This is a genomic window from Micromonospora globbae, from assembly GCF_036184225.1.
GTDB lineage: Bacteria > Actinomycetota > Actinomycetes > Mycobacteriales > Micromonosporaceae > Micromonospora > Micromonospora globbae.
Genome location: NZ_CP108084.1, coordinates 6,397,655 through 6,512,671, shown reverse-complemented (window position 1 = coordinate 6,512,671; position 115,017 = coordinate 6,397,655). Strand labels below are relative to the sequence as shown.

Annotated in this window: 99 protein-coding genes and 1 pseudogene (1 of these 100 running past the window's edge); 43 read left to right on the top strand and 57 right to left on the bottom strand. The window is 73.0% G+C overall.

What is annotated here, in order from left to right; all coding sequences use genetic code 11:
- Positions 1-145, top strand: the 3' portion of a protein-coding gene (locus OG994_RS29850; RefSeq protein WP_120329008.1) for a mycoredoxin. Its footprint begins 101 nt before the window's first position; only the last 145 of its 246 coding nucleotides appear in the window; the start codon falls outside the window, past its left edge; it ends in the stop codon at positions 143-145.
- Between the two features lie 66 nt (positions 146-211).
- On the opposite strand, the gene OG994_RS29845 is transcribed toward OG994_RS29850, so the two are convergent.
- The gene (locus OG994_RS29845; RefSeq protein WP_407942555.1) at positions 212-1,465 is read right to left on the bottom strand and encodes an MFS transporter; all 1,254 of its coding nucleotides are present in this window, start codon (positions 1,463-1,465) and stop codon (positions 212-214) included.
- Positions 1,466-1,682: 217 nt separating this feature from the next.
- On the opposite strand from OG994_RS29845, the gene OG994_RS29840 reads away from it, so the two are divergent.
- The 3 genes from OG994_RS29840 to OG994_RS29830 all read left to right on the top strand — a co-directional run bounded on the left by OG994_RS29840 (position 1,683) and on the right by OG994_RS29830 (position 3,448).
- A complete protein-coding gene (locus OG994_RS29840; RefSeq protein ID WP_120329006.1) occupies positions 1,683-2,663 on the top strand; it encodes a helix-turn-helix domain-containing protein in 981 nt (326 codons plus the stop codon).
- Between the two features lie 73 nt (positions 2,664-2,736).
- Positions 2,737-2,970 (top strand): DUF397 domain-containing protein, encoded by a 234-nt coding sequence (locus OG994_RS29835; RefSeq protein ID WP_120329005.1) that lies wholly within the window; start codon positions 2,737-2,739, stop codon positions 2,968-2,970.
- Positions 2,971-3,184: 214 nt separating this feature from the next.
- The gene (locus OG994_RS29830) at positions 3,185-3,448 is read left to right on the top strand and encodes a hypothetical protein (protein ID WP_328851661.1); all 264 of its coding nucleotides are present in this window, start codon (positions 3,185-3,187) and stop codon (positions 3,446-3,448) included.
- Between the two features lie 235 nt (positions 3,449-3,683).
- Here OG994_RS29830 and nudC read toward each other — a convergent pair whose 3' ends face one another.
- The 9 genes from nudC to OG994_RS29785 all read right to left on the bottom strand — a co-directional run bounded on the left by nudC (position 3,684) and on the right by OG994_RS29785 (position 17,226).
- Positions 3,684-4,643, bottom strand: a complete 960-nt coding sequence (gene nudC / locus OG994_RS29825; RefSeq protein ID WP_328851660.1) for an NAD(+) diphosphatase — start codon at positions 4,641-4,643, stop codon at positions 3,684-3,686.
- A complete protein-coding gene (locus OG994_RS29820; RefSeq protein WP_120329003.1) occupies positions 4,640-5,971 on the bottom strand; it encodes a M16 family metallopeptidase in 1,332 nt (443 codons plus the stop codon). The genes nudC and OG994_RS29820 overlap by 4 nt, the downstream gene beginning before the upstream one ends.
- A 35-nt stretch (positions 5,972-6,006) precedes the next feature.
- Positions 6,007-7,317, bottom strand: a complete 1,311-nt coding sequence (locus OG994_RS29815) for a M16 family metallopeptidase (protein WP_120329002.1) — start codon at positions 7,315-7,317, stop codon at positions 6,007-6,009.
- Positions 7,318-7,524: 207 nt separating this feature from the next.
- On the bottom strand, positions 7,525-7,722 hold the full coding sequence (locus OG994_RS29810) for a hypothetical protein (protein WP_328851659.1): 198 nt from the start codon (positions 7,720-7,722) through the stop codon (positions 7,525-7,527).
- Positions 7,723-7,961: 239 nt separating this feature from the next.
- Entirely contained in the window at positions 7,962-8,165 is a 204-nt protein-coding gene (gene cspE, locus OG994_RS29805) for a transcription antiterminator/RNA stability regulator CspE (protein WP_120329001.1), read from the bottom strand.
- 196 nt (positions 8,166-8,361) lie between these two features.
- Positions 8,362-11,754: an ATP-dependent DNA helicase gene (locus OG994_RS29800; RefSeq protein WP_328851658.1), complete on the bottom strand. Its 3,393-nt coding sequence runs from the start codon at positions 11,752-11,754 to the stop codon at positions 8,362-8,364.
- A gap of 136 nt (positions 11,755-11,890) precedes the next feature.
- Positions 11,891-15,604: an ATP-dependent helicase gene (locus OG994_RS29795; RefSeq protein WP_328851657.1), complete on the bottom strand. Its 3,714-nt coding sequence runs from the start codon at positions 15,602-15,604 to the stop codon at positions 11,891-11,893.
- A gap of 174 nt (positions 15,605-15,778) precedes the next feature.
- The gene (locus tag OG994_RS29790) at positions 15,779-16,324 is read right to left on the bottom strand and encodes an LOG family protein (RefSeq protein ID WP_120328999.1); all 546 of its coding nucleotides are present in this window, start codon (positions 16,322-16,324) and stop codon (positions 15,779-15,781) included.
- 2 nt (positions 16,325-16,326) lie between these two features.
- Positions 16,327-17,226 carry an LOG family protein gene (locus tag OG994_RS29785; protein ID WP_328851656.1) on the bottom strand — a complete coding sequence of 300 codons (900 nt, stop codon included), beginning with the start codon at positions 17,224-17,226 and terminating at the stop codon, positions 16,327-16,329.
- A 155-nt stretch (positions 17,227-17,381) separates the two neighbouring features.
- Here OG994_RS29785 and OG994_RS29780 point away from each other — a divergent pair, with 155 nt between their 5' ends.
- Complete coding sequence (locus OG994_RS29780) at positions 17,382-17,555, top strand: hypothetical protein (protein WP_192902154.1); 174 nt, start codon at positions 17,382-17,384, stop codon at positions 17,553-17,555.
- A gap of 85 nt (positions 17,556-17,640) precedes the next feature.
- On the opposite strand, the gene dapE is transcribed toward OG994_RS29780, so the two are convergent.
- Entirely contained in the window at positions 17,641-18,714 is a 1,074-nt protein-coding gene (gene dapE / locus OG994_RS29775) for a succinyl-diaminopimelate desuccinylase (RefSeq protein ID WP_120328997.1), read from the bottom strand.
- A gap of 79 nt (positions 18,715-18,793) precedes the next feature.
- On the opposite strand from dapE, the gene dapD reads away from it, so the two are divergent.
- A complete protein-coding gene (dapD, locus tag OG994_RS29770) occupies positions 18,794-19,753 on the top strand; it encodes a 2,3,4,5-tetrahydropyridine-2,6-dicarboxylate N-succinyltransferase (protein WP_120328996.1) in 960 nt (319 codons plus the stop codon).
- Between the two features lie 48 nt (positions 19,754-19,801).
- On the opposite strand, the gene OG994_RS29765 is transcribed toward dapD, so the two are convergent.
- The gene (locus OG994_RS29765) at positions 19,802-23,113 is read right to left on the bottom strand and encodes a S8 family serine peptidase (RefSeq protein WP_328851655.1); all 3,312 of its coding nucleotides are present in this window, start codon (positions 23,111-23,113) and stop codon (positions 19,802-19,804) included.
- A 155-nt stretch (positions 23,114-23,268) separates the two neighbouring features.
- Between OG994_RS29765 and OG994_RS29760 the strand changes: the two genes are divergently transcribed.
- The gene (locus tag OG994_RS29760) at positions 23,269-23,826 is read left to right on the top strand and encodes a sugar O-acetyltransferase (protein ID WP_120328994.1); all 558 of its coding nucleotides are present in this window, start codon (positions 23,269-23,271) and stop codon (positions 23,824-23,826) included.
- Between the two features lie 102 nt (positions 23,827-23,928).
- Positions 23,929-26,568, top strand: coding sequence for a hypothetical protein (locus tag OG994_RS29755; protein ID WP_328851654.1), 2,640 nt, complete (start codon positions 23,929-23,931; stop codon positions 26,566-26,568).
- On the opposite strand, the gene OG994_RS29750 is transcribed toward OG994_RS29755, so the two are convergent.
- Genes OG994_RS29750 through fdxA form a run of 5 tightly spaced genes read right to left on the bottom strand, consistent with a single transcriptional unit; the run spans position 26,545 to position 30,388 of the window.
- Positions 26,545-27,192, bottom strand: a complete 648-nt coding sequence (locus OG994_RS29750; RefSeq protein WP_328851653.1) for a nucleoside/nucleotide kinase family protein — start codon at positions 27,190-27,192, stop codon at positions 26,545-26,547. The genes OG994_RS29755 and OG994_RS29750 overlap by 24 nt on opposite strands.
- On the bottom strand, positions 27,192-27,836 hold the full coding sequence (locus OG994_RS29745; RefSeq protein WP_120328991.1) for an SIMPL domain-containing protein: 645 nt from the start codon (positions 27,834-27,836) through the stop codon (positions 27,192-27,194). Before OG994_RS29745 ends, OG994_RS29750 begins: the two co-directional genes overlap by 1 nt.
- A gap of 56 nt (positions 27,837-27,892) precedes the next feature.
- Positions 27,893-28,912 carry a prephenate dehydrogenase gene (locus tag OG994_RS29740; RefSeq protein WP_328851652.1) on the bottom strand — a complete coding sequence of 340 codons (1,020 nt, stop codon included), beginning with the start codon at positions 28,910-28,912 and terminating at the stop codon, positions 27,893-27,895.
- Positions 28,913-28,955: 43 nt separating this feature from the next.
- Positions 28,956-30,065, bottom strand: coding sequence for a succinyldiaminopimelate transaminase (gene dapC, locus OG994_RS29735; RefSeq protein ID WP_120328989.1), 1,110 nt, complete (start codon positions 30,063-30,065; stop codon positions 28,956-28,958).
- Positions 30,062-30,388: a ferredoxin gene (gene fdxA, locus OG994_RS29730; protein ID WP_120328988.1), complete on the bottom strand. Its 327-nt coding sequence runs from the start codon at positions 30,386-30,388 to the stop codon at positions 30,062-30,064. The genes dapC and fdxA overlap by 4 nt, the downstream gene beginning before the upstream one ends.
- A gap of 79 nt (positions 30,389-30,467) precedes the next feature.
- On the opposite strand from fdxA, the gene OG994_RS29725 reads away from it, so the two are divergent.
- Positions 30,468-31,433, top strand: a complete 966-nt coding sequence (locus OG994_RS29725) for a GNAT family N-acetyltransferase (protein ID WP_120328987.1) — start codon at positions 30,468-30,470, stop codon at positions 31,431-31,433.
- An 18-nt stretch (positions 31,434-31,451) separates the two neighbouring features.
- On the opposite strand, the gene OG994_RS29720 is transcribed toward OG994_RS29725, so the two are convergent.
- The 3 genes from OG994_RS29720 to mshB form a co-directional block, all read right to left on the bottom strand.
- Positions 31,452-31,916: a hypothetical protein gene (locus tag OG994_RS29720; protein ID WP_328851651.1), complete on the bottom strand. Its 465-nt coding sequence runs from the start codon at positions 31,914-31,916 to the stop codon at positions 31,452-31,454.
- 80 nt (positions 31,917-31,996) lie between these two features.
- Positions 31,997-32,431, bottom strand: a complete 435-nt coding sequence (locus OG994_RS29715) for a hypothetical protein (RefSeq protein ID WP_328851650.1) — start codon at positions 32,429-32,431, stop codon at positions 31,997-31,999.
- Positions 32,432-32,448: 17 nt separating this feature from the next.
- Entirely contained in the window at positions 32,449-33,372 is a 924-nt protein-coding gene (gene mshB, locus OG994_RS29710; protein ID WP_120328985.1) for an N-acetyl-1-D-myo-inositol-2-amino-2-deoxy-alpha-D-glucopyranoside deacetylase, read from the bottom strand.
- An 85-nt stretch (positions 33,373-33,457) separates the two neighbouring features.
- Here mshB and OG994_RS29705 point away from each other — a divergent pair, with 85 nt between their 5' ends.
- Positions 33,458-35,605: a S9 family peptidase gene (locus OG994_RS29705; RefSeq protein ID WP_328851649.1), complete on the top strand. Its 2,148-nt coding sequence runs from the start codon at positions 33,458-33,460 to the stop codon at positions 35,603-35,605.
- Between the two features lie 75 nt (positions 35,606-35,680).
- On the opposite strand, the gene OG994_RS29700 is transcribed toward OG994_RS29705, so the two are convergent.
- The 5 genes from OG994_RS29700 to OG994_RS29680 all read right to left on the bottom strand — a co-directional run bounded on the left by OG994_RS29700 (position 35,681) and on the right by OG994_RS29680 (position 41,818).
- Positions 35,681-37,423 (bottom strand): ABC transporter substrate-binding protein, encoded by a 1,743-nt coding sequence (locus OG994_RS29700; RefSeq protein ID WP_120328983.1) that lies wholly within the window; start codon positions 37,421-37,423, stop codon positions 35,681-35,683.
- Positions 37,424-37,581: 158 nt separating this feature from the next.
- Complete coding sequence (locus OG994_RS29695; protein ID WP_120328982.1) at positions 37,582-38,568, bottom strand: ABC transporter permease; 987 nt, start codon at positions 38,566-38,568, stop codon at positions 37,582-37,584.
- 9 nt (positions 38,569-38,577) lie between these two features.
- Entirely contained in the window at positions 38,578-39,585 is a 1,008-nt protein-coding gene (locus OG994_RS29690; RefSeq protein WP_120328981.1) for an ABC transporter permease, read from the bottom strand.
- The gene (locus OG994_RS29685; protein ID WP_328851648.1) at positions 39,582-40,718 is read right to left on the bottom strand and encodes an ABC transporter ATP-binding protein; all 1,137 of its coding nucleotides are present in this window, start codon (positions 40,716-40,718) and stop codon (positions 39,582-39,584) included. The genes OG994_RS29690 and OG994_RS29685 overlap by 4 nt, the downstream gene beginning before the upstream one ends.
- Complete coding sequence (locus tag OG994_RS29680) at positions 40,715-41,818, bottom strand: ABC transporter ATP-binding protein (protein ID WP_120328980.1); 1,104 nt, start codon at positions 41,816-41,818, stop codon at positions 40,715-40,717. The genes OG994_RS29685 and OG994_RS29680 overlap by 4 nt, the downstream gene beginning before the upstream one ends.
- 238 nt (positions 41,819-42,056) lie before the next feature.
- On the opposite strand from OG994_RS29680, the gene OG994_RS29675 reads away from it, so the two are divergent.
- The 6 genes from OG994_RS29675 (at position 42,057) to OG994_RS29650 (ending at position 49,754) form a co-directional block, all read left to right on the top strand.
- Positions 42,057-42,605 carry a Uma2 family endonuclease gene (locus OG994_RS29675; protein ID WP_328851647.1) on the top strand — a complete coding sequence of 183 codons (549 nt, stop codon included), beginning with the start codon at positions 42,057-42,059 and terminating at the stop codon, positions 42,603-42,605.
- 33 nt (positions 42,606-42,638) lie between these two features.
- Complete coding sequence (locus OG994_RS29670; RefSeq protein ID WP_328851646.1) at positions 42,639-44,075, top strand: TldD/PmbA family protein; 1,437 nt, start codon at positions 42,639-42,641, stop codon at positions 44,073-44,075.
- Between the two features lie 49 nt (positions 44,076-44,124).
- Positions 44,125-45,516 carry a TldD/PmbA family protein gene (locus tag OG994_RS29665; protein ID WP_328851645.1) on the top strand — a complete coding sequence of 464 codons (1,392 nt, stop codon included), beginning with the start codon at positions 44,125-44,127 and terminating at the stop codon, positions 45,514-45,516.
- Between the two features lie 403 nt (positions 45,517-45,919).
- Positions 45,920-46,726, top strand: a complete 807-nt coding sequence (locus OG994_RS29660; RefSeq protein ID WP_120328978.1) for a hypothetical protein — start codon at positions 45,920-45,922, stop codon at positions 46,724-46,726.
- Positions 46,727-46,737: 11 nt separating this feature from the next.
- The gene (locus OG994_RS29655; protein WP_120328977.1) at positions 46,738-48,651 is read left to right on the top strand and encodes a fumarate reductase/succinate dehydrogenase flavoprotein subunit; all 1,914 of its coding nucleotides are present in this window, start codon (positions 46,738-46,740) and stop codon (positions 48,649-48,651) included.
- Positions 48,652-48,656: 5 nt separating this feature from the next.
- Positions 48,657-49,754, top strand: a complete 1,098-nt coding sequence (locus OG994_RS29650; protein ID WP_120328976.1) for a succinate dehydrogenase/fumarate reductase iron-sulfur subunit — start codon at positions 48,657-48,659, stop codon at positions 49,752-49,754.
- 122 nt (positions 49,755-49,876) lie between these two features.
- Here the strand turns inward: OG994_RS29650 and OG994_RS29645 are convergent, their stop codons facing one another.
- The gene (locus tag OG994_RS29645) at positions 49,877-50,338 is read right to left on the bottom strand and encodes a (deoxy)nucleoside triphosphate pyrophosphohydrolase (protein WP_328851644.1); all 462 of its coding nucleotides are present in this window, start codon (positions 50,336-50,338) and stop codon (positions 49,877-49,879) included.
- Between the two features lie 184 nt (positions 50,339-50,522).
- Between OG994_RS29645 and OG994_RS29640 the strand changes: the two genes are divergently transcribed.
- The 3 genes from OG994_RS29640 (at position 50,523) to OG994_RS29630 (ending at position 53,312) form a co-directional block, all read left to right on the top strand.
- Positions 50,523-50,828 (top strand): 4a-hydroxytetrahydrobiopterin dehydratase, encoded by a 306-nt coding sequence (locus tag OG994_RS29640; protein ID WP_120328974.1) that lies wholly within the window; start codon positions 50,523-50,525, stop codon positions 50,826-50,828.
- 499 nt (positions 50,829-51,327) lie between these two features.
- Entirely contained in the window at positions 51,328-52,269 is a 942-nt protein-coding gene (locus OG994_RS29635; protein WP_120328973.1) for a sulfite exporter TauE/SafE family protein, read from the top strand.
- Positions 52,270-52,442: 173 nt separating this feature from the next.
- Complete coding sequence (locus OG994_RS29630; RefSeq protein ID WP_328851643.1) at positions 52,443-53,312, top strand: AraC family transcriptional regulator; 870 nt, start codon at positions 52,443-52,445, stop codon at positions 53,310-53,312.
- A 102-nt stretch (positions 53,313-53,414) separates the two neighbouring features.
- Here OG994_RS29630 and OG994_RS29625 read toward each other — a convergent pair whose 3' ends face one another.
- Positions 53,415-53,942, bottom strand: a complete 528-nt coding sequence (locus tag OG994_RS29625; RefSeq protein WP_328851642.1) for a GNAT family N-acetyltransferase — start codon at positions 53,940-53,942, stop codon at positions 53,415-53,417.
- 249 nt (positions 53,943-54,191) lie between these two features.
- On the opposite strand from OG994_RS29625, the gene OG994_RS29620 reads away from it, so the two are divergent.
- A complete protein-coding gene (locus tag OG994_RS29620) occupies positions 54,192-54,527 on the top strand; it encodes a hypothetical protein (protein WP_328851641.1) in 336 nt (111 codons plus the stop codon).
- Positions 54,528-54,680: 153 nt separating this feature from the next.
- On the opposite strand, the gene OG994_RS29615 is transcribed toward OG994_RS29620, so the two are convergent.
- Positions 54,681-55,232 (bottom strand): hypothetical protein, encoded by a 552-nt coding sequence (locus OG994_RS29615; RefSeq protein WP_120328970.1) that lies wholly within the window; start codon positions 55,230-55,232, stop codon positions 54,681-54,683.
- A 708-nt stretch (positions 55,233-55,940) separates the two neighbouring features.
- Between OG994_RS29615 and OG994_RS29610 the strand changes: the two genes are divergently transcribed.
- Positions 55,941-57,749 carry an IS481 family transposase gene (locus OG994_RS29610; RefSeq protein ID WP_328851517.1) on the top strand — a complete coding sequence of 603 codons (1,809 nt, stop codon included), beginning with the start codon at positions 55,941-55,943 and terminating at the stop codon, positions 57,747-57,749.
- A gap of 19 nt (positions 57,750-57,768) precedes the next feature.
- On the opposite strand, the gene OG994_RS29605 is transcribed toward OG994_RS29610, so the two are convergent.
- Entirely contained in the window at positions 57,769-58,254 is a 486-nt protein-coding gene (locus OG994_RS29605) for a hypothetical protein (RefSeq protein ID WP_328851518.1), read from the bottom strand.
- Positions 58,255-58,578: 324 nt separating this feature from the next.
- On the opposite strand from OG994_RS29605, the gene OG994_RS29600 reads away from it, so the two are divergent.
- Complete coding sequence (locus OG994_RS29600) at positions 58,579-59,205, top strand: class I SAM-dependent methyltransferase (protein WP_328851640.1); 627 nt, start codon at positions 58,579-58,581, stop codon at positions 59,203-59,205.
- 246 nt (positions 59,206-59,451) lie between these two features.
- On the opposite strand, the gene ychF is transcribed toward OG994_RS29600, so the two are convergent.
- The 4 genes from ychF to OG994_RS29580 form a co-directional block, all read right to left on the bottom strand.
- The gene (ychF, locus tag OG994_RS29595) at positions 59,452-60,537 is read right to left on the bottom strand and encodes a redox-regulated ATPase YchF (RefSeq protein WP_328851639.1); all 1,086 of its coding nucleotides are present in this window, start codon (positions 60,535-60,537) and stop codon (positions 59,452-59,454) included.
- A 97-nt stretch (positions 60,538-60,634) separates the two neighbouring features.
- Complete coding sequence (locus tag OG994_RS29590; RefSeq protein ID WP_328851638.1) at positions 60,635-61,372, bottom strand: Type 1 glutamine amidotransferase-like domain-containing protein; 738 nt, start codon at positions 61,370-61,372, stop codon at positions 60,635-60,637.
- Positions 61,373-61,424: 52 nt separating this feature from the next.
- Entirely contained in the window at positions 61,425-61,967 is a 543-nt protein-coding gene (locus tag OG994_RS29585; protein WP_328851637.1) for a hypothetical protein, read from the bottom strand.
- Positions 61,968-62,046: 79 nt separating this feature from the next.
- Positions 62,047-62,436, bottom strand: coding sequence for a winged helix-turn-helix transcriptional regulator (locus OG994_RS29580; protein ID WP_204985188.1), 390 nt, complete (start codon positions 62,434-62,436; stop codon positions 62,047-62,049).
- Between the two features lie 64 nt (positions 62,437-62,500).
- On the opposite strand from OG994_RS29580, the gene OG994_RS29575 reads away from it, so the two are divergent.
- The 4 genes from OG994_RS29575 to OG994_RS29560 are packed head-to-tail and all read left to right on the top strand — an operon-like array spanning position 62,501 to position 66,856.
- Positions 62,501-63,400 (top strand): LLM class flavin-dependent oxidoreductase, encoded by a 900-nt coding sequence (locus tag OG994_RS29575; RefSeq protein WP_328851636.1) that lies wholly within the window; start codon positions 62,501-62,503, stop codon positions 63,398-63,400.
- Positions 63,397-64,821 (top strand): FAD-binding oxidoreductase, encoded by a 1,425-nt coding sequence (locus OG994_RS29570; protein WP_328851635.1) that lies wholly within the window; start codon positions 63,397-63,399, stop codon positions 64,819-64,821. The genes OG994_RS29575 and OG994_RS29570 overlap by 4 nt, the downstream gene beginning before the upstream one ends.
- A gap of 8 nt (positions 64,822-64,829) precedes the next feature.
- Positions 64,830-66,347: a DNA-3-methyladenine glycosylase 2 family protein gene (locus OG994_RS29565; protein ID WP_328853827.1), complete on the top strand. Its 1,518-nt coding sequence runs from the start codon at positions 64,830-64,832 to the stop codon at positions 66,345-66,347.
- On the top strand, positions 66,344-66,856 hold the full coding sequence (locus OG994_RS29560; RefSeq protein ID WP_328851634.1) for a methylated-DNA--[protein]-cysteine S-methyltransferase: 513 nt from the start codon (positions 66,344-66,346) through the stop codon (positions 66,854-66,856). The genes OG994_RS29565 and OG994_RS29560 overlap by 4 nt, the downstream gene beginning before the upstream one ends.
- Before the next feature lie 109 nt (positions 66,857-66,965).
- Here the strand turns inward: OG994_RS29560 and OG994_RS29555 are convergent, their stop codons facing one another.
- Positions 66,966-67,619, bottom strand: a complete 654-nt coding sequence (locus OG994_RS29555; RefSeq protein WP_240032954.1) for a nitroreductase family protein — start codon at positions 67,617-67,619, stop codon at positions 66,966-66,968.
- Positions 67,620-67,684: 65 nt separating this feature from the next.
- On the opposite strand from OG994_RS29555, the gene valS reads away from it, so the two are divergent.
- Entirely contained in the window at positions 67,685-70,249 is a 2,565-nt protein-coding gene (gene valS / locus OG994_RS29550; protein WP_328851633.1) for a valine--tRNA ligase, read from the top strand.
- 67 nt (positions 70,250-70,316) lie between these two features.
- On the opposite strand, the gene OG994_RS29545 is transcribed toward valS, so the two are convergent.
- The 5 genes from OG994_RS29545 to OG994_RS29525 form a co-directional block, all read right to left on the bottom strand.
- Positions 70,317-70,964 carry a hypothetical protein gene (locus tag OG994_RS29545; RefSeq protein ID WP_328851632.1) on the bottom strand — a complete coding sequence of 216 codons (648 nt, stop codon included), beginning with the start codon at positions 70,962-70,964 and terminating at the stop codon, positions 70,317-70,319.
- A gap of 130 nt (positions 70,965-71,094) precedes the next feature.
- The gene (locus OG994_RS29540; protein WP_328851631.1) at positions 71,095-71,805 is read right to left on the bottom strand and encodes an ABC transporter permease subunit; all 711 of its coding nucleotides are present in this window, start codon (positions 71,803-71,805) and stop codon (positions 71,095-71,097) included.
- Between the two features lie 7 nt (positions 71,806-71,812).
- Positions 71,813-72,766 (bottom strand): ABC transporter ATP-binding protein, encoded by a 954-nt coding sequence (locus tag OG994_RS29535; RefSeq protein ID WP_328851630.1) that lies wholly within the window; start codon positions 72,764-72,766, stop codon positions 71,813-71,815.
- Positions 72,763-73,644: an ABC transporter permease gene (locus tag OG994_RS29530; protein WP_328851629.1), complete on the bottom strand. Its 882-nt coding sequence runs from the start codon at positions 73,642-73,644 to the stop codon at positions 72,763-72,765. The genes OG994_RS29535 and OG994_RS29530 overlap by 4 nt, the downstream gene beginning before the upstream one ends.
- Positions 73,637-74,551, bottom strand: a complete 915-nt coding sequence (locus OG994_RS29525; protein ID WP_120329120.1) for an ABC transporter ATP-binding protein — start codon at positions 74,549-74,551, stop codon at positions 73,637-73,639. The genes OG994_RS29530 and OG994_RS29525 overlap by 8 nt, the downstream gene beginning before the upstream one ends.
- 224 nt (positions 74,552-74,775) lie before the next feature.
- Here OG994_RS29525 and cysC point away from each other — a divergent pair, with 224 nt between their 5' ends.
- The 3 genes from cysC (at position 74,776) to galT (ending at position 78,339) form a co-directional block, all read left to right on the top strand.
- The gene (cysC, locus tag OG994_RS29520; RefSeq protein ID WP_328851628.1) at positions 74,776-76,305 is read left to right on the top strand and encodes an adenylyl-sulfate kinase; all 1,530 of its coding nucleotides are present in this window, start codon (positions 74,776-74,778) and stop codon (positions 76,303-76,305) included.
- A gap of 154 nt (positions 76,306-76,459) precedes the next feature.
- Entirely contained in the window at positions 76,460-77,266 is an 807-nt protein-coding gene (locus OG994_RS29515) for a DeoR/GlpR family DNA-binding transcription regulator (RefSeq protein ID WP_120328955.1), read from the top strand.
- Positions 77,263-78,339 carry a galactose-1-phosphate uridylyltransferase gene (gene galT / locus OG994_RS29510; RefSeq protein ID WP_328851627.1) on the top strand — a complete coding sequence of 359 codons (1,077 nt, stop codon included), beginning with the start codon at positions 77,263-77,265 and terminating at the stop codon, positions 78,337-78,339. The genes OG994_RS29515 and galT overlap by 4 nt, the downstream gene beginning before the upstream one ends.
- Positions 78,340-78,670: 331 nt before the next feature.
- Here the strand turns inward: galT and OG994_RS29505 are convergent, their stop codons facing one another.
- The 3 genes from OG994_RS29505 to OG994_RS29495 form a co-directional block, all read right to left on the bottom strand.
- Positions 78,671-79,888: an NADP-dependent isocitrate dehydrogenase gene (locus OG994_RS29505; protein ID WP_120328953.1), complete on the bottom strand. Its 1,218-nt coding sequence runs from the start codon at positions 79,886-79,888 to the stop codon at positions 78,671-78,673.
- 352 nt (positions 79,889-80,240) lie between these two features.
- Complete coding sequence (gene mdh / locus OG994_RS29500) at positions 80,241-81,191, bottom strand: malate dehydrogenase (protein WP_120328952.1); 951 nt, start codon at positions 81,189-81,191, stop codon at positions 80,241-80,243.
- Positions 81,192-81,333: 142 nt separating this feature from the next.
- On the bottom strand, positions 81,334-82,194 hold the full coding sequence (locus OG994_RS29495) for a bifunctional methylenetetrahydrofolate dehydrogenase/methenyltetrahydrofolate cyclohydrolase (protein WP_120328951.1): 861 nt from the start codon (positions 82,192-82,194) through the stop codon (positions 81,334-81,336).
- 454 nt (positions 82,195-82,648) lie between these two features.
- Here OG994_RS29495 and OG994_RS29490 point away from each other — a divergent pair, with 454 nt between their 5' ends.
- The 5 genes from OG994_RS29490 (at position 82,649) to OG994_RS29470 (ending at position 88,544) form a co-directional block, all read left to right on the top strand.
- Positions 82,649-84,250, top strand: coding sequence for a peptide ABC transporter substrate-binding protein (locus OG994_RS29490; protein ID WP_120328950.1), 1,602 nt, complete (start codon positions 82,649-82,651; stop codon positions 84,248-84,250).
- Positions 84,251-84,444: 194 nt separating this feature from the next.
- Positions 84,445-85,383, top strand: coding sequence for an ABC transporter permease (locus OG994_RS29485; protein WP_120328949.1), 939 nt, complete (start codon positions 84,445-84,447; stop codon positions 85,381-85,383).
- A gap of 147 nt (positions 85,384-85,530) precedes the next feature.
- Entirely contained in the window at positions 85,531-86,484 is a 954-nt protein-coding gene (locus OG994_RS29480) for an ABC transporter permease (RefSeq protein ID WP_120328948.1), read from the top strand.
- A 7-nt stretch (positions 86,485-86,491) separates the two neighbouring features.
- Positions 86,492-87,529, top strand: coding sequence for an ABC transporter ATP-binding protein (locus OG994_RS29475; protein ID WP_328851626.1), 1,038 nt, complete (start codon positions 86,492-86,494; stop codon positions 87,527-87,529).
- Positions 87,513-88,544, top strand: a complete 1,032-nt coding sequence (locus OG994_RS29470) for an ABC transporter ATP-binding protein (RefSeq protein ID WP_328851625.1) — start codon at positions 87,513-87,515, stop codon at positions 88,542-88,544. Before OG994_RS29475 ends, OG994_RS29470 begins: the two co-directional genes overlap by 17 nt.
- A gap of 45 nt (positions 88,545-88,589) precedes the next feature.
- On the opposite strand, the gene purH is transcribed toward OG994_RS29470, so the two are convergent.
- Complete coding sequence (purH, locus tag OG994_RS29465; RefSeq protein WP_328851624.1) at positions 88,590-90,158, bottom strand: bifunctional phosphoribosylaminoimidazolecarboxamide formyltransferase/IMP cyclohydrolase; 1,569 nt, start codon at positions 90,156-90,158, stop codon at positions 88,590-88,592.
- Positions 90,155-90,775 carry a phosphoribosylglycinamide formyltransferase gene (gene purN / locus OG994_RS29460; protein ID WP_328851623.1) on the bottom strand — a complete coding sequence of 207 codons (621 nt, stop codon included), beginning with the start codon at positions 90,773-90,775 and terminating at the stop codon, positions 90,155-90,157. Before purN ends, purH begins: the two co-directional genes overlap by 4 nt.
- Before the next feature lie 287 nt (positions 90,776-91,062).
- On the opposite strand from purN, the gene OG994_RS29455 reads away from it, so the two are divergent.
- On the top strand, positions 91,063-91,638 hold the full coding sequence (locus tag OG994_RS29455) for a DUF4190 domain-containing protein (RefSeq protein ID WP_120328943.1): 576 nt from the start codon (positions 91,063-91,065) through the stop codon (positions 91,636-91,638).
- Between the two features lie 63 nt (positions 91,639-91,701).
- On the opposite strand, the gene OG994_RS29450 is transcribed toward OG994_RS29455, so the two are convergent.
- From OG994_RS29450 to OG994_RS29435, 4 genes are all read right to left on the bottom strand, one after another.
- On the bottom strand, positions 91,702-92,994 hold the full coding sequence (locus OG994_RS29450) for a cell division protein PerM (protein WP_328851622.1): 1,293 nt from the start codon (positions 92,992-92,994) through the stop codon (positions 91,702-91,704).
- A gap of 212 nt (positions 92,995-93,206) precedes the next feature.
- Complete coding sequence (sucD, locus tag OG994_RS29445; protein ID WP_328851621.1) at positions 93,207-94,094, bottom strand: succinate--CoA ligase subunit alpha; 888 nt, start codon at positions 94,092-94,094, stop codon at positions 93,207-93,209.
- 2 nt (positions 94,095-94,096) lie between these two features.
- Positions 94,097-95,275, bottom strand: a complete 1,179-nt coding sequence (gene sucC, locus OG994_RS29440; protein ID WP_120328940.1) for an ADP-forming succinate--CoA ligase subunit beta — start codon at positions 95,273-95,275, stop codon at positions 94,097-94,099.
- 489 nt (positions 95,276-95,764) lie between these two features.
- Complete coding sequence (locus OG994_RS29435) at positions 95,765-96,169, bottom strand: cobalamin B12-binding domain-containing protein (protein WP_120328939.1); 405 nt, start codon at positions 96,167-96,169, stop codon at positions 95,765-95,767.
- Between the two features lie 562 nt (positions 96,170-96,731).
- Here OG994_RS29435 and OG994_RS29430 point away from each other — a divergent pair.
- Together OG994_RS29430 and OG994_RS29425 are read left to right on the top strand one after the other, a co-directional pair.
- A complete protein-coding gene (locus OG994_RS29430) occupies positions 96,732-97,442 on the top strand; it encodes a M23 family metallopeptidase (protein WP_328851620.1) in 711 nt (236 codons plus the stop codon).
- Between the two features lie 280 nt (positions 97,443-97,722).
- The gene (locus OG994_RS29425; RefSeq protein ID WP_406109292.1) at positions 97,723-98,478 is read left to right on the top strand and encodes a peptidoglycan DD-metalloendopeptidase family protein; all 756 of its coding nucleotides are present in this window, start codon (positions 97,723-97,725) and stop codon (positions 98,476-98,478) included.
- 57 nt (positions 98,479-98,535) lie between these two features.
- Here the strand turns inward: OG994_RS29425 and OG994_RS29420 are convergent, their stop codons facing one another.
- On the bottom strand, positions 98,536-98,958 hold the full coding sequence (locus tag OG994_RS29420; protein WP_328851619.1) for a VOC family protein: 423 nt from the start codon (positions 98,956-98,958) through the stop codon (positions 98,536-98,538).
- A 91-nt stretch (positions 98,959-99,049) separates the two neighbouring features.
- On the opposite strand from OG994_RS29420, the gene OG994_RS29415 reads away from it, so the two are divergent.
- Complete coding sequence (locus tag OG994_RS29415; protein ID WP_328851618.1) at positions 99,050-100,030, top strand: helix-turn-helix transcriptional regulator; 981 nt, start codon at positions 99,050-99,052, stop codon at positions 100,028-100,030.
- 51 nt (positions 100,031-100,081) lie between these two features.
- Here OG994_RS29415 and pcrA read toward each other — a convergent pair whose 3' ends face one another.
- Entirely contained in the window at positions 100,082-102,481 is a 2,400-nt protein-coding gene (pcrA, locus tag OG994_RS29410) for a DNA helicase PcrA (RefSeq protein ID WP_328851617.1), read from the bottom strand.
- Positions 102,482-103,056: 575 nt separating this feature from the next.
- Between pcrA and OG994_RS29405 the strand changes: the two genes are divergently transcribed.
- Positions 103,057-103,425 (top strand): chorismate mutase, encoded by a 369-nt coding sequence (locus OG994_RS29405; protein WP_407942622.1) that lies wholly within the window; start codon positions 103,057-103,059, stop codon positions 103,423-103,425.
- 259 nt (positions 103,426-103,684) lie between these two features.
- Here OG994_RS29405 and OG994_RS29400 read toward each other — a convergent pair whose 3' ends face one another.
- The 5 genes from OG994_RS29400 to OG994_RS29380 form a co-directional block, all read right to left on the bottom strand.
- A complete protein-coding gene (locus OG994_RS29400) occupies positions 103,685-104,701 on the bottom strand; it encodes an ABC transporter ATP-binding protein (RefSeq protein ID WP_120328933.1) in 1,017 nt (338 codons plus the stop codon).
- Positions 104,694-105,716: an ABC transporter ATP-binding protein gene (locus OG994_RS29395; protein WP_120328932.1), complete on the bottom strand. Its 1,023-nt coding sequence runs from the start codon at positions 105,714-105,716 to the stop codon at positions 104,694-104,696. Before OG994_RS29395 ends, OG994_RS29400 begins: the two co-directional genes overlap by 8 nt.
- A 26-nt stretch (positions 105,717-105,742) precedes the next feature.
- Entirely contained in the window at positions 105,743-106,720 is a 978-nt protein-coding gene (locus OG994_RS29390; RefSeq protein ID WP_120328931.1) for an ABC transporter permease, read from the bottom strand.
- The gene (locus OG994_RS29385; protein ID WP_120328930.1) at positions 106,713-107,642 is read right to left on the bottom strand and encodes an ABC transporter permease; all 930 of its coding nucleotides are present in this window, start codon (positions 107,640-107,642) and stop codon (positions 106,713-106,715) included. Before OG994_RS29385 ends, OG994_RS29390 begins: the two co-directional genes overlap by 8 nt.
- 140 nt (positions 107,643-107,782) lie before the next feature.
- A complete protein-coding gene (locus tag OG994_RS29380; protein ID WP_120328929.1) occupies positions 107,783-109,420 on the bottom strand; it encodes a peptide ABC transporter substrate-binding protein in 1,638 nt (545 codons plus the stop codon).
- 428 nt (positions 109,421-109,848) lie between these two features.
- On the opposite strand from OG994_RS29380, the gene OG994_RS29375 reads away from it, so the two are divergent.
- Complete coding sequence (locus OG994_RS29375; protein ID WP_204985187.1) at positions 109,849-110,583, top strand: PIG-L deacetylase family protein; 735 nt, start codon at positions 109,849-109,851, stop codon at positions 110,581-110,583.
- Positions 110,584-110,588: 5 nt separating this feature from the next.
- Here the strand turns inward: OG994_RS29375 and OG994_RS29370 are convergent, their stop codons facing one another.
- Positions 110,589-111,275: a response regulator transcription factor gene (locus tag OG994_RS29370; protein WP_328853825.1), complete on the bottom strand. Its 687-nt coding sequence runs from the start codon at positions 111,273-111,275 to the stop codon at positions 110,589-110,591.
- Between the two features lie 2 nt (positions 111,276-111,277).
- Positions 111,278-112,471, bottom strand: coding sequence for a PspC domain-containing protein (locus OG994_RS29365; RefSeq protein WP_407942554.1), 1,194 nt, complete (start codon positions 112,469-112,471; stop codon positions 111,278-111,280).
- Positions 112,472-112,713: 242 nt separating this feature from the next.
- On the opposite strand from OG994_RS29365, the gene OG994_RS29360 reads away from it, so the two are divergent.
- Together OG994_RS29360 and OG994_RS29355 are read left to right on the top strand one after the other, a co-directional pair.
- Entirely contained in the window at positions 112,714-114,567 is a 1,854-nt protein-coding gene (locus tag OG994_RS29360; protein ID WP_328851616.1) for a PspC domain-containing protein, read from the top strand.
- Positions 114,564-114,747: pseudogene (locus OG994_RS29355) on the top strand (hypothetical protein); the annotation flags it as partial. The gene OG994_RS29360 and the pseudogene OG994_RS29355, both read left to right, overlap by 4 nt.
- Positions 114,748-115,017: the final 270 nt, after the last annotated feature.

The following is a 115,017-nucleotide window of genomic DNA, read 5'->3' as shown; positions in this document are numbered from 1 at the left end:
GGACCCGCAGGCCGCGGAGTTCGTCATGAGCGTCAACGGCGGCAACCAGACGGTGCCGACCCTGCGCTTCGACGACGGGAGCGCGCTCACCAACCCGTCGATCACGCAGGTCAAGCAGCACCTGGCCGCCATCGCCGCCGCCTGAGCACGCCACGAGAGGGTGGCCGTCCCGCCGGACGGCCACCCTCTCGGCGTCTGCGGCCGACGGTCGTCATCGTCCGCGCTGCCGGCGTGCCGCCCCGACGACGTCGACGGGCCGGCGCGGCGCGGGGATCCGGGGGCGGCCGGGCGGTGTGAGGTGGCGCGCGCGCCAGAGGTACGCGCCCGCGAGCAGCGTGGCCACGCCGGTCAGCAGGAAGAGCAGGCGGTAGTCGAACGCGCCGACCAGCAGCGCGCCGACGCCGATCGAGAGCGCCTGCGGCCCGCTGACCACCGCCTCGGTGGCGGCCGCGACCCGGCCGAGCATCCGCGGCGGAGTACGCCGCTGGACGAGCGTGTGCAGGCCGACCATGGTCAGCGGGATCGAGACGCCGGCCAGCAGCACCGCCGGCACGCCGAGCCGCAGGTCGGGGTAGGCGAGCGCCAGCGCCGCCGGCCCGAAGAACGCCACCCCGGCGGCGAGCGTGCCCACCTCGCCGAGACGCCGGACCGCGGCGGGCGAGCAGAGCCCGCCGACCAGGCCGCCGACGCCCTGCACGGTCACGAGCACCCCGACGAACGCGGCGTCGCGGCGGAGCCCCTGGTCGACGTACGCGAAGATCAGTGACTCGGTGAAGCCCATCACCAGCGACCCGAGACCGTAGCCGAGCACGGCCCGGCGCATCGCCGGCTCGCCGGCCAGGTGCCGGAGGCCGCTGCCGATGTCGGCCGGCCACCGCGGGCCCGGCCCGGTCGGTCGCGTCGCCCCGGTCCGCAGCGTGCCCACGACGGCGGCCGCGGCCAGGAACCCGAGCACGCCCACGGCGGCCAGCGCCGCGCCGCCGACGGCGGCGTAGAGCCCGGCGCCGGCGAGCGGACCGATCAGCCGCAGCCCCTGGCGTACGGTCTGCAGCACGCCGTTCGCGTCGGCGAGCAGCTCGACGGGCACCAGTTCCCGGATCAGCCCGCTGAGCGCGGCGCCCAGGGCCAGGTGCGAGAGCCCGTAGAGGGCCGCCACCGCGTAGACGATCCACACGTCGGCCCGGTCGCGCACCAGGAAGAGCGGGGCGAGCAGCACGGCGGTCACGAGGTTCGCCAGCACGAAGAACGGCCGGCGGGGGTGCCGGTCGACGAACCAGCCGACCAGCGGCGCGAGCGTCATCGGCGCGATGACGGCGAAGATCGTGGCGCCGGCGAGACCGTCGGAGCCGGTCAGGTCCTTGACCCAGATGGCGAGCGCGAGCAGGAGGATCGACTCCGCCGTCATGCTGGCCAGCAGCCCGCAGAAGAGCAGGCGGAACTCGGGGCGGCGCAGGACGGTGCGCATGGATCCTCCGGCTCGCGGCGGCCCGCCGGGCGGGCACGGTCTCGGGCGTGGTCGCGGTGGCCCGGCCTCGGCCGGCCGGCCGTGCCGATCTCTTTTCTGCAAGACACGCCCCCCACCGGACTGCCGACGCCGACCACGGCGTCCATACTGGCTGTGGGGGGCGAACTTCATACAGTTACCGTCGCGTCAGCGTCGGTCGACGGGAAAGAGGACACCCTTGCCTCCTGCCTCACCCAGCCCGATCCTGCGGCGCCGCAGGCTGGGCACCGAGTTGCGCCGGCTGCGCGAGGCCGCGGGCCTCACCGGGGACCAGGTCATCGAGCGGATCGGTTGGGCCTCCGCCTCGAAGCTGTCCCGCCTGGAGAACGGCCGCAGCCGACCGGATCCGGACGACGTGCGCACCCTGCTCGATCTCTACGGGGCCGATGAGGTGCTGCGCAAGGAGCTTCTCGGCATCACCTCCGAAGCCGGCGACATGCGGGGCTGGCTGAAGAACTTCCCCGTGATGACGCAGCAGCAGCGCAGCTGGGCCGAGCTCGAGGCGGGGTGCGCCGAGATCTCCGAGTACAACCCCGTGCTCGTGCCGGGGCTGCTGCAGACGCCCGGCTACGCCCGGATGCGGATCGTGTCGGCCCGACAGGTCGGCGAGCGCGCCGGCGACGCGGATCCGGCCGAGGAGCCGGAGACCGAGGTGAAGGCCCGGCTGGCCCGGCAGTCGCTGCTCACGCGGGAGCCCGACGCGCCCCGCTACACGGCCGTGCTCGAAGAGGCGGCGCTCGGCCGGCGGGCTGGCCCGCCCGAGGTGCTCCACGAGCAGTTGGTGCAGCTCTGCGAGCTGGCGCTGCTGCCGAACGTCACCCTGCACGTGCTGCCGCGCGACACCCGCGTCGGCGACTGGTACCTCCCGCCGACCGCCTTCTCCCTCTACCGGTTCGCCGATCCGCTCGATCCGGAGACCGTCGCCATCGAAGGTGGCTTCACCGACGTCATGTCGACCGAGGCAAAAACCCTAAATCGCTATAAAGTGGTGTTCGAGTGGCTATGTACGGCGGCACTCTCCGCCTCGGACACCCTCTCCTGGCTGATCGAGGCGACGGGACGGCTGACCGGGGCGGGCGCTCCGTCCACAGTGGCGTACGGGCCGGCAACGGCGCCGGTTCAACGACGTCCACGTCCGGGGCGGCTGACGGAACGGTGATCCACGGGGGACCCTCCGTCGGGGCGTGCGGGCCACTCGTCCCATCGGTGTGGTTCGAATGGAGCACGGAACCATGAACGAGATCCGCAACACAGTCCTCGCCCAGCACCTGGCGGACGCCCCGTGGCGCAAGAGCACCCGCAGTCAGACCTCGAACTGCGTCGAGGTCGCCCCGCTGGGCAGCGGCCCGGCCGCCGTCGCGCTGCGCGACAGCAAGGACCGCGGCGGCCCGGTGCTGCTGTTCGACCGGGCCGGCTGGCTCGGCTTCATCGCCGGCACGAAGCGGGGCCAGTTCGACGTGAACTGACCCCGGACACCGCAGGGGGCCGCCGGCACGCCGCCGGCGGCCCCGTCGTCTGTGGGCACCCCGGCGGCCCTGACCAGCCATCGACTGATCGGGCGACCTTCCGAACCGATAGTCGAGTTTCACTTGCTGGGACATTCACGGGGCGTAACATGACGAGTGAGTGGCGTGGAACTTGCACACCGACTCACCGGTCGCCGTTCACCCGGAGACGCCCATGCGGTTCCTGATCGTTCGCACCGACATCCGCGCCATGGCCGACGCGGAGATCGCCGCCGCCTGGGCCGGCGGCCACCGGCTGCGGGACGAGACGACCGCGCCCGAGCCGCGCCGGCAGGTCGTCCACGCCGAGGACCGCGATGCGGCGCTCCTGCTGGCCCGCGCCCTCGCCTCCGTCGGCGCGGTACGCGCAGGCCGACAACGGGTCAAGGTGCTGCCGCTCCACGACCACCGACCCGCCCGAGGGTCGGCCGCCACCTGAGAGACGTCCGTCGTGGCCGGACCGGCTCCCCCGCCGTGTTCCTCGCCCACCGACCACGACGGTCCGTGTCCCCGGCCCGTGGCCGCCGCGGCAACGACGGTCACGGGCCGGGACAGCACGTCGGCGGCGGACCGGGCGCGGCCGCGCCGCGGCGAACAAGCTCGGCACCGCCGCGTTGCGGGTCCGAGCCCGACCGCGCCGCGGCGGCCACGGGCCGGGACGCGACGAACCCGGCTCAGCGCCTCGCGTCGGCCCAGCCGTCGAGCCAGCGGTGGATGAGGAACAGGGCGATCGACGACGGCGGCGGCAGCACCAGCCGGGCGCCGCCCCCGACGTCCACGGTCCGCCCGGCGAGCGCCGCACCGATCTCCGCCCGGGTGAACCACCGGGCGTACGCGATCTCGGTGGGGTCGACCCGCACCGGGTGCTCCGGGTCGGCGGTGGCGAGGAAGCCGAGCATCAGCGAGCCGGGGAACGGCCAGGCCTGGCTCCCCACGTACGTGATCGTCTCGACCCCGACGTCGACCTCCTCGCGGACCTCGCGCAGCACGGCGGCCTCGGCCGACTCGCCCGGCTCGATGTATCCGGCCAGGCAGGAGAACCGCCGCTCCCCCGGCGTGCTCGGCCAGGCGGCGTTGTTGCCCAGCAGGCACCGCCCCTCCAGGCCCGCCACGCCGTCGTGCACGAGCACGATCATGGCCGGGTCGGTACGCGGCCAGACCCGCTCGCCGTTGCGGTCGATCCGGGACCAGCCCGCCTCGTCCATCTCGGTCGGCGCGCCCGTGGTCGAGGAGTAGATGTGCCGCAGATGCCAGTTGAGCAGCGCCAGAGCCGTCGTGAACAGCCCGGCGTCCCGGTCGGCGAGCAGGTGGCCGACGTCGCGGAGGCCGACCGCCCGGGTGCCGGGCAGCGCCGGGAGCGGGACGTCCACGGCGAAGACGGGGACCCCGTCGGGCTCGACCCCGAGGAACATGGCGCCGGCCTCGGAGCCCGGTGGCAGGTCGCCCGCGCCGAGCAGGACCAGCACCGGCGGGTTCGTGTCGGTACGCACCAGCGTGCGACCCCCCGCCGTCGAGTCCAGCACCAGCACCCGGGCCCGCAGCCACGCCTCGGCCAGCCACGCCGGGTCGGTGCGGCGGTGGGCGGCCCGGTCCAGCGTGGAGCGGGCCAGCGGTGGCGCCTGCTCTCCGCTCATACCGTTTCGACCGGGGTCAGTGCCGCGAGCGAGGGGGCGATCCGCTCGGCGTCACCGAGCACCACGGCGACCGCCTTCGCGGGCGCCAGGTAGCGCTCGGCCGCCTCGGCCACGTCCGTGACGGTGGCCTTCGCCAGCCGGGCCGCGTGCTCGGCCAGGAAGTCGAGGCGCAGCCCGTTGCCCGCGTACGCACTGACCAGCGCGGCCAGGCCGGCCTGGGTGGACATGCCGAGCTGGAGCGTGCCGAGCGCGTACTGGCGGGCCTGCTCCAGCTCCTCCTCCTTCGGCGCGAGCGACGCCAGCCGGCCCAGCTCGTACGTCGTCTCCAGCAGCGCCGGCGCGGTCACCTCGGTGGCCACCTCGGCGGCGGCGACCAGCACCGACCCGGCCACCGAGTGCTCGATGAGCGAGTGCGGCCCGTACGTGTAGCCCTTGTCCTCGCGGATGTTCTCCACCCAGCGGGAGGAGAAGTAGCCGCCGAAGATCAGGTTGGCCAGTTGCAGCGCCGCGTGGTCGGGATGGGTCCGGGGCACCGCCGGCAGCGCGATCCGCAGCGACGACTGGACCGACCCCGGCCGGTCCACGAGCAGCAGCGGGCCCGGCTCCAGCGGCGGGGCGGGCGGCAGGTCGACGGGCTGCCCGTCGCCCTTCCAGCCGGACAGCGCCTGCTCGGCGGCGTCCAGCACCCGCTCGGGGTGGACGTCGCCGACCAGCACGAGCACCGCCCCGGCCGGGTGCACCCGCTCGGCGTGCAGCCGGCGCAGCACCGGCGGCCGCACGGCACGCACGTGGTCGGGCTCCGGGGTCTGCACCGCGTACGGGTGCCGACCGTAGATCCGCTTGAGCAGCGCGGTGCGCGCCAGGTGGGCGGGCTGGCTCTGGGCGACCTGGATCCGGTCGATGAGCCGGTCCCGTTCGGTCGCCACCCAGTCGGCGGGATAGACGGCGCCGGTCAGCACGTCGGCGAGCAGCTCCAACATCCGGCCCAGGCCACTCACGAGGCTCGCCCCCGTGAGCATGAGCCGGTCCGGGTCGATGCCGGCGGCGAGCCCCCCGCCGACCTTCTGCAGCTCGGCGGCGATCTGCGTGGCGGTGTGGGTCTCGGTGCCGGACAGGATGGTCTGCGCCAGCATGGCCCCGCGGGCCAGGTGGGCACGCCCGAAGGGCACCCAGAGCCGCAGCTCGACCAGCGGCACGGCCGGCCGCCGTACCGCGATGACCGTGAGGCCGTTGCCCAGCGTCCGCTCCGCCTGCTTCGGCAGCTTGAGCTTGCGGGTCGGGCCGAGCGGCGGCAGGCTCCGCGGCCCGGGCTCCACGGTTGCCGTCACCGTTCCTCCTTCGTTCGCGGCGCTCGCCGACCCGCTCACCGGGCCCCTCCCGCGATGACCTCGATGGACGCCCGGCGCTCGGGCCGCAACATGGCCGCCGCTTCGCGTACCTGTTCCTCGGTGACCTCGCCGACCAGCCGCGGCAGGTCGTTGAGCAGGCCCGGCTCGCCGCGCTGCTGTTCGAGCACCGCCATCCGCAGGGCCCGGCCGAGCACCGCGTCGGTGTCCCGCAGCAGGTGGGTCGCCATCCTGGCCTGGGTGCGGGCCAGCTCGCCGTCGGTGAGCCCGTCGGTGGCCAACCGGTCCAGTTCCTCGTCGACGGTGCGCAGCACCTTGTCCACGTCACCGCCGGGCGGCAGGTGGGCCTGGAGGAGCAGTGCCGTCGGGTCGCGGACGTCGAACGGGTCGCCCATGAAACCGAGGTAGCCGCCCAGGCTCGTGACGGTCCGGTCCCGCTGCACCAGCCGCTCGACCAGTCGCGAGGCGTCGCCATCGGTGAGGACCTCGGCCAGGACCACGTACGGCAGGTAGCCGGCGAAGTCGGTGATCGGGTCCGGGACGCGCCAGGCGCTGGCCACGGCCGGCAACGGCGCGAGCTTGTCGGCGTACGAGGTGCGCCGCTCGGCGGTGAGGTCGGGCTCGGCGAAGTCGGGGCGCCGCGGCGCGGGCCGGGCCGGCACGTCACCGAAGTGCCGCTCGATCAGGGCGGTCGCCTCGGTCACGTCGATGTCGCCGCTGACCGCGAGCACCGCGTTGCCGCTGGCGTAGTAGCGCTGGAAGAAGTCGGCCGCGTCGGCGACGGTCGCGGACTCCAGGTCGTCGAAGGAGCCGTAGCCGTCGTGCGCGTTCGGGAACGTGTCGAACATGACCGGTGGCAGGGTCAGCCACGGGAACCCGCCGTACGGCCGGTTGAGGACGTTGACCCGGATCTCCTCCTTGACCACGTCCACCTGGTTGCGCAGGTTCTCCTCGGTGAGGCGAGGGCCGCGCATCCGGTCGGCCTCGAGGAAGAGCGCGCGCTCCAGGGCGTTGCTCGGGAGCGTCTCGAAGTAGTCGGTGTAGTCCAGGTGGGTCGAGCCGTTGAAGGTGCCCCCGGCCCCCTGCACGTGCCGGAAGTGGGCCAGCTTCTCCAGGTTCTCCGAGCCCTGGAACATCAGGTGCTCGAAGAGGTGGGCGAAGCCCGTCCGCCCCTCCGGCTCGGAACGGATGCCGACGTCGTAGACGACCGCGACCCCGATGACCGGGGCGCTGCGGTCCGGGGTGAGGACCACCCGCAGGCCGTTGTCGAGGGTGAACCGCTCGACCGGATACTTCGTCGCTGGAATTCTCGATCTCCGCGCCGCCACGGGAACGACCCTAGCGCGTCGGCACCTCCGCCACCCGCGACCTCCGCAGGCGCGGCCACCGGGCCGCCGGATCCGCGCGCCGGGTCGGCTGTCGAGGGGCGTGGTCGGGCCGATGCCCCGTCGGCCCGACCACGCCCACGCGCCGCCCCGGCCACGCCCACCCCTCACGGGCGTTGCGCCGTCTCGACGGCACGGCCACCGGTCGGCTCAGTGCGAGCCGCCCGGAGCGGAACCCGGATCGTCCGGGACGTGCATCTCCACCAGGCCGGCGGGAGCGGATCCCACCACGGCGGCGTGCCACGGCGTGAAGGCCGCGACCACGGCGAGCAGCAGGCCGACGACCGCCACCGCGAGCACGAGGAACAGCTCGCGCCCCGCGGTGCCGGGCCCGGTGTCGCCCGCCATGGTCACTCCCTCCGCGCCGGACCCCCCTGCCCGGCGTCGTCCCCCCGGGGCAGCATCGACCAGTCCGGTGCGCCGCGCAGTCGCCCACCCGACGGATCGGGTGCTGATTGACGACTCAACGCCGGGGACGCCAACGGTCCGCCCGGGCCCGGTCCCCGTCGCGGGGACCGGGCCGTCGACGGACCGGTCGTCACCGCGCCCGAGGGGCGCGGCGGCGGGTCATGCGGATCAGCCGAGGGTCAGAGCGGACGGATGTTCGCCGCCTGCGGGCCCTTCTGGCCCTGCGTCACCTCGAACTCGACCCGCTGGTTCTCGTCCAGCGACCGGTAGCCGGAGGTCTGGATCGCCGAGAAGTGGGCGAAGACGTCGGCGCCGCCGTCGTCCGGGGTGATGAACCCGAAGCCCTTGTCAGCGTTGAACCACTTGACCGTGCCAATTGCCATTTCGTCTCCCTGACGGAACGTCGGACCCGCACCTGCTGCGGGCCCGGGGTGGCCGCCCACGTCGCGCGTGGACCGCCTGTCGCTGCTGGTCGCCCCGTCCGGAGAACTCCGGACACAACAAAGAGCGCCTGGGGCCACAATCCCGCCAGGCGCACACAGAGTCTCTGGAAACCAAAACTGCAACGCGCCCAACGTATCACGGCCGGGCCGGGGCCGCAGGCCGATCCGCACCCTCGGGCACGGCGAGGATCAGCGCGGTGAGCCCGGCCTCGTCGAGCAGGTCCGCCGGCCGCACGGTCACACCGTCCCGCACGTAGTGGAACGCCGCCCCGACCCGGTCGACCGGCACGCCGGCCAGCTCCGCCCAGGCCAGCCGGTAGACGGCCAACTGCACGGCCGCCGCCTCCGCCGCCGGGCCGCTGGGCTGCGCGCCGGTCTTCCAGTCCACCACGTCGAACCGCCCGCCGGGGCGGGCGAACACGGCGTCCATCCGGCCCCGGACCACCACCCCGGCGACGACCGTGGCGAACGGGACCTCCACCTCCACCGGTACCCGCTCGGCCCACTCGCTGGCCAGGAACCGCTCCTGGAGCTCGGCGAGGGCCTCGTCCGGCGCGGCGTCCGCGTCGGCGGCGCCGGGCAGCTCGTCCACGTCGAGCAGGCGGTCGGCGCCGAAACGCTGCTCCAGCCAGGCGTGGAACGCCGTGCCGCGCCGGGCGTACGGGTTGGGCTCGCTGGGCAGCGGCCGGCGCAGCGTACGGGCCAGTGCGGCCGGGTCACGGCGCAACGCCACCAGCTGGGTGACGGTCAGCTGGCCGGGCAGCGCCACCTCGACCGCACCGGAGGCGCGGGTCAGCTCGGCCCGCTCGGCCAGCAGCAGGTCAGCCTCCCAGCGCCAGCGCGCCACCTCCGGATCGTCGGCCACCGGGTCCGTACCCGGATCCTCCGCGGCGTCCCCACCGCCGTCGGCCAGGAACCGGCGGACCATCGCGGCGGCCTCCGCCAGCGCCGGCCGGCGCGCGCCGAGCGGATCAGCCGGCCACTCCGCGCGCAGCACCACGTCGGTGGTCGGGTTGACCGCGTCCGGCGCGGGCTCGGGAACCCACACGTCGACCAGGTGCCCCGGCCCGCCGTCCAGGCAGGCGTCGTACACCTCCTGGAGGAAGACCGACGGACCGCGCGCACGCTTGGTCCCCTCCCCCCACCAGTAGCCGGAGCAGAGCAGCAACCGGCGCGGACGGGTCACCGCGACGTACGCCAGCCGCCGTTCCTCCCGCTCGTCGTGCGCCCGCCAGTCGTCGACGAAGTCCGTCAACGCCCGGGCGACCCCGCGCTGGTCGGTCACCTCGGTCAGGTCGAACCGGGGCAGCCCGTCGGCGTCGCCACGCAGCGGGAACGGCAGCACACCCAACCCACCCAGCCAGTGGTCGGAGTTGCGCACCGGGCCCGGCCAGACGCCCCGGCTGAGGCCGGCGACCGCCACCACGTCCCACTCCAGACCCTTCGCGGCGTGCGCGGTGAGCACCTGCACGGCGCCCTCGACCACCTCGACCTCGCCCGGGGCGAGACCGCGCTCCTCGTCCTCGGCGGCGGCGAGGTACGCGAGGAACGCCGAGAGCGTGGCCCCCGGCGTCTCCCCGCTGAACCGGGCGGCCACGTCGCCGAGCGCGTCCAGGTGACCCCGGGCCAGGCCCGCGTCACCGGCGCCGTCGCGGCCGGCCCGGACCGCTACCTCCACGTCCAGGCCGATGGTCCGCTCGACGTCCGCGATCAGGTCCGGCAGGGACTGGTCCAGCCGGTAGCGGAGCAGCGCCAGCTCCTGGCCGTACGCGCGCAGCCGCGCGTACCCCTCGGCCGAGTACTGCTGCGCCGGGCCCAGGTCGGCCAGCGCCTCGACCAGCGTCGCCTCGTCCAGCCGGTCCGGGGTGATCTCCGGTGTGCCGTCGCCGGCCAGCTGCCGCCGCCCCGCGGCGATGGCCCGGGCGCGGCGGTGCAGGGCCACGAGGTCCCGCGGCCCGATCCGCCAGCGCGCCCCGGTGAGCAGCCGCAGCAGCGCCGCACCGTCGGTCGGGTCGGCCAGCACCCGCAGCGTGCAGACGACGTCCCGCACCTCCGGGGTGTCGAGCAGGCCGCCCAGGCCCACCACCTCGACGGGCAGACCGCGCTCGCGCAGCGCCGCCTCGATGGCCGGGATCTGGCTGCGCACCCGGACCAGCACGGCGGTGGTCGGCCGCTGGGCGACGGGGATGTGCTCGGGCAGCGCGTCGGGCATGCGGGCGGCACCGCGCCACGCCGCCAGCACGCTGTCGGCGATCCACGCCGCCTCGTCGGCGTACGTCTCCAGCAGCGCGCAGTGCACGGTGCCGCCGGCGGCCCCGCGCGGGCTGCGGTGCGGGATCGGGTCGCGCACGCTGAGCGCGGCGTGCAGCTCCGGCACCCGCGCGCCGGCGGCGCGCAGCGGAGTGGCGAGGGCGTTCGCCACGGCGAGGATCTCCGGACGGTTGCGCCAGCTCGTGGTGAGGCTGAGCGCGGGAGCGGGCGTGCCGTCGCGGCGGGCGAACACGGTGGGGAACCGGTCGAGCGTCCCCGCCGACGCGCCGCGCCAGCCGTAGATCGACTGGCACGGGTCACCGACGGCGGTCACCGGGTGTCCATCGCCGAAGAGGGCGGTGAGCAGCACCACCTGGGCGTGGCTGGTGTCCTGGTACTCGTCGAGCAGCACCACCCGGTACCGGTCCCGCTCGATCTCGCCGACCCCCGGGTGGTCCCGGGCCACGCGGGCGGCCCGGGCCAGCTGGTCGGCGAAGTCCATCGCCTCGAAGTCCTCCTTGCGCCGGGCGTACGCCCGCACCAGCGGCAGCAGCTTCAGGCGGGTCTGCTGGAGCTGGAGCGACCTCTTGACGTCCGCGTAGACGCGACCGGGGTGTGCCTGCACCTCCGCGAAGAACCGGCCGGTCCAGGCGGCCAGCTCGTCCGGGTCGACCAGGTGCTCGTCCAGCTCGCCGGCCAGCGCGAGAACGGCGTCCGTGATGGTGCTCGGCATCCGGTCCACCTCGGACATGTCGCCGTCGTAGTTGCGCACCAGCAGGTCGACGAGCTGCCAGCGGGACGCCTCGGTGAGCAGCCGGGTGGACGGCTCGTAGCCGGCGCGCAGCCCGTGCTCGGCGACGATCCGGCCCGCGTACGAGTGGTAGGTGGCGATCGTCGGGTCACCGGCGAGCGGGTCGTCCAGCGGATCCCGCTCCCGCCGGCCCAACCGGCGGATCAGCTGGTCGAGCCGCGTACGCACGCGGTGCGCCAGCTCACCGGCGGCCTTGCGGGTGAAGGTGAGCCCCAGCACCTGCTCGGGGCGGACGTACGAGTTCGCCACCAGCCAGACCACCCGGGCGGCCATCGTCTCCGTCTTGCCGGAACCGGCGCCCGCGACCACCAGCAACGGCTCCACCGGGGCGGCGATGATCGCCGCCTGCTCGCGGGTGGGCGCCGGCAGCCGGAGCAGCCGGGCCAGCTCGAACGGCGTGTACCGGGGTCCGGCGTCGGCCACCCGGGGCGCCGGGGCCGCGGCCCCGAACAGGGCGGGTTGGGTCACGGTCCCGTCCTAGTCCGCGACCTCGGGACGCGCAAGCTCGCGCCGGCCCGGCACGGCTCGGCGCGGCCCGCTCCCGCACCGCCGGGTCCGGGTCGGGCTCCGACGCGCGCCGCGGCCGTCCGGCCGTGTGCGGCGCTCACTCCCCGCGCTCCGGGCGCACGGCCGGCGGCTCGACGACCTGCCGGCCCTGCCCCGACACCGGGCAGCTGGTCCGCACCGGGCACACCCGGCACTTCGAGTTCGCGACGGCCGCGAAGGTGGCGGCGGCCATCGTGTCGGCGGTGCGGCGCACCAGGGCGGACGCCCACCCGGGCTCCGGCCCCTGCCCGGCCGGCGGCTGGCTCTGCTCCTTCGCGTCCTTCGCCGTGGTGCCGAGCTGCACCAGCGCGGCGCCGCCCGGCTCCTCGCCGAACTCGGCGAACGCGCCCGCCTCGACCGCCGCCTGGTACGCGCCGAGCTGCGGATGCTCGGCCAGGTCGCTGCCGGTCACCGCCGTGGACTTGCCCGTCTTCAGGTCGACCACCACCAGCCGCCCCTCCGCGTCGACCTCCAACCGGTCCACACGGCCGGTCAGCTCCACGGGCCGGTGCGGGTCGTCGAGACGTACGGCGAACTCGTGCTCGATCGCGAGCAGCCGGCGCGGGTTGCTGGCCAGCCAGCGCAGCAGCTTGTCGACCATCGCCTCGGCGCGCGCCCGCTCCGGGCCGGCCATCCACCGCGCCGCCAGCTCGATCGCGTCGAACCTGGCGGCCACGTAGTCCAGCAGCGCGCCCCGGTCGGCGCTGGCGTCCTCCGCGAGCATCGCGGCGGCGTGGACCAGGTTGCCGACCCCCTGCGCGGTGCTGGCCGGCGCGCTGCCGCCGTGCCGCTCCAGCAGCCAGCGCAGGCTGCACCGCAGGGCGCTCTCCATCGCCGAGGGGGTCACCCGGACCGGCTCCCCCTCGTCCACCAGTGGACGGTCGTCGGAGAGCGGCCGCAGCCCCCACCAGTCGTCCGGGTGCGCGCCGGGCACCCCGGCGGCGGCGAGCCGCGCCAGCTCCGCGGCCGCGGCCCGACGCCGGGCGTACGGCGCGGCCGGGTCGACCACGGCGGTCCGCAGCTCGGCGACGAGCGCCGGCAGCGTGAGCGCGCGCGGTGGCCGGGTGACCGGCAACGCACCGCGGGGCGGTGGCGCGTCCGCGTCGTCGTCGGCGGCCGGCGGATCGGTGCCGTCGGCGCCCGGACGCGGACCGGGCGGGGTGGGGGCGTCGGGGCCCGGACCGGACGGGGTCGGGTCGTCGGCGCCGGGGCGCGGGCCCGCCGGCGTGGAGTCGTCCGGGCCGGGCGGGGTGGTGCCGTCACCGGGCGGCGTGGCCGGGCCGGCGGGCCCGAGTTCGTAGAGGAAGCGGCTCGGCTGCTCCTCGTGGTCGTCGCCGCCCACCGAGGCCGACGCGACCGCGCTGACCAGCAGCCGCCGCCGGGCCCGGCTCACGGCGACGTGGAACAGCCGCCGCTCCTCGTCGAGCAGCGCCGACGTCTGCCCGACCACGGTGGCCCGCCCGTTCGCCCCGACGGCACGGCCGGCGAGCACGTCGACCAGCCGCTCCGAGCCGAGCAGGCTGCCGCGCAACCGCAGATCGGGCCAGACGCCCTCCTGCACGCCGGCCACCGCGACGAGGTCCCACTCCAGGCCCTTGGCGGCGTGGGCGGTGAGCAGCCGCACGGCGTCACCCCGCTCGGCGGTCGGGGCGAGGGTGTCGGCCGGGAGTTCCTGCCCGAGCACGTGGTCGAGGAACACCTCGGTACGCGCGCCGGGCAGCCGGTCGGTGAACCGGGCCGCCGCGTCGAAGAGCACCATGACGGCGTCCAGGTCGCGGTCGGCCGCCTCCACCCGGCGCCGCCGCGCGAGATCGCCCTCGCCGGCCACCGGGCGGCCCCGCGTGATCGCTCCCGCCCACCGCTCGGCCAGGCCGCTGGCCTGCCACACCGCCCAGAGGACGTCCTCGGCGGTGGCGCCGGGCCGCGCGGCGGCCTCCCGGGCGGTGGCGAGCAGGCGGGCCACGGTCTGCGCCGGCTCGGCCCAGCGCCGGTCGATGCCGGCCAGCTCGGCCGGGTCGCGCAGCGCCTCCACGAGCAGCTCGCCGGAGGGTCGCCGGTCACCGGAGGCCAGCGCGAGGGCCCGCAGGCCCTGCCGCAGCCGCCGCTCGGCCAGCGGGTCGGCGCCGCCCAGCGGGGAGTGCAGCAGCGCGACGGCCGCCTCCTCGTCGAGCCGCGCCGGCTCCAGCGCGCACCGCAGCAGCAGGAGCAGCGGCGCCACGGCCGGTTGCAGGTGCAGGGGCAGGTCCTCACCGTGCACCACCGTCGGCACTCCGGCCGCGTGCAGCGCCCGCTGGAGGGTGGGCAGCTGGAGCGCGGTCGACCGGAGCAGCACGGCCATCTCCGACCAGGGCACGCCGTCCAGCAGGTGGGCCGCGCGCAGCGTGTGCGCCAACCAGGCCGCCTCGCTGGTCGCCGAGCGGAAGGTGTGCACCTCCACCGACCCGGGCGGCGCGTCGGGCAGCGGCCGCAGCCGCCGGTGCGCCGCCGGGCCGCGCAGCCGGCGCGCCACCCGTCCCGTCGCGGCCAGCAGACGGGGGCCCGCCCGGTAGGCGGTGGTGAGCAGCACCTGCGCCGCCGGCGCGCCCGAGGCCGTCCGGAAGCGGTGCGGGAAGGTCGTCACGCCGGCCGGGTCGGCGCCGCGGAAGGCGTACGTGGACGAGTCCGGATCGGCGAACGCCACCAGCGGCTTGCCCCCGCCCGCCACCACCGCGAGCAGGTCGAGCTGCGCCGGGTCGGTGTCGGCCAGCTCGTCGACGTACACGTACGCCAGCCGGCGCCGCTCCGCCGCGAGCAGCTCCTCGTCGTCGCGGAGCATCCCGGTGGCGGCCCGGACCAGCTCGGCCGGGTCGTACGCGATCGAGCCGCGGTTGCTCACGTCCCGCAGCGCCAGCACGGCCACGTACTCCCGCAGGAAGCGCGCGGCGGCCGGCCAGTCGGCACGGCCGAGCTTCTCGCCCAGCCGGGCCAGCTCGACGGGGCCCACCCCGCGTTCCGCGGCGCGCATCAGCAGGTCCCGCAGCTGGGCGGCGAAGGCCCGGGTACGCAGCGCGGGCCGCAGGTCCTCCGGCCAGCCGACCGGGTCGTCCCCCGGCTCCTCGCCCACCACGTCCAGCAGCTCGCGGATGATCAGATCCTGCTCGGGGCCGGTGAGCAGCCGGGGCGACGGCTCGCCCCGCTCGGCGGCCGCGCGACGCAGCAGCCCGAAGGCGTACGCCGGGAACGTGCGCACCAGCGGCTCGCGGAGCACCCGGTGACCGTCGCGCGCCACCCGGGCCTCGATCCGGTGGCGGAGCGCCTGGGCGCCCCGACGGCCGAACGTGAGCACCAGGATGCGCTCCGGGTCGACCCCCTCGGCCACCCGCGCGGCCACCGCCTCGACCAGCGTGCTGGTCTTGCCGGTGCCCGGCCCGCCGACCACCAGCATCGGCCCGTCGGTGTGCGCGATCACCTCGGCCTGCACGGGATCGGCCCGCCAGGTCGCGCCGGCGACCGGCCCGGGCGACGTGCCTCCCGGGCGCTCACCGGCTCCGGCGCCACTCCGCGCCGCGTCGCCCCGCGCAACCGCAGCGGCCGGCCCGGCCCCGTCGGTCAGCCCACCCGACGACCCGTCACCCGACCCCGAAGGCCGGCCGGACCCGTCGCCCGGCCCCGAAGGCCGGCCGGACCCGTCACCCGACCCCGAAGGCCGGCCGGACCCGTCGCTCGGCCCAGCGGGCCGGCTGACCTCCTCGGTCGGCCCCGCGGGCCGACGCACCAACCGGTACGCCTGCATCAGCCCATCCCACCACGCCCCTCCGACACCCCCCGCGCACCACCCCGCCCCCGGCCCCCGTCACCCCGTCGATCATGACGTTGTTGCCGCGACACGCCGGGCCTGAGGGCAACAACTTCATGATCAACCGACGGGGACCGACCGACGGGACCGGCCCGGGCGGGTGGGTGGGCGTCAGGTCAGGCGGGACTCGATCGCGTCGAGGGCGGCGGGCACGGAGTCGACCACGGTGAGCAGGTCGAGGCCGGCCGGCTTGAGGAAGTGCTGGTCGGCGAGGACGGTCAGCCAGTCCATCAGCGGCCGGTAGAACCCGTCGGCGTCCACGAGGACCATCGGCTTGGCGTGCAGGGCGAGGGTCGCGGTGGTCCAGACCTCGAAGAGTTCGTCCAACGTGCCCAGCCCGCCGGGCAGGGTCAGGAACGCGTCCGACTTCTCGATCATGAGGGTCTTGCGGCTGGCCATCGAGTCGGTGACGAGCAGCTCGTCCGACTTCAGGTCGGCGACCTCCAGGTCGACCAGCGCCTGCGGGATGACGCCGAGCGTGGGCCCACCGGCGGCCCGCGCGCCGTCGGCGAGCGCGCCCATCATGCCGACGCAGCCGCCGCCGCTCACCACCGTGTGACCGCGCCGGGCGATCTCCGCGCCCGTGGCGGTCGCCAGGTCCAGGAAGCGGCGGTCGAGCGTACGGGAGGACGCGCAGAAGACGCAGATGGCGGCCACGCTCAGCCCTCCCCCGCCTCGTCCGGGTCGGTCCGTCCGGCCTTCCGCTGGTCCGCCACCGCGTGCTGGGCCGCGGCGCTGCGCTGGTCGGCCGCCGTCCGGGCCACCGCCTCGTCGCGCACGGCCTCCTGCTCCGCGGAGAGCGCGGCCTCGGCCTCGACGATGTGGCGTACGGCGGCGTTGACGTCGTCGGTGAGGCAGATCAGGTCCAGGTCCACCGGCCCGATCTTGCCGCCCGCGGCCATCGTGTCGCGGAGCCAGTCCATGAGCCCGCGCCAGTACTCGGTGCCCATGAGCACGACGGGGAACCGGGTGACCTTGCCGGTCTGCACCAGCGTCAGCGCCTCGAACAGCTCGTCCATGGTGCCGAACCCGCCGGGCAGCACGACGAACGCCTGGGCGTACTTGACGAACATGGTCTTGCGCGCGAAGAAGTAGCGGAAGTCGATGGCGAGGTCGACCCAGTCGTTGATGCCCTGCTCGAAGGGGAGTTCGATGCCGAGCCCGACGGAGAGCCCGCCGGCCTCGCTGGCGCCCCGGTTGGCGGCCTCCATGACGCCCGGACCCCCGCCGGTGATCACGGCGTAGCCGGCCCGGGCCAGGGCGGCGCCCAGCTCCTGGGCCATCCGGCACTCGACGCTGTCCGGTCCGCTGCGGGCGGAGCCGAAGACGCTGACCGCCGGGGGGAGGTCGGCGAGGGTGTCGAAGCCCTCCACGAACTCGGAGAGGATCCGCAGCGCCCGCCAGGCGTCCCTGGTCTTCCAGTCGTCGCGCCCACGGGAGTCGAGCAGACGCTGGTCGGCCGTGCTGGTGGGGATCGCCTGGCGGCGCAGGGTGACCGCGCCCCGGTGCCGCTCCCGCCCGGGCGCCCGGCCCGCCTCACGTCCGTTGCTCTGACTCATGCAAGCAACCGTAGTGGAGCCGCATCGGCCGGGTGCGCGGGGCGCGAACGCGACGAGAAAGTTCGCGATCTTGGGCAACGAAATCTGTCGCCCGTACGTCTTACTATTCACATACCGGGTATGCCCCGGCGCGCGCCTTCGGGGGAGGAGCCAGCGTGATCAGCAACAGCGAGATGATCCGGATCCGGCGTCAGATGCAGCGGCGCATCCGCGACGTGGTGGCCGAGCGCCGCCGCGCCCGCCAGATGGAGCCGGCCGGCGGCGAGATGTCCGGCGACGGCGCCGACGTCCGGCCGCCCGTCGACCCGTCCCTCACCGCCCAGCTCTGACCGTCCCGGCCGCACCCGGCCGTCGTCGATCATGAGGTTCGCGTACCGGGGGCCGACGCGAACCTCATGATCGTGCGTACGGGTCTCAGTGGGCGGCCAGCCACCGGTGCAGGGTGGCGGCGCCGTCCCGGATCTTGCTGATCTCGACGTGCTCGTCCGGGTGGTGCGCGAGGTTGGGATCCCCCGGGCCGAAGTTCAGCGCCGGGATCCCCAGCGCCGCGAACCGGGCCACGTCCGTCCAGCCGAGCTTCCCGATCGGCGCCGCGCCGACCGCCGCCAGGAACTCCTTCGCCGGGGCGGCCTCGAGCCCGGGCAGCGCGCCCGCCGCCACGTCGGTCACGGCAAGGTCGAATCCCTCGAACACCTCACGCAGGTGCGCCTCCGCCTCGGCCGGCGTACGGTCCGGGGCGAACCGGTAGTTGACCTCGATGTCGCACCGGTCGGGCACCACGTTGCCGGCCACCCCGCCGTGGATCCGGACGGCGTTCATGCCCTCGCGGTACTCGCAGCCGTCGATCGTCACCCGCCGCGCCTCGTACGCCTGGAGCCGGCGGAGCACCTCGCCGGCGGCGTGGATGGCGTTCACCCCGTGCCAGGAGCGCGCCGAGTGCGCGCGTACCCCGGTGGTGGTGACCATCGCCCGCATGGTCCCCTGGCAGCCGGCCTCGACGATGCCGTACGTCGGCTCCAGCAGCAGCGCGAAGTCCGCCCGGAGCCACTCCGGGTGCGCCTCCCCGACGAGGCGCAGCCCGTTGTACGTCGACTCGATCTCCTCCGCCTCGTAGAAGAAGTACGTGACGTCGTAGCGCGGGTCGGGCAGCGTCACCGCCAGGTGCAGGGCGTACGCCACACCCGACTTCATGTCCGAGGTGCCGCAGCCGTAGATGAGGTCGCCGCGCATCGTGGACGGGAAGTTGTTGTTGAGCGGCACGGTGTCCAGGTGCCCGGCCAGCACCACCCGCTGCGCCCGGCCCAGGTCGGTACGCGCCATCACGGTGTTGCCGTGCCGGTAGGTGGTCAGGTGCGGCACACCCCGCAGGACCTCCTCGACGCAGTCGGCGATCGCCTTCTCGTTGCGGGAGACGGACTCGATGTCGACGAGGGCACGGGTCAGTGCCACCGGATCGGCGAGGACCTCGGGGGTCAGCGGGTTCTCCATGGTTCGCACGGTACCGTCAGAGCCGGTGAGGGCGAGGAGCGAGCGTCCGCCCCGCGAGAAGCGAACGAGAGGTGAAGCAGTGACGTCCGCGCAGTCCGCCTGGGGCATCGGCCTGGCCACCGTGACCGCTGACGACCAGGTGCTCGACACCTGGTACCCGACGGGGAAGCTGGGCCTCGGCGAGCTTCCGCTGGTGCCCGGCGAGGAGAAGGCGGACGTCCTGGATCTGCCGCCGGCGGCCGTCGGCGATCGGGCGCTGCCCGGCCTGCGCGCGGTCGAGGTGGTCACCGTCATCGGCTCGCTGGACGACCCGATCAAGGACGCCCCGGACGCGTACCTCCGGCTGCACCTGCTCTCCCACCGCCTGGTGCGTCCCGGCGAGGTCAACCTGGACGGCATCTTCGGCAAGCTGGCCAACGTCGCCTGGACCTCGGCGGGGCCGTGCCCGCCGGAGCGGGTGGACGAGCTGCGGGTGATCGAGCGGGCCGCGGGCCGGCACCTCGCCGTGTACGGGGTCGACAAGTTCCCCCGGATGACCGACTACGTGGTCCCGTCCGGGGTGCGGATCGCCGACGCCGACCGGGTCCGGCTCGGCGCGCATCTGGCCCCCGGCACGACGGTGATGCACGAGGGCTTCGTGAACTTCAACGCCGGCACGCTCGGCACCTCGATGGTCGAGGGGCGGATCGTGCAGGGTGTCGTGGTCGGCGACGGGTCCGACATCGGCGGCGGCGCCTCGATCATGGGGACGCTCTCCGGTGGCGGCACCGAGAAGGTGCGCATCGGCGAGCGCAGCCTCGTCGGCGCGAACGCCGGTGTGGGCATCTCGCTCGGCGACGACTGCGTCGTCGAGGCCGGCTGCTACATCACGGCCGCTTCGAAGATCACCCTGCCGGACGGCCGGGTCGTGAAGGCCCGTGAGCTGTCCGGTGTGAACGGGCTCCTGTTCTGGCGCAACTCGGTGACCGGCGCGCTGGAGGCCCGGCCGCGGACGGGCCGGGGCATCGAGCTGAACGCCGCGCTGCACGCCAACGACTGAGTGGCCCCTCCGGGCCCGCGACCAGCGGACCCGGAGGAGCACACCCGCTCAGCGCAGCCGGTACGCCTGGATGACGTGCTGGCTCACCGTGTTGCCGGCGGTGTCGCGGGCGGTGGCCCGCAGCGAGGCGTACCCGGGACCGGCCGGGTGCCGGACCGTGGCCGTCCAGCCGCCGCCGGTCCGGTGGGTCCGCGCCCGCTGCCAGGTCGCCCCGCCGTCGTACGAGACCTCCACCGTGAGCGCCGCGACCCGCGCACCCGGCGCACCCGGTTGCCGCTGCACCGTGACCGGGATCGCGAAGCTCCGCCCGGCCGGCGCGGTGTTCGCCGCGTCGAGCGGGGGCGCGAAGCGGACCGCCATGGCGGGCAGCGCCGCGAAGCCGTCGCCGGGCACGTGCCGGGACCGGAAGGTCCAGGACACGCCGACCTCGGTGCTCAGGTCGGTGAAGCTCCGCCTCGTCGTGGTCTCCAGCCGGTAGCCGGCGGCGGCCGGCGGCACCTCGAACTGGCCGAAGCCCGGGTCGGCGCTCTCCCCCACCAGCTTCCCGTCGCGGTAGAGGGCGGTCCGGGCACTGTCCGGAAGCGAGCCTCCGGCGTGCCCGTTCGCGTCGCTGTGCAGCGGCACGTCCACGAGGATCAGGTCACCCTGGCGGGTGATGCCCTGCCCCGGCCAGCGCGGCGCCGGGAAGGACGGCCCGTACGGGGCCGTGTTCCAGGTCTCCCGCAGGTGCTGGCCGGGCCGGTAGGTCCGCGGGTCGCTGGCGAGGACGGCCCTGGGCTCGAGCCACCCCTCCTCGGCCCGTACGCCGAAGGTCAGTTCCGAGTTCCAGCGCACGCCGCGGGCGCTGTAGTGCTCGACCCGCTGGCCCGGCACCGCCGTCGGCAGCACGACGGCCCAGCCGCCGACGCCCGCCACCTCGGGAAAGACGGCCCGCTCCGCCTCCATGCCGGCGTAGCCGCCGCGGAACCGGTGGGTGACGGTCGTCAGGTCGCGTGCCCGGTAGTGCCGTTCGAACCCGGTCGGCAGCCGGCCGGGGAACCCCTCGCTGAGCGCGTACAGGTACGGGCTGCTGGCCGCCTCACCGTCCGCCCACTGGCTGCCCAGCGTGCCGACGAAGCGGTCGGCGTCGCCGTCCGGCCCGAACTGGGCCGTCCGGAGCCCGGTGAAGTCGAAGCCGAGCAGCCCGAAGCCGTACGAGTTGCCGTTCTCCGCGAGGACGGTCGCCCCGATGTCGACGAGCTGCGGCGTGGCCTCCCGGTCGGGCACCGTCATCCGTACGGGCTTGGCCGTCCGTCCGTCGACGGTGACCTCCGTGTCCCGGTCGACGGTCAGCTCGGGACGGGCCGTCAGCGCCACCCGCGCGTCCTCGCCCTCGCCGCTGAACAGGAGGCTGACGAGGCTGTACCGTCCCTTCGGCACGCGCGCCCGCACGGTGCCGTCCGGGTCGTACAGGTCGATGCTGGTGCTGTCGGCCTGGTCGACGAGGGTGGTGGCGTGGTCGGCGGCGGGGGCGCCCGTGTCGTCCAGGTGCCGGACGGTCAGCGTGTAGCTCTCCACCTCCCGGTGCACGGCGAACGGGGTGACCGCCACCGTGTCGCCGGACCGGGCGACGATCCGCCCGGTGTGGTGCCCGTCCGTGGCGCCGACGCGCGTGTCGGCCGTGACGGTGGCGGTCGCCGTGCCGCCGGCCGGCACGGTGACCCGGCTCGTGCTCAGCGTGAACATCCCCGCCGGCGCGGCGGCGCCGTCCGGGCCGGTGGCCTCGACGGTGAGGTCCAGGGTGAGCGGGGCGGGGCCGTCGTTGCGCCAGGTCACCTGCCGGCTGACCGGGGTGTCGTCGTCGTGCGGCCAGTACGCCCGCCCGAACGAGACGCTCGCCGGGTCGCTGGTCACGGTCTGGCCGATCGCCCGGGCCACGTCGACCCGGCCGGCGCCCTGCGCGTACGCGCTCAGCCCCGGGTGGGGCCTCGCCGACGCCATGAGGGTCGCCTTGAGCTGCCCGGCCGTCCACGCGGAGTGCTGCTGGGCGAGGAGCGCCACGGCGCCGGTGACGTGCGGCGCGGCCATCGACGTGCCGGAGAGCGAGACGTACCCCTCGCCCGCCGGGTCGCCGATGACACCGTCCGCGGCGCGCGCCGCGACGATCTCCACGCCCGGCGCCGTGAGGTCCGGCTTCACCGCGTCGTCGCCGACGCGCGGGCCGCGGCTGGAGAAGTCGGCGAGTTCGTCCTCGCGGTCGACCGCGCCGACGGAGAGTGCGGCGTCCGCGGTGCCGGGCGAGCCGACCGGGGCGAAGTCCCCGTCGTTGCCGGCGGACACCACGAACAGCGCGCCCGTCTCCGCCGTGAGGCGCGCCACCGCTTCCTCGAGCGGGTCGGTCTCGGGCGTGTCCGGGCCGGTGAGGCTCATGTTCACGACGTCGGCGCGCTGCTCGACGGCGGCCCACTGCATGCCGGCGAGGATGGCCGAATCGGTGCAGAAGCTGGTCTCGCAGACCTTGCCGGCGAGCAGCGTCGCGTCGGGCGCGACGCCACGGTAGCGGCCGCCGGAGGCGGCACCGCTGCCCGCGATGATCGAGGCGACGTGGGTGCCGTGCCCCACGAGGTCGCCCGGTGCCGGGTCCTCGGTGAAGTTGCGCGCCTCGGCCACCCGGCCGGCCAGGTCGGGGTGCCCGGTGTCGACGCCGGTGTCCAGCACGGCGACGCGGACGCCCCGGCCGGTGAAGCCGGCCTCGTGGGCGGCGGGCGCGCCGATCTGCGGCACGCTGTGGTCGAGCGTGACCTGCCGCCGGCCGTCGAGCCAGACGCGGTCGACATCCCCCGCCATGTCGACCCGTCCGTTGGCCCGACCGGTGACCGCCGCCCAGACCTCGCCGGCCCGGGCCTTGTCGGCCGAGGCGGCGACCCCGCCGATGGCGGGCAGGTCGCGGGTCACCGTGACGCCCGCCGGGGCGGCGGTGCGCCGCTCGGCTCCCGCCCGGGTGCGCAGCAGGACGGGCAGGTCGTCGCGCCGGGCGTCGTCGTAGCCGGCCGCGACGAGCCCGGTGACGTCGAACAGCCTCCGGTCGACCCGGCCGGCCGCGATCAGCGGCAGCGCGTCGTGCGGGACGACCGAGAGGTGTCCGCGGTCGCGGCGGGTGAGGAAGCGGACGTGTTCGCGTCCGGCTGCGGGCCGGACGCTGACGCCGCCGGACGCGGTGACGGTCACCCGGTCGCCGGTCAGCAGGGTGACGGTGGTCGGCCGGTCGGCCGTGGGGGCCGCCGGCGCGGTGGCGGGGTCGGTCGCCACCGTGGGGGGTGCGGCGACGGCGACGGCCGGCGCGGCGAGCACGAGGGCGAGTGTGAGAGCGGTTCCGGTCAACTTCCTGATTCGGTGCAACGGATCCTCCTCGTGGAGCGTCGTAACCGATGGAGACATTGACGAACGTCAGCATCGCATACCCGGTATGCACGGACGAGTCGGAAAGTTGACGGAGTTCCCTGCGGGCACCACCGCCCGGCCGGGATGATCGGCCGGTGACGTCCATGAAGGAACGCATGCTCGCCGGCGAGGCGTACCGGCCCGACGACCCCGAGATCGCCGCCGACATGGCCCGCGCCGCCCAGCTGATGGAGCGCTTCAACACCAGCCCCGCCGACGACCCGCGGGCCCGCCTCGCCGCCCTGCGGGACCTGCTCGGCGAGGTCGGCGAGGACACCTGGGTACGCCCACCCTTCTACTGCGACTACGGCTGGCAGATCCGCGTCGGACCACGCTGCTTCGTCAACTACCATGCCGTCTTCCTGGACGTCGCACCGATCACCCTGGGCGCCGACGTCCAGGTGGGACCGAACGTGCAACTGCTCACGCCCACGCACCCCGTGGAACCCGAGGCGCGGCGGGCGAAGTGGGAGTCCGCCAAGCCCATCACGATCGGCGACAACGTCTGGCTCGGCGGCGGCGCCATCGTGCTCGGCGGGGTGAGCGTCGGGGCGAACACGGTCGTGGGGGCGGGCGCCGTGGTGACCCGCGACCTACCCCCGAACGTCGTCGCGCTCGGCAACCCCGCGCGGCCGACGCGGACCCTCGACTAAACGCGATCAAGCCTCTCACCTGCGCTAACAGCTCATCCGGCCACTTGCGGCCCGGCCCACCACCCGGCACTGTGGGTAGTGACGTCTTCACCAGGAGGCGGGATGAGCGGTCGGGTCCTCGAGCTTCGTGTCCACGGGGTGTCCAACACGCCTCCGGCGCAGACCCTCGGCATGCAGCCCGGGCCCGGCGGGGACCCGCCCCAGCCGCGACGGGTCGCCGGCGGCACGGTCACCGGCTTCTACCGCGCCCCCGGCACCGCGGCCGACGACCCGCTCGTCGTCGAGGCGTACAGCTGGGGGCAGCTGACCTCCGGGGCGCGGACCGCGCGGGACGTGGAGCGGGCCCTGTGGACGCTGCTGCTGCCGTTCACGCTCGCCAACGTCGCGTTGCACGCCCGGCCCGGCATCCCGCCCGACCCCGACCAGGAGCGGTGGTTCAGCCGCTCCGGCCTCACGGCCTGGCTCATCCGGCTCTTCTGCCTGAGCCTCACCTGCTCCGTCGTCCTCACGCTGACCGGGATCGGCGTCGACCTCATCGGCTGGCAGTGCGTCGACGACGACTGCCTCGGCCGGATCCCCGGACCGTGGGAGTTCCTCGGCCACGGCTGGTGGAGCGAGGGCGCCCGCGCGCTCGCCGTCGGCCTGCTCGTCCCGCTGAGCCTGCTCGCGCTGCTCGGGCTCGTCTCCTGGCGCACCTACCAGTACGAGGCCGAGATGCCCGCCGGACCCGGCACCGGCCTCTTCCCGCGCCGGACCGTCGCGGTGCCCGCGGACGCGAGGCCCCTCGTCGACCAGCCCCCGCAGGAGCCGCCGCCGGAGCCCGAGCCGCCGGAGCCGGACCCGACGAATCCCCTGGAGGACCGCACCTTCTGGTGCGGCGAGGGTCAACTGCGCCGCGCCGCGGTGCTGCACCTGTGCACCGGCGCGGTCGTCGCCACCGCGGCGCCGCTGGGGATGGTGCTCGCCATGGACCCGCCCCGGGGCCTCCGTGCCCTGGTCGCCTGGCCGGCCGTCGCGGCGGGCAGCGCCGTCCTGGTCATCACCGTCGTCGCGCTCGGCCGGCCGTACCTCACCCGGCGTACGGGCCCCAGCCCGCTCGGACGCTGGAGCGCGGCCGTCGCCGCCCTCACGGCTCTCACCGTGGCCGGCAGCGTCACGGTGCTGCTGCTGCCGGACGGGCCGGCCGGCGTACCGCTGGCCGACCTGCGACCGCCCGGCGGCTGCACGCGCGACCCCGCCGTGGCCGGCTGTCACGCCGACCGCTCCCTGCCCGGGTACGACTGGATCGTCGCCTGGCTCGGCACCGGCCAACTGCTGTTGCTCATCGCCATCGGCGCGGTGGCCCGGTCCGGACGCCGGGCGCTCGTGCCGCCGGTGGCCGCCGGGCTGCTGCTGGCCCACGGCGTGTCCTGGATCGACGGCTGGCTGCCGCTGGCGCCGCCGGCACCGGAGGCGCTCGCGGTGTGGATGCTCGCCGTGCCGGCCGTCGGGCTCGCCGCCGTCGGGCTCGTGCTCCCCCGCACCCGCGCCGCCGCCTGCGTGCAGCCGCTGGCACCGCACACCGACGTCGCGTGGGGCGGGCGGGGGCCGGCCGTCATCGCGGGCCTCGGCTGGCTCCTCTGCGTCGCCAACTGCGCCGGCCTGCTCTACTGGGTGACCGACCGGCTCAACAACGGGGGCACCCCGAACGGCCGCTCCACGATCACCCCGCCGATCCCGGTGATGTGGACCGGCCTCGCGTTCGCCGTCGTGCTCCTCGCACTCGCCGCCACCCTCGTCCGGGCCGGCCTGCTCTTCCAAGGGCTACGCCGCCGGGCGTACGCCGAACTGGTCCTGCCCGGGCACCGCCTGTCCCTGCACGACCTGCGCCGGTGCCGGGACGTCAGCACCTTCCGGGCCCTGCACCGGCTGGTCGGCGAGCACGCCATCCGGCTGGTCGGGTGCTTCACCGTGGTGGCGGCCGTGCTGGCCGCCCTCGGCAGCGCGGCGGCGCTGTCGCGTACCCGCCCGCACCCCGTGGACGCCACCGACGGCGCGGCGGTGGTCAAGGTCGTCGCCAGCGTCGGCGACTCCATGCTCGGGTGGCTGCCGGTGCTGGTCGCCGCGATCGGCGCGCTCGTCTACCGCAACGAGGCCGTGCGGCGCACCGTCGGCGTGATCTGGGACGTCGGCACGTTCTGGCCACGGGCCGCCCACCCGCTCGCCCCGCCGAGCTACGCCGAGCGGGCCGTGCCCGAGTTGCAGACCCGGATCGCCGGGCTGCTCGCGCTGACCGAGCACGACCCGCGCCGGATGGACGGCATCATCCTGTCCGGGCACAGCCAGGGCACGGTGATCTGCACGGCCGTGATCCTCCAACTGCCGGCCCGCTGGCGGTGGCGGCTCTGGTTCTTCTCGTACGGCTGCCAGCTGACCCGCCTGTACGGGCGCGTCTTCCCGGCGTACTTCGGACCGGACCGGCTGCCCACCCTCACCGCGGCGCTCACCACACCGCCCGGCTGGACCGGCTGGACGAACTTCTGGCGGGACACCGACCCGCTCGGCTGGCCGGTCAACGCGGGTCAGCACGACGTGGCCGTACGCGACCCCGAGGCGCTGCACCCCCAGGGCGGCGAGGTGGCCGACCCGCCGATCCGCAACCACAGCGCCTATCCGGAGGCGCCGGAGTTCCAGCACGAGCGGGCGCACGTCGCCCGGCTGCTGCGGCGCGGGGTGCCGCTACCGCGCCGGGGCTTCGGCTAGCCGGACCACCAGGTCCGCCCGGTCGGCGGTGCCCGACACCAGCGCGGCGTTGCGTTCGTCGCTGCCCAGCGCCCAGGCCCGCGCCTGGGCCGGTGACCGCCCGTACGCCACGTGCCGGGCCGTGAGCCGGCGCAGCCGCAGCTCCGCGTCCAGGTCGAGGAACCAGGCCTCGTGCAGCAGGGACCGCACCTCGTCCCACGGCGGCGTCGGCAGCAGCAGGTAGTTGCCCTCGGTCACCACGAGGCGCACCTCGGGCGGCACCTCGATGGCGCCGGCGATCGGCTCCTCCAGGTCCCGGCGGAACAGCGGCGCGTAGACCGGGGTCGGTTCGAGCAGGTGCAGCCGGCGCAGCAGCGACACGTACCCGTTGGCGTCGAACGTGTCGACCGCCCCCTTGCGGTCGGCGCGGCCCAGCCGCTCCAGTTCGGACTGGGCGAGGTGGAAGCCGTCCATCGGCACCAGCCGCGCCGCCGGCCCGACCTCGGCGACGATCCGCTCGGCCAGGGTCGACTTGCCGGCACCGGGCGCGCCGGCGATGCCGAGCAACTGTCGCGGGCCGGCCTCGGCCAGGGCGCGCGCCCGGTCCACCAGCTCCGCGACGGGAAGCACCCGCGGCGCCGCCATCAGCCGAGAACCGGCGTGCTGATGGCGAAGCGCGCCTGCACGGCGGCCTGCACGGTCTGCTGCTGCGGATCCAGGTCCAGCTCCGGCGGGCCGTCGCCCGCCCCGGGGCCGGCGGCGTACGCCATCCGGGCCATCATCGGCCGCTCCACACCCGCGTCGGCCAGCTCGACGAGCGCCGTCACCCGGGCGCCGAGCGCCTCGGCGTACTCCCGGGCCCGGGCGAGGGCGTCGGCGATGGCGGCGTGCCGGACCTCCCGGTGGACGGGGCTGTCGGGGCGCAGCGACCACCACGGCCCGGCCACCTCGACCTGGTCCTGGTCGGCCAGCCGGAGCATCAGCTCGCCGAGGGCCGTGAAGTCGGTGACCGCCACCGTGGTCGTGACGCTGCCGTGCCAGGCGACCACCCGCTCGCTGCTGCGTGCCGTCTCGGGCCGCACCCGCAGGTCGCCGGTCTCGCGGCGGTCGATCGCCGGGCCCTCCGCGTCGAGCAGCACCCGGACGGCGGCGGCCCGCTCGGCCAGCCGGGTGAGGGTGGCCTCCCGGTCCCGGTCGCGCGCCGTGGCGGTGACCGTGAACCGGGCCAGCTCCGGAGGCACCTCCCGGTACGCCTCGCCGCGTACGGTCACCACCGGCGCGTCCACCATGCCCTCACCCTAGTCGCGGCCGCGCCCGCGCGCCCGGCCCTGCCCCGAGCCGGTGGTCAGCCCTCGGCGGGCGGGCGGCACCCGGCGTACGTCACGACGTCCGCGCCGGCGCGGCACCCGGTCAGGTGGCCGCCGGCGGCGCCCAGGTCGCGCAGGTACGCCACCTCGGCCGCGTGGTCGCCGTCCGTCGGGAACGCCCGCCGGTGCTCGTGGAACACCCGGTCGGGCAGCGCGTGGCGCAGCTCCCGCGCCCGCCGGTACCGCGCGACGAGCGCGTCCAGGTCGCCCCGGTCGAGGGCGGCGGTCAGCTCATCGAGGGCGGCCCGCACCCGCTCCACCTGGCGGAGCACCTCGTCCCGGTTCTGGAAGAGCATGTCGGCCGTCCGTTGGGCCGGGGTGCCGGCCACCCGGGTGCCGTCCCGGAAGCTCCCGGCGGCCAGGCCGAGCACGGCGTCGCGCAGCGGCGAGTCGGCCACCGCCCCCGCGAGGCTCCCCGCGAGCACGTGGGGAAGGTGGGACGACAGGGCGACCACCGAGTCGTGCACCGCCGGGTCCATCGGGACCACCCGAGCCGCGAAGACGTCCACGAGGAGGCCGACCAGCGTCCGGAAGGCCACGATCCCCTCGGACGCGGGGCAGAGCACCCACGCCGCACCGTCGAACAGCGTCGGCACGGCGGCCGTCAGGCCGGACCGCTCGGTGCCCGCCATCGGGTGACCGGGCACGAACCGGCCCGTCAGGCCGTGCTCGGCCGCGAAGCCGGCGATCCCGGCCTTCGTGCTGCCGACGTCGGTGACGACGCAGCGGTCACCGGTGTGCGCGGCGACGGTCAGCAGGGTCTCCGGCAGGCTCGGCAGCGGCCCGGCGAGGAACACCACGTCCCGGTCGCCGACCGCCTCGGCGAGGTCGTCGGGTACGCGTACGCCGCGCGCGCGGCCCTCGGCCCGCGTCGCCGGGTCCGGGTCCCAGCCGGTCACGTCCGGGTACGCCTCGTGCAGGCGGAGCAGGATCGAACCGCCGATGAGCCCCGTGCCCACGACGGCGACCCTCGGCCGCCCACCGGGTCTGTCCACCATCCACCCACCTCGGCGTCTCGGTCGTGCCCGCGACGCTGCGGGCTCAGCCCTCGGCGAGCCGGTCGGCGACGGCCGCGACGTGCTCGTCGGTCTCGGTCAGCGCCACCCGCACGTGCTGGCCGCCGGCCGGGCCGTAGAAGACGCCCGCGGCGACCAGGATGCCCCGGCGGGCCAGCCAGTCGACCGTCCGCCAGCAGTCCTCGCCCCGGGTCATCCACAGGTAGAGGCCCGCCTCCGAGTGCTCGACCGTGAATCCGGCTTCGGTGAACGCCCGGTACAGCGTCTCGCGCCGCGCCCGGTACCGCTCCCGCTGCTCTTCGGCGTGCCGCTCGTCCTGGAGCGCGGCCACCATGGCCGCCTGCACGGGCGCGGGCACGATCATGCCGGCGTGCTTGCGCACCTTCAGCAGCTCCGCCACGAGCGCCGGGTCACCGGCCACGAAGCCCGCCCGGTAGCCGGCCAGGTTCGAGCGCTTGGAGAGCGAGTGCAGCGCCAACACGTTGTCGTACGAGCCGCCGCAGACCTCGGGCGAGAGCACCGAGACCGGCTCGGCGGACCAGCCCAGCGGCAGGTAGCACTCGTCGCTGGCGACCACCGCGCCCCGCTCGCGCGCCCAGTCGACCACCTTGCGCAGGTGGGCCGCGGGCAGCACCCGGCCGGTCGGGTTGCCGGGCGAGTTGACCCAGACGAGCCGTACCCGCGAGGTCGGGCCGACCGAGGTCAGCGAGTCGGTGCGGACGACCGTGGCACCGGCCAGCCGCGCCCCGTCCTCGTAGGTGGGGTAGCAGACGGACGGCACCACCACCACGTCGTCCGGCCCGACGCCGAGCAGGGTGGGCAGCCAGGCGACCAGCTCCTTGGAGCCGATGCTCGGCAGCACACCGAGACCGTCGACCCCGGCGCCGCAGGCCCGGGCGACCCAGGCGCTGATGGCGGCCCGCAGCGCCGGCGTGCCGGCCGTCAGCGGGTAGCCGGGGGCGTCGGAGGCGTCAGCCAGCGCCTGCCGGATCACCGGGGGCACCGGGTCGACCGGCGTACCCATGGAGAGGTTGATGAGGCCTCCCGGATGCGCCGCGGCCAGGGTGGCCGCGGCGTCCAGGGTGTCCCAGGTGAACTCGGGCAGCCGTGCCGAGACCGGCGAGGGCCGGTTCAGTGGCCCTCACCGCGCGGCGGCTGGGCGGCCACGAAGGCCGCGTCCTTGTCCACCTTGCCGATCTTCGAGGCGCCACCGGGCGATCCGAGATCCTCGAAGAACTCGTAGTTGGCGCCGGTGTATTCCTTCCACTGCTCCGGGACGTCGTCCTCGTAGAAGATCGCCTCGACGGGGCAGACGGGCTCACAGGCACCACAGTCGACGCACTCGTCGGGGTGGATGTAGAGCATCCGGTTGCCCTCGTAAATGCAGTCGACCGGGCACTCCTCGATGCATGCCTTGTCGAGCACATCCACGCACGGCTCGGCGATGATGTAGGTCACCGGTCTTCTCCTCCGCAAGACGCGCCGCGATCTCCCGCGACGGTAAGAGCCTAGTATCTCGCCGGGGAGGGGGTCGATCGTGCTGGGTCAGCAGGATGTGGGACACCGGATAGTGGTCCGCCGGATGGTGGGCGAGCGCGACGGCCGCCCCCTCTTCTCCGACGCCCTGGGCGAGCTGGTCGAGCTGAGTGACACGCACCTCACGCTGGCCACGGCGCAGGGCCCGCTGCGGGTGCCCCGGGACGAGGTGCACCGGGCCAAGCGGGTGCCGCCGACGCGCCGCCCGACCGCCGCGGCCGTGGTCGAGCTGGAGCTGGCGGCCGACGAGGCGTGGCCGGCGCCGACACGGGACCGGCTCGGAAGCTGGCTGCTACGGGCCGCCGACGGGTGGACCGGCCGGGCCAACTCGGCGCTGCCCGTCGGCGACCCGGACCGGCCGTTGCCGGCCGCGGTGGACGCCGTCGAGCGCTGGTACGCCGGGCACGACCTCACCCCGATGGTCAACACCCCGCTGCCGCTGGCCGCGCCGGTGGGAGCGGAACTCGACGCCCGCGGCTGGTCCGCCCGCCCACCGGTGCTCGTGCAGACCGCCCCGCTGCCCCTCGCGGCGGGCGGGTCGCCGCCGCCCCCGCCGGGCTCGGCGGCCGTGGTGGAGCTGGCCGCCGCGCCGACGCGGGAGTGGCTGGCCGTCGCGTCGGGCCGCAAGGGCGGGCTGCCGGACGCCGCCCGGCACGTGCTCACCGCCGTGGACCAGGTCCGCTTCGCCCACGCGTACGCCGACGGCACGCTGGTCGGCATCGGCCGGGGCACGGTGACCGGCGGGGGCCGCTGGCTGGGGCTGAGCCTCATCGAGGTGCTGCCGGCCGCGCGCCGGCAGGGGCTGGCGCGCCGGATGATCCGGGCGCTCGCCGACTGGGGTGCGGCGGCCGGGGCCACCCACGCCTTCCTCCAGGTGGAGCAGCACAACACCGGCGCCGTGGCGCTCTACCAGCGGCTCGGCTTCACGACCCACCACACCTACCGGACGCGGGTGGCGCCACGCTGACCCGTGCGGGCGGCCGGGTCAGCGACGGACGACCCTGCGCGGCTTGGTGGTCTTCAGCTCGGCGAACCGCTTGAGGCTCTGCGAACGGTGGTCGAGGCCCAGCGCGGTGGCCACCAGGTAACCGATCAGCGACCCGACGAGCGTGGCGCCCAGGTAGAACCAGATCTGGGCGAAGAAGGTGCCCGCGCCGCCGGCGAACGGGCTGTCGCCCACCAGCAGCGGGCCCACCAGCACGGTGAGCAGCATCGCAACCACCACGGCGCCACCGATGTCCGCCGCCCAGTCGCCGAGCGGACGACGCCGCCCCCAGACGAACGCGAGCACGGCCAGGATCAGCCCGATCACCAGGAACATTCCCAGCGACACCCGGTCGGCCGCGGCGTCGTCGCCGTCGAAGCCGAAGTGGTTGACCAGCCGGGCGACCACATTGACCGCGAAGAGCGCCCCGGCGAGCACCCCGATGTCGCGCCAGCGCTTGTCCATCGCACGACCTCCCGCCCTACCGCCCACACCCGGGGCGGTTCCTGGCAGGAATATCTACCACCCGTACCTGAGTGGCGTCATCACCCGCGTGGGGTGCGTGGTACGGCCAGGATCTGCCGGAAGCCCATCACCGCGAAGGTCATGGCGCCAGCCATGATCATGACGAGGCCGACCCAGTTGTTCCCGGCGAGGAGCAGGTCCCCCTCGTTCGTACGGATCGCCGCGACCGCCATCAGCAGGAACCACGGCACGGCGGGCAGCGCCACCGACCAGCGGCGGCCGACGGTCTCGTGGGCGAACCAGCTGAGCACGATGTTGGCGCCGATCGCCACCAGCACGGACACGCCGATCAGCTGGCCGGCCACCCGGACCGTGGCGAGCATCAGCTCCACCAGCCCGGTGACCACGCCGGCCACGATCGACACGAGACCTCCCGCGGCCCGCAGCCCGAGGTCCGGCAGGCGCGACGGCGGCCCCGCCGGCGGCGGGGTGGGCTCGTCCGGGGCGAGTGACATCGGGGCGGCGGGCAGCGTCACCGCAGGCCGGCCGCCGCAGCCGGGGCCCGGTCCGGGCCGAGGTCGGCGATCCCGGCGAAGAGGTCGTCCTCCCAGCCGTACGGGCCGCTGCCCGGCCCCTTCTCGCCCTTGGCGAGGGTGTAGTACTCCACGCCCATGAACTCGCCGCCGAAGCTGCCGGCGATCGTGTAGAGCCACGACGTCGGCGGGATCTGGGTGGCGTGGGCACGCAGCGCCGCCTGCTTCGCGGCGTGCTGGTCGGTGGCGTCGATCCGGGCGGCGATCTGCTCGTCGGGGGTCGCGAAGGGCAGCTCGGAGACGTCCTCGATGCCGGCGAACGGGTTGTCGGACGACTCGACGAACTGGTCCATGCCGGCCGCCAGCACGCTCAGCGGCATGGCCGTCCAGTAGACCTTGGCGGGCGCGATCCCCTCGGCGGCCGCGAGGTCGTACGCCCGCATCGCCACCCGGTGCGCCTGGATGTGGTCCGGGTGCCCGTAGAAGCCGTTCTCGTCGTACGTGACCATGACCTGCGGCCGGATCTCCCGGATGACCTCCAGCAGGTACCCGGCGGCCTCGTCGAGGTCGGCCTGCCAGAACGCGCGCGGGTGCTCGTTGGTCGGCAGGCCCATCATCCCGGAGTCGCGGTAGCGGCCGGCGCCGCCGAGGAAGCGGTGGTCGGTGACGCCGAGCGCGGCGCAGGCGGCGTCCAGCTCGGCGATCCGGTAGCCGCCGAGCTGGTCGGCCTGGTCGGCGGCGAGCTGGGCCAGCGCCGGCACGTGGATCTCGCCCTCCTCGCCGAGCGTGCAGGTCACCAGCGTCACGTGCGCGCCGGTGGCGGCGTAGTGGGCCATCGTCGAGCCGGTGCCGATGGACTCGTCGTCGGGGTGCGCGTGGACCAGCAGCAGCCGGCGGTCGGGCAGCGTCGTCACGCCCGTCACTCTAACCGGCGGTTCTGCCGGGCCGGCCCCGACGCGTCCACGCAGGTCGGCCACATCACCCCGACGGCCGCCTTACGATCTGGCCGTGGACTATCCGGAGCTGGCCGCGCGTACCCGTCGGTTCAGCCACGGGGCGCCGCGTGCCGTCTCCGTGGCCGACGACGGCTCCCGGGTGGTCTTCCTGCGCTCGGCCGGTCCCGAGGACCCGGCGGACGCGCTCTGGCTCCTGGACGTCGCCACCGGCAAGGAGCGGCTGGTCGCCGACCCGGCCACCCTGCTCGGCGCGGACGCCGACCCGGCGGCGCTCTCCCGGGGCGAGCGCGCGCTACGCGAGCGGCAGCGGCTCAGCGCGGCCGGCATCGGCTCGTACGCCCTGGACGCCGCCGGCCGGGTGGCCGCCTTCCCGCTGGCCGGCCGCCTGTTCCGCGCCGACCTGGTGCACGGCGACGTCGTCGAGGTGGCCACGGTCGGGCCCGTCCTCGATCCGCGTCCGGACCCGTCCGGTGAACGGCTGGCGTACGTCACGGACGCCGCCGAGGGGGTCCGCCGGGGCGAGCTGCGGGTGATCGACCCCGACGGCGCCGACACCCTGCTGGCCGGCGAGGACGCCGGGGTGACCTGGGGGCTGGCCGAGCACATCGCGGCCGAGGAGTTCGGCCGGTTCCGGGGCTACTGGTGGGCGCCGGACGGCCGCACGGTGCTCGCCGCCCGGGTCGACGAGTCCCGGCTGGAGCGCTGGCACCTGCACGACCCGGCCGACCCGGCGAGCCCGCCGACGACTGTCGCGTACCCGCGGGCGGGAGGGCCGAACGCCGAGGTCAGCCTGCACCTGCTCGACCTCGACGGCGGTTGGGTCGACGTGCACTGGGACCGGGAGACGTACCCGTACCTGACCGCGGTGAGCTGGGCCGAGGGCGGCCCGCTGATCACCGTGCTGCGCCGGTCCCAGCAGCACGGCCTGGTGCTGGCCGTCGACCCGCGCACCGGCGAGACGCAGGTGCACGCCGAACTGGCCGACCCGCGCTGGGTCGAGCCGATCGCGGGCACCCCGGCCCACCTGCCCGACGGCCGCGTGCTCGTCGGGGGCGAGCTGGCCCACGACGGGTACGACGCCCGCTGCCTGTTCGCCGACGGCACCCTCCTCACCCCGCCCTCGCTGTACGTACGCCGCGTGGTGGGCCGGCTGCCCGCCGCCGGGCAGGGGCCCGCCGACCTGCTCGTCGAGGCGAGCGACGGCGAGCCGAGCGAGCGGCACCTGTTCCGCGTACGCACCACGATCGGCGGCGGGGTGGACGCCCGGCGGCTCACCACCGACTCGGGCTGGCACACCGCGGCGGTCGGGGGTGACGTGCTCGTGGTGGGTGTCGCCACGCTCGACCACGCGGGGACGCGCTGGACGGTGTGGCGGGGCGACGAGGAGGTGGCCGTGCTCGGTTCGCACGCCGCGACCCCGCCGTACTCGCCGCTGCCGCTGCTGGAGCGCGTGACCGACCGGCGGCTGCCCAGCGCGGTGCTCTACCCGAACAGCTACGTCACCGGCCGCCGCCTGCCCGTGCTGCTGGACGTCTACGGCGGGCCCGGCCACCAGGAGGTGGTCGCCGCGCGGGCCGCCTGGCTGGAACGGCAGTGGTGGGCCGACGCCGGCTTCGCCGTGGTGGTCGTCGACAACCGGGGCACCCCCGGTGTCGCGCCGTCGTTCGAGAAGGCGATCCACCGGCGGGTGGCGGACGTGATCCTGTCCGACCAGGTGGACGCGCTGACCGCGCTCGCCGACAAGCATCCGGACCTCGACCTGGGCCGGGTGGCGGTACGCGGCTGGTCGTTCGGCGGCTGGCTCGCCGCGCTCGCGGTGCTGCGCCACCCCGAGCTGTTCCGCTGCGGCATCGCCGGCGCCCCGGTCACCGACTGGGCGCTCTACGACACGGCCTACACCGAGCGCTACCTGGGGATGCCGGAGGACGGCGCGGACGTGTACGCCCACCACTCGCTCGTCGACCTGGCGGCCGAGCCGGTGACCGGGCCGGAGCGGGCCCGGCCGCTGCTTCTCGTGCACGGCCTCGTCGACGACAACGTGGTGGCCGCGCACACGCTGCGCCTGTCGGCGGCGCTGCTCTCCGCCGGCCGCCCCCACTCGGTGCTGCCGCTCACCGGCGCGACGCACATGGCCGCCGGCGGCACGGCCGAGCGCCTGCTCCGGCTGGAGCTGGACTTCCTCCGTACGCACGTGCTCTGAGCGAGGGCGCCCCGTGACGCACGGCGGCCCCCGGTCGACGACGCTGTCGACCGGGGGCCCGTCCGTGTGGTGGGTCTACTGCTTGACGAACGCGTTCACGAACGACGGGTAGCCGAAGACGCTGGAGATGAAGACCCCGCCCGCCTTCGAGCCGTGCACCACGTACGCCACGTCGACGAAGAGCGGCACGACCGGGGCGTGCTCCTTCATGATCCGCTCGTCGAGCTTGCCCCACTCCGGGCCCTGCTCGGCCGGCGGCATGGCCAGGATCCGGTCGAACTCGGCGTTGATCGCCGGGTCGTTGAAGTACGCCTGGTTGCTGTTGCCCTCGGGCTTGATGCTGCGCCCGTCGTAGAGCACCGGCAGGATCGACGCGCCGCTCGGCCAGTCCGCCGCCCAGTTACCGATGTACAGGTCCCAGGGGTTGTCCTTCTTCTTGATCTCGTCGAGCTTCGCGTCGTCCGGGATGTTCCGCAGCGTGATCTTGAAGCCGGCCCGCTCGAGGTTGGCCTTGAGCTGGGTGCCCATCTGCTGTTCGGTCGCGCCGTCGGAGACGCCGAGGACCAGCTCCGGGGTCTGGCCGCCGAGCAGCTCCTTGGCCTTCTCCATGTTGCCGGTGGCGCCGGCCGGGTAGGCGTCGTACTGCTTGTAGCCGATGGTCGACGGCGGCATCAGCGTCGTCAGCGGCGCGGCGACGGTCTGCCCGCCGAGCGCCTTGATGAGGCCCTCACGGTCGATCGCGTAGTTGAGCGCCTGGCGGATCTTCAGGTCCGTGACCCGCTGGTTGTTGATGACGAGCTGGTTGGCGCTCGGGGTCGGCGAGAGGATCGTGCGGGACTTCAGCGACGCGTCGCCGGCCACCTTGGCGACCAGCGAGGCCGGCACGAAGTTGAAGGCGACCGCGCTCTGGTCCGCGCCGTTGTCGGCGATCACCCGGTTGTTGGCGGCGTCCGGGGTGGGGCCGAACGTCCAGACGAACTGGTCCGGGTACTGGTGCCGGACCGGGTCGGTGTTCGGGTCCCAGTTGGGGTTCCGGTCCAGGGTCAGCTTCACGCCGACCTGGTTCTCGGCGATCTTGTAGGGGCCGGACGAGAACGGACGGGTGTCGAGGTTGACGCCGGTGTCCTTGTCGGGCGGCAGCGGCGCGGTGGTCGGCAGCGAGGCCGCGAACGGCAGGTCGCAGCGGGGCTTCGCGAACTCGAAGCGCAGGGTCTTGTCGTCCGGGGTGGTCAGCCCGGGCGGCAGCGAGCCCTTGTTCTTCTTGAAGTCCCACTTGGTGTCGAACTGCGGGGTGTCGGCCAGCCACTCCTGGATGTAGGTCGGGCCGCTCGTCAGGTCGGGGTCGAAGGACCGGGCGATGCCGTACGCGATCTCCTTCGAGGTGATCGGCCGACCGTCCTCGAACTTCACCCCGTCCTTGATCTTGAATTCCCAGACCTTGCAGTCGTTGTTGACGTTGGTGCCGGGCGTCTCGGCCAGGTCGCCGACGAGGACGAGACCGCCCTTGCCGTCGTCCTTCCACGTCGTGAGGTACCGGGCGAAGAGCGGGCTCGCCATCAGGCCGGCGAACGAGTACGTCCGCTGCGGGTCCAGGTGGGAGATGGGCGTCTCCCGGATGATGGTGAAGGTGCCGCCCTTCTGCGCACCCTCCACCTCGGGGGCCGGGCCCTGCGAGTCCTTCGGGTCGGTCGCGATGACCCCGGTCTGCGTACGGTTGGTGTCCACGGTGGTGCCCTCACCCGTGTTCTCCGAGCACGCACCCAGGGCCACCACCAGTGCTATCGCGCCGCCCGCGGCGGCCGCCACACGTGGTCGCATCTCCTACCTCCTCCACCCATCTGCCGTGCGGTCCGCCGGAGGTGGAACCGCCGACGTCCCGAGGATCGTAAAGAAGAAAACCTTCGAGTTGTGTAACAGTTGTCGATAAATTTCACCGTCGCCCGCCCGCCGGCCACCCGGCCCGACCGGCGACCGTCTCAGCGCAGCCGCACGCGGGGGTCGATGGCCGCGTACAGCAGGTCGACCAGCATGTTCGCGAGCACCACGAACACCGCGGCGATCAGCACGGTGGCCATGATGGTGGGCAGGTCACCGGCGCGTACGGCGTCCACGGCCGTCCGGCCCAGCCCCTGGATGCCGAACGTCGTCTCGGTGATGACCGTCCCGCCGAGCGCCCCGCCGACGTCGAGACCCGCGATGGTCACCACGGGGGTGATGGCCGCGCGCAGCGCGTGCCGCCCGTACACCTTGGGTTTGGCCAACCCCTTGGCCCGCGCCGTACGCACGAAGTCCTCGGAGAGCGTCTCCAGCATCTGCGCGCGGGACAGCCGCGCGTAGATGGCCGAGAAGAGGAAGGCCAGCGCCACCCAGGCGAGCACCAGCCCGCTCGCCCACTTCAGCGGATTGTCGAAGATCGACGTGTAGCTCGGCACCGGCAGGAGCCGCAGGTTGTAGACGAAGACCAGCAGCAGCACCGCGCCGACGAAGTAGAGCTGCAACGACGCGCCGGTGAGCGAGAAGCCGATGGCGAGCCGGTCCAGCCACGTGCCGCGGCGCAGCGCCGAGACCATGCCCAGCCCCACCCCGAGCAGCAGCCACAGGACGGCCGCCGGGATCACGATGCTCAGCGTCACGGGCAGCACCCGGGCGATGGTGTCGGAGACCGCCTCGTTCGTGACGTACGACCAGCCCAGGCAGGGCGCGTCGCAGTGACCGCCCTGGGCGCTGCCGAGGTCGCGGCCGGTGAAGATGCCCTTCATGTAGCCGGCGTACTGGGCCACCAGCGGGTCGTTGAGGCCCAGCTCCTCGCGGACCCGCTCCAACCGCTCCGGGTTGCAGTTCTTCGGGCACATGCCGGTGACCGGGTCGCGGGGCAGGGCGAAGAACATCAGGAAGGTCAGCACGCTCACCGCGAACAGGGTCAGCGTGGCGGAGAAGATCCGCTTGATCAGGAATCGCGCCATGGCAAACCCCTACCGGGACGACTTCGGGTCGAGGGCGTCGCGCAGCGCGTCGCCGAAGAGGTTGAAGGCGAACACGAGCGCGAAGATCATGACGCCGGGGAAGAACACGTACGCCGGGTCGGTCTGGAGGTAGTCCAGGCTGCGGTAGATCATCCGGCCGAAGCTGGGCGTCTCGTCGCTCAGCCCCACACCGATGAAGGAGAGCGCCGCCTCGCTGGTGATGAACTGCGGCACGGCCAGCGAGAACGACACGAGGATCGGCGCCCAGATGTTCGGCAGCAACTGCCGGAACAGCATGTGTCCGAGCCCGGCGCCGCTGGCCCGGGCCGCCTCCACGAACTCCCGCTCGCGCAGCGCGATCACCTGCCCGCGGACCAGCCGGGCGGTGCTCGTCCAGCCGAAGATCGCGAAGACGGCGATCAGCACGCCGACCCCGAAGGCCGGCGAGACGGCCTCCCGCTCGCCGTAGAACCGCAGCACGAGCGTCGGCGTGAGCGCCAGCGCGATGACCAGGAACGGCATGGCGAGGGTCAGGTCCGTAATCCAGTTGATCACCGCGTCCAGCCAGCCGCCGAGGTAGCCGGCGAGCGTGCCGAGCACGATGCCGATGGTCGCGGTGATGACCGCCGCGGCGAACGCGATGAACAGCGAGGTACGCAGGCCGTAGATCAGCCGGATGAAGATGTCCCGGCCGAGGCCCGGCTCCAGCCCGAACCAGTGGTCGCCGGAGACGCCTCCGGCGTAGCCGAGCGGCATGCCGAACCCGTCCAGCAGGTGCTGGAACTGCTCCCGGGGGCCGATCCCGTACACCATCTGGATGAGCGGCGCGGCGAGCGCCAGCACCATGAAGAGGACCAGCATCCCGCCGCTGACCATCGCCGTACGGTCGCGGCGCAGCCGGGCCCACGCGAGCTGGCCGGGCGAGCGGCCGACGACGCCCTTGCGCTCCGGCGCCTCCGCGTCGCCGCCGGACTCGATCTCGGCCAGCGCCACTCCCTCGACCGGGGACAGGCTCACTTCGACACCTCCTCGACCGTCGTGCCGGAACCGCCGTCCGCGGCGCCCGCGCCGGCCGTCCCGTCGTCCGCCACCGGGCCGGCGTCGTCCGCCACGGCCGGCGCACCGGTCGCGGCGGCGACCGGCCCCGACTCGGGGAAGTGGCACGCCGTGGCCTGGTCGCCGCCGGCCCGGGGAACGAGCGCCGGCTCCTCCGTCGCGCAGATGTCCTGCGCCTTCCAGCAGCGGGTGCGGAACCGGCAGCCCGACGGCGGGTCGAGCGGGGTGGGCACGTCGCCGGCCAGCCGGATCCGCCCGCCGGGGCCGAGCCGGGTCACGTCCGGGATGGCCGACAGGAGCGCCCGGGTGTACGGGTGCTGCGGCCGCTCGTAGATGTCGTCCCGGTCGCCGATCTCCACGATCTTGCCGAGGTACATGACGGCGACCCGCTGGCAGAAGTGCCGCACCACGGCCAGGTCGTGGGCGATGAAGACGAACGCCAGCCCGAGGTCACGCTGCAACTCGCGGAGCAGGTTGATGACCTGCGCCTGGATCGAGACGTCCAGGGCGGACACCGGCTCGTCGGCGACGATGAGCTTCGGCCGCAGCGCGAGCGCCCGGGCGATGCCGATCCGCTGCCGCTGCCCGCCGGAGAACTCGTGCGGGTACCGGTTGTAGTGCTCCGGGTTGAGCCCGACGATCTCCAGCAGCTCCTGCACCCGCGCCTTGACGCCGCCCGGCGGCTCGATGCCGTTGACCTGAAGGGGCATCGCGATGATCCGGCCGACCGTGTGGCGGGGGTTCAGCGAGGCGTACGGGTCCTGGAAGATGATCTGGAGGTCCTGGCGCAGCGGGCGCAGCTCGCGCCGGCCGGCGTGGGTGATGTCCCGCCCATCGAACTCGATGGTGCCCGCGGTGGGCTCCAGCAGGCGGACCAGCATCCGGCCCGTGGTGGTCTTGCCGCAGCCGGACTCGCCCACGAGGCCGAGCGTCTCCCCCGGTCGCACGTCGAAGTCCAGCCCGTCGACCGCACGCACCAGGCTGCGGCTGCGGAACCCGGTCCGCACCGGGAAGTGCTTCGTCAGGCCGCGTACCCGCAGCAACGGCTCGGTCTCGGTCACCGGACGCGCCGCGGCCTCCTCCACTGGACTCACCGGGCCACTCCCACCTGTGCGACCTCTTCCCGGTACAGCCGGGTCCGCTCCTCGGCGGCCAGGTGGCAGGCCACCTGGTGGCCGTCCTCGCCGGCCGGGCGCAGCTCGGGCACCTCCGTGCGGGAGCGGTCGCCGTTGCGGTCGGCGTACCGGCAGCGTGGATGGAAGGCGCAGCCGGACGGCAGGTTGATGAGGCTCGGCGGGTTGCCCCGGATCGGCACGAGGTCCGCGTCCGCGTCACCGTGCAGGGACGGCACGCTGGAGAGCAGCCCCCAGGTGTACGGGTGCTGCGGTCGGCGCAGCACCTGCTCGACGCTGCCGTGCTCGACCGCCCGCCCGCCGTACATCACGAGCACGTCGTCGGCCACCTGGCTGACCACGCCCAGGTCGTGCGTGATCATGATGATCGCCGAGTGGAACTCGGCCTGGAGGTCGGCCAGCAGGTCCAGGATCTGCGCCTGCACCGTGACGTCCAGCGCCGTCGTCGGCTCGTCGGCGATCAGCAGGTCCGGGTCGTTGACCAGCGCCATCGCGATCATCGCCCGCTGGCGCATGCCGCCGGAGAACTCGTGCGGGTACTGGTCGAAGCGGCGCGCGGGCTGCGGGATGCCGACCCGGCCGAGCATGTCGACCGCCCGCTGCCGGGCCTCCCGCTTGCCGGCGCGCGGGTGGTGCACCCGGTACGCCTCGGCGATCTGCTTCCCCACCGTGTAGTACGGGTGCAGCGCGGAGAGCGGATCCTGGAAGATCATCGCCATGTCCCGGCCGCGCAGCCGGCGTACCTCCTCCTCCGGCAGACCGACCAGCTGGCGGCCGCCCACGAAGATCTCGCCGGTGATGGTGGCGCGCTTGGGGTTGTGCAGGCCCAGGACGGCCAGCGAGGTCACGCTCTTGCCCGAGCCGGACTCGCCGACGATGCCGAGCGTCCGCCCGCGCTCCACCGCGAACGACACGCCGTCCACCGCGCGGACCACGCCGTCCTCGGTGTCGAAACGCACCCGCAGGTCGCGCACCCGCAGATAGGGATCCTCACCGGAGCGCTGCTCCGGCACCGCGGGGCGGTCCGGTCTCCCGGACGGCACCGACTCCGACCTGCCCACGACCGCCTCCCCTCGGTGACGAAGAGAACTTACAGCAAAGTTCTGGAGGCGAAAATAAGCTACAAAACGTGGGCTGTCAGCGGCCTGAGCGTAACGACTGCGTTTCGAGGTTGACCAGCCCTCAGCAGGAGATTCACGTCCGCAACTCCGTCTCCCGCGCCGCGCGATCGCACGGCAGGTGCGACGATGGTCGCCGTGGCACGGTGACGATTCCCGCCGGCACGAGGTGGAGGTGACCATGACCGCGGCGGTGTTCGACCACGAAGGCCCGTGGACCGAAGAGGAGTACCTCGCCCTCGGCGAGACGCGGCAACGCGTCGAACTCTTCGACGGGAGCCTCCACGTGACCCCTGCGCCCACCCCACGGCACCAACGCATCTCCCGCAGGCTCGGGAACATCCTCGAGCCGGCTGCCGAAGCGGTAGGACTCGAACTGCTCGAGGCGGTGAACGTCCGCCTCCGGCCGGGTCGCGTCCCGATCCCGGACCTGGTCATCACCTCACCGGTGGATCTCGACGAGTTGTACGTCGAGGCCGCGGGTGTGCGCCTGGTCGGCGAGATCGTGTCACGCAGCAACGCCGCTACCGACAAGGTGCTCAAGATGCACTACTACGCTTCCGCCGGCATCGACTGGTACCTGCTCGTCGACCAGGAGGTCGGCGCGCTGCACCTGTATCGGCGCCAGGGCCGGCACTGCGTCGAGCACTCGACCGCCAAGCGCGGGGAGACCCTGACGCTCACCGAGCCCGTCCAGGCCGCTATCCGACCGGAGGATCTCGTCACCTGACGGATGTCGGCCGGCTCACCTAGGGTCGGTCGCATGAGCGAGTTCGACGCGGCGACCGCCGCCGTGCAGGCCGCCCTCGACGCCGGAGCCCGCTACGCCGACGCCCGGGTGATGCACCGGCGCTACGAGTCCATGTCGGCGCGCAACGGAGAGATCGAGGAGCTGACCCAGGACGAGAGCGTCGGCCTGGGCGTACGGGCGCTGGTCGGGTCGAGCTGGGGCTTCCACGCCGTACCCGATCTGTCCGACGCCGCGGCCCGCGACGCCGGCCGCCGCGCCGCACGGATCGCCGCCGCGAGCGGACGCGTCCCCGGGCCACCCGTCGAGCTGGTCCCCGCGGAGCCCGTCACCGCGACGTGGGCCTCCGGGTGCGAGGTCGATCCGCTGACTGTGGCGCTCTCCGACAAGGGCGACCTGCTGGTCGAGGCGACCGCGACCATGGCGGCGCACGGCGCCGACGTCGCCGAAGGGCTCTACCAGATCTGGGACACGGCCAAGTGGTTCGTCTCCAGCGAGGGCCACCGGATCGACCAGCGCATCCGGGAGTGCGGCGCCGGCATCTCCGCCACGTCGATCGGCGACGGCGAGACCCAGCGCCGCTCCTACCCCAGCTACCGCGGCCAGTACGGCACCACCGGCTGGGAACTGGTCACCTCGCTCGACCTGGCGGCACACGCGGCGCGCATCGCCGAGGAGTCCCGCGCGCTGCTGACCGCGCCCCTGTGCCCGGCCGGCGAGACCGACCTGATCCTCGGCGGCGAGCAGCTCGCCCTGCAGATCCACGAGTCGGTCGGGCACGCCATCGAACTGGACCGGATCCTCGGCTGGGAGGCCGCGTTCGCCGGCACGTCCTGGCTCGACCTCGCGCAGCTCGGCACGCTGCGGTACGGCTCCGACCTCATGAACGTGACCATCGACCCGACCATCCCCGGCGCGCTCGGCAGCTTCGGGTACGACGACGAGGGCTCACCGGCGGTCAAGCGGGACGCCGTCCGCGAGGGACGGTGGGTGGGTGTGCTCGCCGGCCGTGACTCGGCCGCCGTCGCCGGCCTGCCGTACGGCGGGAGCGTACGCGCCGACGGCTGGGCCCGGCTGCCCATGGTGCGGATGACGAACGTGGGCCTGGAGCCCGGCCCGCACACGCTGGAGGAGATCATCGCGGCCACCGACGACGGGGTGCTCATGGACGTCAACCGGTCCTGGTCGATCGACGACAAGCGGCTCAACTTCCAGTTCGGCTGCGAGATCGGTTGGGAGGTGCGCAAGGGCCGGCGGGGACGGATGCTGCGCAACCCCACCTACACCGGCATCGGTCCGCTCTTCTGGCGGTCGATGGACATGCTCTCCTCCGAGACCGTCGCCTGGGGTACCCCGAACTGCGGCAAGGGGCAGCCCGGCCAGGTCGGGCACACGGGCCACCCGGCCGCGCCGGCCCGGTTCCGCAACGTCCGGGTGGGGGTGCGGGCGTGAACGTACGGAACGTGGGAGCGCCGCGGTCAGGAGCGGAAGGGGTCGTCGCGTGAGCGAGCGGGAACTGGCCGGTCAGGTGGTCGACCTGGTCCGCCGCCTCGGCGGCCCCGGCGCGCAGGCCGAGGCCGTGGTGACCCGGGCCGACCTGGCGCTGACCCGGTTCGCGAACTCCTTCATCCACCAGAACGTCGCGGAGTCGACCGTCGGGGTGCGGCTGCGGGTGCACGTCGACGGGCGTACGGCCGCGGGCAGCGGCAGCGTGGTGAGCCCGGACGGGCTCCGCGCGCTGGTCGAGCGGACCCTGGCCGCCGCACGGCTGTGCCCGCCCGACCCGGCCTGGCCGGGGCTGACCCCACCCACCCCGGTGCCGTCCGGCGCCACGGTCAACGAGGCGACCGCGTACGCCGAGCCGGACGAGCGCGCCGAGCGGGTGCGCGCGTTCGTGGCGGCGGCCGGTGGGCTGGAGACCGCGGGATACTGCCGCACGGCCCACCGCTCGTCGGCGTTCGCCAACACGGCCGGGCACAGCGCGGAGGGCCGCTCGGCCGAGGCCGCCATGGACGGCATCGCCCGCACCGGCGGGGCGGACGGTGTGGCCCGGCTGTGCGTCGACCGGCTGGCCGACCTGGACGGCGCCGAGCTGGGCGCCCGGGCGGCCGCGAAGGCGCGTGCCGGGGCCGACCCGGTCGAGCTGGCGCCGGGCCGCTACGAGGTGGTGTTCGAGCCGGCCGCCGTGGCGGACCTGCTGGAGAACCTGTCCTGGTACGGCTTCAACGGCAAACGCCACGTCGAGCGGCAGTCCTTCGCCGAGCCGGGCGCCGCGCAGTTCGACCCGGCCGTCACCCTGGTCGACGACCCGCTCGGCGCGGCCGACCTGCCCTTCGACCTGGAGGGCACGCCACGGCGACGGGTCACGCTCGTCGACGCCGGCACCACCCGCACCGTGGCGCACGACCGGCGTACGGCCGCGCAGGCGGGCGCCGAGTCGACCGGCCACGCGGTCCCCGGTGGGGCGAGCTTCGGGCCGATACCCCGCAACCTGCGCCTGCTCGGCGCCGCGGGCGGTCAGGACGCGGCCGAGCCGGGCGCCGCAGGCCCGACCGGCGCGGTGGCCGACGTGGACACCGCGGCCCTCGTCGCGCAGGTCGGGCGGGGGCTGCTGGTCAGCGACCTCTGGTACACCCGGGTGCTCGACCCGAAGAGCCTCGTCATCACGGGGTTGACCCGCAACGGGGTGTGGCTCGTCGAGGACGGCGTCGTCACCGCCGCGGTCCGCGACTTCCGGTTCACCGAGTCGTACCCGCGGGCGCTGGCGCCGGGCGCGGTGCTCGGGCTGGGCCGGCATCCGGTGCGCCAACCGGACCGGGTGGACGGCGCGTGGTGGGAGGCTCCGCCGATCCGGCTGGCCTCCTGGCACTTCACCGGCGGCGCGTCCGGCTGACGACTCCCCCGGCCCGAGGCCACCGCCGGCAGCGCCCGGCCCGCGGGCAGCGGCCGGCGCGCGGACAGCGCCCAGCCCGCGGACAGCCGCCGGCCCGCGGCCTCCGGATGGTGGCGCGTTCCCCGCTGCTCACCCACCCCGGCGTCAGGGCCACGCAGTGAACTTCCTAACATCGCCACATCGATCGCCATGCCGAGACTTCCCGGAGCGGCGGACACACGGGACACTGCCTTGCGCGGACGGCCCGCGAAGATCGGCGTAACGTGTGTCACTTAGCTGCGCCGACAGCCTCGGCGCGGTCGTTGGTGTGCGCATGACGTGGCAAGCGGGTGCGGTTTCGCCGGTCCGCGTGCCGACCGGAGCAGAGACGCCCGCGTGTGCGGGCCCGTCGAGGAGACGACGAATGACATCAACGGCAACGATGCCGCGGGGAGCGCGGGCGCGCGCCGCCATCGCGGCGAGGACGTTGCGCACCGACCGCTGGTGGTTCGCCCCCCTGATCACCGTCGTCGGGCTCACCGCCTGGGTCGCGTACGCGACGGTCCGGGTCTTCATGCACAAGTGGTACTGGGTCGAGGACTTCCACTACCTGACCCCGTTCTACTCCCCCTGCATCACCGAACGGTGCGTCGAGGGCTCCGCGCACTTCGGACGGGTCCTGCCCGACTGGTGGATCATCCCGGAGGCGGCGTTCACCCTGCCGTTCCTGCTGCTGTTCCGCCTGACCTGCTACTACTACCGCAAGGCGTACTACCGGTCGTTCTGGCTCTCGCCGCCGGCCTGCGCCGTGCCGGACGGGCACAAGGCGTACAGCGGTGAGACGCGCTTCCCGCTGCTCGGCCAGAACCTGCACCGCTACTTCTTCTACGCCGCCGCGATCATCTCGCTGATCAACACGTGGGACGCGATCCTCGCCTTCCACTCGCCCGAGGGCTTCGGGTTCGGGCTGGGCAACCTCATCCTGATCGGCAACGTGGTGATGCTCTGGGCGTACACCATCTCCTGCCACTCCTGCCGGCACATCATCGGCGGGCGGCTGAAGCACTTCTCCAAGCACCCGCTGCGCTACCGGGCCTGGACCGGCGTGTCCTGGCTGAACGTCCGGCACATGCAGCTCGCGTGGATCACCCTCGGCACCCTGGCGCTCACCGACTTCTACATCATGGCGGTGGCGGCCGACTGGATCCCCGACCTGCGCTTCATCAACTAGAGGGCCTGGCCATGACGACAACCACTCGCATCGAACGACACCACTACGACGTCGTCGTGATCGGGGCCGGCGGCGCCGGCCTGCGCGCGGCGATCGAGGCGCGGCTCGCCGGCAAGAAGACCGCCATCATCTCGAAGTCGCTCTTCGGCAAGGCCCACACGGTGATGGCCGAGGGCGGCGCCGCGGCCGCCATGGGCAACGTGAACCCGCGCGACAACTGGCAGGTGCACTTCCGCGACACCATGCGCGGCGGCAAGTTCCTGAACAACTTCCGGATGGCCGAGCTGCACGCCAAGGAGTCGCCGCAGCGGATCTGGGAGCTGGAGACGTACGGTGCGCTCTTCGACCGCACCAAGGACGGCAAGATCTCCCAGCGGAACTTCGGTGGCCACGAGTACCCGCGGCTCGCGCACGTCGGCGACCGGACCGGCCTGGAGCTGATCCGCACCCTCCAGCAGAAGATCGTGTCGCTCCAGCAGGAGGACAAGCGCGAGTTCGGCTCGTACGACGCGCGGATCCGTGTGTTCGCCGAGACCACGATCACGGAGCTGCTGCTCGACGGCGACCGGGTCGCCGGCGCGTTCGGCTACTACCGGGAGTCCGGCGAGTTCATCCTGTTCGAGGCGCCCGCCGTGGTGCTCGCCACCGGCGGCGTCGGCCGGTCCTACAAGGTCACCTCGAACTCGTGGGAGTACACGGGGGACGGCCACGCGCTCGCGCTGCGCGCCGGGGCCAACCTCATCAACATGGAGTTCCTCCAGTTCCACCCGACCGGCATGGTGTGGCCGCCCTCGGTGAAGGGCATCCTGGTCACCGAGTCGGTCCGCGGTGACGGTGGCGTGCTGCGGAACTCCGAGGGCAAGCGGTTCATGTTCGACTACGTCCCCGACGTCTTCCGCAAGCAGTACGCGGAGACCGAGGAGGAGGCGGACCGCTGGTACACCGACCCGGACAACAACCGCCGCCCGCCGGAGCTGCTGCCCCGCGACGAGGTGGCCCGGGCCATCAACAGCGAGGTCAAGGCCGGGCGGGGCACCCCCGCCGGCGGCGTCTACCTCGACATCGCGAGCCGCCTCCCGGCCGAGGAGATCCGCCGCCGGCTGCCCTCGATGTACCACCAGTTCAAGGAGCTGGCCGACGTCGACATCACCAAGGAGCCGATGGAGGTCGGCCCGACCTGCCACTACGTGATGGGTGGCGTCGAGGTGGACCCGGACACGGGCGCGGCGATCGGCCACGTCCAGGGGCTCTTCGCCGCCGGCGAGGTCTCCGGCGGCATGCACGGCTCCAACCGCCTCGGCGGCAACTCCCTGTCGGACCTGCTGGTCTTCGGCAAGCGGGCGGGCGGCCACGCCGCCTCGTACGCCGACAGCCTCGCCAGCCGCCCGAAGGTCGCCGTGCAGGCGGTCGAGGCCGCGGTGGAGACCGCGCTGGCGCCGTTGCAGCGGGACACCGGCGAGAGCCCGTACACCCTCCAGCAGGACCTCCAGGCGGTGATGGGCGACCTCGTCGGGATCATCCGGCGCGAGCACGAACTGGCCGACGCCCTGGTACGCCTCGCCGAGCTGCGCGAGCGGGTGGCCAAGGTGAGCGCGGCCGGCGGCCGGCGCTACAACCCGGGCTGGCACCTCGCGCTCGACCTGCGCAACATGCTGCTGGTGTCGGAGTGCACCGCGAAGGCGGCGCTGGAGCGCCGCGAGTCACGCGGCGGCCACACCCGGGAGGACTACCCGACGATGGACCCGCAGTGGCGCCGGGTGAACCTCGTGTGCTCGCTCCAGGGCGACACGGTGCGGCTGGAGCGGAAGCCGCTGCCGAAGATGCGCCCGGAGCTGATCACCTTGTTCGACCGCTCCGAGCTGGCCAAGTACCTGACGGACGAGGAACTCGCGGAGTTCGACGCCCTCGCTGAGAAGGAGAGCTGACACCGATGGCAGAGCAGAGCTCCCCGACGGCCGGGAAGGCGGCCGCGAAGAGGCAGTTCCGCATCTGGCGGGGCGACGAGAACGGCGGCGACCTGCAGGACTACATGGTCGAGGTGAACGAGGGCGAGGTCGTCCTCGACGTCATCCACCGCCTCCAGGCCACCGACGCGCCCGACCTGGCCTGCCGGTGGAACTGCAAGGCCGGCAAGTGCGGCTCGTGCTCGATGGAGATCAACGGCAAGCCGCGGCTGGCCTGCATGACCCGGATGTCGACGTTCGAGCCGGACGAGACGGTCTCGGTCACGCCGCTGCGCACGTTCCCGGTCATCCGGGACCTGGTCACGGACGTCTCGTTCAACTACGAGAAGGCCCGGGAGACGCCGGCCTTCGCGCCGCCGGCCGACGTGGCGCCCGGTGACTACCGGATGCAGCAGGTCGACGTGGAGCGCTCGCAGGAGTTCCGCAAGTGCATCGAGTGCTTCCTGTGCCAGAACGTGTGCCACGTGATCCGGGACCACGAGGAGAACAAGCCGGCCTTCTCCGGGCCGCGGTTCTTCATCCGGGCCGCCGAGCTGGACATGCACCCGCTCGACGCGCGGACCGACCGCAAGGAGTACGCGCAGGCGGAGATGGGCCTCGGCTACTGCAACATCACCAAGTGCTGCACGGAGGTCTGCCCGGAGCACATCAAGATCACGGACAACGGGATCATCCCCATGAAGGAGCGGGTCGTCGACCGCAGGTACGATCCCCTTGTGTGGCTTGGTAGCAAGATCTTCCGTCGGGGTGAGACGCCCCAGAGCAGCGTGACCAGCGCCCGTGCGGCGGGCCCGGCGACGCCCAGCACCAGCCGGGGCGGTGTGCACTCGCACGCGGGCGGCTCGCACGACCCGAAGGCTGAGGCCCAGGCGCAGAGCGGGGTCAACTGGCACCGCGAGGTGCCGCACCCCACGGCGCCCGCGGTGGACGAGCGGGGCAAGCTGCCGCTCACCGAGCTCACCTTCGACCGGGCCGCCGCGCCGTCGCCGTTCGGCGACGACGTCACGTTCCCGCTGCCTCCGGAGCACCTGAACTTCGCCCACCCGGAGCAGGACAAGCACTGAGCACATCGACGACGATGACGGGGGCCGCGGCAGATGCCGTCGGCCCCCGTCCCCGTCGTCGCCTCGGTCGATCATGAGATTGGCGGCGTTTCCGATCTCCGATCGGCCCGCCAACCTCATGATCAGCGCGTGGACGCGGGTGGCGCGTCGGCGGTGAGCAGGGGGCGCAGCGCCGCCACGATGGGCGCGTCGGCCGGCAGCCACGTCACCGAGTCCAGCTCGGCGGCGGAGAGCCACCGCAGGGCCGAGTGCTCCAGCGGCTGCGGCTGGGCGTCGCCGAGGAGGCGCGCCGCGTACACCTTGAGCACCGAACGGCCGTGGGCCATCCTGACGTCGCGGCCGACCCGGTCGCCGATCTCCACGCGTACGGCCAGTTCCTCGGCGCACTCGCGGACCAGCGCGTCGGTCTCCGACTCCCCCGGCTCCACCTTGCCGCCGGGGAACTCCCACATGCCCGCCACCTCCGGCGGGGCCGAGCGGGCGCAGGCGAGCACCCGCCCGTCCCGCAGGATCGCCGCGCCGACGATCACCTTGAGCTCCCGTCGCGGGCTCTGCCCGCCGCCACTCGCCCGTTCGGTCTGCACGGCCGTCCAGGGTGCCAGATCAATCGGCGGTTTGGGTACCGTAACCGACCGCTAGGTCAGGAAGACCCGGAAGTGTGGGCGTGGACACACGCGTAGTGAGGCGACAAAACTAGAGGCCACCGACAAGACACGGGATGGCGACGATTTGGCCACGAGCCGGCAACGGCGCCTGGGAGGTGCGGTGATGCGCGCGCTGTTCAACAGCCGGGCGAAGCAGGACTACCTCTCCGATGCGCTCACGCTGCTCTCGGGGTGGACCCGGGAGGGCGAGCAGATCCGACGGACCCTCGTGATCGACGACAGCCAGCACGCCGCGCTGACCGAGCGGGTGAAGGTCGTCGCGGACGCGCTGCACCTGCGCCCGGAGATCAGCCGCCGGGCCGACGAGACCCTGATCCGCGTGGGCCACGGCAATTCTCCCCTCACGGAGGGTGAGGTTCTGCTCGCGGCCCGCATCGAGGACGCGTACCGGGCCGTCACCGAGGCCTGACCACCCCCGGCGCCGCGACGACCACCGGCGCCGCCGCACGTTCTCCCCTCCGGCGTACGCCGTCGACCCGCCGCCACGCGCCCGCAGGCGGGCGTGCCCGCCCGCGGTTCCGCGACCGTTCCGATCGTTGGCAACCAGGCCGCCCGCAACGCCGGCGGCGCGTAGCCCGACCAGGCCGCGGCCGCCGCTCGCGCCGTGACCACCGCCCGGCGCGAGTCTCCGCGCACACTCGTCGCGGTGCCGCACGACCTGTCGGCAGTCACCGGGATCGTCCGCGCCGCCCGCGCCGGCCGAGGGATCGGCGCGAATCCTACGGATCGAGCCGAGTCTTGCCCGGGATGCCGGCGGGTCGTATTCTCCACCAAACAAGTAGGAATAATAGCCAGTTGGGGAGCAGACCCTCGCCGGCCTCCTCGACCCGTTCCACCTCACCGACCCGCTGGCCGGGCAGCGACGCCCGAACCGGTAGCCCGACACGGCACCCCCGATTGGAGTACTCGTGCGAAGACTGCTCCTGCTCGCCCTGGTCGGCCTCGGCGCCCAGCTCGTCGACGGCAGCCTCGGCATGGCGTACGGCGTCACCTCGACCACCCTGCTCCTGGCCATCGGCACGAACCCGGCCGCCGCGTCCGCCACCGTGCACCTCGCCGAGATCGGCACGACGCTCGTCTCGGGCGCCGCGCACTGGCGGTTCGGCAACGTCGACTGGAAGGTCGTCGCCAAGATCGGCATTCCGGGGGCCGTCGGCGCGTTCGCCGGAGCCACGTTCCTGTCGAGCCTGTCGACGGAGACGGCCGCGCCCCTGATGTCGATCATCCTGCTCGCGCTCGGCCTCTACATCCTGGTCCGCTTCACCGCGGTCGGCCTGCCCAAGGACCGCCTCGGCAAGCCCCTGCGCAAGCGGTTCCTCGCCCCGCTCGGCGTGGTCGCCGGGTTCGTCGACTCCACCGGCGGCGGCGGGTGGGGGCCGGTCGGCACCCCGGCCATCCTCGCGAGCGGCCGGCTCGAACCGCGCAAGACCATCGGCTCGATCGACACCAGCGAGTTCCTCGTGGCCGTCGCCGCCAGCATCGGCTTCATCCTCGGCATCGGCTCGGAAGGCGTGAACTACGCCTGGGTCGCGGCGCTGCTCATCGGCGGCATCATCGCCGCACCGATCGCGGCCTGGCTCGTCCGGCACATCCCGCCCCGCGTCCTCGGTGCGGCCGTGGGCGGCATCATCATCCTCACCAACACCCGGACCCTGCTGCGCAGCGACTGGATCGACGCCCCCGACGGCGTCCGCTACACCTTCTACGCCGCCATCTACGTCGCCTGGGCGGCCGCCCTCGCGTGGTCGTTCCACCAGTACCGCAAGCACCGGGACGAGGAACGCCGCGTCATCGCCGAGGCCGAGGCCGCCGCGGCCGCCGCCGACAAGGCCGCCGCACCCGCCACCTGACCGCCTCCCGAGGCCGGCCGGCACGGCCCGTTCGACCGCTGTCGCCCTCCCGGAACGCTCCGGGAGGGCGACACCGTCTCGCGGGGTGGTCGGGACGCCCGATCGGATCGGACCACAGCGGTCGGGCGGGGCCTACGATCCTTCGACCAGGCTTGACGTCGAAGGGAGGCCTCGTGATCTCGGCACTCAACCGGCTCGTCGACCTCGTCGAGGAGCACCTCACCGAGGAGCTCGACGTCGACGGCCTGGCCAGAAGGCTCGGCACGACCGAGTACCACCTGCGCCGGATGTTCTCGTCGCTGGCCGGCATGCCGCTGTCGGAGTACGTACGCCGACGCCGCATGACCGTCGCCGCCGCCGACGTCATCCGGGGCGAGGACGACCTGTTGACCGTCGCCGTCCGGCACGGATACGGCTCGACCGAGGCGTTCGGACGCGCGTTCCGGGCGGTCCACGGGGTCAGCCCCGGGGACGTACGCCGTGACGGGGGCCCCCTTCGTACCCAACCGCACCTCAGGTTCCACCTGACCGTCGAAGGGAGCATCCCCATGGACACCCGCATCGTCGACCGCCCCGCGTTCCGGCTCGTCGGACACGCCGCCCGGGTCCCCCTGATCTACCGGGGGGTCAACCCGCACATCCAGCGGCACATCGCCGCGCTGCCGCCGGAGGAGCACGCCCGGTTGAAGGCTCTCAGCGACGCCGAGCCCCGAGGTCTGCTGCAGGTCAGTGACGACCTCGGTCCCGACGCCGCCGAGGGCAGCGAGCTGACCTACCTGCACGGGGTCGCGACCTCCCGCGACACGCCCGTCCCGGACGACCTCGACGCCATCGAGGTGCCGGCCGGTATGTGGGCGGTCTTCCGCACCTCCGGGCCTCACCCGCAGGTCCTGCAGGACACCTGGGCCGCGACCGCTACCGAGTGGTTCCCCTCGAACCCGTGGCGGCTGCGGCCGGGACCGTCCATCGTCTCGGTCCTCGACCGGGCGGACGACTTCAGCACCGCGACCTGCGAGCTGTGGCTGCCCGTCGAACCGGCGTGACGGAACGGGCCTGACCAGCCCGGTTGGGCCCGCCACATCGCGCACCACGCCGAGGGGGCGGGCGCGGGCCAGTGGCTCGCGCCCGCCGCTCGGCAGCGACGTTCAGCCGGCCGGCGGCGAGGGCTTCACCACCTGGAACATGACGTGGTCCTGCCACCGGCCGGCGATGTGGAGGTACTCCGGCGCCATGCCGAACCGTACGAACCCGTTGCGTTCCAGCACCCGCTGCGACCTGACGTTGTGCAACAGGGTCTCCGCCTGCACCCGGTGCAACCCCAACTCGTCGAAGGCCACCCGCACGATCTCGCGCACCGCCCTCGTCGCGAACCCTCGACCGTTGTGGCTGGCGCTGACCCAGTAGCCCATGGAGCACGACTGGAACGGGCCGCGCACGATGCCGTTCAGGGTGATGCGGCCGATCACGTGACCGTCGTCGAGGATGACGTGGGGCAGCTTCGATCCCTGCTCGTACTGCTGGAGGTCGGCGGCGATGACGGCCTGCTGGCCGTCCGCCGTGAAGTAGTCCTCGCCCCGGACCGGCTCCCACGGCGCGAGGAAGTCACGGTTGGCGCGGAGCACCTGGGCCAGGACCGGCGCATCCTCCGGGTTGATGAGTCGAGTGATCTTCACCGGCCCATCGTCCCAGGCGAGCAGGTGCCATCCCCAACAGCCCGACTCGGGTCGGATTCAGGCGTTGAAGCGGAACTAGGAGGGGTCTTCCCATGACCTGCGAGGACGTGCCTGCCGCGCTGGCCAGGACCGTCCGGAGCTTCGCATCGCTGGTCGCTCCTTGACGTCATTTCACGCTGTCTTGTGCCCCCTGTGTGCCCCAGCCCCCCTCGGCCGCGCAACTACCACCGGCTTCGCGACAATGGCCGCGTGCTCACCTACGTCCGTTGGTATTGGCCCGATGACGACCTTTGGAACTACGACGAGCTGGATGCTGACCGGTGGGCGCTGCGCCACGTTGAGCAACGCGGATCGGACGGGATCTTCTTGGCGGCGGCGTCGCTTTCAGAGGTGCTCATCGCTCGTGACTCAGGGACCGTGAGCGCGGTAGCCGAGTACGAACGGCGGTACGGGGTTGTGCCGGGGGCCCCGTTTCCTCCACCCGGCTCCGCGTTGGAACCTGCCTTGGAAATCCTGTCCTCCGAAGAGTTCGAGCGTCTGTGGCGGGATGCTCGTCGGCAACTGGAACGGCCGGCCGGTACTTGACTCGTTCGTCCCGAAAGAATGATCAGTGGCCGATGAGCTGGGCGAGCAACCGTGGCGAGCTGCCGGAACAGTCCACCATCGTCCGTGGGCGTCCGGCATCGGTCGCCCCGGTCGTCACCCAGTTGGTCACTCAGGCGACGGGTTCCTGCGTCGTCACAGGTCTTCATCGTCTTCGTCTGGTGGCAGGTCGGTCTGCCACCAGATCCGCATCAGGTACTGCTCGATGCCGGAGTGCTGTCGTTGTAGGTCGGCGATGCGTTCATCGTCGCCGTCAGTGCCCATCACCTTCAGAATCTCGTAGCGCGCCCTCTCGGCCTGCTCACGCCCGCGATGAAACAGCACGACCGCATACCGCCCAGGCCCTTTGGGCGGGTCAATGCCAGTAATGACCGTGCCGAAGATGTCGCCAACCTGCAAATTCCCCGTGGGACAGTCCAGGTCGAACGTCAGGGGACCCGCCCACCCGTGCGCGCACAGGTCATCATCGGGGGCCTCGTCCCAGATCTCCACGTCGGCTCGTACCCTTATGAGGTCCTGGCTCACGACGATGTAGATATCGTATCCGGTGCTGGCTGCCACATTCTTGTTGGCCTCGCTGATCGCGGCCGATGAATTCACGGCGGCGTCGCAGTAGACGTCGCGTAGAACGACCATCCGGTACTCCGGACTTAACGTCAGGCCGTGGCGGCTGTGCCGGGTCGGCATGGTTGCCCTCCTACGAACGGTCGACAGCGCAATACCCTTACCCCGAGCACAACAGCACCTTCCGGAATATCTTGCCATCCCGTCTGCCGCCGACTCGCCCTCCTGGGGAGCGGGCCACCGCCCGGCCCGCCACGTCAATCGGACCTTGACGCACGTTCGGACGCTGGCGGGTCGGGCGGTGGTCTGCTCGGCTCGCCTGGGTCGTCGGCTGGCGGGATGGCCCTGCGCAACCACCCACGGCCGCAACGCGCGGACGGAGCCCCGGCCATCCTGGAGTCGTTGCGCCCCCGCCGGAGGCGCACTGACCGCGACCGGTTCGCCGCCTCGACCCGCCGCGTGGACCCGGCGTGCCCTCCCCTGCGCCGCGTCGCTCGGACGCGGCGCGGCCGGCTGCCGGCCCGCGAACCTCAACCACTCCCAGACCGGTCCGTCTGCGGCGGCCCCGGGCTTCCCGCCCTCCGCGCCAGCCGCCGGGCATCTGGCGTGACGGCCGCAGAGCGACAGCGGCAGCGGCCGGCGCGCGCCCAGGCGGCGGCGCGTGCGGCCCGTTGCGGGCCGCCTTGAAGACGTACAGAAACTTTGAACCACTTCGCCGGCAGCCGGCTGTCCTGCGCCGGTTGATGGTTGACACTGCGGCCTCGGTTGATGTTTGACACCTGGTCGGCCTGGTGCTCGTTGCGCCTGTAACTCAGGCGGGAGGAGCACCGGGTGGGACTCGCGGAGTTGAGCGTCATGGAGCAGCGGTTTCACGCCGTCATGGAATGCCTCGGTGGGACTCCGAAGACCGAGGTCGCCGCCCGGTATGGGGTGTCGCGGCAGACGATCCACAACTGGCTGGCCCGGTATGCCGCCGAGGGCGTCAAGGGCTTGGAGGACCGCTCGCATCGTCCGCATGTCTGCCCGCACCGGGTTGACGCGTCGACGGAGGCGTTGGTGTGTGAGCTGCGCCGGGACCATCCGCGGTGGGGTCCGCGCCGGCTGCGGTTCGAGGCAGGCCGTCGCGGGGTGACTCCTGCCCCGGCTCGGGCGACGGTGTATCGGATCCTGCGGCGCAACAACCTCGTCCCGGCGACGCCTCGGAAGCGCCGGCGGGAGGACTACCGGCGGTGGGAACGCCCGGAGCCGATGGAGCTGTGGCAGATGGACATCGTCGGCGGTGTCCTCCTCACTGACGGCACCGAAGCGAAGGTCGTTACCGGCTTGGACGATCACTCCCGCTACTGCGTCATCGCCACGGTGGTGCGCCGGGCCACCGGCCGGGCCGTCTGCGCCGCGTTCGCCGCCGCCCTGACCCGGTTCGGGGTGCCGGGTGAGGTTCTGACGGACAACGGCAAGCAGTTCACCGGCCGGTTCACCAAGCCCCGCCCAGGTGAGGTGTTGTTCGAGCGGATCTGCCGGGAGAACGGCATCGTGGCCCGCAACACCAAACCCCGCACCCCGACCACCACCGGAAAGGTGGAACGGTTCCACCAGAGCCTGCAGGGTGAATGCCTGGACGGCCGGGTGTTCGCCACCGTCGAGCAGGCCCAGGCCGCGGTGGATGCCTTCGTCGCCGAATACAACCACGACCGGCCCCACCAGGGCATCGACGACGCCTTCCCCGCCGACCGCTTCCGCACCGCCCCCGGACGCGACCGGTCCGCAGCGGAGGCCCTGCCGCTGCGCCTGCCGTCCGGGCTGCTGCCCACCGCACCACCGGCCCCGAGGAAGCCACCCGCCGTCGAGATCGACACGTCGCTGACCGTGTCCACCGGCCGACCGCAGCCGGTGCAGCTCCTCCGGGTGGTGCCACCGTCGGGCAATCTGACCGTCGCCCAGCAGCAGTTGTGGCTCGGCCCCGCCCTCGCCGGCACCCCAGTCACGATCTGGGTCGACACCGACCGGCTGCACGTCCTGACCGCCGACGGCGCCCGCATCAAGTCCAGCCCATCAAGGCTGTCCCAACGCGACCTGGCCCGCCTACTGACCGACGGCGCCGCACCCGCCGGACCGCCCCCACTACCCCAACCTGAGCCGCAGACCACCGCCGTCGAAGTCGACCGCATCGTCAACGCCTGCGGCGGCATCAGCATCGCCGGCCGCCAAATCAGCGTCGGCATGCCCCTTGCCGGCCAGCGCATCCGGATCCGCCTCGACGGCATCCTCCTGCACGTCATCGACGACGCCGGGCAGCTGCGCCGCACCCTGCGCTGCCCGCTCCCGCCCACCGCGCTTGGCCGTATCCGCGACGCCCGCTCGGCCTCCCCAGTCCCACCACCGGCCACCGCCCCGACCGTCGAGCGGGTTGTGTCGATCAACGGCAGCTTCCAGGTCGCCGGACAGAAGATCCAAGTCGGGAAGGTCCACGCCCGCAAACTCGTCACCGTCGCCCTCGACGAGCACACCGTCACCGTCTTCGACGCCGGCACCCCGATCGCGGCCGTTCCCCGCCGCAGCACCACCGATCTGAACCGCACCAGAGCCAAACACCAGATCACCATCCCGGGTCGGGCTCGGCAGCCTCGCCTTCGGGCGTGATCTGGCATCTTGTCATCGGCTAGGGGGCTGACCTCAGCCCGAGCGCACTGTGTTCGATGACGCCCGCAGGGAGGTCGGTGCGTCCAGACTCCTGCGATGTCAGCGCGACCAGCTCGGCGCGCAGTGCCAGGGCAGGCTCACCGAGCACGATCGCGCTGAGCACAAGCTCGACCATCACTCGGTCGTATCGTTCGGAGCTGCGACGGTAACGCGACGGGTCGGACTCCACCGTCGCCGCTGAAATCCGCCAACCACCGCCACCAACGGGCGCAAACGACGCTTCGAAGACCCCGTTGCCGGTCCAGCTGCGATGCAGGAACGCGACCTGGTCCTCAACGAACACGTTCCACTTCTCGTCCATGTCGCGAGCCTCGTAACCGAGCTTGATCCGTTCCCACTGCTCGTCGGACCACATGCGGGTCGGCAGCTCGGCCATCGGCATCGGTGCCACGATCGGAAACACCTGCCGCAACGACGACCGGGTGACCGGCGACGGTTCGATCATCAGCAGATCCTACGGGCGCGACGGCTGACCGGACCATGACCACTCAGAAGCCCGACACCCTTACCATCGACCGAAGCACCAGACCTATTCGATCACGACCTGGCGTCAAGCATCCTGCGACGCCGTTCCGTCAACCATCACGCGAGACCAGGCATCGCCGGCAGCCGGCCTGTCCCGTCACGGGACATGCTTGACAGTCGCGTCCCACCAGATGCTTGACATGATCCGCGCCGGTAGCTGTACGGGGCGGCTCGCTGCCGGCCCTGGGCTCTCCGCCGGAAAGCGACTCGGCAACCGACGCCGAGACTCGTAACGTGAGGCGGTGTGAGCAACAGTGACGAGCGTGACTTGGTCCGACGAGGTTACGACGCCCTCTCCTACCACTACCGTGCGGACGACGCCGACGATGGCCAATACGCACCCTGGCTGGCCGACCTGCATCGGCGTCTACCGCCCGCAGCATCGGTCCTCGACCTCGGTTGCGGCTGCGGCGTGCCGGCCGCTCGCTTCCTGACGAACGCGGGGCACCACGTCACCGGAGTCGACATCAGCGACGTGCAGATCGAGCGAGCCCGCCGCTTGGTGCCGACCGCCACTTTCCTCCGCGCTGACGCCACTCAGCTCGAACTGCCCCCGATGTCGTTCGACGCCGTGGTCTGCCTCTACGCGCTCATCCACATGCCGTTAGTCGACCAACCACGTCTCATCGACCAAGTCGCCACCTGGCTACGCCCTGGAGGCTGGCTGCTTGCTACCACCGGCCACAACGCTTGGACCGGCACCGAGGACAACTGGCTCGACGGCCCCGCCGCCATGTGGTGGAGCCACGCCGACGCCCCCACCTACCGGACCTGGCTGCAACAGGCGGAACTCAAAATCACCTCCGAGGGCTTCGTCCCAGAGGGCAGCAGCGGACACACCCTCTTCTGGGCGCAGCGACCACTCATCTAGACCAATCGTCAAGCATGTGGTGGGACGGATCTGTCAACGTGGTGGGACTAGGCAGGGCGAGTCGGTCATCGTGGTCGCCGAACGGCTGGGGCACGAGAACGCGAACCTGGTCCTGTCGACGTATGGGCATCTGATGCCGGACTCGGAGGAACGCACCCGCCGGGCTGTCGATGAGGCGTGGGGTTGTGCCCCCGGTGTGCCCCAGAGCGAGGGTGCACCCTCCTGACCTGCGGGAACGAGCGCGGTTCAGACGTTGAAGCGGAACTCCACGACGTCGCCGTCCTGCATGACGTACTCCTTGCCCTCGATGCGGACCTTGCCGGCCGCCTTGGCGGCGGCCATGCTGCCGGCCGCGACCAGGTCGTCGTAGGAGACGACCTCGGCCTTGATGAAGCCGCGCTGGAAGTCGGAGTGGATGACGCCCGCTGCCTCCGGCGCGGTCGCGCCGATCGGGATGGTCCAGGCCCGGGCCTCCTTGGGGCCGGCCGTGAGGTACGTCTGGAGCCCGAGTGTGCGGAACCCGACGCGGACCAGCTGATCCAGCCCCGGCTCGCTCTGCCCGATCGACTCCAGCAGCTCGCGGGCCTCGTCCTCGGGCAGGTCCACGAGTTCCGACTCGATCTTCGCGTCCATGAAGATCGCCTCGGCCGGCGCCACGAGGGCGCGCATCTCGTCGAGGAACTCGGCGTTGCCCAGCTCGGCCTCGTCCACGTTGAAGACGTAGAGGAACGGCTTGGTGGTGAGCAGGTGCAGCTCGCGCAGGTGCTCCACCTCGATGCCCGCGTCCTTGCCGCCGGCGTAGAGGGTCACCCCGCTGTCCAGCAGGTCGACGGCCTGCTTCGCGGCGGCCAGGGCGGCGGCCCGGTCCTTGCGGAGCTTAGCCTCCTTCTCCAGCCGCGGCACCGCCTTCTCCAGGGTCTGGAGATCGGCCAGGATCAGCTCCGTGTTGATCGTCTCGATGTCGTCGGCCGGTGAGACCTTGCCGTCGACGTGCACCACGTTCGGGTCGGAGAAGGCCCGGACGACCTGGCAGATCGCCGTCGCGTCCCGGATGTTCGCCAGGAACGCGTTGCCCCGGCCCTGGCCCTTCGAGGCGCCGCGCACCAGGCCGGCGATGTCGACGAACGACACGGGCGCGGGCAGCACCTTCTGGGAGCTGAAGATCTCGGCGAGCTTGTGCAGCCGCTCGTCGGGCAGCCCGACGACACCGACGTTGGGCTCGATGGTGGCGAACGGGTAGTTCGCCGCGAGCACGTCGTTCTTGGTGAGCGCGTTGAACAGGGTGCTCTTGCCGACGTTGGGCAGGCCGACGATGCCGATGGTGAGACTCACGACGAGCCAGCTTACGCCGATGCGACCCGCCACCGGGAACGCGGTGCGGTGTCGCGGCGTCGGCCCGGCCGGGAGCGCCCGGCGGCGCCGCGGAGGCTCAGCCCGCGAGCCGGCGGGGCGTGATGACCGTCTCCCGGACCGTGCCGTCGGCGGTGCGACTGACCTCGTACGCCGAGACACCCTCCCGGTCGGCGACCGCCTCGACGAGCTTCTCGCCCCGGTAGACCAGGCCGACCCCGTCGTCGGTGCAGTGCGTGACCGGCAGCGTGCCGTCGCCGACCATCCGGTGGATGAGCGGCCGGCGCTGCTCCTCGCTGTCGTAGTGCACACCGTTGCCGTAGGGCAGCCAGCCCAGCCCGTCGGTGAACGGACGCAGCCTCGGGCCGAAGCTGTCGGTGGCCCCGCCGATGTGCCAGCAGATCGAGCCGGCGGAGACGCCGCCGAGCACCACTCCGGCCTGCCAGCACTCGTGCAGGATCTCCTCGAGGCCGTGCACCCGCCAGACCGCCACCAGGTTGGCCACGCTGCCGCCGCCGACCCAGATCACGTCCTGGGCGAGCAGGTGGGCGCGGATGTCGTCGACGTTCGGCATCGGGAACAGGGCCAGGTGCGACAGGCGGAAGCGGGTACCGGCGAACGCCCCGTACAGGGCCGTGAGGTTGGTGGGCTGGTCGCCGACCGCCTGCCCCAGGTAGCAGATGCGCGGCTCCGGCCCGGCCTGCGCCAGCTCCGCGCCCAGGTCGAAGATCGGCCCGGGACGCAGATCGTACGGCCCGCGCCCTCGGCTGAAGAAACCCATGCTGGTGGCGAGGATGGTCGGTTCGCTGGCGGGCACGCCTCGTCCTTCCGTCGGGTGATCGGCCGCCGTCCATCCTGCCGCAGCCGGATCAGCCGCGCCGCTGCCGGGGCACGAGTGCCGTGAGGGGCGGCCGGTCGACGGCGGCGGGCTCGCCGGCGAGATCGGGCGCCGGCTCGTGCGGCGGCAGCTCGGCGGGCGGCAGCGCGTCCGGGGACAGCTCGCGTGCGGCGGCGGCCGGGAGGAGGAAGCGGGCCGGCGCCGCGGGGCCGGCGGCGCGTGACTCGCGGAGCATCCAGCGCACCTCGTCGGCCGTCCAGCCCAGCCCGGTGCGGGCGGCGATCTCCCGGACGAGGCGGAGGCCGGCGCGGGTGTCGTCGTCGTAGAACCGCATGCACCAGTGGTGCGCCCACATGCCGAGGGCCCGCAACCCGTCGTGGTCGAGCGAGCGGACCAGCCGTCCACAGGCGGTGTCGGCGAAGGGACTGGCGGGATCGCCGGCGCGGTCGCGCTCGATGGCACCGACGGCCGCCGGGGCCACGGCCCGCATCCGCCGGTAGAAGCCCTGGAGGACGGCCCGCTCCAGCGGAGGGTGCCCGCTCCGCGTCGCTCCCCGACCCGCCACGCTCGCCATCACCGCACCCTTTCTTGAGTTGGTTGGCGGGACCGTACCGCCCACGACCGACACTTTCGGCCGCGCGGGGCCGAACCGCTCAGACGGGCACGGACCCCTCCGGCGACGCGACCGATCCGTCACGCCGGCGGCGGTGGCTCCAGTCGATCAGCGGCTGGAGGAGCGACATCAGCTCCTGTCCGTCGGACGACGGGGCGTACCGGATCTGCACCGGCGAGGACGGGATCACCGTCCGCTCGATCAGGCCGTCGGACTCCAGTTCCTTGAGGCGCTGGGCGAGCAGGCGGTCGGAGATCCCGGACACGGCGGCCCGGTACTCGCCGAACCGGCGTGCCCCGCGCACACCGGCCAGGAGGATCGCCCCGGTCCACCGCCGGCCGACCAGCTCCAGCGAGTCCTGGAAGACGCGGCAGCCGGTGTCGTCGATGCCCTGGAAGCGCCGCAGCGCGGCCATCTGCGTACTCGTCACTTACCAAATGTTAGTTACTAACCTCGGGTTTGCCCACCCGGTCGCCGGTCCCCACGCTGGAGCCATGACCGACTACCAACACCCGATCGAATTCGGCCTGAGCCTCGATCCGACGGCGGACCGGATCGGTGAAACCCGACATCTGGCCCGGGCCGCCGACGACAGCGGACTGGAGTACCTCGCCGTCCAGGACCACGTCTACCAACCGGGTCACCTCGACGCCCTGACGATGATCACCCACCTCGCGACGCAGACCGAGCGGATCTCCTTCCTCACCGACGTCGCCGACCTGCAACTGCGTCCGCCGGCCATGCTCGCCAAGGCCGGCGCGTCGCTGAGCGTGCTCACCGGCGGTCGCGTCGCCCTCGGGGTCGGCGGCGGCCCGAGCGCCGACGCCGTCGCGGCCGTGGGCGGCCCGCGGCGCGGCGGCGCCGAGACGATCACCTACACCGCCGAAGGGCTGCAGATCATGCGCCGGGCGCTGGCCGGCGAGACGGTCCGGCACCTCGGCGAGCAGCACACCGTCGAGGGGTACCAGGGTGGGCCCGTGCCGCCCAGGCCGGTGCCGCTCTGGCTGGGCGGGCAGCGGCCCCGCATGCTGCGGGTGGCCGGCCGGCACGCCGACGGCTGGATCTCGCCGCTGAACATCTACGTGCCCCCGGACGAGGTGCCGGCCCGGCAGCGGATCATCGACGACGCGGCCCGCGCGGCGGGACGCGCCCCGGCGGACATCCGCCGGATCTACAACGTCATCGGTGCCATCGGCCCGCAGGGCGGCGGCACCGGGCTCGTGGGCGACGTCCAGCTCTGGGTCGACACGCTGACCCACTGGGCCGTCGACCTCGGCTTCGACACGTTCATCTTCTGGCCGATCATGTCGCCCCGCGCCCAGCTGCGCGCGTTCGCCGACCGGGTGGTACCGGCCGTCCGCGAGCACGTGCGCGAGATCAGGGAGCAACGATGACCCACACCGTCCTACCGCCGTCGCTGGACGGCAAGCTCGTCACACCCGGCGACCGCCGGTACGCGATGCTGCGCTCGACGTACACCACCCGCCACTCCCCGGCCGGCGTGCTGCTGCCCGAGACTCCGCGGGAGGTGGCCGACGCCGTGCGCTACGCCCGGGAACGGGGCCTGCCGATCGCGGTCCGCAGCGGCGGGCACGGCCTCGCGGGCACCTCGTCCAACGACGGGGGCCTCGTCATCGACCTGTCCGCCCTGAACCGGGTCGACGTGCTCGACGAGCGGTCCCGGCGGGTCCGGGTCGAGGCGGGCGCGCGCTGGGCCCTGGTGGCCCGGACGCTGGCCCCGTACGGGCTCGCCATCAGCTCCGGCGACCACGGCAACGTGGGCGTCGGCGGCCTCGCCACCGGCGGCGGCGTGGGCTGGCTGGTCCGCAGCTACGGCCTCACCATCGACCACGTCCGCGCCGTCGAGGTGGTGCTGGCCGACGGCACGGTCGTCCGCGCCGACGCCGCGCACGAACCCGAGCTGTTCTGGGTCGTCCGCGGCGCCGGCGCCGGCGCCGGCATCGTGGTGGCGTTCGAGATCGAGGCGGAGGAGGTGCGCAACGTGGGGCTCGCGCAGATCGCCGTGGAGGCCACGGCCGACGGCGCCACGGTGCGGCAGTGGGCCGAGCACCTGGCCCGGGCCCCGCGCGAGCTCACCACGTCGGCCGTGCTGCTCCCGTACGGGCCGTCGGCCGTCATGCAGATCACCGCGGTGGTCGCCGCCGAGAGCGCGCGCCGGGCCCGCCCGATGATCGAGCCGCTGCTCGCCATCGGCCGGCTGCTGGACCACCGGACCGACCTCGTGCCCTACCCGGCGCTGGTGTCGACGGCGCACCTGCACGCGAACGTCGGGCAGCAGCCGAACGTCACGACGAACAGCCTGCTCACGATGGATGACGCCGCCGCGCGGGCGCTCATGCGGGCGGCGACCGGGCCGAGCCGGGCCCTCGTGCAGCTGCGGTCGGTGGGCGGGGCGGTCAACGACGTCGACCCGGCCGACACGGCGTACGCGCACCGGCACCAGGACACGCTGGCGATCGGCACGGTGTTCCCGCCGCAGGGCGGCACCGCGCTGGACGCCGCCTGGCGCAGGGTCGCGGCGCGGTCCGACGGCGCGTACGTCAACTTCGAGGGCCGACCGGACCGGGCGGCGTTCGACCGGATCTACCCGGGTGCGACCGGCGCGCGGGTGGCCGAGCTGTGGCGGCGGTACGACCCGGACGGCGTCTTCCGGCCGGCGCTGGCCCCGGCCGGTGGGCCCTCACCGCGGGCCGGGGCACCCTCACCGCGGGCCGGAACGCCCTCACGGCGGGCGGGGGCGCCCTCACGGCCACGTCCGATTCCCGCCAGCCGCGACTCCCGGAAGGGGGCATGATCGGTGACGTGGAACTGGACTTCGAGCGGTGTTACCGGGCCGTCAACAGCCGCGACCAGCGGTTCGACGGGTGGTTCTACACCGGCGTGACCTCGACGGGCATCTACTGCCGGCCGTCCTGCCCGGCGACCACCCCGAAGCGGCAGAACGTCCGCTTCTTCCCGTCCGCGGCGGCGGCGCAGGGCGCGGGCCTCCGCGCCTGCCGCCGCTGCCGGCCCGACGCGGCACCCGGCTCACCGCAGTGGGACGTACGTGCCGACGTGGTCGGCCGGGCCATGCGGCTGATCGCCGACGGGGTGGTCGACCGGGAGGGCGTCCCCGGGCTGGCGGCCCGGATCGGCTACACGGAACGGCACCTGCACCGGATGCTCCGCGCCGAGGTGGGCGCCGGGCCGCTGGCGCTGGCCCGGGCGCAGCGGGCGCAGACCGCGCGGATCCTGGTCGAGACGACCGGGCTCGGCATGGCGGAGATCGCGTTCGCGGCGGGGTTCGGCAGCGTCCGGCAGTTCAACGACACCGTCCGCGAGGTGTACGGCGTGCCGCCGACCGAACTGCGCCAGGCGCGGGGTCAGCGACGGGCGCCGGACGGGGCGGGCACGATCACGTTGCGCCTCGCGTACCGCCCGCCGCTGCACGCCACCGCGTTGCTGGACTTCCTCGCGCTGCGCGCGCTGCCGGGCGTGGAGGAGGTCCGGGACGGCACGTACCGGCGCGGGCTGCGGCTGCCGCACGGCGCCGGCGAGGTGGCGCTCACCCCGGTCGACGGGCACGTGTCGGCGACGCTGCGGCTGGCCGACATGCGCGACCTGTCGCCGGCCGTGGCACGCTGCCGCCGGCTGCTCGACCTGGACGCCGACCCGGTGGCCGTCGACGCCACGCTCGCCGCCGACCCGGCGTTCGCCGCCGCGGTGGCGGCCGAGCCGGGCGTACGCCTTCCCCGCTCGGTGGACGGCTTCGAGATGGCGGTGCGCGCCGTCGTCGGCCAGCAGGTCTCGGTGTCCGCGGCCCGCACGACCCTGACCCGCCTCCTGACGTACGCGGCGACCGAGCCCACCCCGACCACTCTCGTCGATCATGAGGTTGACGGGGCGATCGGAGATCGAACTCCCCGCCAACCTCATGATCGACAGGGCGGGGACGGGTACGCGCTGCGGGCGTTCCCCAGCGCCGAGGAGGTCGCCGGGCTGCCCGACTCCGCGTTCCGGATGCCGGCCCGCCGCCGGGAGACCATCCGTACGCTGGCCCGCGCCGTCGCCGACGGCGAACTCGACCTCGCACCCGGCGGTGACCGCGAGGAGACCGTGCGCCGGCTCGTCGCGCTGCCCGGCATCGGCGCCTGGACGGCGGGGTACGTGGCGATGCGCGCGCTCGGCGACCCGGACGTCCTGCTCCCCACCGACCTGGCGGTCCGGCGCGGCGCGGCCGCGCTCGGCCTGCCCGACGACCCGACCACCCTCGCCGCGTACGCGGACCGTTGGCGCCCCTGGCGCTCGTACGCGGTGATCCGACTCTGGAGAGCGCTATGACCACGATCGACGGTGCGGTGCTGGCCACCCCGGCCGGACCGCTGAGCATCCTGACCGGGCCGGACGGGGCCGTCCGCGCCGCCGGCTTCACGGCCGAGCCGGGGACCCTGCTCCCCCTCGTGCACCCGTCCCTGCGCGGCACGCTGCGGGAGCGGGCCGACCTCGGGCCGGTGACCGCGGCCGTCCGGTCCTACCTGGACGGCGACCTCACGGCCATCGACGCCGTGCCCGTACGGCAGCACACCGGCGGGGAGTTCATGGCGCACGCCTGGGAGGTGCTGCGCGAGGTGAAGCCCGGCGAGCCGGTCACCTACACCGGGTTCGCGGGGCTGGCCGGCCGGCCGCTGGCGGTACGCGCCGCCGCGGCGGCCTGCGCCCGCAACGCGGCCGCCCTGTTCGTGCCCTGCCACCGGGTGCTGCGCACCGACGGGACGATGGGCGGCTACCGCTGGGGCATCGACGTGAAGGTGTGGCTCCTCGATCACGAGCGGCGGCTGGCGGGGAGCTGAGGCCGCCGGTGGGTCGCGCGGCCGCGCGGCCCACCGGCACACGGCACCACGGCCGCGCGGCCCGCCGGCCGCGCGAGCCGCGTCGCCGTGCCCGGACAGCCGAGGCCGCCTACCAGCGGTCGACGTGCAGCACCTCGTCGAGCGGCTGCCGCCGCGCCGGCCGGAAGCCGTCGCCCGTGTACCAGGCGGTCGGGACGAGCGCCGCCTGGCGCACCTCCTCGGGGAGGCCGAGCAGCTCGGCCACCTCCGCCTCGTACGTCAGGTGCAGGGTCGTCCACGCGGTGCCGAGGCCGCGCGCGCGGGCGGCCAGCATGTAGCTCCACACCGCCGGCAGCAGCGAGCCCCACAGCCCGGCCTGGTTGCCGGCGGTCAGCTCGCCGCCGCCGTCCAGCCGCAGGCAGGGGACCATGAGCACGGGCACCTGTCCCATCCGGTCGCCGAGCCAGGCCACGCTGTCGGCCACCCGGCTCTGCACGGCCGCCCGGGCCGGGTCGTCGGGGAACAGGCGGCCCGCCGAGGACTCCGAGGCGAGGTACGCGCGCACCGCACGCTGGTAGAGCAGCCCGATCTCGGCCCGCAGCATCGGATCGGTGACGACCACGAAGTGCCAGCCCTGCCGGTTCGAGCCGCTGGGCGCCTGGAGCGCCACCTCCAGGCACTCGCGGACCAGCTCCAGGGGCACCGGCCGGGTCAGGTCCAGCCGACGGCGGACCGTACGCGTGGTGGTGAGCAGCTCGTCGGGGCTCAGCGGAAGCGTCGGCACGAATTCCATCGTGGCACGGCAGTTATCCCGTGGTCCGGCCGTTGGCCGCTGCCTACGATCGCAGAATGACTGATACGGCGAGGACGGCCCGCGCCGGCGTCCCCGAGCGTCCCACGCTGGACGGCATCGAGGAGACCTGGGCGCGCCGCTGGCAGGAGGAGGGAACGTACGCGTTCGACCGCTCGAAGCAGCGCTCGGACGTGTACGCGATCGACACCCCGCCGCCGACCGTATCGGGCGAGCTGCACATGGGGCACGTCTTCTCGTACACGCACACCGACATGGTCGCGCGGTTCCAGCGGATGCGCGGCCGGACCGTGTTCTACCCGATGGGCTGGGACGACAACGGCCTGCCGACCGAACGCCGGGTGCAGAACGTCTACGGCGTGCGCTGCGACCCCGACCTGCCGTACGACCCGGCCTGGCGGCCGCCCGCCTCCCCGGTCACCGACGAGGCGCGGAAGAACCCGACCCCGATCTCGCGGCGCAACTTCATCGAACTCTGCGAACGGCTCACCGTCGCCGACGAGCAGGTCTTCGAGGCGCTGTGGCGGCGGCTCGGGCTGTCCGTGGACTGGTCCCTCACGTACACCACGATCGGCCGGGTGGCCCGGGCCACCAGCCAGCGGGCGTTCCTGCGCAACCTGGCCCGCGGCGAGGCGTACCAGGCCGAGGCGCCGACGCTGTGGGACGTCGGCTTCGGCACGGCCGTCGCCCAGGCCGAGCTGGAGGACCGCGAGCGCCCCGGCGCCTACCACCGGTTGCGGTTCACCGGCCCCGGAGGCCGGGAGGTGCTGATCGACACGACCCGCCCCGAGCTGCTGCCCGCCTGCGTCGCGCTGGTCTGCCACCCCGACGACGAGCGGTACGCGGACCTGGTGGGCGCCACGGCGCGCAGCCCCCTCTTCGGGGTCGAGGTGCCGGTGCACGCGCACCCGCTCGCCGACCCCGCCAAGGGGACCGGCATGGTGATGGTCTGCACGTTCGGCGACCTCACCGACGTGACCTGGTGGCGGGAGCTGCGGCTGGACACCCGGGTGGTCATCGGCCGGGACGGACGGCTGCTGCCGGAGCCGCCGGCCGGCGTGCCGGCCGAGCCGTACGCGGCGCTGGCCGGGCAGACCGTCAACGGCGCCCGCCGCGAGATCGTCGGGATGCTCGCCGACGCCGGTGACCTGGTCGGGGAGCCACGCCCGATCACGCACCCCGTGAAGTTCTACGAACGCGGCGACCGCCCGCTCGAAATCGTCTCCACGCGCCAGTGGTACCTGCGCAACGGTGGACGCGACCCGCGGCTGCGGGAGGAGCTGCTGGCCCGGGGCCGCGAGCTGCACTGGGTGCCGGAGCACATGCGGCACCGCTACGAGCACTGGGTGGGCGGGCTCACCGGCGACTGGCTGGTCAGCCGGCAGCGGTACTTCGGGGTGCCGGTGCCGGTGTGGTACCGGCTCGACGACGCTGGCGAGCCGGACTGGTCCCACCCTCTCACGCCGGACGAGTCCACGCTCCCCGTCGACCCGTCCACCGACGCGCCGCCCGGCTACGACGAGTCCCAGCGCGGCCGGCCCGGCGGCTTCGTGGGCGACCCGGACGTGCTGGACACCTGGGCCACGTCGTCCCTGAGCCCGCAGATCGTGGGCGGCTGGGAGACCGACCCCGACCTGTTCGCCCGGGTCTTCCCCATGGACCTGCGCCCGCAGGGGCACGACATCATCCGCACCTGGCTGTTCTCGACGATCGTCCGCTCCCACCTGGAGCACGGCGTGCTCCCCTGGCGCGACGCGGAACTCTCCGGCTGGATCCTCGACCCGGACCGGAAGAAGATGTCCAAGTCCAAGGGGAACGTGGTCACCCCGATGGCGCTGCTGGAGCAGAACGGGTCCGACGCCGTGCGGTACTGGGCGGCGAACGGCAAGCCCGGCATGGACCTGGCGTACGACCCGGCGCAGATCAAGGTCGGGCGCCGGCTCGCCACGAAGCTGCTCAACGCGTCGAAGTTCGCGCTCGGGCTGGGCGCCGCCGACGCGTTGCGCGCCGTCGCCACCGAGCCGCTCGACCGGGCCATGCTCGCCGAACTCGCCACCGTGGTCACCGCCGCGACGAGCGCCTTCGAGACGTACGACCACACGGCGGCCCTGTTGGCGACCGAGGCGTTCTTCTGGCGCTTCTGCGACGACTACATCGAGCTGGTGAAGGAGCGCGCGTACGGCTCGGGGGCGGGCGCCGACTCGGCGCGGGCCGCGCTGGCCACCGCCCTCGCGGTGCAGCTGCGGCTCTTCGCCCCGGTGGTGCCGTTCGTCACCGAGGAGGTCTGGTCCTGGTGGCGGTACGGCTCGGTGCACCGCGCACCCTGGCCGACGACGTACGAGGTGGGCCGCGCGGTCGAGGGCGAAGGGGACCCGGAGCTGCTCCGGGTCGCCGGGGACGCGCTCAGCCAGGTGCGGCGGGCCAAGTCCGAGCGGAAGCTCTCGATGCGGGCGGAGGTGCCGCTGGCCGAGGCGCTCGGCCCGGCCGCGGTGCTGGAGAAGCTGACGCTGGTCGCCGACGACGTGCGCGCGGCGGGCCGGATCGGCAAGCTCGACCTGCTTCCCGACCGCACGACCGAGCTGGTGATCGCCGCCGCGTTCTGAGCGTCACGGCGGGGCCCCCTTCTCACGCGGAGCAGGGGGCCCCGTCGACGATCCGGGCGGCGGCCGGTCACCACCCGCGGAGGAAGCGCAGGCCGAGCAGGAACGCGACGACGGCGGGGCCGAGCAGCAGGGTGATCGCCTGGAGCCGGTACGGCATCCGGTGCCGGGTCAGCTCGACGGCGTTGCCGAGCACGGTCACGCCGGCCAGCATGAGGAACGCGCCCCACCACCCGGTGTCGCCGAAGTCCACGAGATTGGCCTGGATGAGCTGGAACGTCGCCCCGAGCAGCACGCCGGTCAGCGCGAGCAGCGCCACCACCCGGTGCAGCCCCCGGGCCAGCGGATGCGCCGGCCGCCACAGGTAGGTGCCGGCCACCGCGAGGCACGGCACCATGATCATGACGGGCCAGCCCCGTCCCATCACGCCGAACATGAGCAGCGCGCCCGTCGCGAAGACCAGCGCCCCGGCGCAGGCGATGACGTACCCGGCGAACGCCCGGCCGCCGCCCCGCGCCAGCAACGGCCCTCCGGCGGCCCCGATCAGGGCACCGGGGATCAGGACGAACCCCGCCCACCAGTGGTAGTGCCCGCCGCTGCGGGCGACCGTGGTGACCGCCGCCGCGGCCACCCCCGCCACCACCAGGCTCACCAGCCAGTGCCGAGCGCCGCTCGCGTACGGCCGCCCCGCCATCACCTGTCCCGCTTCCGCACTCACGGCTCCAGCCTCTCCAAACGCGTGCGCCCGGTCCATCCGGCCAGCCCTACCATCCTCGGACGGGTTGACAGGGCCCCCGCCGCGCCGGAGGCGTCGACGAGGGCCCTTCCCGACCGTCGGTGTCGCGGGATCAGCTCGTCTCGCCGGCCACGCTGAACGACCGCAGCCGGTCGACGGCCAGCACGGTGAAGCCGACGCTGACGAGAGCCGTCATGATCGCCGCCACCGGCACCGAGACGGTGGTCTCCAGCAGCCCGGTCGGGGCGATCCGGTCGGCGAGCGCGATCACGTACTGCTGGATGGAGAGCACCTTCGTGCCGCTCACGAAGTTGCCGAGCAGCCCCTCCCAGATCAGCACGTACACGAGGCCGAGCAGAACGGGCCGCCGGGTGAGCAGGCTGAGCGCGAGGAACAGCGCCGAGTACGCCAGCGCGCCGAGCGCCGCGGCGGCCGCGAGCGCCAGTCCGAGGCGTACGGAATGGGCCAGCACGCCCGCGACGTAGAGCGGCACGGCGACGGTGACCGCGGTGACGCCGGTCGCCACCGCGAGCTTCGGCAGCACGATCTGCCAGCGCGGCAGCGGCTTGGTGAGGATGTGCACGACGGTGCCGTCGTCAATCTCGGCGCCGAGCACCCCGGTGCCGACGATCAGCGCCACGACCGGCAGCACCACGGCCAGGCCGAGCCCGACGAGCACGGGCGGGCCCCACTCGCCCGGGTCCACCCCGAGCGCGCGGGACAGGACGGCGAGCAGCACGAGCACCGCCGGCAGCGGGAAGAGCAGCAGGAACCGGCGACGGCCGAAGAGTCCCCGCGCGGTGATCCAGGAAACGGTCGACATCTCAGCCTCAGGCCTCCACCAGGTAGGAGAAGACGCTCTCCAGGGACTCGTCCTCGGGCACCAGCTGCCGGACCCGGATGCCCTGCGCGAGGGCGATCCGCGGCAGGGCCCGGGTGAAGGCGCCGTAGTCGCCGGCCCGCACGGTCAGCCCGGCGCGGCCCAGCTCCACCCCCGTCACCGAGGCCTCGGCCATCAGCGCGACGGCCAGCGCGCGGTCGTCGGTCGAGCGGACCGCGAAGACGTGCGGGCGGTTGGTCATCAGCCGCCGGATGGTACGGAAGTCGCCGGAGGCCGCGAGCCGGCCGGCGACCATCACCTGGACGGTGCCGGAGACCTGCTCGACCTCCTCGAGGATGTGGGAGCTGAAGAGGATCGTCCGGCCCGCCGCGCCGAGGCGGTGCAGCAGGTCCATCATGTGCAGCCGCTGGCGCGGGTCCATGCCGTTGAACGGCTCGTCGAGCAGCAGCACCTGCGGGTCGTGCACCAGCGCCGCGGCCACCCGGGTCCGCTGCCGCATGCCCTTGGAGTACGTCCCGATCCGCCGGTCCTGCGCGCCCTCCATCTCGACCAGGGCGATCGCACGGCGCGCCGCCTCGCGCGGGTCCGGCAGCCGGTGCAGCTTCGCGCTGGCCAGCACGAACTCGTACGCGGTGAGGAACGTGTGGACGGCCTCCCGCTCGCTAACCAGCCCCAACCGGCGGTAGACGTCCGGGTTGCGCCAGGTGGGCGACCCGTCGAGGGTGACCGTGCCGCGGGACGGCGCGAGGAAGCCGGCCATCATGTGCAGCAGCGTCGTCTTGCCCGCGCCGTTGGGGCCGAGCAGCCCGGTCACGCCCGGGCCGAGGCTCATGCTCACGTTGTTGACGGCCACCACGTTGCCGTACCAGCGGGAGACGCCGGCCAGGTCGAGGGTGGAGGCGGGGGTGGCCGGGGCCGCCGGATCCGCGCTGATCGTGGTCATCGGGCCGCCACCTTCCGGTATCGCATCAACAGCAGGGCGACGCAGCCGGCCACCAGCAGCACGGCGGCGGCCACGTAGACCGGCCCGAAGCCGCCGATCTGGCCTTCGGTCTGCCCACCGGGTATCAGCAGGTCACCGAGGGTGTATCGACCGACGGCATGGACCAGGGCGGTGGGCGAGCCGAGCATCGCCAACTCGTTGACCGTGCGGGACGGCATGATCGACAGGATGCCGACGATCGGGGCGGTCATCAGGAACACGGCCACGATGCCGCCGGCCGCGAAGGCCCGCTTGCCGGCGAGCGAGGCGATGAGCAGCCCGACCGAGGCGAAGACCACCGCCCACAGCGCGGCGTAGACCAGGCCGGGCAGCAGGTCGAGCAGCTCGTTCCAGACACCGCTCATCCCGTCCGTGGTGGTGAACGCGGCGCCCAGGAACATCACGAGCTGCGGCGCCCCGAGCAGCAGCCAGAGCGCGCTGCCCAGCGCGGCCAGCTTGGCCAGGGCGTAGTCGCCGCGGGGCAGCGGGCGGGAGAAGTAGAGCGGCAGCACGCCGCTGTGCAGATCGCGGGAGACCAGCTCGGGGGCGACCACGGCCACGAAGAAGATGACGAGCCAGCTCATGTTGTCGGCGAACTGCGCGTACGTCATCACCACCTCGCCGATCTGGCTGCGTACGGCGGTGACACCGGCGGCCACCACGGTCACGATGCCGAGCACCAGCCAGGGGAAGATCTTGGCCTTGGCGCTGCGGCCCAGCCCGAACGCCGTACGGAGCCCGTGCAGGTAGAGCGCGCCGAAGACGTGCCGGCGCCCCAGCCGGGGGCCGGTGTAGCGCTGGTAGCCGATGTCGTGGATGACACCGGTCGGCTCAGACATGGCTGGGCTCCCTCGCGGCGAACAGCTCGGCGACCCGGTGCCGTCGCTGGTCCAGCCGGTGCAACGGCAGGTCCAGCTCGGCGACCGCGCCGAGGATCAGGTCGTAGGTGTGGTCGTCGGCGAGTTCGACGAGCAGCAGCCGCCCGTCGCGGCGTACCGGCAGCTGGAGCGCCGCGAGGCGGGCGGCGAGTTCGTCGGTGCCCTCGCTGACCTCGACGGCGAGCACGTCGGTGACCGACGTCATGGCCGAGATGCGGTCGGCCCGAAGCAGCCGCCCGCCGTCGATGGCGACGAGCGTGTCGCAGATCCGCTCCACCTCGCCGAGCAGGTGGGAGCAGACCAGCACGGAGATGCCGAACTCGGTGCCGATCCGGTGCACCAGCGCGAGCATCGCGTCCCGGCCGACCGGGTCGAGGCCGTTGGTGGGCTCGTCCAGCAGGAGCAGGTCGGGATCGTGGACCAGCGCCTGGGCGAGCTTCACCCGCTGCTTCATGCCGGTCGAGTAACCGCCCACCGGGCGGTACCGCTCCTCGTAGAGCCCGACGTGCCGGAGCGCCTCGGAGGCGCGCTCGCGGGCGACGGTGCGCGGCAGCCCGCTGATGCGCCCCAGGTGGGTGACCAGCTCGGCGGCGGTGAGGTCCGGCGGGAGGGCGTCGTGCTCGGGCATGTAGCCGACGCGGGCACGGACGGCGGCCGAGTCGGTGGTCGGGTCCAGACCCAGCACCCGTACGCGGCCGCTGGTCGGAGTGAGCAGGCCGAGCAGGATCTTGATGAGGGTCGACTTGCCGGCGCCGTTCGCGCCGACCAGCCCGACGATCCCCGGCTCGACCGCGACGGTGAGGTCGGCCAGGGCCGTGACCCCACCGCCGTACGTCTTCGTCAGCGACTCGGTCGCGATCAGTGTCACGCCGACCAGCGTAGGCAGCACGGACCCGTCGCGGGGCCCGCCGCGCCCCCGGTGCTCCCCTGATCCTGGCCGGACCCGCCCCCTAAGGAGCCGGCCGAGCCGCAGACGGCCGACCGCCGTGTGTGCCGCGGGTCCCGGCGGGCGGGCGCCCGGGTGGAGTGGCACTCTCGACCGATCGCCGGTCTGTTGAGAAACTGTGGGCCGGCCAGCGAGGTGGGGGTGTGATGAGCAACGGGTGGGTGCTGCCCGACGAGGTGCTCCGCGACGCGCCGGCATACACGCCGCGCCCGGAGGAACTGGCCGATCTGGAGCTGCTGCTGATCGGGGCGTACGCCCCCCTGACCGGCTTCATGACCCGGGCCGACCTGGTGTCGGTCAGCCGCCGTGCCCGGCTCGCCGACGGCACGCCGTGGCAGGTCGCGGTGACCCTCCAGGTGCCGACGGCCCTCGCCCGGGTGCTCGACCCGCGCGACCCGGCGCGCCGCGCGCTGGTGCTCACCGACGGCGAGGGCGCTCCCATGGCGGCGCTCGACGTGGCCGACGTGTGGCCGGTGCGCGACGGCGTCGCGGGGGTGGGCGGCACCGTGCGCCGGCTGGGCGACGGAGGCCACGGGCCGTTCCGGCGCCTGCGCCGCAGCCCCGAGGAGGTACGCGCGCTGCTGCCTCCGGGCCGGGTGCTCGGGGTCATCGCCGACCGTCCGCTGCACCGGCCGCAGCTCGCGCAGATCGCGCACGCGGCCCGCACCCTCGGCGCCCACCTGCTCGTCCTCATCCCGGTGGGCGAGGACGCCGGCGGCGGTCTTCCGCCCGAGTCGCTGGTGCGCGCCGTGTTCGCCGCCCGGGACCGGATGCCGCCGGCCACCCTCGTGGCGGTGCCCCTCTCCCGGCGCCCCGACGAGATCAGCGACGCGTTGCTGCGGGCCCGGGTCTCGGCCGCGTACGGCGTCACCCACCTGCTCTCCACCGGCGAGATGCTCTCCGGCGCCGGGCTGCGGGTGCTGGTGCCCCGCGAGCTCGCGTACGACAACCGGGACGGGCAGTGGCGCTGGCGGGAGGACATCCCGCCGCGCAACCGGCGCCTCGCGCTGACCCAGGAGGAGATCGACGACCTGCTGGACCGGGGCTTCCCGCTGCCCGAGTGGCACACCCCGCCGGCGGTCGCCCGGGAACTGGCCCGGGCCCGCCCGCCGCGCCGGCACCGCGGGCTCGTTGTCTTCCTGACCGGGCTCTCCGGCTCCGGGAAGTCGACCATCGCGCGGGGCGTGTCGGACGCGCTGCGCGAGGGCGGGGAGCGGACGGTCACGCTGCTCGACGGCGACGTGGTGCGGCGGGAACTCTCGGCCGGGCTCGGCTTCAGCAAGGCCGACCGTGACATGAACGTCCGGCGGATCGGCTGGGTGGCCGCCGAGATCGCGCGGCACCGGGGGGTGGCCATCTGCTGCCCGATCGCCCCGTACGCGGCGGCCCGGGCGACCGCCCGGGAGATGGCGCTGGCCGCCGGGGCCGGGTTCCTGCTCGTGCACGTGGCGACCCCGCTGGAGGTCTGCGAGCGGCGTGACCGCAAGGGCCTGTACGCCCGCGCGCGTGCCGGCCTGATCACGGGGATGACGGGCATCGACGACCCGTACGAGGAACCGACCGACGCCGACCTGGTGGTGGACACCAGCGACCTCACGGTGGACGAGGCGGTCGAGGCGGTGCTGCACCACCTCACCGAGACCGGCTGGGTCGAGCCGAAGCTCCCCTCCGTCTGAGCGGCGGCGCACCCACTCACGCCCCGGCCCGCTACGAAACGGGCCGGGCGGTGACCACCCCTTTCCTTCCCTGGATTCCGGGCACGCGCTAATGTTCATTCTTGTTGGAACACGTTTGACCACGTGAGTACCCGAGCGGCCCGGAGGTGTGGCGATGCTGGCCCAGCAGCGGCAGGCGGCCATCCTGGAGCGGGTCCGGGCGACGGGCGGCGTGCGCGTCAGCGAGCTGGCCGCCGAGTTCGGCGTCTCGGACATGACCATCCGGCGCGACCTGGAGACGCTGCACGAGCGCGGCGTGCTGGCCAAGGTGCACGGCGGCGCCACCATCACCGGCCCCGGATCGACCGACGAACCCGGCTTCCGGGCGAAGTCCGTCCGGCAGCCCGCCGAGAAGGCGGCCATCGCCGCCCGGGCGGCCCAGCTCGTGCGGCCCGGCGCGGCGGTCGCCCTCTCGGCCGGCACCACGACGGCCGAACTCGCCCGCCGGCTGGTGGACGTGCCCGGGCTGACCGTGGTGACCAACTCGCTGCCGGTGGCCGAGATCCTGCACGCCGGTGGCCGGTCGGACCAGACGGTGGTGCTCACCGGCGGCGTCCGGACGCCGTCCGACGCGCTCGTCGGGCCGCTCGCCGTCGGCGCCATCCGGACGCTCCACCTGGACCTGCTCTTCCTCGGCGTGCACGGCATCAGCGAGCGGGCCGGGTTCACCACCCCCAACCTCATGGAGGCGGAGACCGACCGGGCCCTCGTCGCGGCCGCGGACCGGCTCGTGGTGCTCGCCGACCACACCAAGTGGGGCACCGTCGGCATCTCGTCGATCGTCGAGCTGTCCGCCGCGCACGTGCTGATCAGCGACGACGGGTTGCCGGGCGAGGCGCGGCGGGTACTCGGCGAGCGTGTGGGGGAACTGGTGACCGTGACGGCGACGGGCACGCCGCCGAGTGGAGGGGCTGCGGAGTGAAGCGCACCGCGATCCGGCTGGCCGACGGCCGGGAACTGATCTACTTCGACGAACGGGACGACGCCGTCCGGGACCAGCCGGACCGGCGGGAGCTGCCGTCCCTGCCGCCCGCGTCCCAACTGCGCTACGACCCGCTGACCGAGGAGTGGGTGGCGGTGGCCGTACACCGGCAGACCCGCACCTTCCTGCCCCCGCCGGACGAGTGCCCGCTCGACCCGTCCGTCGGCGACCGGCTCACCGAGATCCCCGCCCCCGACTACGACGTGGTGGTCTTCGAGAACCGGTTCCCGTCGCTGAGCGGCCACGTGGTCGACGCGCCCGGCGAGGTCACCCCGTTCACGCCGCTGCGGCCCGGGGTCGGCCGCTGCGAGGTGGTCTGCTTCACCTCCGACCACAACGCCTCGTTCGCGAGCCTCTCCCCCACCCGGGTGCGTACCGTGCTCGACGCGCTCGCCGACCGCACCGTGGCGCTCGGTGAGCTGCCCGGCGTGGAGCAGGTGTTCTGCTTCGAGAACCGGGGGGTCGAGATCGGCGTGACGCTGCACCACCCGCACGGCCAGATCTACGCGTACCCGTTCGTCACCCCGCGGACCCGGTCGATGCTCGCGGCCGCGCGCCGGTACGCCGAGCGCACCCTCGGCGGCAACCTCTACGCCGACGTGCTCGCCGCGGAACGCGCCGCCGGCGAGCGGGTGGTCGCGTCCAACGCGCACTGGACGGCGTACGTCCCGGCGGCCGCCCGCTGGCCGTTCGAGGTGCACGTTGCCCCGCACCGGCCGGTGCCGGACATCCCGGCGCTCGACGACGCCGAGCGGGACGCGTTCGCGCCGCTGTACCTGGACGTGCTGCGCCGCTTCGACGCGCTCTTCGACATGCCGATGCCCTACATCGCGGCGTGGCACCAGGCGCCGGTGCGGATCGACCGCGACCTCGGCCACCTGCACCTGCAGCTGTTCAGCATCCGACGGGCGAAGGACAAGCTGAAGTACCTGGCCGGCTCGGAGTCGGGCATGGGCGTCTTCATCAACGACATCGCCCCGGAGCGGGCCGCCGAGATGCTCCGCGCGGCGTAGCGGGGCCTCGGCCCGGACAGGGCGTCGGTGCCCGAGACAGGGCGCCGGGTGCCCGAGACAGGGCGCGGGGGGCCCGGGACAGGGCGCGGGGGGCCCGGGACAGGGCCCCCCGCAGGGAAGGGACGGCTGGCTGTGCACGACAGCCGGGAAGGCTGGCTGATCGGCACTCGTGCCGCGCGGCTACCGCGGTCAACCTTCCTGGACGCGACTGGCATCTCGTCCACCCTGGTCAACGAGGCGCGCCGGGGTGAGTGACGGAAACGCTCCCGCGCGCGTACGACGGGAGCCCGCCGGCGCGTGCCGGCGGGCTCCGTACGGTCGCTGGTGCGGATCAGGCCGCCAGCTTGCGCGCCAGGTTCTCGTCGAGCGCGTTCATGAACTCGTCGGTGGTCAGCCACGGGGCGTCCCGCGAGATCAGCAGCGCCAGGTCCTTGGTCATCTGGCCGCCCTCGACAGTCTCGATGCAGACCTGCTCCAGCGTGTTGGCGAACTCGGTGACCGCCGGGGTGCCGTCCAGCTTGCCCCGGTGGGCGAGGCCGCGGGTCCAGGCGAAGATCGACGCGATCGGGTTGGTCGAGGTCTTCTCGCCCTTCTGCCACTGCCGGTAGTGCCGGGTGACCGTGCCGTGGGCGGCCTCGGCCTCGACCGTGCGGCCGTCCGGGGTCATGAGCACCGAGGTCATGAGGCCGAGCGAGCCGAAGCCCTGGGCCACGGTGTCGGACTGCACGTCACCGTCGTAGTTCTTCGCGGCCCAGACGAAGCCGCCCTCCCACTTGAGCGCGGCGGCGACCATGTCGTCGATCAGCCGGTGCTCGTAGGTGAGGCCGGCCGCCTCGAACTCCGCCTTGAACTCGTTCTCGAAGACCTCGGCGAAGATGTCCTTGAACCGGCCGTCGTACGCCTTGAGGATCGTGTTCTTGGTGGACAGGTAGACCGGGTAGCCGCGGTCCAGGCCGTAGCGCATCGAGGCGCGGGCGAAGTCGCGGATCGAGTCGTCGAAGTTGTACATACCCATGGCGACGCCGCCGCCGGGGAAGTTGGCGACCTCCATCTCCATGGGGGCGGAACCGTCGGCCGGGGTGTAGGTGATCGTCACCGTGCCCGGGCCGGGGACGACGAAGTCCGTGGCCTTGTACTGGTCGCCGTGGGCGTGCCGGCCGATGATGATCGGCTTGGTCCAGCCGGGGACCAGCCGCGGCACGTTCGACATGATGATCGGCTCGCGGAAGACGACGCCGCCGAGGATGTTGCGGATGGTGCCGTTCGGCGACCGCCACATCTTCTTGAGGCCGAACTCCTCGACCCGGGCCTCGTCCGGGGTGATCGTCGCGCACTTGACGCCGACGCCGTGCTCCTTGATGGCGTTGGCGGCGTCGACGGTGACCTGGTCGTCGGTCTCGTCGCGGTGCTGGATCGAGAGGTCGTAGTACCGCAGGTCGACGTCGAGGTAGGGCAGGATCAGCTGCTCCCGGATCTGCTTCCAGATGATCCGGGTCATCTCGTCGCCGTCGAGCTCCACGACCGGGTTGTTTACCTTGATCTTCGCCATCGGCCGGCGCTCCTCTCGGGGGACACGTGCTCAAGCAGTACGAGCGTACTGGAAACTTGCCGGCGGTCCCCAGCCGGCCTCGGTCGGCGGGCGGCCCGCCTCCGTCGGCCGGGGTCGACGGGGTGCACGGCAGGGGGCGGTTGACGTCCACCCGCCGCACCCTCGGTCTATCACGTCACCACCCCGCCCGACGGCGAGGGGCCACCCCCGGCCCCCGTTGATCATGAGGTTACTGCCGTCCGCGTCGGCGTGTCGCGGCGATAACCTCATGATCATCGGGGCTCGGGGGGTGGGTGGAGACGCGGACGGGCGCGCCGGTTTCGCCGGCGCGCCCCGTCCGTGGCAGCTCAGGTCACATGTTGGCGATGTCGGCCTGCTTGGCGCGGACGGCCTCGGCGGCCTCCTTCAGGCTGGCCAGCTCGTCGGCGTCCAGCTCGGTCTCGACGACGCGCTTGACGCCCTCGGCGCCGATCTCGGCCTCGACGCCCAGGTAGACGCCGGAGATGCCGTACTGGCCGTCGACCCAGGCGCAGACCGGCATGACCTCGCCGGAGTCCTCGGCGACCGCCTTGGCCATGCGGGCGGCGGCGGCCGACGGCGCGTAGTACGCCGAGCCGGTCTTGAGCAGCGCGACGACCTCGGCGCCACCGTTACGGGTACGGACGACCAGGTCCTCGATCTGCTCGGCGGGCATCACGTCGCGCAGCGGCTTGCCGTTGACGGTGCTCCGCGACGGCACCGGCACCATGGTGTCGCCGTGCGAGCCGAGCGTGAGCGTCTTCACCGACGCGACCGGTACGTTCAGCGCCTCGGCCACGAAGTTGGTGAAGCGGGCGGTGTCGAGCATGCCGGCCTGGCCGAGCACCCGGTTGCGCGGGAACTGGGTAGCGATCTGCGCCAGCGCGGTCATCTCGTCGAGGGGGTTGGAGACGACGATGACGACGGCGTTCGGGGCGTACTTGGCCACGTTCTCGGAGACCTGGCGGACGATCTTGGCGTTCGTCTCCAGCAGGTCCATCCGGCTCATGCCCGGCTTGCGGGGCAGGCCGGCCGTGATCACCACGACGTCGGAGCCCTCGATGGCCTCGTAGCCCTCGCCGTTCGGGCCGGTGGTCACACCGACGACCTTGGTCTCGAAGCCCTCGATCGACCGCGACTGGTTCAGGTCCAGTGCGATGCCGGCGGGCTTCCCCTCGACGATGTCGGTGATCACGACGGTGTCGAAGATGTCGTACTCGGCCAGGCGCTGTGCGGTGGTGGAGCCGTAGAAGCCGGCCCCGACGACAGTGACCTTCTTACCCATGGTCGTCCCACTCCCTGATACCAGTCGGTTTTCCGGACCGTATCAGCCATCCTGGCACCCTTCCGGCCAGGGGCGGACGGTTATGGCGTACCCGGTCGAGAAGGGGCCCCTCCGCTACCGAATGGGTCGTCGACGGGTCCTTTCAGCCCTGCTCGGCGCGCTCCACCACGTTGGTGAGCAGCATGGCCCGGGTCATCGGGCCGACGCCGCCCGGCATCGGCACCAGCGCGCCGGCCACCTCGACCACCCCGGAGTCCACGTCGCCGGTGTAGCGACCCTTGCCGTCGGGCCCGATCACACGGGTGATGCCCACGTCGACGACGACCGCGCCGGGGCGGATCATGTCGGCGGTGAGCAGGCCGGGGACACCGGCGGCCACGATGACGATGTCGGCGGCCCGGGTGTGGGCGGCCAGGTCGAGGGTGCCGGTGTGGCAGAGCGTCACGGTCGCGTTCTCGCTGCGCCGGGTGAGCAGCAGGCCGAGCGGGCGGCCCACGGTGTTGCCCCGGCCGACCACCGCGACGGTGGCGCCGCGCAGCGGGACGTCGTACCGGCGGAGCAGTTCGACGATGCCGCGCGGAGTGCACGGCAGGGGGCCGGGGTAGCCGAGCACGAGCCGCCCCAGGTTGACCGGGTGCAGGCCGTCGGCGTCCTTCGCCGGGTCGATCAGTTCCAGGACCCGCTGGGTGTCGAGGTGGCCGGGCAGCGGCAGCTGGACGATGTAGCCGTGGCACGCCGGGTCCGCGTTCAGCTCGGCGAGCACCTCCTCGACCTGCTCCTGGGTCGCGTCGTCGGGCAGCTCCCGGCGGATCGAGGCGATGCCCACCTCGGCGCAGTCGCGGTGCTTGCCGTTGACGTACGCCTGGGATCCGGGATCGGAGCCGACCAGGACCGTGCCGAGGCCCGGGGTGATCCCGCGTTCGGCCAGGGCCTTGACCCGTGCCCGCAGCTCGTCCTTGATCTCCGCCGCGGTCGCCTTGCCGTCGAGAAGCGTCGCCGTCACGTGCAGATCGTCTCACGCCCGGCCGCCGCCGGTCGTGACGACCCGGGTTGCGGCCGGGTCCGGCGGCCCGCCTCCGGTTCAGCAAATCGTGACTGTCCGTGACATGAGATTAGTCACTCTCAGTGTCGGCCTTATGTTCCATCCTTGCCGAACAAGGACGGTGCGACCGCGTCGGTGACGATCCGGCGAAGCGACACCAGACATGACCGGACGGGCACGCCGGCCCCGTGGAGCCCGGTCGCTCTCGACCGGGAAATGCCTCGTCATAGCCCAATTCTCCGGTTCGGCCTAGCAGCGCGGCGGGCCCGCGGGCAAGGGGTGACAGCTCACTCCGTTACGGAGTCGAAACCAGCTCGTTGCCGAAGCCAACTTCCCGACCTACCGTTGCCGATCGTTGCGCAGCGTTACCCAGCGCCGGGCTTGACTGCGCAGTGTGAGGAGATGAGGAGGCTCAATGCGAGTTCGTAGGCTCGCCGCCTGGACCGCCCTCCCGCTCGCGGTGACGCTGGGCCTCGCGGCCTGCGGCAGCGGCGGCGACGGTGGGTCCGGCGGCAGCGGCTCCGAGGCGGTCAGCATCCAGATCGCCGAGCCGCAGCACCTGGTTCCGACCAACACCACCGAAACGTCCGGCTCGCAGGTGCTCGCCGGCCTGTTCGCCCCGCTCGTCGACTACGACGCGCAGAACAAGCCGTACGAGGTCGCGGCCGAGTCGGTCACGTCGTCGGACAACAAGGTCTGGACGATCAAGCTGAAGGACGGCTTCACCTTCCACAACGGTGAGAAGGTCACGTCCGACGACTACATCAACGCCTGGAACTACGGCGCGTACGCCCCGAACGGGCAGGGTGGCAGCTACTTCTTCGAGAAGATCGCCGGCTACCAGGACCTGCAGGGCGAGAAGCCGAAGGCCAAGGAGATGTCCGGCCTCAAGAAGCTGGACGACCTCACCTTCCAGGTGACGCTCTCCGAGCCGTACATCGACTTCAAGACGATGCTCGGCTACAACGCGTTCTACCCGCTGCCGGAGGCCGCGTTCTCCGCTCCGGGCGTGTTGAAGGACGGCTACGAGCAGGCCCCGATCGGCCAGGGCCCCTTCAAGATGAAGGGCACCTGGCAGCACGACAGCAAGATCGAGGTCGAGCGGTACGACGCGTACCCGCTCGAGAAGCCGAAGGTGCAGAGCGTCGAGTTCCGCGTCTACCAGCAGCTGACCGCGGCGTACGCGGACGTCCTGGCCGACAACCTCGACGTGCTGCCGACGATCCCCACCGAGAACCTGAGCACCGCGCCGACCGACCTGGGCGACCGTTACCAGACCAGCCCGATGTCGTCGTTCCAGTTCCTGGCCTTCCCGACCTTCGAGAAGGAGTACAGCAACCCGGACGTGCGCAAGGCGATCTCCATGGCGATCGACCGGGACGAGATCGTCAACTCGATCTTCAAGAAGTCCCAGACGTCGGCCCGTTCGTTCGTCTCGCCGGTGCTGCCGGGCTACCGGGAGAACACCACGGGCGCGGCGGGTGAGTTCAACCCGACCGAGGCCAAGAAGCTGTACCAGGCCGCGGGCGGCCCGTCGAAGATCACCATCTCCTACAACGGGGACGGTGGCCACAAGGACTGGGTCGACGCCACCTGCAACCAGCTGAAGGCCAACCTCGGCGTGGACTGCGTCGGCTCGGCCGAGCCGAAGTTCTCCGACCTGCTGAACAAGGTCGAGAAGAAGCAGCCGGTCGGCCTGTTCCGCCTGGGCTGGGTCATGGACTACCCGTCCATGGAGGACTACCTGGGCCCGCTGTACAGCACCAACGGCTCGTCGAACTACTACGGCTACAGCAACCCGGAGTTCGACAAGCTGGTCAAGGAGGGTTCGGCGGCGCCGACCCAGGCCGAGGCCATCAAGAAGTACCAGCAGGCCGAGGACATCCTGGCCAAGGACATGCCGGTGATCCCGCTCCGCTTCGGCGAGAACGTGTTCGGGCACTCGAGCAAGGTCAGCAACGTCGAGATGGACCTGTTCCAGCGGGTCAACCTCGTCAAGATCGAAGCGGCCAGCTGAGCTGACCGTGGTGCCGGGCCGTCCGGGAGTTTCCCCGGGCGGCCCGGCCACGCCCGGACCGGCCAGGTCGCTCGCCGTCCGGCCGGTCCCGGCCCGGGCCCCCGCCGGGCCACGACCGCGTCAAGGGCATCTCCGGTACGTCCAGACATGCGGTCTCGCGACCCTTTCGCGTTTTTCCAGAGAGACTGGGAAGTATGTTCCGCTACATCCTGCGCCGCCTCCTGCAGATGGTCCTGGCGTTCTTCGGGACCACGCTGATCGTCTACGCGCTGATGTTCGCCGGCCAGACCGACCCGATCCAGGCCCTCGCCGGCGAGCGCCCGGTGACCGCCGCGCAGCGGGCATACCTGACGGAGAAGTACCACCTCGACCAGACCGGCGTGGGCGGCTTCTTCTACCGCTACTTCGACTACGTCCGCAGCCTGCTCCAGGGCGACCTGGGCCAGTCGCTGACCGGACGCCAGATCGGAGACATCCTCCAGCAGGCCTGGCCGGTCACGGTGAAGCTCGCCCTCATCGCGCTCGCCGTGGCGGTGATCTTCGGCGTCACCGCCGGGGTGATCGCCGGCATCCGCCGCGCCAGCATCTTCGACAACGCGACGCTGGTGCTGACGCTGCTGGTGCTCGGCATCCCGACCATCGTGCTGGCGCCGCTCGCGCAGTACTTCCTCGGCGTCCGCTGGCCGGTCTTCCCACCCACCGCCGGCGCGGAACCCAGCTTCTACGCGCTGCTCCTGCCCGGCATCGTGCTCGGCTCGCTCTCCCTGGCCACCGCGCTACGGCTCACCCGCACCTCCGTGGCGGAGAACCTGCGCGCCGACTACGTGCGCACCGCCCGCTCGAAGGGCCTCGTGAAGCGGCGCATCGTCGGCATCCACGTGCTGCGCAACTCGCTCATCCCGGTGGTGACCTTCCTCGGCGTCGAGCTGGGCAACCTGATGAGCGGCGCGATCATCACGGAGGGCGTGTTCAACATCCCCGGCGTGGGCTTCAACCTCTTCCGGGGCATCCGCACCGAGGACGGCCCCCTGGTCGTGGGCTTCGTCAGCGTGCTCGTCGTGGTCTACCTGGTCTCGAACCTGCTGGTGGACGTTCTGTACGCCGTACTCGACCCGAGGATCCGCTATGAGTGAGCGCAGCGAACGAATGATCAACTCAGCGTTCCGCGGCTCGGCGCGCCCCGGAGCGCAGCGATGGGGTGCGCCGAGTGAGCGCAGCGAACGAATGATCAACTCAGCGTGCCAGGGCACTCATGCCGGCACCGAGCGGAGCGAGGCGGCATGAGTGACTTTGAGACCGTCGCATCCAGCGAGAACCAGGCCGCGCGGCGTGGCCCCTCGGGTGAGCCCGGCGCGCCGAACCAGGTGGGTGTGCAGAAGCCGCGCAGCCTCGCCGGCGACGCCTGGCGCGACCTGCGCCGCAACCCGATCTTCTGGATCTCCCTGGTCCTGGTCACGGTCGTCACCCTGATGGCGATCGTCCCGGGCCTGTTCACCGCGAACGACCCGCAGGACTGCGTGCTCTCGCGGCAGAACGCCGGGCCGTCCGGCGGGGCGATCTTCGGGTACGACTTCCAGGGCTGCGACACGTACGCCCGCGCGGTCTACGGCTCCCGCGCCTCGCTGCTGGTGGGCGCGCTCTCCGCGCTGTTCACCGGCGTGATCGCGCTGGTCGTCGGGATGCTCGCCGGCTACTTCGGCGGCTGGGTGGACGCGGTGCTGTCCCGGGTGATCGACATCGTGCTCGGCATCCCGCTGCTGCTGGCCGCGATCGTCCTGCTCAAGCGGGTTAGCACCGCCGGCCCGAACGCCCGGATCACCGCGGTCATCTTCGTGCTGGCCGTCCTCGGGTGGACCACGGCGGCGCGCGTCGTGCGCTCGTCGGTGATCACCGCCAAGGAGCAGGACTACGTGGCGGCGGCCCGGATGCTCGGCGCCGGCAACGGCCGGATCATGTGGCGGCACATCCTGCCGAACTCGCTGGCGCCCGCCATCGTGGTGCTGACGATCGCGCTCGGCACGTTCATCGCCGCCGAGGCCACGCTCTCGTTCCTGGGCATCGGCCTCAAGGCCCCGACCATCTCCTGGGGCCAGGACATCGACACCGGCCGGATCCACATGCGGGAGTCGTCGACCCCGCTGATCGTCCCGTCGGCCTTCCTCGCGCTGACCGTGCTGGCGTTCATCATGCTCGGCGACGCGATCCGTGACGCCTTCGACCCGAAGCTGCGGTGATCCTGCGATGACCAACTCCACCGTCCAACCCACGCCGGCCTCCGCCACGCCGGAGGGCGGCCACCTGCTCGAGGTCCGGGACCTGTACGTCGAGTTCCGCACCAGCGAGGGCGTGGCCAAGGTGATCAACGGCGTGTCGTACCACCTGGACGCCGGCGAGACGCTCGCCGTGCTGGGCGAGTCGGGCTCCGGCAAGTCGGTGACCGCTCAGGCGATCATGGGCATCCTCGACAGCCCGCCGGCGCACGTCCGTTCCGGCCAGATCCTCTACCAGGGGCGTGACCTGCTCACCCAGCCGGAGGAGCAGCGCCGGCAGGTGCGCGGCAAGGAGATCGCGATGATCTTCCAGGACGCGCTCTCGGCCCTGAACCCGGTCTTCCCGGTGGGCTGGCAGATCAGCGAGACGCTGCGGACGCGGGAGGGGATGTCCCGGGCGGACGCCCGCCGCCGCGCCATCGAGCTGATGGACCTCGTGAAGATCCCGGCCGCCGAGCGGCGCATCGGCGACTACCCGCACCAGTTCTCGGGCGGCATGCGGCAGCGCGTCATGATCGCGATGGCGCTGGCGCTCAACCCCAAGGTGCTGATCGCCGACGAGCCGACCACCGCGCTGGACGTCACCGTGCAGGCGCAGATCATGGACCTCCTCGCCGACCTGCGACGGGACCTCGGCATGGCCATGATCCTGATCACCCACGACCTGGGCGTGGTCGCGGGCGTCGCCGACCGGATCGCCGTGATGTACGCCGGCCGCATCGTCGAGCACGCCGACGTCCGGTCGCTCTACCGGGCGCCGGCGCACCCGTACACGAAGGGGTTGCTGGAGTCGATCCCGCGCCTGGACGTGCGCGGCCAGGAACTGGCGACCATCAGGGGCCTGCCGCCGAACCTCATGCGGATCCCGTCCGGCTGCCCCTTCCACCCGCGGTGCCCGTACGTGCAGCAGGTCTGCGTGGACGTGGTGCCGCACGACCTGGTCCTCGGCGACGGCCGGACCAGTGCATGCCACTTCGCGCAGGAGGTGCGTGATGACAGCGCCCGCTAGCTCCACCAAGGTCCGGGGCGAGACCATCCTCTCGGTCGACAACGTGGTGAAGCACTTCCCGATCTCCCAGGGTGTGCTGTTCAAGAAGCAGGTCGGCGCGGTCAAGGCCGTGGACGGCGTGAGCTTCGAGCTGCGCCGCGGTGAGACGCTCGGCGTGGTGGGCGAGTCCGGCTGCGGGAAGTCCACGCTGGCCCGGCTGCTCATGCGGCTGGAGACGCCGACGTCGGGGCGGGCGACCCTGGAGGGGCGGGACCTGTTCAAGGCCTCCGGCGCGGAGCTGCGCCGGCTGCGGCGCAACATGCAGATGGTCATGCAGGACCCGTACACCTCGCTGAACCCGCGGATGACCGTCGGCGACATCATCGGCGAGCCGTTCGAGATCCACCCGGACGCCGCGCCGCGCGGCAGCCGCCGCAAGCGGGTCCAGGAGCTGCTGGACGTCGTCGGGCTGAACCCGGAGCACATCAACCGGTACCCGCACCAGTTCTCCGGCGGCCAGCGGCAGCGCATCGGTATCGCCCGGGCGCTCGCCCTGCGCCCGGAGATCATCGTCTGCGACGAGCCGGTGTCGGCCCTCGACGTCTCCATCCAGGCCCAGGTGATCAACCTGCTGGAGCAGCTCCAGGACGAGTTCGGGCTCTCCTACATCTTCATCGCGCACGACCTGTCGGTCGTCCGGCACATCTCCGACCGGGTCGCCGTCATGTACCTCGGCAAGATCGTGGAGATCGGCACCGAGGACGAGATCTACGAGCGGGCCACCCACCCGTACACCCAGGCGCTGCTGTCGGCGGTGCCGGTGCCCGACCCCGAGGTACGCCACGAGCGGAACATCATCCGGCTGACCGGTGACGTGCCGTCGCCGGCCGACCCGCCGTCGGGCTGCCGGTTCCGCACGCGCTGCTGGAAGGCCCAGGAGGTCTGCGCGACCGAGGAGCCGCTCACGGTCGCGCGGGCCGCCGACCCGCACCCCTCGGCCTGCCACTTCGCCGAGGTCCGCCCGGCGGCCGCCTGACCCGGCGCGCCCCCCGCGCCCGGCCGGGCGCGGGGGGCGGGCTGGTCAGTGGAAGAAGTGGCGGGTGCCCGTGAGGTACATGGTCACGCCGGCCTCCTTGGCGGCCGCGATGACCTCCTCGTCGCGGATCGACCCGCCGGGCTGCACGATGGCCCGCACGCCGGCCTCGATGAGGATCTTCGGACCGTCGGCGAACGGGAAGAACGCGTCGGAGGCGCAGACCGCGCCGCGCGCCCGGTCGGCGCCGGCCCGGCGCACCGCGAGCTGCGCCGAGTCCACCCGGTTCACCTGCCCCATGCCCACGCCGACGGTCGCGCCGTCGCGGGCCAGCAGGATGGCGTTGCTCTTCACGGCGCGGACCGCCCGCCAGGCGAACGCGAGATCGCGCAGCGTCTCCTCGTCGGCCGGGTCGCCGGCCGCGAGCCGCCAGGTGGCCGGGTCGTCGCCCGGCGCGTCGACGCGGTCCGCCATCTGCACCAGCACACCGCCGCTGACCTGCCGCCACTCCGCGGGCGGCGGGTTCCAGGCCGGGGCGCGCAGCAGCCGGATGTTCTTCTTGCCCTGGAGGATCTCGACGGCGCCGTCGTCGTACCCCGGCGCCACCACCACCTCGGTGAAGATGTCGGCCACCTGCCGGGCCAGCTCCACGCTCACCGGCCGGTTCACCGCGATCACGCCCCCGTACGCGGAGACCGGGTCGCAGGCGTGCGCCTTGCGGTGCGCCTCGGCCACGTCCGCGCCGACGGCGATGCCGCACGGGTTGGCGTGCTTGATGATCGCCACCGCCGGCTGGTCGGGGAAGTCGTTCGCGGCCCGCCACGCGGCGTCCGCGTCGACGTAGTTGTTGTAGGACATCTCCTTGCCGTGCAGCTGCTCGGCCTGGGCCAGCCCGGCCGGCGCGTCCGGGTCGGTGTAGAGCGCGGCCGCCTGGTGCGGGTTCTCGCCGTAGCGCAGCGCCCGGTCCGCCCGCAGCGCCAGCCCGGCGAAGGCCGGCCACTCCGGCTCGCCGCCGAGCTGCACCGCGCACCAGTTGGCGACCGCCACGTCGTACTCGGCGATGTCGGCGAACGCCCGCGCCGCCAGGGCGCGGCGCTGCGTGAGGGTGAACCCGCCCGCGTCGAGCGCCTCCCGTACGGCCGGGTACGCCGACGGGTCCGTCACCACGGCGACCGAGGCGTGGTTCTTGGCCGCCGCGCGGACCATCGCCGGGCCGCCGATGTCGATCTGCTCCACGCACTCGTCGAGGCTCGCGCCGGAGGCCACCGTCGCCTGGAACGGGTAGAGGTTGCTCACCAGCAGGTCGAACGGCGCCACCCCCAGCTCGTCGAGCTGGTCGGCGTGCGACTGCTTCCGCAGGTCGGCCAGCAGGCCGGCGTGCACCTTCGGGTGCAGCGTCTTGACCCGCCCGTCGAGGACCTCGGGGAACCCGGTGACCGTCTCCACGGCCGTGACCGGCACTCCGGCGCCGGCGATCGTCGCCGCCGTGCTGCCGGTCGAGACGATCTCCACGCCGGCCGCGTGCAGCGCCCGGGCCAGCTCGACCAGGCCGGTCTTGTCGTAGACGCTGACCAGCGCCCGCCTGATCGGGCGACGCTCGTCCTGAGTGGAGCTCACGGGATCGTGACCTTTCTTCCGGTGATCGTCCAGCCGTTGCGGACCAGGCGGCCGACCTGCTCGACGAGCTGGCGCCGCTCGGCCGACTTGATGCGCTCGGTGAGCGTCTCCTCGTCGTCGTCGTCGAGGACCGGCACCGCCACCTGCGCGACGATCGGGCCGGTGTCCATTCCGGCGTCGACGAAGAAGAGGGTGGCTCCGGTGATCTTCACCCCGTAGGCGAGGGCGTCACGCGGGCCGTGGATGCCGGGGAACGCGGGCAACAGGGTGTTGTGCGTGTTCAGGTAGCGGTCGCCGAAGGCCGCGAGGAAGTGCGGCCCGACCAGCTTCAGGAAGCCCGCGGAGATGACCAGGTCCGGGCGGTGCGCGGCGACCTGTTCGGTGAGCGCGCGATCCCAGTCCTCGCGCGTGTCGTACGCCTTGAGCGGCACCACGAACGTCGGCACCCCGGCCGCGGCGGCGCGCTCCAGCCCGCCGATCCCGTCCCGGTCGGCGCCGACCGCGACCACCCGGGCGCCGTACGCCGGGTCGGCCGCGGCGTCCAGCAGTGCCTGCAGGTTGCTCCCCGATCCGGAGACGAGGACGACGATGCGGGCGGCGGACGCGGGCTCGGTCACCGGGCCACCCTACCGGGCAGGTCGGAGTGACCAGCGTCTGGGCGGCGCACGGACGGGCGACGACGGACTGGCGTCGAACCGGTACGCTGCGCCCGTTCGGGCCGGCGCGTGCCCGGTCCCGCATCGGTGCGGGACGGGACCGCCGCGTCGACAGGAGCGCCCACGCACGGCCGACGTCGGGGAGCCGCCGCTCGCGGCGTCGTGGTGCGGGTGCTGCGCGCCGGTGGCGCCGGCGCGATCATGGATAGCGACACGTACAGACGGACACAGCCAAGGAGCCTCGTCGCATGCAGCCCGGTAACCCCGGTCAGGACCCGTACGGCCAGCAGCCGAACCAGGATCCGACCGCCCAGCCGCACCACGACCCGTACGCCCCGCCGCCGGCCGCGCCCTACGGCCAGCAGCCGACCTCGGGCCAGCCGTACGGGCAGCAGCCCACCTCGGGGCAGCCGTACGGCCAGCCGCCGCAGGCGCCGTACGGGCAGCAGCCCACCTCGGGGCAGCCCTACGGCCAGCCGTACCAGGACCCGTACGCCCAGCAGCAGCCGTACGGCGCCGCCCCCACCTACCCAAACGCCGGCTACCCGCAGCAGTCCGGGCAGAACAACACCCTCGGCCTCGTGTCGATGATCCTCGGCATCGCGTCGATCCCGCTGGTGTGCTGCCTCTACCTGGGCATCCCGGTGGGCATCGCCGGCATCATCACCGGCTACCTGGCCAAGCAGAAAGTCGCCCAGGGGCAGGCCAACAACGCCGGGCAGGCGAAGGCCGGTCTGATCTGCGGCGCCGTCGGTGTCGGCCTCGGCATCGTGGTGCTCATCCTCGGCATCGTGGCGAACGTGAGCCTGCCGACCGAGCCCTGATCCGCGACGGAGTGGAAGGGGGCGCCCCGGCGGGGCGCCCCCTTCGTCGTCCTCGGTGGGGGCTCAGCGGGCCGCGGGGGCGCGGGTGAACGTGCGCGTGAGGGCCGCGCCGAGCAGGGCTCCCGCCGCGACCACCGCGGTGGTCACCGCGGCGACCTGCCAGGCGACCGGGCCCATCTGGGCCAGCCGACCGCCGCCGAGCGGCCCGGCCGAGGCGGCCGCCAGGATCCCGAGCAGCACACCGGCCACCGGGCCAGCGACGGCCGCCGGGCCGAGCAGCGGCCCCCAGGCCAGCGGCGTCCGCTCGTCGGCGGCGAGCCGGATCAGCCGGCGGGCGAGCAGCCATCCGGCCGTCATCCCGGCCAGCACCGGCACCGCGAGCAGCCCGGCGCCGAGCCCGTCCATCGGGCCGCGCGGCAGGCCGGCCAGCAGCGGTACGGCCGGCAGCGCGCCCACGGAGACCTCGCTCGTGCGGACGGCCGTGTCGGTGCCCACGGCGAACCCGGGACCGAGCAGGTAGCTGGCCGACCAGATCGTGGCGTTCGGCGCGTACGCGAGACTGACCAGGATGATCCCGGCCTGCCCGGCCACCCCGGTCCGGTACGCGCCGATCATGTCGGCCGCGTCACCGCCTCCGGTGGCCACGGCGAGCCCGGCGGCCCCGGCCCCGGCGGCGAGCAGCAGCAGGCCGGCGACCAGGCCGGTGCGGACGCCGTCCCGGGCGAGCGCCGGCGCGCGCTCGGCGAGCAGGGCGGCCACCCCGGTGATCCGCGCGGCGCCGGCGAGCGCGGCGCCCGCGCCGACCAGCGCGAAGGTCACCCCGGCGCGGACGGGTGACGCGGCCGGGCCGCCCAGGTCGGACAGTACGGCGGCGAGGACGCCGAGCGGCGCGTACCCGAGGCCGACCGCCCCGGCGGCGGTGAGCGCCTGCCGCGGTGAGCGGCCGCCGCGGGCGCCCATGGCCCGGCTGACGTGCACCCCGGCGCGGGTCAGACGCCAGATCACCAGCGCGGTGAGGGCCAGCGGGGCGAGCCCGAGCGGCCCGGCGTCGGTCCGCAGCGGCACGCCGTGCCCGAGCAGCCAGCCCGCCAGCCCCGCCCGCAGGGCGCCGACGACCGAGCCGGCGTCCTCGCTGAGCTGGGCGAGGCCGAGGACGATCGCGACCGGCAGGTACGAGGTGAGTCCGGCCCCGAGGGCGGCCACCGCCGCGGCCACCGCGAGCGGCGCCCGGGAGCGCGGCGACCCGCCGGCACGCGGGGCGGGCACTCGCCCGCCGGTGGCGGCACGGCTCGCCGGCCGGCCGTCGGCGGTGATCGCACCGGAGCGGCGGGTCTGCTCAGGGGTGTCGGGGGACATCGCGTCTACTCTGGCACGCCGTGTCCCCGGCGGCAGTCCGATACCGCCGCGCCACGGCCACGAGTTCCGATCTCCACGGTGCGCACCGGGACGTGCGCCGCCGCCCCTGGCACGCCCCCGCGGGGTGCGCGGGCCGGGCCGCGACCGCACGGGCGGAGAAGGCGGAGGGGGCCGACCGGTTCCGGTCGACCCCCTCGGTAGGCACCGTCCACTCAGCCAGCGGACATGATCTCCCGCATCAGGCGGGCGGTCTCGGTCGGCGTCTTGCCGACCTTGACGCCGACCGCCTCCAGCGCCGCCTTCTTCGCCTCGGCGGTGCCGGCGGAGCCGGAGATGATCGCACCGGCGTGGCCCATGGTCTTGCCGGGCGGCGCGGTGAAGCCGGCGATGTAGCCGACCACCGGCTTGGTGACGTTGGCCTTGATGAACTCGGCGGCCCGCTCCTCGGCGTCGCCGCCGATCTCGCCGATCATCACGATCGCGTCGGTGTCCGGGTCGGCCTCGAACGCCGCGAGGGCGTCGATGTGGGTGGTGCCGATGATCGGGTCACCACCGATGCCGACGCAGGTCGAGAAGCCGATGTCGCGCAGCTCGTACATCATCTGGTAGGTCAGCGTGCCGCTCTTGCTGACCAGGCCGATCCGGCCCGGGCCGGTGATGTCGGCCGGGATGATGCCGGCGTTCGAGGCACCCGGCGAGGCGATGCCGGGGCAGTTCGGCCCGATGATGCGGGTCCGCTCGCCCTTGGCCACGTTGTACGCCCAGAACGCGGCGGTGTCGTGCACCGGCACGCCCTCGGTGATGACCACGGCCAGCTCGATCCCGGCGTCGACCGCCTCGATCACCGCGGCCTTGGTGAACTGCGGCGGTACGAAGATCACCGTGACGTTCGCCCCGGTCTCCTTCATGGCGTCGGCCACGGTGGCGAAGACCGGAAGGGCCGTGCCGTCGAAGTCGACGGTCTGCCCCGCCTTGCGCGGGTTGGTGCCGCCCACGATGTTGGTGCCGGCGGCGAGCATCCGCCGGGTGTGCTTGGAACCCTCGGAGCCGGTCATCCCCTGCACGATGACCTTCGAGTCCTTGGTCAGCCAGATTGCCATGATCAGACCCCCGCAGCGGCCAGCTCGGCGGCCCGCTCGGCCGCGCCATCCATGGTGTCCACCCGCTGGATCAGCGGGTTGTTCGCGCCGTCGAGGATCGCCCGGCCCTCCTCGGCGTTGTTGCCGTCGAGCCGGACGACGAGCGGCTTCGTGACCTTCTCGCCGCGCTGCTCCAGCAGGGCGAGCGCCTGGACGATGCCGTTGGCGACCGCGTCGCAGGCGGTGATGCCGCCGAAGACGTTGACGAAGACGCTCTTCACCGAGGGGTCGGAGAGGACGATCTCCAGCCCGTTCGCCATCACGGCGGCGCTCGCGCCACCGCCGATGTCGAGGAAGTTCGCCGGCTTGACGCCGCCGTGCCGCTCACCGGCGTACGCGACCACGTCGAGCGTCGACATGACGAGGCCCGCGCCGTTGCCGATGATGCCGACCTCGCCGTCGAGCTTGACGTAGTTGAGGTCCTTCTCCTTGGCGGCCTGCTCCAGCGGGTCCACCGCGGCCTGGTCGACGAGCGCCTCGTGGTCCGGGTGGCGGAACGCGGCGTTCTCGTCGAGGCTCACCTTCGCGTCGAGCAGCAGCAGCTTGCCCTCGCGGGTCTTGGCGAGCGGGTTCACCTCGACGAGGGTCGCGTCCTCGGCGACGAACGCCTTCCAGAGCCCGACGGCCACCTCGACGACCTGGTCGGCGACGTCGGCCGGGAAGCCGGCGGCGTCGACGATCTCGCGCGCCTTCGCCTCGTCCACGCCCTCGACCGCGTCGATCGGCATCTTGACGACCTTCTCCGGGGTCTCCGCGGCGACCTGCTCGATGTCCATGCCGCCGGCGACGCTGGCGATGCAGAGGAAGGTGCGGTTCGCCCGGTCGAGCAGGTAGGAGAAGTAGTACTCCTCGGCCACGTCCGCGGTCACGGTGATCATGACCTTGTGGACGGTGTGACCCTTGATGTCCATGCCGAGGATGTCGGTGGCCCGGGCCACCGTCTCCTCCGCGCCCTCGGCCAGCTTCACGCCGCCGGCCTTGCCCCGGCCGCCGACCTTCACCTGAGCCTTGACGACCACCCGGCCGCCGAGGCGTTCGGCGATCGCGCGGGCCTCCTCCGGGGTCGTGGCGACGCCGCCGGCGAGCACGGGAAGTCCGTGCCGCTCGAACAGGTCCCGCCCCTGGTACTCGTACAGGTCCACGATTGCGCGTCCCGTCCCGTCTCCGCGGCGCGCCGTCGCGCCGCCACCAGCGTTTGGAAAACAGTTTGACGCCTGTCATCACATGAAACAGGCCATTGGCCGCAGCCTAGCGAGGTGGGCACCGGCGGCAACCGAGCGGGTGCGCGGTGTGCGGTAATGCACAACCACCCTCCGGACGTGGTCGCGTATCAGCCGTCCGGGCGATGTTGCGGTGGGTGCGTAACCCCTCCGGGAGGACGTCGTTGAGTCAGGTGTCGGAGCGCTGGTCAGCGCGAAGACGGGAGACGGCCGATGCCCTGTCGGTCGAGGGGTGGCGGCGGGGCATCGTGCATAGAGGGGCCGGACGTGTGAGGGGTGCGTCCGGCCCCTCCCCCTGTCCGGGGGTCGGCGGGCTCCCCGCCGGAGGTCGGCCGTGTCCCCCGCCCGGGACGCGCGCTCCGCCGTCGGGCCGGCGCAGCTCACCGGCTGCGCGTTCGACGTCCGGCCGGCTCAGCTCACCGGCTGCGCGACGTTCTGCCGCACCCACTCCACGATCGAGGCGGTCGTGGCGCCCGGCGTGAAGATCTTGGCGACGCCCAGGCGCTCCAGCTCCGGGATGTCGGCGTCGGGGATGATGCCGCCGCCGAAGACCACGATGTCCCGGGCGTCGCGCTCGGCGAGCAGTTCCAGCACCCGGCGGAAGAGGGTCATGTGCGCGCCGGAGAGCACGGATAGGCCCACGGCGTCGGCGTCCTCCTGGATGGCCGTCTCGACGATCTGCTCCGGGGTCTGGTGCAGGCCGGTGTAGATGACCTCCATACCGGCGTCGCGGAGGGCACGGGCGACCACCTTCGCGCCGCGGTCGTGGCCGTCCAGGCCGGGCTTCGCGACGACGACCCGAATACGAGAGCTCATCAGCGCACACCTTTCACCGGCTCGGCGGCCATTCACCTGAACGAACGGTAACCCGCGCGACGGGGGGTCGGAAATCCGGGCCGGAACTCCGTGCCGACCGGCCGCCCCGACGCGACGCCCTCGATTGGCCGCCCCGACGCGACGCCCTCGACCGGCCGCCCCGACGCGACGCCCTCGACCGGCGCCCCGGCGCGGCGCGACCCGGCGCGGGGTGGTGGGCCCGCACCGCGGCGTACCGGCGCCCCGGCGCGGTCCACCGGCGTGGTGGGCCGTGCAGCGCGCGCCGTCAAGCCGGACGACTCCGCCGTATCGGTCACGCTCCGCGACGAACGGACAGTAAACAGGGCGCCGATCGGCGTCGCGAGGCGCGACAATCTCGGACGCAAACGGACAGATCGCCGCGCCAATTCGGCGCTCCGGCTTGTGACTCGTGTTGCAGTTGGCTAACGTGTCCACGGTTGTCATCAGGTCCATGGACGGGTGACGACGTGGTCAGCGGAGGTTCACCCGAGCGTCACCGACGTCCGCCGGCCACTCGGAACCCCGACAACGGAGGGTGTGCGTGCGCCAGCGCCTGTCGTCTGAGCCCGATAGATATCGCGGTCGCCGCCGCGTACCCACCCCACCGCGGAGCCGCTACGCCGCCGTCGTCACCACCGCGTTCGTCGGCGCGGGCATCGTGGCGCTCGGCGCGAGCGCGCTGCCCGACGCGAAGGACTTCAACCCGGCGGCCCTCGACGAGGTCAGCCAGTCGTCGATCACCAGCGCCGACGCCGCGGCCCGCGAGAAGGCGGGCGACCGCGCCTCCCGGGACAGCGCCCGGGGCGAGGAGGCGGCCGAATCCGACGCATGGCTTCTGCCCCTGCAGGGTTACGACCTCAAGTCGTCCTACGGCGAGCGCTGGGGCAAGATGCACACCGGCGTCGACCTGGTCGCGCCCGAGGGCACTCCGTACGTCGCGATCCACGCCGGCACCGTCACGAAGGCCGGCTGGTTCGGCGGCTACGGCTACGCCGTGATCGTCCAGCACCCCGACGGCAGCGAGGCGATCTACGGGCACTCCTCCGTCCTGAGCGTGCGCGAGGGGCAGCAGGTCAAGGCCGGCGACCAGCTCGGGCTGGTCGGCAACACGGGCCACTCCTACGGCGCCCACCTGCATCTCGAGGTCCATGTCAAGGGCGAGCCGATCGACCCCAAGCCCTGGCTCTCCGAGCGCGGAGTGGACATCGAGCTGCAAGTGGAGACGTACTTCAACGACGTAGCGGCCTCCTGACGCTCCGTATCGCCCGTTGACCGCCCGGATCAACCGATCCGGGCGGTTTTCTGTGTGCGCCGGTAACCTGCGTCACTCGGACGAGTGTGACCACCGCCACGCCTTGGCGTGATCACTTAGCGGGTCAGAACGGCCACGACAGGACATACCGGTGCGGCCGATGACCCACGCCCCGTCCGTCCACCCCGCCCCCTCGATCGCCGCGGCCCCGCGGTTCACCAGGATCTGTCGGGTCCAGCCCCTCGACACGTGAAGGTTCACCGTGCAGGAAGACAGCAGCATCCAGAACGGGCAGCCCGCCGACGCCGAGGTGGTGCGGCACCGCCGGCCGGCCGGACGCGTCCGGCTCCTCGTGGTCGGAGCGGTCGCCGTGGTGGGCATCGGTGTCGCCGGCGCCGCCATCGCCACGACCGGGCACGACTCCGCACCCGCGCCCGTCTCGCTCGACGCCCAGGCACGTGCCGACGCCGCCGCCCGGGCCGACCGCTCCGCACGCGAGTCGAGCGCGCCGGTCACCCCCTCCGCCACGCCGCTGAGCCCGACCCCGAGCCCGACCAGCGCCCAACCGTCGCCCTCGGCGACGTCGGCCACGCCGAAGCCCAAGCCGACGGTGAAGAAGACGACGAAGCCGAAGCCGGCCTGGGTCATCCCGATGAAGGGCGCGACGATCACCTCCTGCTACGGCCCCCGCTGGGGCACCCTGCACGCGGGGATCGACTTCGCCATGCCCGACGGCACCCCGATCCACGCCGCCTTCGGCGGCACGGTGGTGAAGGCCGGTGACGCCGGCGACGGGTACGGCAACTCGGTCTTCATCGACCACGGCAACGGCTACCTGACCCACTACGCCCACCAGAGCCGGATCGCCGTCAGCGTCGGCGACAAGGTCACCGCCGGCGAGGTCATCGGGTACGAGGGCGCCACCGGCGACGCCACGGGCCCGCACCTGCACTTCGAGGTGCACAAGGGCCAGATGTGGAACCAGATCGACCCGGCACCGTTCCTGCGGGCCCGGGGCATCGACGTGGCCTGCTGACGGCCCGACCCGACACGCGTGGTGCGGGAGGCGACCCTCCCGCACCACGCCCGGTGCTCACCGGCCCTGGTCACCCACGACGTCCAGGACCCAGACGACGCCGAAGCGGTCCGTGAGCATCCCGTAGAGCGGCGCCCACGGCGCCGGCCCGAGCGGCCGCACGACGGTGGCTCCGCCGGACAGCCCCTCCCAGTACGCGGTGATCTCCTGCGCGCTCTCGCCACGGACGGACACGAAGAAGGAGTTCTCACCCCGCTCCCAGGGCATCGACGAGGGGACGTCGTAGGCCATCACCTGGAAGCCGTTGTCGGCGGCCACCTGGCCCCACATCACCTGGTCGGCCTCGGCCGGCTCCGACACGGCGCCGGCGTCCCGGTAGGTGACGACGGCGAGGTCGCCACCGAACACGGACCGGTAGAACTCGAGCGCGGATCGGGCGTCACCCCGGAAGTTCAGGTGGGTGACGGACTTGATCGACATGGTGTCTCCTCACGTGCGCCGTTGTTGGCGCGGACCACCGTCGCAGGAGTAGCGGTCAGATTGTGGCCGCTTGTCGGCGCACCATGGAGTGATGCCGACGACGTCAGCCCGACTGCTCTCACTGCTCTCGCTGCTCCAGGCACGCCGGGACTGGCCGGGGGCCCTGCTCGCCGAGCGGCTGGAGGTCAGCCCCCGCACGGTGCGTCGCGACGTCGACCGCCTGCGCGAACTCGGCTACCCGATCGTGGCCAGCCGGGGCCCCGACGGCGGGTACCGCCTCGGCGCCGGCACGCGACTGCCCCCACTGCTCTTCGACGACGAGCAGGCGGTGGCCCTCGCCATCGCCCTCCAGACCGCCGCCACCGCCGGCGCCGGCATCGAGGAGGCCGCGAGGCGCGCGCTCACCACCGTCCGGCAGGTCATGCCGGCACGGCTGCGCCACCGCGTCGACGCCCTCCAGGTCACCGCCGTCGACGCCGCCCCTCCGGATCCGCCGGCCGACAGCGGTGTGCTGGTGGCGCTCAGCGCCGCCGTCCGCGCCCGCGAGGTGCTGCGCTTCGACTACGCGCGCGCACCGGAACCCGACGACGGCGGGTCTCCGCCGAGACGGGTGGAGCCCCATCACCTCGTCACCTGGGGCGGGCGGTGGTACCTCGTGGCCTGGGACCTCGACCGGCGGGACTGGCGTACCTTCCGCGCCGACCGGATCACCCCGCGCACCCCCACCGGCCCCCGCTTCACCCCGCGCGAGCTGCCCACCGGTGACGTGGCCGCCTTCGTCACCGGCAGGTTCCGCGGCGCCGACGGCTCGGGCGACTGGCCGTGCCGGGGCGAGGTGGTCCTCGACCTTCCCGCCACCACCGTCGCCACCTACACCCGCGACGGGATCGTCGAGGAACTCGGCACGGACCGCTGCCGGCTCACCCTCGGCTCGTGGTCGTGGGCGGGCCTGGCCGCCGCCATCGGCAGGTTCGACGCGGACATCGAGGTCGTCGGGCCGGCCGAACTGCGGGACGCGTTCGCGCGCCTGGCCCGCCGCTACGCCCGGGCGGCGACCGGCGCGGTCAGCTGAGCCGGACGGCCGGCCCCGAGGCGCCCGCCCGTCACCGCCGGGACCGCACCGTCAGAGCTTGTCGATCGGGGCGTGCCGCAGCACCAGCCACAGGGTCTGGTCGCCGAAGTCGATCTGCGCCCGGGCGCCCGGGCCGTGCCCCTCCACCACGAGCACCCGACCCAGCCCGTAGCGCTGGTGGTTCACCCGGTCGCCGGCGGCCACCTTCGGCGCCTGCGGCAACTCGCTGGCCGTGGTGAGGCGGCTGCCGTCCACACCGAGCCGGCGGGCCAGTTGGGCCGCCTTCGGCGTACCGCCGGTGAAGCCGCCGCGTCCGCCGGGCGCGCGGTCCGCGCGGCCGCCGACGCCGCCTCCCCCGCCGGCCCACGAGGTGTACGACCCCTCGGTCCGCTCCCAGCGCACCAGCTCCGGCGGCAGCTCCTCCAGGAAACGCGACGGCGGGTTGTAGGCCGGCTGCCCCCACGCGGAGCGGGTGACCGCCCGGGAGAGGTAGAGGCGCTGCCGGGCACGGGTGATCCCCACGTACGCCAGTCGCCGCTCCTCCTCCAGCTCGCGGGTGTCGCCGAGCGACCGCAGGTGCGGGAACACGCCGTCCTCGAGACCGGTGAGGAATACCACCGGGAACTCCAGGCCCTTCGCCGTGTGCAGGGTCATGAGGGTGACCACGCCCTGGTGCTCCGGGTCGTCGGTGGGCACCTGGTCGGCGTCGGCGACGAGGGCGACCTGTTCGAGGAAGCCCGCCACGGTGGCCCGCTCCCCCTCGGCCCCGGTCGCCTCGATCCGCTCCGTGTACTCCCGGGCCACGCTCACGAGTTCCTGGAGGTTGTCGACCCGCCCGGCGTCCTGCGGGTCGATGCTCTCCTCCAGTTCGCTCAGGTAGCCCGAGCGGGTGAGCAGCGCCTCCAGCACCTCCTCGGGCGTGCCGGTGTCGGCCAGCTCGCGGGCGCCGTCCAGCAGGGCCACGAAGTCGGCGATGCCGTTCGCGGCACGGGTGGAGATGCCCGGCGCCTCCTTCGCCCGCCGCAGCGCCGCGCCGAAGGAGATCCGCTCCCGGCTGGCGAGGGCCTCGACGCACGCCTCCGCCCGCTCACCGATCCCCCGGCGCGGCGTGTTGAGGATCCGGCGCAGGCTGACCGTGTCGTCGTCGTTGACCACGGCGCGCAGGTAGGCCAGGGCGTCCCGGACCTCCTTGCGCTCGTAGAAGCGCACCCCGCCGACCACCTTGTACGGCAGGCCGACCCGGATGAACACCTCCTCGAAGACGCGCGACTGGGCGTTGGTGCGGTAGAACACCGCCACGTCACCCGGACGCGCCTCGCCGTCGTCGACCAGCCGGTCGATCTCGCGGGCCACCCAGTCCGCCTCGGCGTGCTCGGTGTCGGCCACGTAGCCCACGATCCGCTCGCCCGGCCCGGCGTCGCTCCACAGCCGCTTCGGCTTCCGCGACGTGTTGCGGTCGATCACCGCGTTGGCGGCGTTGAGGATCGTCTGGGTGGAGCGGTAGTTCTGCTCCAGCAGGATCGTCCGGGCGTCGGTGAAGTCCCGCTCGAACTCCAGGATGTTGCGGATGGTCGCGCCCCGGAACGCGTAGATCGACTGGTCCGCGTCACCCACCACGCAGAGCTCGGCCGGCGGCAGCCCCTCGGTGCCGGAGACCAGCTCCTTGATCAGGACGTACTGGGCGTGGTTGGTGTCCTGGTACTCGTCCACCAGCACGTGCCGGAACCGCCGGCGGTAGGTCTCGGCCACGTGCGGGTGCGACTGGAGCAGGTGCACCGTCGTCATGATCAGGTCGTCGAAGTCCAGCGCGTGGGCCTCGCGCAGCCGGCGCTGGTAGAGCGTGTACGCCTCGGCGAGCGCCCGCTCGTTGGGGCCCTTCGCCCGGGCCGCGAAGGCCTCCGGGTCGACCAGCTCGTTCTTCAGGTTGGAGACCTGGGCGGCGAGCCCCCGCGCCGGGTAGCGCTTCGGGTCGAGATCCAGCTCGCGGGCCACCATCTGCATCAGCCGGCGCGAGTCGTCCGCGTCGTAGATCGAGAACGTGGACTTCAGCCCGGCGTGCTCGTGCTCGGCCCGCAGGATGCGTACGCACGCCGAGTGGAACGTCGACACCCACATGAGCCGCGCCCGCGGGCCGACCAGCGCGGCGACCCGCTCCTTCATCTCACCGGCGGCCTTGTTGGTGAACGTGATCGCGATGATCTCCCCGGGGTGCACGTCCCGCGCGGCGAGCAGGTAGGCGATCCGGTGGGTGAGCACCCGCGTCTTGCCGGAGCCGGCGCCCGCGACGATCAGCAGGGGCGAGCCGGCGTGGGTGACGGCGTCGCGTTGCGGGCCGTTCAACCCCGTCAGCAGTTCCTGCGGGTCGAGACGGCTCCGACCGCCGCCGGGCCGGTGCGGGCGGGCAGGCTCGGGCGCGGGCGGGGACGCGGGGATGTCGAAGAGAGGATGCATCGCACGGCGAGTCTATGCCGCCGGCCGGACACTCCCGGACCGCGCACGCCCGACCCGGCGGGGAAGGCCGCCTCTCTGACGCGTCCCGGTCGCGGACGGGCCCCCTCGACGCCCACCGATGCCGTGCTCCCGGCCGGTGTCCGCCCGGTTCGTGGGATTCCTTGCGCGCCGGCCCCTGGGGTGGGCATACTCGACGGCGTGTTCGGTCAGCGTTACTACTTTTACTACGGCACCGGGAGTCCGGCTGCCGTAGGTCGCGCCTGATCGACAGACCTGCGAAGAAGCCCCGGGCTCCTGGAGCCCGGGGCTTTCTCGTGCCGGGTTCCGGGCTCCGGGCACGACGTCCGAGGGGTACGGCGATGATGACAGACGTGGCGCAGCAGAACGGCGGCCCGGCGCCGCGCGGCGACGAGGCGGCCGACGCGCCCGGTGAGCAGCGGGCGGCGACGCCCGGTGCGGGGGCGGCCGGCGGCGCGACCGCGCCCTCCGCGGCCGGGGACTCTCGCGCGACGGTGAACCCCGGTGGGGCCGCGGACTCCGGTGCGGCAGCGGGCGATCCAGGGGCCTCCGGCGCGGTGAACGGCTCGGCGGCCGGGGCTGACGGCGCCGCCGGCGGATCGACCGGTGACGCGCCCGCGACGGCCGCCAACGGGACGCCGGGTGTTCCGCACGTCCTGGACGCCGGTACGCAGGAGCCCGCCGCGGCGGCCCGCATCCGGGAGATCCGGCAGCGGATCGACCAGATCGACCAGGCGATCATCGACCTGTGGCAGGAGCGGGCCCGGCTCTCCCAGGAGGTCGGCGCGACCCGCATGGCCTCGGGGGGCACCCGGCTGGTGCTCTCCCGCGAGCGGGAGATCCTGGAACGCTTCCGGGTGGCGCTGGGCTCCGACGGTACGCAGCTGGCCCTGCTGCTGCTCCGCGCCGGCCGCGGCCCCCTCTAACCCCCACCCCCCTGCCCCCTACCCCCCTCCCCGCCCCCACCCCGGCGACCTCTCCCCCGTGATCATGAGGTTGGCGGGCGATTCGGAGATCGAAAAGCCCGCCAACCTCATGATCACCGGTGCATCGCGGGACGGGCGGCGCGGGCGCGGGGCGCGGGCGGCGCGGGCGGCGCGGGCGCCGCGGGGCCGACCGGTGCCGGGAACGCGGAACCGCCTGCCGGCGTCGTCGGGACGCCGGCAGGCGGTTCGAAGGAGTGTGTCAGGCGGCCTCGTGGGTGGCCACGATCTCCCGCTTCTCCGCGAAGTGGCACGCGCTCGGGTGGTCCGAGCCCTGCCGGATCTGGAGCAGCGGCACCTCCTGGGCACAGACGTCCTGCGCCTTCCAGCACCGGGTGCGGAACCGACAGCCCGACGGCGGGTCGGCCGGCGACGGCACGTCACCGGTGAGCCGGATGATCGCCTTGTGCTCCCGCACGGTCGGGTCCGGCACCGGCACGGCCGACAGCAGCGCCTGGGTGTACGGGTGCGTCGGCCGCTCGTAGATCTCGTCCTCGGTGCCGATCTCCACGATCTTGCCGAGGTACATGACGGCGACCCGGTCGCTCAGGTGGCGCACCACGGACAGGTCGTGCGCGATGAAGATGTACGCCAGGCCGAACTCGTCCTGGAGCTTCTCCAGCAGGTTCATGACCTGCGCCTGGATCGACACGTCCAGCGCCGACACCGGCTCGTCGCAGACGATGATCTCCGGGCGCAGGGCGAGCGCCCGGGCGATGCCGATGCGCTGCCGCTGGCCGCCGGAGAACTGGTGCGGGTACCGGTTGATGTGCTCCGGGTTGAGACCCACCAGGTCGAGCAGTTCCTGCACCCGCTTGCGGCGGCTGCCGCGCGGCGCGGCGTCCGGGTGGATCTCGAACGGCTCGCCGATGATGTCGCCGACCGTCATCCGCGGGTTCAGCGAGGTGTACGGGTCCTGCATCACCAGCTGGATCTGCCGGCGCAGGCGGCGCAGCGCCCCACCGGAGAGCTTGGAGATGTCCTGGCCCTTGTAGTGCACGGTGCCGGCGGTCGGCTTCTCCAGGTTCATGAGCACCCGGGCCAGCGTCGACTTGCCGCAGCCGGACTCGCCCACCACACCGAGGGTCTCGCCCTGACGCAGGTCGAAGGAGACGCCGTCGACCGCCTTGACGTGGCCGATGGTCTTCTTGAACACCACACCCCGGGTGACGGGGTAGTGCTTGACCAGATCACGGACCTCGAGGATGTTCTCAGTCACGGTTCACCAGCTCCTCGGCGAAGTGGCAGGCGCTGGCACGGCCGGTGCCGATCTGCAGCAGCGGCGGCACCTTCTCCCGGCAGACCGGCTGCGCCATGGGGCAGCGCGGGTTGAACGGGCAGCCCGGCGGGATGTTCATGAGGTTCGGCGGGAGGCCCTTGATGGTGCGGAGCTGCTGCCCCTTCTCGTCCAGCCGCGGGATCGAGTTGAGCAGGCCGAGCGTGTACGGGTGCGCCGGCTTGGCGTACAGGTCGTACACGTCGGCTTCCTCGACGATCCGGCCGGCGTACATGACCGCGATCCGGTCCGCGACGTCGGCGACCACGCCGAGGTCGTGGGTGATCAGGATCATGCCCATCTGCCGCTCGCGCTGCAGCTCGGCGAGCAGGTCCATGATCTGGGCCTGCACGGTCACGTCGAGCGCCGTGGTCGGCTCGTCCGCGATCAGCACCTCCGGGTCGAGCGCCAGCGACATGGCGATCATCGCCCGCTGCCGCATGCCGCCGGAGAACTGGTGCGGGTAGTTGTTGAACCGGCCCTTGGCGTTCGGGATCTTGACCTGGTCGAGCATCTCGATCGCGCGCTTCTTGGCGTCCGAGCGGCTCATGCCGCGCCGGACGCGGAACTGCTCGGCGATCTGGAACCCGACGGTGAAAACCGGGTTGAGCGCGGAGAGCGCATCCTGGAAGATCATGGCGATCCCCTCGCCACGGATGCGGCGGCGCTCCTCGAAGGACATCTTGAGCATGTCCTTGCCGTGGAAGCGCACCTGCCCGCCGGTGACGTGGCCGGGCGGGGTGTCGAGGATGCCCATGATCGTCTGCGCGGTGACGCTCTTGCCGGAGCCGGACTCGCCGAGCACGGCGAGGGTCTCCCCCGCGTCGACGTGGTACGTGACCCCGTTGATGACCTTGGCGACGCCGTCGCGGGTACGGAACTCCACCCGGAGGTCGTCGACCTCGAGCAGCCGGCCGGCCGGACGCCCGGCGGCGCCGGCAGCGGACTGCTCGGACACGAGAATGTCGGACAACTGGATCTCCCCTAGCGGAGTTTCGGGTCGAGCGCCTCGCGGACCGCCTCGCCGAGCATCACGAAGCTCAGCACGGCGGCGACGAGGAACGCGGCGGGGAAGAAGAGCAGGTACGGGGCCACCCGGACCAGGTTCTGCGCCTCGTTGATGATGATGCCCCAGGAGACCACCGGCGACTTCAGGCCGACGCCCAGGAAGGAGAGCGTCGCCTCGGCGCCGATGAACGAGCCGACCATGATCGTGCCGTACACCAGGATCGGGGCCAGGCAGTTCGGCAGCAGGTGCTTGAGGATGATCCGGCCGGTGCCGGCACCCAGCGCCCGGGCCGCCACGATGTAGTCGGCCTCCTTGGTGGCCAGCACCGAGGAACGCATGAGCCGCATCACGACCGGCCAGCTCAGCACGACCAGCGATGCGATGACCAGGCCCTTGACCTCCCACTCGCTGTTGTTGGTGCCGGTGCCGTTGAACGTCGTGAGGATGACGATGGCGCCGAGCACGAACGGGAGGCCGAAGAAGACGTCGGCGATGCGGGAGAGGAGGGCGTCCACCCAGCCGCCCCGGTAGCCGGCGATGATGCCCATGGTGCCGCCGATCAGCAGTACGCCGAGCACCGAGAGCAGGGCCACCACGATGGACGCGTTGGCGCCGTAGATCGTGCGGGCGAAGACGTCCTGGCCCTGGATGTCGTAGCCGAACCAGGCGTGGCCGGACGGCTTCTCCAGGCTGCGGCTCAGGTCACCGGCGGTCGGGTCGGCCGAGGTGAAGAGCGAGGGGAAGGCGGCCATCACCACGAAGAGCAGGATGAAGGCCGCGGAGATCCAGAAGAGCGGCTTGCGCCGCAGGTCCCGCCAGGCGTCGCCGAGCAGGCCGCGCGGCTTGTCCTGCTTGGCGTTCTCGGGCAGGCCGGCGTTGGTGGGACCGCCGACCTCGGTGGGCTGGTGCGCGGGGGGCGTGCTGACGATGGAGGCAGCGGTCGGGTCACTCATAGCGGATCCTCGGGTCCAGGGCGGCGTAGAGCAGGTCCACCAGCAGGTTCATCACGAGATAGACGACCACCAGGATGACCACGATGGAGACCACCGTGGCGCTCTCCTTGGTGGTGATCGCCCGGTAGACCGTCCCGCCGATGCCCTTGATGTTGAAGATGCCCTCGGTCACGATGGCGCCGCCCATGAGGGCGCCGAGGTCGGTGCCGAGGAGAGTGACGACCGGGATCAGGGAGTTGCGCAGCAGGTGCACGCCGACCACCCGGCGCATCGGCAGGCCCTTGGCGATCGCCGTGCGGACGTAGTCGGAGCGGCGGTTCTCCGAGATGCTCGTCCGGGCGACCCGGGCGATGTACGCCATCGAGGCGCTACCCAGGACGAAGCCGGGAACGATCAGTTCCGAGAGCCGCATCTCGCTCGACACCGTGGGCTCGACGATGTGCCACTGCACGCCGAACAGCCACTGGAGCAGGAAGCCGATGACGAAGATCGGCAGCGCGATGAGGAAGAGCGTGGAGACCAGGACCAGGTTGTCCAGGAAGCTGTTACGCCGCAGACCGCTCAGCACACCCGCCGTCAGACCGATGACCGCCTCGATCGCCAGGGCCACCAGGGCCAGCTTCAGCGTGTTGGGGTACGCCGCGACGATGATCTCGTTGATCGAACGGCCGCTCCAGGTCGTGCCGAAGTCCCCCTGGAAGAGGTTCTTCATGTACGTGGCGTACTGCACGTACCACGGCTGATCCAACTGGAACTTCTCGGTCATCATGGCGACGAAGCCGGGCGGGCACGGCCGCTCGCCGCACTTGCCGGCGAACGGGTCGCCAGGCACCATGACCCAGACCAGATAGTAGATCATGAATGTCGTCCCGATGAAGACCGGAACGAGTTGGAGCAGCCGTCTCAGCAGATAACGGCCCATGGGGTGGTCCTCCAGACAGGGGGCGCGTCGGCGACCGACACGCGTGACGACGTGTCGAGGGGTATTTTGCACCCCTCGCGGAACGGCCCCAGGTCGGGCTCACCTTGTAGGTGAGCCCGACCTGGGTCAGACCGTACGGATCAGAGCTCGACGGAGGTGATGTCGATCTCGCCGACGTTGGTCAGCTCCACCTTCTTGATCTTCTCCGAGTGGCCGGACTGCTGGCCCTGGAAGTAGACCGGGATCGAGGGAACGTCCTGGTCGATCAGGGCGACGGCCTCGGCGAACTTGGCGTGCGCCTCGTCCAGGTTCTTCGCGCCGCTGGCCTGCTTGGCCAGAGCGTCGACCTCCTTGTTGCTGTAGAGGCCGTCGTTTGAGGAACCACCGGTCACGTAGAGCGGGTTGACCCAGTTCTCCACGTCCGGGTAGTCCTGCTGCCAGCCGGCACGGTACGGGCCGGTCATCTTGTGGGCGTTGATCTGCTGACGGAAGACCGCGAAGGTCGGGATGCCCTCGGCGCGGGCGTTGATGCCCAGCGTGTTCTTCACGCTCTGCGCGACGGCCTCCATCCACTCCTTGTGGCTGGCGTCAGCGTTGTAGTAGAAGACCATCTCGCCCTGGAAGCCACCGGCCTCGGCCAGGAGCTTCTTGGCCTCGTCCGGGTTGTACTGGCAGGCGGTGCAGTTGCCGGCCTTGGCGCCCGGGGTCAGCGGGTTGGCCCAGCTGTCGGCCGGCGTGCGGTTACCGAAGAAGATCTTCTCGGTGATGTCCTGCCGGTTGATGGCGAGCGAGACCGCCTTGCGCAGCTTGGGGTTCTTGTACTTCGGGTCGTAGATCGGGAACGCGATGATGCCCGTGGACGGCGTGGTCGACTGGATGGCCCGGTCGCCCAGGTCGTTCTTCCACTTGTCACCGGCGAGCGCGGAGACCGGGACCTGCTGCTGGAAGTCGAGGTTGCCAGCGAGGAGGTCGTTGTAGGCCGCCGTGTCCTCCTGGTAGAGCTTGACGTCGACGTCCTTGATCTTCATCTTGTCGCGCAGCGCGTAGTCGTCGAAGCGCGTCAGCTTGATCATGACGTCGTCTTCCCACGACACGAACTTCACCGGGCCGTTACCGATCGGCTTGCGGCCGAAGTCGTCCGGCTTCTGGGTGAAGAACACGTCCGGCAGCGGCACGAAGGCGCTGTAGCCGAGCTTGGTCGGGAACACCGCGGTCGGCGCGGCGAGGGTGACCTCGAAGGTGTAGTCGTCGATCACCTTCAGGCCGGACATCTCCTTGGCCGCCGGCTCCGGCGCCTGCTTCGGGCCGTCGCCGTCCGGGTCCTCGGACTGGACCTGGTCGAAGCCCTGGATGTCGGCGAAGAAGCTGGAGTTCTGCGCGCCGTTCGGCGAGTAGGCCGCCCAGTTCCAGGCCTTGGTGAAGTTCGCGGCCTTCACCTCGGTGCCGTCGTGGAACTTCAGGCCCTTCTTGATCTTGATGGTGTAGACCTTGGAGTCGGTCGTCTCGATCGACTCCGCGACGGCGTTCTGCGGCGCGCCACCGTTGTTCGGGTACTCGACGAGCCCGGTCCACAGGTAGTCGATGATCGCGCCACCACCGGTCTCGGTGGTGTTCGCCGGAACCAGGGGAACCTCCGGCTGGGTACCGTCGATGACGATGGCGCCGTCCGTGCTGGTGCCGGCGTCGCCGCCGTCGTCGCTGCCCGAGCATCCGGACGCGATGAGCGCGACCGCCGCGCTCAGCGCGACCGCGCTGCTCGTCCGCTTCGAGACTCTCATTCCGAGGGGCCTCCTCTTTCTAACCTGGTTCCGTCGTGGGTTTCACGCACGTCTGGGGGTGACGTCACCGGCGGCCCTGGTAGCACGACCGCCGAACACCACTTGGGGGTCGGGACACCCCCTGGTGCACCGATCCGCCGGGCCCCCGCCCGGTCGCGCTCGACACCGCGCAGGCGTCGCTTCCACGGACCGCAGCCGACAGCGGCGGGCGTGGTCGTCAGGCCGTACGGAGTGCCTCACACGGGGGGCGAGGTGCAAGCAACTGTGACACTGACCAGCCGGTTCCGTGAAGGTGCCGTTATCAAGACGTTAGTTGCCCGCCACGTTGCCGATACTTGAGAAAAGATCATGAAACACGCAGCTCATGCCGCTCTGACCAGGTAAGACCTCGTCTCACCGTTGCGACCGACGGCGTACGCTCGGGGCCTGTGAGCTTCCCCCCGTCCGCCCCGGCCCTCGACGACGTCCACCGCGCGCTGGCAGTTTTTGCCCATCCGGACGATGTCGAGTTCGGCTGTGCGGGCACGATCGCCGGCTGGGTGGATGAGGGTATCGAAGTCGCGTACCTCATCGCCACCCGGGGGGACGCGGGCGGATTCGACGAGACCGCCCGGGAGGAGATGCCCCGGCTGCGCGAGGCGGAGCAGCGGGCCGCCGCCGCGGCGGTCGGCGTCCGGCGGGTGCACTTCCTCGACGGCTACCCCGACGGCGCGCTCACCCCGAGCATGGCGCTGCGCCGCGACATCACCGCGGCCATCCGCCGCTTCCGGCCGGACCGGGTGCTGACCAGTTCGCCCCTGCGCCGCTGGGAACAGCTCTCCGGGCCCAGCCACCCCGACCACCTCGCCGTCGGCGAGGCCACCACCTGCGCCATCTACCCCGACGCGCGCAACCGCTTCGCCCACCCCGACCTGCTGGCCGAAGGGCTGGAGCCGTGGGTGGTCCGGGAGGTCTGGTACGCGGGCGGGCCCGCCCCGGACCACACGGTCGACATCACCGAGCGCTTCGACCGGAAGGTCGCCGCGATGCGGGCCCACCGCTCGCAGACCGGGCACTTCGACGTGGAGGGCTGGGTACGGGACCGGCTCACCACGGTCGCCGACAACGCCGGCCTGCCGCCGGGACGGCTGGCCGAGGCGTTCACGGTGCTGCGGACGGAGTGAGACGTTCAGACCAGCCGGCGGTCGGCCGCCCAGCGGGACAGCTCGTACCGGTTGGACATCTGGAGCTTGCGCAGCACGTTCGACACGTGCGTCTCGACCGTCTTGATCGAGATGAACAGCTCCTTGGCGATCTCCTTGTACGCGTACCCGCGCGCGAGCAGCCGCAGCACCTCGCGCTCCCGGTTGGTGAGCTGGTCCAGCTCCGGGTCGGCGACCGGCGCGTCCGGCCGGGCCGCGAACGCGTCCAGCACGAACCCGGCCAGGCGGGGGCTGAACACCGCGTCGCCGTCGGCCACCCGGCGGATCGCCGCGGTCAGTTCGTCCGGCGAGATCGTCTTGGTGACGTAGCCGCGGGCGCCGGCCCGGATCAGCCCGATCACGTCCTCGGCGGCGTCGGAGACGCTCAGCGCCAGGAACTTGACCTGCGGGTGCGTACGCCGCATCGCCTCCAGCACCGCCCGGCCGCCGCCGTCGGGCATGTGCACGTCGAGCAGGACCACGTCCGGCACGGTCGCGGCGATCCGGTTGACCGCCTCGGCCACCGTGCTCGCCTCGCCCACCACCTCGACGTACGCGCCGAGCTCGGCCCGTACGCCGGCGCGGAACATGGCGTGGTCGTCCACGAGGAACACGCGCAGCCGCTCGGCGCGGGCACCCGCTCCCTCGACCGGCTCCATCGACTGGTCGGCCATCGTCATCTGTCCCTTTCCGCTGACGAGTCCCGGGAGGTCGGGAGGATCAACCTGATCTCCGTGCCCTCCCCCGGCCCGGACCGAATCTCGGCCCGGCCGCCGTGCCGCTTCATGCGCCCGATGATCGAACCACGGACGCCGTGCCGGTGGTCCTCCACGGTATCCGGATCGAATCCCTTCCCCCGGTCCCGCACGAAGACGCTGACCTGGTCGGGTTCCACCTCGGCGTAGAGCGAGACGGTCTGCACCCCGGCGTGCCGGGCCGCGTTCACCAGCGCCTCCCGCGCGGCCGCGACCAGGGCGCCGACCCGCTCGTCCGTCTCCCGGTCGCCGACCACCACCGCCTCCACGGTGATCGCGAAGGTGTCCTCGACCTCGGCGGCGGCCTGCTCCAGGGCGGCGGCGAACCGCTCGGTGGGCGACGCCGTGGGCTTGTAGAGCCAGTTGCGCAGCGAACGCTCCTGGCCCCGGGCCAGCCGCTGCACGGCCTTGACGTCGCTGGCGTTGCGCTGGATCAGGGCCAGCGTGTGCAGCACCTGGTCGTGCACCATGGCGGCCAACTCGGCCCGCTCCTGCTCGCGGATGCGCCCCTCGCGCTCCGACCGGAGCTGGTTGTACGTCCGCCACAGCACCGGCGCGGCGACCACGCCCACCCCGGCGAGGCCCACGAACGCGAAGATGATCCCGTTGATCACCGCGTCGAGGTTCTGCGCCGGCGAGTAGACCGCGGCCACGCCGATGATCCCGACGGCGACGAGCACCCCGCCGCCGATGAAGCGGAGCACGAAGGCACGCCGGTCGCTCTCCTCGACCACCGCGCCGAGCCAGGGCACCGCCAGGGACTCGCCCCACTGCCGGCGCCGTTCCGGTGCGGACTGGTGCCAGATGACGCCGGCGCCGACCGCGATGATCGCCACGAGCCATCCGGCGGTGCCCGCCGCACCGATCGAGTCGAAGACGATCACCTGCATGAGCAGGACGCCGAGCCCTATCGCCACGAACGGCAGCAACTGGCCGACGTCGCGGCGGGGCGGCACGCTCGTGTCACCGGGCCGCAGCGGCACCACCGCCCAGAAGGCCGCGTAGAGCAGCAGGCCGAGCCCGCTCAGCCCGAGCAGGACCATGAAGGCCACCCGGACGCGCAGGACCGAGATGCCGAGGTGCTCGGCGATGCCGGCGGCGACGCCGGCGGCCATCCGGTGCTCCGGGGCCCGGTAGAGGCGCGGCGGCGGGCTGGGGATGCTGATCGGTGGCTCCCTGGTCGCGGTGGGTGACGTCGGATGGCCGGCGGGTGCCGCCGGTGCCGATCCGATCGTCACACGCTGCGCGTCGCACCGGCCACGGGGACGCCCCGGACATTCCGGGGGCGCGGATCTCAGGGTGGGGTCAGGGTCGGGTCCTGAGGTCGCTCCGGCGGGTGACGCAGCAGGATCGGAGCATGACCGAGGAAGCTGCCCAGTCGCCCCGCCCGGACGCGGCATCGCCGGGTGGAGCACCACCGCCGCCGGCGCCCCCCGCCGGGCCCGGGAGCGGCGCGAACCCGCGCCCGGCCGGGCCGGATCTCGGCTCGGGCCCGGCCGGGTACGGGCCGGACCCGCGGGCGGCGGGACCGGGACCGGACCCCGCTGCCGCACCACCCTTCGGATACGGCGCGACGGGCGGCGCGGGAGGTGGCGGTGGTACGCCGCCGCCCGGTGGGCCGACGGCCCCCGGTGGTACGCCCCCGCCCGGTGGGCCGGGCGGCCCGCCACCCGGCGCGGCCGGCTTCACCTCGCGGTACGGCCTGGTCCGGCCCCGCGACGGGCGCTACCTGGCCGGGGTCTGCGCGGCCATCGGCCGGGCCACCAACACCGACCCGGTGCTCTGGCGGGTGCTGCTCGCCGTCCTCGGGTTCTTCGGCGGCGTGGGCATCCTCGTCTACATCGCCGCGTGGCTGATCATCCCCGGCGAGGGCGACAGCGCCTCGCCGATCGAGTCGATGCTCGGCCGCGGCCGGTCCAGCATGTCTCCCGTCACGGTGATCGTGCTCAGCATCGTGGCCGCGGTGGGCTTCGGCTACATCGTCACCGACGCGTTCCGGGCGGTGCTGCTCGGCGCGGCCATCCTGATCGGCGGCGCGCTGCTGCTCAACCGCGAGCACCGGGTTGCGGGCGCCGGTCCGGCGACCGCGCCGCCGCCCGCCGGGCCGGCCGGCCCGGTGCCGCCGGTCGCCTACCCGGCGCCCGACCGCTACGCCGCGCCGCCCACCGTCGACGTGGCCGCCACGCCCGGCGCGCCCGCGCCCGGTGCCGCCTCCGCGTACCAGCCGCCCGTGAGCGGTGTGAGCGCTCCGCACGGGGGGAGCGCTCCGCACGGCGACACTCCGGTCTCCGCGGGCGCACCGGCCGGCGGCTACGCGCCGGTCTCCGGCCAGCCCGCGGGGCCCACCGCCGCGCAGCCCACCTGGCCCCCCGCGGCGTACGCCGGGCCGAGCGCCGCGCCCGGCTGGCCGGCGGCGGGCGGCCCGTCGGCCCCCGCGTCCGGGGCCGGGCAGCCGGGCGGGACGGCGTACGCCCCGACGGCGCCCCTGCCGCCGGCCGGCTACCGGCCGCCGTTCGCGCCGCACGGCCCGTACGCGAAGCAGTCGGGCGGGTACCCGCCGCCGCGCCCCCCGAAGCCGCCGAAGCCGCCCAAGCGGCCGAAGGAACGGTCCGCGCTCGGTGCCGTGACGTTCTCACTGATCTTCCTCGCCCTGGGCGTGGTGGCCGTCCTCGACCTCATGAACGTCGTCGAGGTGGGCGCGTCGGCGTACTTCGCCGCGGCGTTGGCCACCATCGGCCTCGGGCTGCTGGTGGGCACCTGGTTCGGCCGGGCCCGCTGGCTCATCGCGCTCGGCCTCGTGACGGCCGCCGCGTTGGCCGTCGGGACGGTCGCCGAGTCGTACGACCGGTTCCGGGGTGTGGACGGGGCGGTGACCTGGGCTCCCGCGAGCTACCAGGACCTCGCCACCCGGTACGAGAACAGCTTCGGGGACGCGACGCTGGACCTGCGCGCGGTCGACTTCCGCGGGAAGAACACGGAGATCACGGTCTCGGTCAACTTCGGCACGGGCACCATCGTGGTGCCGCCGAACGTCGACGTGACCACCGTGGCGGACGTCAACGCCGGCGACGCCACCGTCTTCGGCCAGCACCAGCCCGGGCCGGCCGGGCGGTCCCGCGAGATCACCGACCTCGGCCCGGACGGCGCCGGCGGCGGGACGCTGCGCCTCTTCGCCCACATCAACGCCGGAAGCCTGGTGGTGACCCGATGAAGGCTCATCGTACGGACCTCGTCTCGTTCGCCTTCGGGCTGCTCTTCCTGGCGCTCTCCGCCTGGTGGCTGTCGGCCCAGATCCTCGGGCTCGTGCTGCCCCCGGTCGGCTGGTTCCTGGCCGGCGCGGCGATCCTCATCGGCGTGCTGGGCCTGGTCGGCGCCCTGCGCTCCAGCCGGCACGCCGACCAGAACGCGACAGCGGCGGGCGGGCCGGCCGCCGGACCGGCCCACCCGACCGCGCCGGAGGAGCCCGCGTCCGGCGGCGGATGGGGCGCCGCCCCGCCGGTCTCCGGCGGCGACCCGGGTTGGCACCCGGACCGGCCCACCTCGGGCGGCATCCTCCCCGGCTGGGAGCCGGAGCCTGCGACGCTCGGCGGCTCCCGTCCGTCGTGGGAGTCGGGGTCGACGGGCGGGATCCACCCGGCCTGGCAGGTGGACCGACCCGAGG

What these genes read in the sequence shown, in the direction of transcription:
- OG994_RS29370 (WP_328853825.1), bottom strand. Translation starts at nt 111,275, where the DNA reads ATGGCCGACCAGTCGATGGAGCCGGTCGAGGGAGCGGGTGCCCGCGCC.
- OG994_RS29530 (WP_328851629.1), bottom strand. Translation starts at nt 73,644, where the DNA reads ATGTCTGAGCCGACCGGTGTCATCCACGACATCGGCTACCAGCGCTAC.
- OG994_RS29835 (WP_120329005.1), top strand. Translation starts at nt 2,737, where the DNA reads ATGAACGAGATCCGCAACACAGTCCTCGCCCAGCACCTGGCGGACGCC.
- OG994_RS29675 (WP_328851647.1), top strand. Translation starts at nt 42,057, where the DNA reads ATGACCGCGGCGGTGTTCGACCACGAAGGCCCGTGGACCGAAGAGGAG.
- OG994_RS29655 (WP_120328977.1), top strand. Translation starts at nt 46,738, where the DNA reads ATGACGACAACCACTCGCATCGAACGACACCACTACGACGTCGTCGTG.
- OG994_RS29745 (WP_120328991.1), bottom strand. Translation starts at nt 27,836, where the DNA reads ATGGTGGACGCGCCGGTGGTGACCGTACGCGGCGAGGCGTACCGGGAG.
- OG994_RS29810 (WP_328851659.1), bottom strand. Translation starts at nt 7,722, where the DNA reads ATGGCGGGCGACACCGGGCCCGGCACCGCGGGGCGCGAGCTGTTCCTC.
- OG994_RS29515 (WP_120328955.1), top strand. Translation starts at nt 76,460, where the DNA reads ATGCTGGCCCAGCAGCGGCAGGCGGCCATCCTGGAGCGGGTCCGGGCG.
- OG994_RS29455 (WP_120328943.1), top strand. Translation starts at nt 91,063, where the DNA reads ATGCAGCCCGGTAACCCCGGTCAGGACCCGTACGGCCAGCAGCCGAAC.
- OG994_RS29605 (WP_328851518.1), bottom strand. Translation starts at nt 58,254, where the DNA reads ATGATCGAACCGTCGCCGGTCACCCGGTCGTCGTTGCGGCAGGTGTTT.
- OG994_RS29450 (WP_328851622.1), bottom strand. Translation starts at nt 92,994, where the DNA reads ATGTCCCCCGACACCCCTGAGCAGACCCGCCGCTCCGGTGCGATCACC.
- valS (WP_328851633.1), top strand. Translation starts at nt 67,685, where the DNA reads ATGACTGATACGGCGAGGACGGCCCGCGCCGGCGTCCCCGAGCGTCCC.
- OG994_RS29420 (WP_328851619.1), bottom strand. Translation starts at nt 98,958, where the DNA reads ATGTCGATCAAGTCCGTCACCCACCTGAACTTCCGGGGTGACGCCCGA.
- OG994_RS29845 (WP_407942555.1), bottom strand. Translation starts at nt 1,465, where the DNA reads ATGCGCACCGTCCTGCGCCGCCCCGAGTTCCGCCTGCTCTTCTGCGGG.
- OG994_RS29750 (WP_328851653.1), bottom strand. Translation starts at nt 27,192, where the DNA reads ATGGCGGCGCCGCGGGTGCTTCCCGTCGCGGAGCTGGTGGACCGGGCG.
- OG994_RS29585 (WP_328851637.1), bottom strand. Translation starts at nt 61,967, where the DNA reads ATGGCGAGCGTGGCGGGTCGGGGAGCGACGCGGAGCGGGCACCCTCCG.
- OG994_RS29670 (WP_328851646.1), top strand. Translation starts at nt 42,639, where the DNA reads ATGAGCGAGTTCGACGCGGCGACCGCCGCCGTGCAGGCCGCCCTCGAC.
- OG994_RS29535 (WP_328851630.1), bottom strand. Translation starts at nt 72,766, where the DNA reads ATGACCACGATCAGCGCGGATCCGGCGGCCCCGGCCACCCCCGCCTCC.
- OG994_RS29365 (WP_407942554.1), bottom strand. Translation starts at nt 112,471, where the DNA reads ATGGCCGCCGGCGTCGCCGCCGGCATCGCCGAGCACCTCGGCATCTCG.
- dapE (WP_120328997.1), bottom strand. Translation starts at nt 18,714, where the DNA reads ATGGAGAACCCGCTGACCCCCGAGGTCCTCGCCGATCCGGTGGCACTG.
- OG994_RS29720 (WP_328851651.1), bottom strand. Translation starts at nt 31,916, where the DNA reads ATGGACAAGCGCTGGCGCGACATCGGGGTGCTCGCCGGGGCGCTCTTC.
- nudC (WP_328851660.1), bottom strand. Translation starts at nt 4,643, where the DNA reads ATGAGCGGAGAGCAGGCGCCACCGCTGGCCCGCTCCACGCTGGACCGG.
- OG994_RS29695 (WP_120328982.1), bottom strand. Translation starts at nt 38,568, where the DNA reads ATGGCGCGATTCCTGATCAAGCGGATCTTCTCCGCCACGCTGACCCTG.
- OG994_RS29650 (WP_120328976.1), top strand. Translation starts at nt 48,657, where the DNA reads ATGGCAGAGCAGAGCTCCCCGACGGCCGGGAAGGCGGCCGCGAAGAGG.
- OG994_RS29830 (WP_328851661.1), top strand. Translation starts at nt 3,185, where the DNA reads ATGCGGTTCCTGATCGTTCGCACCGACATCCGCGCCATGGCCGACGCG.
- sucD (WP_328851621.1), bottom strand. Translation starts at nt 94,094, where the DNA reads ATGGCAATCTGGCTGACCAAGGACTCGAAGGTCATCGTGCAGGGGATG.
- OG994_RS29715 (WP_328851650.1), bottom strand. Translation starts at nt 32,431, where the DNA reads ATGTCACTCGCCCCGGACGAGCCCACCCCGCCGCCGGCGGGGCCGCCG.
- OG994_RS29480 (WP_120328948.1), top strand. Translation starts at nt 85,531, where the DNA reads ATGAGTGACTTTGAGACCGTCGCATCCAGCGAGAACCAGGCCGCGCGG.
- mdh (WP_120328952.1), bottom strand. Translation starts at nt 81,191, where the DNA reads ATGGGTAAGAAGGTCACTGTCGTCGGGGCCGGCTTCTACGGCTCCACC.
- OG994_RS29360 (WP_328851616.1), top strand. Translation starts at nt 112,714, where the DNA reads ATGACCGAGGAAGCTGCCCAGTCGCCCCGCCCGGACGCGGCATCGCCG.
- OG994_RS29700 (WP_120328983.1), bottom strand. Translation starts at nt 37,423, where the DNA reads ATGCGACCACGTGTGGCGGCCGCCGCGGGCGGCGCGATAGCACTGGTG.
- OG994_RS29390 (WP_120328931.1), bottom strand. Translation starts at nt 106,720, where the DNA reads ATGAGTGACCCGACCGCTGCCTCCATCGTCAGCACGCCCCCCGCGCAC.
- OG994_RS29740 (WP_328851652.1), bottom strand. Translation starts at nt 28,912, where the DNA reads ATGGTGGACAGACCCGGTGGGCGGCCGAGGGTCGCCGTCGTGGGCACG.
- OG994_RS29575 (WP_328851636.1), top strand. Translation starts at nt 62,501, where the DNA reads ATGACCGACTACCAACACCCGATCGAATTCGGCCTGAGCCTCGATCCG.
- OG994_RS29380 (WP_120328929.1), bottom strand. Translation starts at nt 109,420, where the DNA reads ATGAGAGTCTCGAAGCGGACGAGCAGCGCGGTCGCGCTGAGCGCGGCG.
- OG994_RS29615 (WP_120328970.1), bottom strand. Translation starts at nt 55,232, where the DNA reads ATGCCGACCCGGCACAGCCGCCACGGCCTGACGTTAAGTCCGGAGTAC.
- cspE (WP_120329001.1), bottom strand. Translation starts at nt 8,165, where the DNA reads ATGGCAATTGGCACGGTCAAGTGGTTCAACGCTGACAAGGGCTTCGGG.
- OG994_RS29755 (WP_328851654.1), top strand. Translation starts at nt 23,929, where the DNA reads ATGAGCGGTCGGGTCCTCGAGCTTCGTGTCCACGGGGTGTCCAACACG.
- cysC (WP_328851628.1), top strand. Translation starts at nt 74,776, where the DNA reads ATGAGCAACGGGTGGGTGCTGCCCGACGAGGTGCTCCGCGACGCGCCG.
- OG994_RS29785 (WP_328851656.1), bottom strand. Translation starts at nt 17,226, where the DNA reads ATGAGTCAGAGCAACGGACGTGAGGCGGGCCGGGCGCCCGGGCGGGAG.
- OG994_RS29490 (WP_120328950.1), top strand. Translation starts at nt 82,649, where the DNA reads ATGCGAGTTCGTAGGCTCGCCGCCTGGACCGCCCTCCCGCTCGCGGTG.
- OG994_RS29485 (WP_120328949.1), top strand. Translation starts at nt 84,445, where the DNA reads ATGTTCCGCTACATCCTGCGCCGCCTCCTGCAGATGGTCCTGGCGTTC.
- OG994_RS29470 (WP_328851625.1), top strand. Translation starts at nt 87,513, where the DNA reads ATGACAGCGCCCGCTAGCTCCACCAAGGTCCGGGGCGAGACCATCCTC.
- OG994_RS29435 (WP_120328939.1), bottom strand. Translation starts at nt 96,169, where the DNA reads ATGAGCTCTCGTATTCGGGTCGTCGTCGCGAAGCCCGGCCTGGACGGC.
- OG994_RS29660 (WP_120328978.1), top strand. Translation starts at nt 45,920, where the DNA reads ATGACATCAACGGCAACGATGCCGCGGGGAGCGCGGGCGCGCGCCGCC.
- OG994_RS29475 (WP_328851626.1), top strand. Translation starts at nt 86,492, where the DNA reads ATGACCAACTCCACCGTCCAACCCACGCCGGCCTCCGCCACGCCGGAG.
- OG994_RS29570 (WP_328851635.1), top strand. Translation starts at nt 63,397, where the DNA reads ATGACCCACACCGTCCTACCGCCGTCGCTGGACGGCAAGCTCGTCACA.
- OG994_RS29640 (WP_120328974.1), top strand. Translation starts at nt 50,523, where the DNA reads ATGCGCGCGCTGTTCAACAGCCGGGCGAAGCAGGACTACCTCTCCGAT.
- OG994_RS29795 (WP_328851657.1), bottom strand. Translation starts at nt 15,604, where the DNA reads ATGCAGGCGTACCGGTTGGTGCGTCGGCCCGCGGGGCCGACCGAGGAG.
- OG994_RS29540 (WP_328851631.1), bottom strand. Translation starts at nt 71,805, where the DNA reads ATGTCGACCGTTTCCTGGATCACCGCGCGGGGACTCTTCGGCCGTCGC.
- OG994_RS29385 (WP_120328930.1), bottom strand. Translation starts at nt 107,642, where the DNA reads ATGGGCCGTTATCTGCTGAGACGGCTGCTCCAACTCGTTCCGGTCTTC.
- OG994_RS29560 (WP_328851634.1), top strand. Translation starts at nt 66,344, where the DNA reads ATGACCACGATCGACGGTGCGGTGCTGGCCACCCCGGCCGGACCGCTG.
- pcrA (WP_328851617.1), bottom strand. Translation starts at nt 102,481, where the DNA reads ATGCATCCTCTCTTCGACATCCCCGCGTCCCCGCCCGCGCCCGAGCCT.
- OG994_RS29505 (WP_120328953.1), bottom strand. Translation starts at nt 79,888, where the DNA reads ATGGCGAAGATCAAGGTAAACAACCCGGTCGTGGAGCTCGACGGCGAC.
- OG994_RS29415 (WP_328851618.1), top strand. Translation starts at nt 99,050, where the DNA reads ATGCCGACGACGTCAGCCCGACTGCTCTCACTGCTCTCGCTGCTCCAG.